The sequence below is a fragment of the Agriterribacter sp. genome, from assembly GCF_035497235.1.
Lineage (GTDB): Bacteria > Bacteroidota > Bacteroidia > Chitinophagales > Chitinophagaceae > Agriterribacter.
The window spans coordinates 1-115,343 of record NZ_DATJEB010000053.1 but is presented as its reverse complement, the minus strand read 5'-3'; the positions used below and the strand labels follow the sequence as shown (position 1 = coordinate 115,343).

The window sequence follows — 115,343 nt, the reverse complement described above, 5'->3', positions numbered from 1 at the left end:
ATGAAACGCGAAAAGGAGCGTTGCCGGTTAAATGCTATTCGCCTTGCTATAAATGAAGCTGTATTCAATCCCTGCTATTTTACTAAATTGTGAAGATAAAAGAATTAGCCGATGTATAAACGTTACTTTGCCGCGGGCTGGTTGCTCTTCCTCTTTCTTTGCGTTGAGCTGCAGGCGCAGCGGGAGCCGGACAAGGTTTTTCAAAAGAACATTAAAACCGTTCAGCTTAACCCCTACGGCGATCAAACCGCTTACCCGGTAATACGGCTGAACAGCAGCGACCTGCTGCAGTTAGATTTTGATGATATGGATGGCGATATCAAAAACTACTATTATAATATTGAGTTACGCAATGCAGACTGGTCGGCAGTGCAGATGGGCTATTTCGATTACGCCAAAGGGTATACGAGCCAGCGCATATCTACCTACCGCCGCTCAGCGCAGGTACTCACCAGGTATACGCATTACCAGTTAACCTTCCCCGGCAGGGATATTATGCCTACCAAGCCGGGAAATTACGTAGTGAAAGTTTTTTTGAACGGCGATACATCGAAACTGGCGTTCACTAAACGGTTCCTGGTTACGGATGCCGGCATTGCCGTGTCGGCCCAGGTTCAGCAGCCTTTTGGCCAGCAGTTTTTCAGAACCCACCAAAAAATACAATTTACAGTAAATGCAGGACGATTAAATGTAAGCTACCCGCAGCAGCAAATAAAAGTGGTGATACTGCAAAACAACCGCTGGGACAACTGTATACAAAATATTAAGCCCAGCATTGTTCGAAACAATATATATGAATACAATACCGAAAAGGATTGTATTATGCCCGCCATGCGGGAATGGAGATGGCTTGACCTTACCAGTTTTCGTTTGCTCAGCGACAGGGTAAGGCGCCAGGAAAATACCAATACCGCTTATGACCTGTATGTGATACCCGATCCTTCGCGCAATACACAACGGTATATTTATTACAAAGACTATAATGGTATATATGCGGCCTTAAACAACGAAAATGTAAATCCCTACTGGAACGCCGATTATGCTACCGTTCATTTTACATACAAGCCACCAGGCAACGGGCCTTATGCAAAAGAGCTGTACCTCATTGGTCAGATAACCAATTACGGAACGGATGACGGTGCTAAAATGCGGTGGAACCAGCAACAAAGCGTATATGAAACTACCCTGCAGTTAAAACAGGGTTATTACGACTACGCTTACGCCCTGGCAGACAGCAAAAGCAATGCACCCAAATTCATTACAGATGAAACGGAAGGCAATATATGGGAAACAGAAAACCAATATACCATATTGGTATATTACCGTGAGTTAGGCGGAAGATATGACCAGTTGATGAATGTAACTGTCGTTAATTCGCTGCTGAACCGGCCGGGGCAGTTTTAAATTTCCGTTCAATCGGGTTCTTTTGTATCTTTGCAAAGGCAAGTCTTATACGACCAGCTCCTGCTGAACTCCCCCAGGACCGGAAGGTAGCAAGGGTAGGCGGTTGAGCGGTGCGATGTAAGTAACTTGCCTTTTTTTATTCTTATATTCGTTCTCTTATTTTTATACAACCATTTAAACGAATCAAAGTAAATATTAAGGTTATGAAATTTTTTATTGATACAGCCAACCTGGCGCAAATTAAAGAGGCCCATGATTTAGGGATATTAGACGGCGTTACCACCAACCCTTCGTTAATGGCCAAAGAAGGCGTTAAAGGCGATGAAGCCATCAGGAATCATTATAAAACCATTTGTGAACTGGTGGATGGAGATGTAAGCGCAGAAGTTTTTTCTACTGATTTTGAAAGTATGGTTGCAGAAGGAAAAGTACTGGCGGCTATTCACCCCAATATTGTGGTAAAAGTGCCTATGATTAAAGATGGTATAAAAGCACTGAAATGGTTTTCGGATAATGGTATTAAAACCAATTGTACATTGATTTTTTCGGCCGGACAAGCGATTTTGGCCGCCAAAGCAGGCGCTAACTATGTTTCTCCTTTTATTGGCAGGATAGACGACAGCGGCTGGGATGGTATGGAGCTGATTGGTCAAATAGCGCAGATATATGCGCTGCAGGGATTTAAGGCGGAGATACTGGCGGCTTCCATCCGCAGTTCACTGCATATTGTAAGGGCCGCCGAACTGGGCGCCAACGTATGCACCTGCCCGTTAGAACCCATCCTAGGTTTATTAAAACATCCTTTAACCGATATTGGATTAGCCAAGTTTTTAGACGATGCTAAGAAAATGCAGCACTGATTGAAGTGAGTAGTAAATGGTGAGCGTGAAAAGTAAAAGATTTTTAGAATCCCGGGTGCATACCGGGATTTTTTTTATAACTGCCCCTGAAAGCCTTTTCCCGTTTTACTACTTAACTGAATAGGCTGTAGTATCCATATTGCCGCGAATGGTTCCCTTTAACCGCTTCCACCAGCTTTCCCTTTCTTTGATAGAAACAAAACCCGGATTAAAGGCTTGCTCATGATGTATTTCGGGATCAATCATTGCAGGCTCAATAGCTTTCATAGTATCTATTACCATTGGAATAAGCGCCATATCCTTATTGACCTTTTTTCGGATATAGCTCCGTAATAGTTTTGTTTGAAAAGCATCGGACGCCAGCGCTACGCGTTTAAAGCCCAACTGTTGTGCTCTTTTAGACCCGTAATAGGCATTTTCAGTACTGTGCTCCGCCTTTGTTTCGGTATAAATATGCGCTCCCGGAATACCAATGGCTTTTGCATACAGTGCCATAATTTCCGCTTCATAATACGCCGTATAAACGGAGGAGCCGGAATAGATGATATTTTTGGCAATCCCTTTATCAAAGAGGTATTTAGACCAATAGACTCGCCCTTTCATGATATGATCCCATTTGCCGTCTTTAAAAGGAATACCCGGAACAATAATAACATCAAACGGTCCACTGTTTTCGGCTTTTTGTAACAATTGCCGGGTAGCTTTAGCCGAAAAAGTACAGGATAGCATGCACAACATAACTACAGCGGGAAGCACATATAAAATAATTTTTCGCATTTAGTTCCACTTTCAACATCCAGGATTGCCAACTGCGGCTATGTTTTTTTCTTTCGCTCACTTCTTACGGGCTGTCAGGGATCAGCAGTCAGCGATCAATCAGCTAAAGTATACTAACGATGAGCTAACGCCTTCTTCCACCTCTTACTTCCTACCTCTCACTCATTCTTCTTTTTACCGCCAAAGAGTTTACGGAAAAATCCTTTTTTTTTCTTATCTGTGGTATCGGACTGCACTTTATCCTTTTTTTTATTGGCGTTCTTTGCCTCTTCCAGTATTTTCTTTTCTTCCTCGTTGAGTTGCGATTCCGTTGTAACTCTTTCCCTGCCATCGCTCACGGGCACATCAATATACTGGTTAGCATCACCCGGCTGATTTTCGCCTTCCAATATGGGCGTGTCAGATGCAGCAGGATCAATCCAGTCATATATCATTTCGCTTTTCAGGCTTTCCGGTTGCACAAATCTTGCGCCGGCTTCTACTCCCAGGGTTTTATCTTTATATACTTCCTGGAAAAAATAAGCCCATATAGGCATGGCCATTTGGGCGCCCTGACCTACATAGTTATTAGAGATGCGCAAAATAGGATCATCTGCGCCTACCCACGCTCCACCGAGCAACTGGGGTGTAAATCCAATAAACCAACCATCCGCATTGCTGTTGGTAGTACCTGTTTTACCGGCTACTTCGCTGGTAATGCCGTAGGTTCCCCTAAGCGAACGTCCTGTACCAAAATCAACCACACCCTGCAGCATTCTTGTCATAATATAAGCATCCGACTCATTGATCACTTCCTTATGCGAGGTAGTGAAAGATTGCAGCACATTGCCATTGCGGTCTTCTATCCTTGAAATATAAATGGGTTTGGTGTTCATTCCCCCGGCAGGAAACATACTATAAGCGCCTACCATTTCAATTAGTGAGATGTCGGCAGAGCCCAGCGCTATAGAAGGATACGGCGGAATTTTGCTGGTAATGCCGCATTGCTGGGCAAAATCAACCGTTCTGTTTACCCCAATTACGTTCATCAAATTTGCCGCGGCAGGGTTGATAGATGCCGCCAGGCAATAATTCAGGGGGCGTGTTCCGCTGTACTTTTTATCACCAATCATTTTGCCGCCCAGGTCAACAGGATCCACCGATACCGGTGTTTCCGGCGTATACCCGTTCATTACCGCCAGTGTATATAAAAACGGTTTAAAGGTAGAGCCTACCTGCCTTTTGGTATTATAATTAACATGATCGAATTTGTAGGTCTTAAAGTCTATACCGCCTACCCACGCTTTTACTTCCCCGGTTAAAGGATCAGTTAGCAGAAAAGAAGCCTGCAGCATTTGCTTATGGTATTTAATAGAATCCAGCGGCGTCATAATCGTATCTGTTTCACGTTTGGCATTCCATGCAAACACTTTCATGGGTACTTTTACATCGAATGATTTCCGGATATCAGCTTCTTTCAGACCAGCATCCGATAAATCGGACCAGCGATCACTGCTCTTTATTGCTCTTTCCAATACGGCTTTTCCGTCTTTCGTTTTCCATACACTTCCGTCCTTTATATTCTTTTGTGCATTAAATACTTTTTGCAGGTTAGGCATGTGGCGCGCTACGGCCATTTCGGCATACAACTGCATGCGCGGATCAATGGTAGTATAAATTTTCAGCCCGTCTTTATAAATATTATACGATTCGCCCGTTTTGGGATTTTTATGGTCCTTACACCATTGGCGGATATCATTGCGCAGCACATCAATGAAATAAGGCGCCAGGTTGGTATTCTGGTTCATCTTTTCATAGTCGAGCTTTATGGGAACCAGTTTTATTTTATTAGCCTCTGCCGCCGGCAAATAATTATTACGTACCAATTGATCTATTACTGTGTTCCTCCTGTCTAACGCCTGTTTGGGATTGGTACGCGGATTATATGTACCCGTAGCTTTAAGCATACCGATCAGCACGGCCGACTCGGCCACATCAAGTCTTGACGCATCCTTTTGAAAAAAAGTACGGGAAGCATTCCGTATGCCATATACGTGATCGCTGTATTCAACGGTATTAAGATATAGCGCAAGGATCTCTTCCTTTGTAAAATTCCGTTCCAGCTTAATGGCCACAATCATCTCCTTCAGTTTTTCTATTACCCGGGCAATGGTATTCCTGCTTCCCTGTCCAAGCATATTCTTTGCCAACTGCTGTGTAATAGTACTCGCTCCGCCTTCACTTCCAAAAAAGAAGACAGCTCTTCCAAGGCTCCTTGCGTCAATGCCGGAATGTTTGTAAAACCTTTCGTCTTCAGTAGCTACCAGGGCATTAATAACATTGGGTGAAATCTCACTGTAAGGCACATTGGTTCTGTCTGTTACATAATACTTGCCCATTAACCTTCCATCTACAGCCAATACCTCCGAAGCGGAAAGAATGGAAGGATTTTCTAACTCCGATAAGGAGGGAAGCTTTCCAAAAATACCCCATGAAATGGCCAGGAGGAATAAAACGGCAAAACCAAGCCCGATAAAAAAAATTCTCCAGAAATATTTTACTGTCTTTGTCATATGCTATTGTTATCATTAATACCGGCTGAAACAGGATATTTCATCAAATTCCATGCTGTAATTAATTTTTTACTGCGCCGGGTAATTAGCTTCAACGAATTGCCGGTACCCTTCCAGGTCCTTATTGTTTTCCAGCACTTTAAGATTGCCTGTTGAAATAACAATAAATGAATACTTACCGGCGGCAAGCCAGGGAATTACCTGGGCGCCGGCAACGCGTTTTGCTTTATTTACATAATCCAACGCGCTAACAGCGTCTGAAAAACCCGACATCAGCATCAGTTTGTTGTCCTCATCTAAAGGCAATATCGTTATTTCTATTTGCTGATCATTAAATGATTCGCGGTTATACCGGTTAAAAGCATTTTTAGCTTCATTGCCAAATACAATATCCACTTTATGGAGTACTACAGCCACATAATGCTCTTCGGCAGGATGATAGCTGAAGCCCGACTGTGGCGCCGGCTTTGGCCTGTTGAATACGGATGAATCTATTGCGGGTTTTATTATTTTTTCTTTTGCAGCGGCTACTTCCTGCGCTTTGGGTTGCCCCGATGCTTTAACCTGCTCCTGCACGCCTGTCCTGGGTTTTTCTTCCATAACTGCAACAGAATCTTCTTTTGCTCTTTCTATATCTAAGTTGGTAAGATACTTTTCTATTTCATCGCGCCGTTTCAACACATCCATAATATGCTCCGCTTTTTTGGAGATAGGTGCTTCGGGATTAATTTGAATAAGATGCTGCAACGCATTGATGGCCGAGTTATCATCCCTTTGTTTGATATAGTATATGGATTCAATATATAACAATTGCTGCGGCCAGTAAATATTTCCATAAATGCTGTCTGCTTTTGCCTTTTGTATAATAGCTTCTTCAAATTTACCTTCCAGGAAAAGATCGTATATTTTTTCATAATTGCGGGTAGCATCGTCCTTTAATTTGGTTTTACGTTCCGCTACCGCTTTAGGGTTATCAATATATTCAATATACGGGCTCTGCGGTGCAACTTTCCCCAGTATTTCTCTATATTGTTTGGCTTTAACCGGCATATTCAGTTTGGTATAACAATAATACAGGTCAAAAACCGCTTCTTCCCGGTAACGCGTATCCGGAAAACGGTTCAATAATGTTTCATAGTTCTTTATCGCTTCGGCATAATCTTCAAACTGATCTTTAAACGCTTTTCCTAATCCAAACAGGGCCGATTGAATGCTGTCGTTTGAAACCTGTGCAGCCTCCGGTGTAAGCGGAAGATTTTTCATAAGTCCATCAAAGCTGATGTCTTCGGGATGATCTGCTGCATTCGCCATTCCATCAGGCGATCTGTCGTTTGCCGGTTCAGGTGTTTTAAACTGTGCCGCAACATCTGCCATACGCCTCCAGTTGTCTACATTTGGCCGCGATCCCCAGTTATTACGGAAGGCCGTAAAGCCCTTCGACTTCAATCCGTTGTTGTTAAAATACCAATCTCCTTTCCCTTCGTTTCCGGAAAAAATATCCGCGCCTGAACTATTGGCAAACGGATTGTTCGTGTTTATGTTAAGCAAATCATTTTCCTTCAGGCCCCGCTCCTTACGCAAACGCCTGGCAGCGGCTTTTACATATTTTTCGCGCTCGTCTTCCGGCATGGCGGCTACCTTTTGCAAACTGTCTTCCAGCCTGATGGTTCGCAATTTGGTAACCACTCCATTCAATGCATCCTTTCGCATGGAAATCATTCCGGCGTCTTTCACTACAGGGCTATTGATGTCTAAGCTATCGTAAGCGCCCGAGGCAGGCTCATATTCTTTTTTTTCAAAAGCCAGGTTACCCAAATATAAAAACGACCGGTTGCGCTGATCCAGGTTTTCTTTATTATACTGAACACTTTTTAAAAGCCAGGTTTTAGCCGCGTCAAAGTTATTACGCTGCATTTCCATTTGCGCCGCCATATAATAAATAATATTGCGATAGTTGTAATACTTATCGCGCCTGGCCATTTTAAGCAGTTGCTTTATATTTTCATCAATGATCTTTTCTTCATTACCTCCCTGCGCCAGCTTTATTTTATTTAGCCTTGCGTATACTTCCATCACCGGGTCAATGGTATGTTTAATACTGCGGTCAAAAAAAATACCGGCTTCCGTTGTTTTTTTACTTAATGCATACAACTGCCCTATGAGGTATTCCCACCTGGCCCGCTCCGCCATATTTTCGGCGTTATCTAACGCGGGTACCAGGTAATGTGCGGCACTGTCCCATACTTTATTTTTATAAAACAGGTAAGCGTGCGCCTCTTCAAGCGCCGGTTTTAACCTGCGGGGAAACAGTTCATCACGTCTCAGGGTTTGTATCATGGCGGATGCCGCATTATAGCTGCTGTCTTCAATATAATTTCTTAATTGCCAAACCAAGGCATCATTACGGCGGGGAGGTTCGGTGAAAATTTTTGACGTTATCCCCGTCTTTTCTTTGGTGGAAACCGAATACACATTTCCTTCATCATTAAGATTGCTGCCTATATATTTTTTAAAACCCAGCTCTTCATCCGTTTTGGGTTGAAAATAATAATTAAGATATTGAAAAGCGATATAGGCGGAATCGAATTGTTTTTTAAAAAAATAGGCCTTGCCCATTAAAAAATACATATCATCAATCCATTCATTTCTCAGGTCGTGAAGCAAAATACCTGCATTACACTTTTGAATTACAGAATCCAGTTCTGTTTTTTGCGCCGCCGTAGCGTCAAGCGTATAATTATAAAAAGGCAGCAATTCGGTGTAATCTTCCTGGAAGCCCTGTTTTGCTCCCGCCACTACCTCAGTTAATTTAACATTGGCATTAAAGAAAAAATTATAATGTGTACTCATGCCCTGCATCAGCCTGCGTGGAATAGTGTATTTAGTAGTAAAGGTTTTATCTGATCCCAGTATACGGTTATCATATTTCTCCGGCTTTTTCACATCAAGCGTAGCATCTTTTTGCGCCATTACAGATGAATAATGGCCACAACAAAATAAAACAGTGAGTATAATCGTTAAAAGGAATTTACTATAAGACATGTAGGCGTAGTTCGTTCGTATAAGTAAACTAAATTTCAGCGAAATTATTTTAATTGTACATTTTTTCAAGCTTTAGTTCTTACAACTAAGCCAAAGTGGTTATTTTTAACACAAATAACTGATAATGGCAAAGATATTTGATGCAGACGGAACCTTGCAGCACCTTCGTAACCGATACCGGCTGGTGGTAATGAATGACGATACCTATGAAGAAGTGGTAACATTCAGGCTATCACGGCTCAGCGTTTACATCACTTTATGTACCATATTCGTAGCGCTGGTGGGTATAACAGTGGCTTTATTAGTATTTACACCATTACGTTATTATGTACCGGGCTATGGAAGTGCATCAGACAGGAGAGAAATGATAACGTTGAAAATGCAGGTTGATTCACTGGAACAACAAATGAACTACCGCGATAAATACATGGAAAATATACAAAATGTGCTGAAAGGAAATACAGCAACAATTATGGATACAACCCAGTTAAATATTCCATCGGAAGAAAAAAGCGAAGATTAATCATTTAAAACCAATAACTATGTTCTCTTCAAAATCCAAATCTGAAATTGAAATACCCGCTTCCTCATCCGGAACAAGCCTTATTGGCACCGGTACAATCATTAAAGGCGATGTGGTAAGCAGCGGAGATATCCGTATAGATGGCACGCTGAAAGGAAACATCTCCGGTTCGGCAAAAGTGCTGATCGGCGCCGAAGGTGTGGTTGAAGGCGACATTGAGGGACAACAGGCCGATATACTTGGAAAGGTTAGCGGCAAAATCATCATCAAAGAATTACTGAACTTAAGAGGCAAAGCGGCTATAAAAGGCAATATCAGCGCCGGCAAACTGCAGGTTGAGCCTACAGTGAGCTTCAACGGACAATGTCGTGTTGGCGAAGGCAGCGTGGCAAATGTAGTAGAAATGCCCGCTGATGAAGAACACGCCATCGCGCAATAATTTCCCTCCTCAACCGAACCTTTTTAATATCCCTGCCCGGCTTACGAAAGCCGTGCAGGGATATTATTGCCTGGCAGTAAGTCCGTACTTATTCAAAATAATTAGCCATCATATAAGTACGAAGTCGAAGGCTGCATACAGCCGGATATAGCCGGGGTGTTGGCACACAGGCAGACTTTGCATTCTTTGCATATTTTTTCTTAGTGCACTTTGCGGTAAAGAATATAACCGCAAAGGAAATACAAAGGTTTTCGCTAAGTCCACCAAGGAATCACAACCCGTTTACAACGCTTTTAATTCCTTTCTGCAAGTAAATCAACCCTGTGATCGCAATCTAATTTCACTTTTTCAAAAATCAATGTAATTAGCCTGCATCTGCTATGCAAAAACATTTTACTTTTAGGCTTTACTATCAACAGTATTTCCGGTAATAGCCAACATGCAAAAACCTGTTAAGCGCAGTACCATATCCGTTATCATTCTAATATGCATAGCATTGGGCATACGTTTATATGCCTCCCGTTCCGGCATTGTTGAATCATCTTATACCTCCGGCATCTATCCTTATATCAGCGCTTTTTTAAGAATAGTTTTCGGACGACTTCCCTTTAGTGCGGGAGACGTTTTGTATAGCTTCCTTTTTTTATTTACACTGTGGAAAACCACGCAATGGGTAAAAAGACGGCGAAAAGAGAAACGATCATGGATTCCTTCAAAAACAAATTTGCTAAAAATATTGCGCTTTTCCTTGCTGCTCTATATTGTTTTTAATTTGATGTGGGGATTAAATTATAACCGCAAAGGCATTCACTATCAAATGAATTTTGAACCTGAGCAATATTCACAAGCGGAATTAGTACACATCAACAATTTACTGCTGGAAAAAGTTAACCAATGCAAAGCGGCTTTAATACAGCAAAATATAGGCTATCCCTCCACAAAAGAATTGTTTGCAAAAACAAACAGCGCATTTACACAGGCAGCAAAAAAATATCCTTTCCTGCAGTATACGCATCCTTCAGTAAAGTCCTCTCTTTTTAATTTCACAGGTAACTATTTCGGGTTTTCGGGTTACTACAATCCTTTTACCGGGGAAGCACAGGTTAATACCGATGTTCCTCCCTTTCTTCAGCCCTATATCAACTGTCATGAAATAGCGCACCAGTTAGGATATGCCAAAGAAAACGAAGCCAGTTTTGCCGGCTATATAGTAGCTACCGCTTCCGGTGATTCCCTTTTTATGTATTCCGCTTATTTTGATCTTTTTTTATATGCCAACCGTAACCTGTACAGCGCCGACTCCGTTGCAGCAAAGGATTTTTTAGCACTATTACATCCGGCCGTTAAAGAAGATATAGCAACGCTGAAGGCCTATTACAAAAAATATGAAAACCCCGCGGAACCGCTCTTCACCTGGGTGTATGGGAAATACCTTGAGGCCAATAACCAGCCCCTGGGTATGACAACCTACAGCGAAGTAGTTGCGGATGTAATTGCTTACTATAAGAAATACGGGGAGATAGGAGGATAGAAAAACTACCTGTATTATTTCATGCTGTTTATCCAATCCATAATCAGCTTCACCCCTTCCTTATGTATAACGGTGCGGGCAAGTTCAGGCATGGCAGTGCCAGCTTCTGTACTGTTCATACGGTAAGCTAATATGGAATGCGCGGCATCGCCCGGAATAATATCGTAATCAAATCCGCCCGCGCCGTTGCCCGCTGAAACCGGGGCCTTCATTATCCCTATATAGTGCTTGTCTGTTTGCTCATATTCTAAAAACAAACCGGTGTTATAAGCATCCCCGCCTTTGGTATGGCAATGGGCACAATTAATATCTAAGTAGGCCCTGGCCCGCTGCTCTATGTTAAACCGCTTAACATCTTTCCAATCGGGCAATTGCTCCACTTTAGCTGAATCGGGCAGCCCGGATAATTTTCCCCGGGCAGCCCATTGCGCCAATTGATTAACCTTTTGTGCCGGCACTGCATAATTCAGGTTCCGGGCTTTGGGACCAATGGGAATGAGCATATTGTTATTAACATGGCATCTTTTGCAATCATTGGTATTAGGCACCTGGTACACTGTAGAAATTTTTTCACCTTCTTCATTCAGCAATGTAACAGGTTGCCGGGAACCGGTTATATGTTTAACCGCATCCGTTTGTTCCGCGTTCCACAAATAGTTCATTACTTTCCATTTACTGTCGGAAGGATCTTTTACCAGTAACCGGGTTTCAATCATTATTTTTTGATGCGCTACATTGGTGTAAGCAAAATTTTTGATAATGATGGTTGAATCAGGAAACTCCAGCGGACCAGCAGCAGTATATGTAATGGAAGCGCCTTCAGGCAAAACAATAAAGCGGTCTTTAACTGCATAGTCGGTAAACAGGGGCGTAGCTAACTGGTATGGTATAACATTTTCCCGGGGATGCAAATCACTCAGCTTGTCCTTAAAAAATCCGTACTCAGATAGTTTTTCCCTAAACCGGAATATTGATTTGGCATTATCCGCCTGCTTGTTTTTAGCGGCATTATTTTTACAACTTTGAATGGCGGCAACAGATAATGCCAAAATCAAAAAAAACAATCCGCCATAAAAATATTTCTTTTGCATAACCATTGTTATTTTGCCTTTTACTTACAGCTATACGGTGCAATTTCCATAGTAGGATGCCAACTGCTTTTACTCATATTCAACATATCTGCGTTTACAAATACATTACTCCCCGTTTGCTGAATACAGATAGAATCCGGGTTAACCGCTGTTCCCTTATTCAGTATATTGGTAGAAACGCCATCATACATAATAAAAGGTATTCGTTTATTTGTACGTTGCGCGCCACCGGCGTTCAGCTTTTGTTCAATAGCTACCAGTAATTTACCAATATGGTGTTCATACGCCGGAGCCGGAAATTCATTCCCCATCTCAAGGGTGTTATTGTAAATTTTTATATGCTGCGGAACAGGGAAATAGTGATCGTTTATTTTTTCCGCCGCTTTATCATCTACCGCAAAACCAGATGCGATGGATATACAGGAAGAATTATTATTAATGATACGATTATCATATAATTCAATATGGGAAGCAGCCAGAATAATTACACCGCTGCCGGGCGAGGCATTACCCACGCCCCATGCGGTGCCAAAGCTTCCGCTCTTTGCGAAGTTCCTGAAATTGTTATCGTGAAAATAATTATTATACGCCTTAATATGCCCGCCCCTTTGTGATAAACCCGGCAAATCAAAAATAAGAAAGCCCGCGGTATTGTTGTAAAACTCGTTATCATACACTAATGCATTGGTCGTATTTTCTATTTCGCAACCTGCTACATTTTTAGCGGCTTTGCAATTCCTAACTATTGCGCTGTCTGTTTGTCCTACATATATCCCGGCATCAGAAGACCCTTCGGCATAACAGTTTTCGATGAGTACATTTTTGCACATCACAGGATAAATGGCATATCCCCCGCTGGATGAGTCGGCTGTTTTCCAGGTGGCATGCAGGTTGCGGACCACCACATCGCGGCTATTATTTATTTTAATAAGATCGCCTTTCGAATCGCGGATGGCCATATCCGCTATGGTAAAACCTTTTACATCTGTTACCCGTATGCCCTCTCCTCCCTGGCTTTGGCCCGAAAAATCCAGGATAGTCTTATCGTGACCTTCCCCTTTTATAAGAATGTGTTTTAACTGTGCTATGCTGAGGTTATCAAAATGATAAAGGCCTTGTTTCAGCAAAACACTGGTACTATCCTCTAAAGCCAGCAACGTTTCAACAATTTTACTTTCATCGCCGGGCTCAAAACTAATTACCGTTTTATAACCATCTTTATCAGCTATTGAAGGCTTGCACGAATAAAACAGGCATACGGCACTCATGGCAACAAAGAAAGCTATCGCATATATACTTCTCATACATCTTTTTTTATAACGTTTTGTATCCTTTTAAAAAATATTATACGCATAGGTTACATAATACACGGCGCCGATAGCAGGATTTGCAATACCGGTTGAATAATATTTGTTGGTAATATTGGTAGCGCCCAACCTTATGCCGGAACGGGCTTTTATTAGTTTATAACTTATTTGAGCGTCAATAACTGCCGAAGAAGGTACCCTGCCTGCGGCTAAGCCACCGGACACTACATAATAATAGCCAGGCTTATACCGGAAAGAAGTGTTAAAAGACCATTGCTGCTTTTTACCGAAGCCGCTATTGCCAAACTCCATGTTAATATGATAATGAGGCGTATTAAAATTATTGACCTGGCTGTTGTTTCTATTTTTCAGGTAATCGGAATAATAGTTAACCTTAGCCAGGAAGTTATGCGTTAAATCAACGCTTACACTGGCGGCATACCCATACGTATTTACTGTTTGCCCGCCGTTGAAAGCAATATTATATTGTACATAGGTACTATGATCTTTGAACGCTTCGGGGTTGTTGCTGCCCGGTGTGTTGGCAACATTGGCATAACCTATAAAGTTTTCCCATGTTGAAAAGTATCCCAATACATCTATCAGCACCCGCTTTGCAATTAATGCGGAGTAGCCCAGCTCAAACGCGTTTACCGACTGCGGTTTAATATCGTTATAAAGGAATTTTTTAAGATCGGAAGGATCATTTGACTGCTGGTATGCCGATACGCTTTCCAAAGTATAAGGCGCATACTGGTTGAAATGATAATGATCGTTCAGGAGAAGAGATGATCCTCCGGAGGAATAACTATTGTAGCCATTAAGCGTATTTTGCAATGCCTGTATATTGGAAGGGAAACTGTACGCATTTTGATAAGAGAAACGAATAAAATTCTCCTTTGCCGCTTCAAACACCATAGATGCCCTTGATGTAACTTTTGGCGATTTGAACAGCGTGTTCTTATCATACCGGAATGAAGTGCTGATGCTGAGCCTGTTGTTGATGAGTTTTTTTGATAACTGGATATAGGCGCTGTATTCATTAACGTTAATCGGCTTATCCTTATCTGGAAAAAGCGTGTTCCTGCTGTTTAAACTGTATAACCTCCAGTTAACGCCCGCTATTACATTAATAAATTTTATGTGGTCTGAGAAATTATACTGCGCTTCCGCATTATATAATTTGCTCCTGTCTAAAAACAAGGTACCTCCATCCGGTATAGGGGTAGAAGCAATAGTGTTTTTTAATTGTTCAAACTGTGGGCTGCCGGGCAGGGGCCTGCCCTGGTCAGCAAAACCTCTTGCTGCAAGGTGCGCATCGGTAAGGCTTGCACCCTGGGCGAGTGCGGTAATCAGGCCCATGGTATATTCGGGATACCAGCCACCTACATTGCCATCGTAACTTGGCTTCCAGCCTTCATTAATATACTGCGCTGTTGGTCCTGCAATAAGTGTGTTACCCGAATTTTCACTCGTAGTATAACCACGCACAAACCACTTGTCACTTTTCAATTCCACCCTGTACTGCCCTACTTTAAAATCCCTGATCTGGTACCTCGTGTCGTTGGTATACACCACATTTCCTGTTCCAAAAGTACCCGAAATAATCGCTTCAATTCCAGGCGTTATCTTATATCTTAATTCGGCATTTGCCTTAAATAGCCTGGCATTATTATCCAAGTAACCATATTCAGGATAACCTGTGCGGGCAACATAGTTTGCACGGGTAAGCAGTGGCTCTATCAGGGGAGCCAATGATTCATCACCCGCCAGGGCGCCTTGTAAAAACGGATTAATATCTGTGGATGTAGCGCCGCCATAATAATTAGGGCTATTGTAATTAGGGTCTGTATATTTCGATCCCGCGCCATTTTTGTTGGTAGTGTCGGTAGCTACCCAGTCTTTAGCGTTCGTGTATTGAAAATTGACTTTAAAGGCCAGCTTTTCATTTATTTTCCTGCCCCAGCGTACCGCCCAGTCGTAATAAGGTGAAGCGCTTACCGGGTCATTGCTATTTTTACTTTTAACATGGTTCACCCCCTGTGTTACCAATATGCTTAGCCCCTGGTATTTAAAAGGGTCTTTGCCGTTCATTACCATTGTACCATTCAATCCTCTTGATCCGTATAATGCGGAAGAAGCGCCGGAAAGCACCTCCACGTTATCTACGTCTAACTGTGTTAAGCTAATGGCGGAGCCTAAGGGAAAATTCAGTCCGGGCGCCTGGTTATCCATTCCATCCACAATTTGAGTAAAATTAGTATTGCCGCTTGTATTAAAACCTCTTGTGGTAATGCTGGTAAAGCCAATACTGGATACCGTTACATCCACGCCTTTTAAACCCTGTATCATATCCATATAATTTAACTGGGGTGCATTGGTAATTTCTTTATGACTGATTTGTTCAATTGTTACCGGGGAACTGAGTTTCCGCTGCATGGTGCGGCTTGCAGATACAACAATCTCTTCGCCAAGTGATGAAGATGGCGCTATATGAACCTCCACCGGCTCCGATGCATTTTGAACTTCCACTTCTTTGGTTCCAAAACCTATGGAAGAAACAACCAGTATAAGCGGGAAACTTTTTTTGGCAGACAGCCGGAACCGCCCCCTGTCATCTGTATAGGTTCCTTCATTTGAGTTTTTTACGGTAACGGACACCGCGGCCACCCCTTCCTTTGTAAGCGCGTTGTATACTACTCCTTTTAGTATGTGCTGCGCACTAACAACGCCTGTTACCAGGGCCTGGAAGATTATAAGAATCAGGATAATTTTTCTCATTCCGGTTGTTTTTGTTTTGATATAAAAATTGTTCGGGGAATTATCTGATAAAAAGTTTAAGCCATTTGAGCTTTCCTTTTAAAGGCGGGTATTTAATATCGGGATCAAACCACACAGGCGTTTTCATTACGGCCTTGGCATGGGTGAACGTAAAGAAAGAATGCCTGCCATGATAGGCGCCTATACCACTGTTACCCACTCCTCCAAACGGGAAGCTGTGGTTAGCAAAATGCCAGGCGGTATTATTAATACACCCTCCGCCAAAAGCAATACTTTCCATCCATGCTTTTTCCTTTTTTTTGCTGGAAGTAAATACATAGCAAGCCAGGGGGTTCTCATTTTTTTTAATGATCTGCAATGCGTCTTCCATCGTTTTAAAAATGCATACCGGCAATATGGGCCCAAAAATTTCTTCTTCCATCACCGGTGAATCCAGTGCCACATTTATAAGAATCGTTGGCGCTATAAACAGCCCGGAAGGGTTGGTTTGCCCACCCATAACCAGTTCCCCGTTATGTAAGTATTTTAATAACCGGTTAAAATGCTTTTCATTAATAATCTTTCCGTAATCGTAATTTTCTCTCGCATCTTCCCCCCAAAAAAGCAGAATGGTAGCCTTTAATGCGGCAATAAATTTTTCGGCTATATCTGCATGAACCAGTAAATAATCCGGCGCTATACAGGTTTGTCCCGCGTTAATAAACTTGCCCAGCGCTATCCGCCTTGCACTACTTACGATATCTGCATCCTTTTCTATTATAGCCGGGCTTTTGCCGCCCAGTTCTAATGTTACCGGCACCAGGTCTTTTGCCGCCAGTTGATAAATCGTTTTCCCTACCGGAATACTCCCGGTATAAAAAACATGATTAAAACGAAACCTGCGCATCATGTCCGGCACAATGGCCGCTCCATCACCCTGCACCACTTTTACATAATGCTCCGGGTAAATGGCATTAATTATTTTTTCTGCAACACCTGCCGTAGCCGGCGCCAGTTCCGATGGTTTTAACACAGCACAATTGCCACCGGCAATGGCCCCAATAAGCGGTATCAATAAAAGTTGCAACGGGTAATTCCATGGCGAAATAATAAGCGTTACCCCCAGCGGGTCATAATATAGTTTGCCGGAAGAAGGAAAATTTACCAGGTTATTCTTTAAACGCCGGGGCCGCATCCAGCGATGCAGGTTCTTTATTGTATAATTAAGCTCCGAGAGAATAAGACCGGTTTCCGTGCTGTATGTTTCTTCCGGACTTTTTTTTAAGTCGGTGTATAATGCCTCAAATATTTCAGGCTCATAGCGCAGGATGGCTTGTTTTAGCAATACCAATTGCCGTTTCCTGAAGTCATAAGGTTTGGTAGCCCCGCTTTCAAAAAAGCGGCGCATAGAAAGCAAATCAGTATCGTTAGTTATTGGGGCAGTCATGCCTGTTTTTTAAGCCCGTTAAATATAAGGGTAATCAGAAATTTCATATCCTGCAGGCTGTGCTGATAGTCTACCTCGTTTTCCATCTTCAAAATAGCCTGCTGTTCCACACTGTGCTTCAGCGCATCACTGATGTTAATGAGTATTGACGCAATTTTTACAGCATCTGCCTGTACAATTTCTCCCTGTGCTATTCCTTTTTTTATCAGGAGAGACAGGAATAGCTTTTCCCGTTTCATAAGCGCCTCATACAGCTCAAAAAAGCGGGGCAATATTTTATTCAGCGTTTCAACCGATACCCGGTTCATATTAAGCACATTCTTGTAATAATTGAACCGCGATTGCATATAATAAGATACCTGCTTATCCACACCTTTTTTTTGCAACGCTTTTTCCTGCAGTGTAAGGATAAAATCCTCCCCCTCTTTTACAGCCGCTTCTATAAAAATGTCTTCCTTGTTTTTATAATAGTAATATAATGAGGCTTTGTTGAGCCCTACGGCGTATGCAATATCATCCAGGGTGGTTTTATCAAGCCCGAACTTTACAAAACACTGCATGGCGCTTTTTCCAATCTTTTGCTTTACCAGTTCTTTTTTTGTCATTGAGGTTATGCATATCAATTCGTTGCTGAAGATAAAAATTAAATTCAATTTTTCAAACACTTTACTAATTTGTTTGAAAATATAAAATACAACAAGCCCTGCTAAGCAGAAGATAAGGGAAGCTTAAAAGTGCGGGCACCGCCTTCAATAATTTATTTACCTGTCAATTTGCAATAACATCTTTATGCTATACCTTTAAGCTATAGCGCATTATCATAACCGGCGCCGGGCCGCTTCCTACCCTGGAATGCTTTTTTACTGACAATTGACAGTTCACTACTCACTAAAAAGATTATCATGAAACCTGTCCGTTATCTTTTCTGCTGGATCTGCCTCCTGGCATCTGCTTATCTTAACGCCCAGCCGGTTCGGGTGGCTGTTGCCGGTATATCTCACGGACACTCCGGCTGGATACTGGGCAGAAAACCGCAAAGCGACATTACGCTGGTGGGCGTATATGAGCCCAGTAAACCATTACTGCAACAATCCGCTAAAGCATTCGGACTGAGCGACAAGTTGCTGTTTAACGACCTGGGCAAAATGCTGGATGCCGTAAAACCGGAAGCGGTAGTTGCTTTCGGCTCTATTTACGATCATCTTTCGGTGGTTCAGGCCTGCGCGCCCAGAGGCATACATGTGATGGTGGAAAAACCACTGGCTGTAAGCGTAGCGCACGCCAGGCAAATGGATTCGCTTGCACGTAAGCATGAAATTCACCTGCTTACCAATTATGAAACCTCCTGGTATCCCGCCACAGCAAAAGCATACCAGTTGGTAAACGACAGCAACTATACAGGCGGCTTAAAAAAAGCGGTATTTCATCACGGTCATGAGGGACCGAAAGAAATTGGGGTAAGCAAAGCTTTTTTCGACTGGCTTACGGATCCTGTACAAAACGGGGGCGGTGCAATTATAGATTTTGGTTGTTATGGCGCCAACCTCATGACATGGCTTATGAAAGGGCAACAACCCTTATCGGTAACCGCAGTTACCCGGCAGTTCAAACCCAACGTGTATCCTAAAGTAGATGATGAAGCCACCATTATTGTAACATACCCCACAGCCCAGGCAATCATCCAGGCTTCATGGAACTGGCCTTTTGGCCGGAAAGACATGGAGTTATATGGCAATACAGGATACGTGATTACAGTGAACAACAGTGATATGCGCATCAAACAAAAAAACGGTAAAGCAGAACAAAACCGTAAATACACCGCAAAAGATATCCCGGTATATGAAAATCCTTTCACTTACCTCGCGGATGTGGTGCGAAAGAAAATTACGGTAGCCGATGATGGGCTTTATGCATTGCCTAATAATATTATTGTAGTGCGCATTTTGGAAGCCGCAAAAACTTCTGCTCAAACTAACAAAACAGTATTTTTTAATCATCAAAAATAAATAAAGGCAAATGAAAAGTAAAAAGAGAACCGAAGGTAAATGGAAAGACTATCCTGACTACGGACAAGCAAAATCAGGAAAAATTGCTTTGCAGGATCATGGCAATAAAGCGTACTATAAGAATATTCAGATACGGGAATTATAATTACGGGCATCTTTTTTACAAATACGATCGGCGCACCCTGCGTCAGACCGTATTTGCATTTATTATAACAGCAGGAATATAGCTATGCGCGCTGCTATTGCCGGTAACTGTAAGCAGTCCTTTCAATCAGCATGTTTTTTAGAAAATCTTCCAACAGCTACAACCAATACAGAAAAGAACAAAAATGCAACCAGCAACATGCCGCAGTTTAAAAACACTTTACCATATCCCAGCACAGACACATTTACAAAAGGATAAGGATAATAGCCCGACACGGCCCCCCTGAGCAAAATGATGACCAGGTAACATAACGGAAATACAAGCCAGCGGAAGATATGCTGCCATCGCAATGTTAATTTGGGTACGTATAAATGCCAGAACAATATACAATAAGCAGGCATAACGCTGTGCAGCAACTCATCAACAATTTTTTGCAAACCCTGCGGATCCCAGAGTGGCCGTAAAATAAGCTGGTATACTATTCCAACTATTGCAATGTATATGGTAACAGCACTTAGCACACCGGGCCGCGAAAAAAAATTACCATTACCGAAGCGTGGTTTTATGGAAAGCGCCGTAAAACAAACAGCAGCTAATATATTACAGAGTATGGTAAAAAAAGTAAAAAAACGCAAAAGGGTTTCAGGAACAGAAGCCAACCTGTTCACCATAATCAGGTATAACTGAAGCATTACCGCTGTCCATGCCATAACGGCGCCAATGGCAGAAATAATTTGTATGCCTGCCGGCTTTGCGTTCATTGTAATTTCTTGTTGTTGAATTAACCCATCGTGCATTGCAAAATCACTCAATAAAAATAAGTATTCCGGCACATAGTTTTCTATTTATTGCATTCCCTTTGGTGCTAACAAAGAAAATACTACATTGTAACCAACATTACCAGGATAAAAAGAATAACTATTTTATTATTATACCATGAATAAAATACTGGCTCTCGCCTGCTTTTGCTTACTCTGCTCAGGCAATCTAATCGCCCAGGATGAACTATGCAAAGGCGCTTATTTTACCGAAGCGGAGGGTAAAGCATTTTTAGCAGAACATCAGCCTGCTTCGTTAAGCGAATGGCAGCAACGTGCGGAAGAAATACGGGCACGCATACGCGAAGGCATGCAATTAAAAACCATGCCCGCTAAACCCGCATCAACGCCTATTATGCACAGCAAAAAAATAATGGATGGCTATACAGTGGAAAACGTAGCCTTTGAAAGTTTGCCCGGCTTTTATGTCACCGGTAACCTTTACCGGCCCCTTAAACCACAAAAATCCTATGCCGGTATTCTTTGTCCCCATGGGCATGGCAGCAACCCCGAGGGCAGGTTTCGCGAACAAACCCAAAAACGCTGCGCTACTTTAGCCCGCATGGGCGCTATTGTATTAGTATGGGACATGATCGGTCAGGGCGATTCAAAGCAGTGTGAGCATAACCTGGCACAAGGTGTAAAACTGCAAACTATCAACAGTTCCAGCGCGTTGGATTTCCTGTTGTCTATTCCGGGCGTTGATCCCAAACGCATTGGCATGACGGGTGAATCGGGTGGTGGCACACAAACCTTTTTACTAACGGCGCTTGATCCGCGCATTAAGGTTTCCGTACCCTGCGTAATGGTATCCGCACATTTCTTTGGGGGCTGTACCTGCGAAAGCGGAATGCCCATTCATAAGAAAGGTAGTTTTCAAACCAACAATGTGGAGATCGCCGCATTGACCGCCCCGCGCCCCATGCTGCTGATATCGGATGGTGATGACTGGACAAAAAATAATCCAATGGTAGAATATCCTTTTATGCAGCAGGTATACCGTTTGTATAGGAAAGAAAAAAATGTAGCGCTGGTTCACCTGGCAGATGAAAAACATGATTATGGTCCTTCCAAGCGAAAAGCCATGTACCCCTTTATGGCCGGGCATCTTGGACTGAACCTTAAAGCCGTTACCAATAGCAGTGGTGATATTGATGAAACGCCCGCTAAAGTTTTAGATCAGAAAGACCTGGAAGTTTTTAACGCGGCTCATCCGCGTCCCGCCAACGCGGTAATGGGTGATGAAGCGGTGATGAAACTATTGGAGCAGTAACCTTAGTTTCAGGAGATTTAGGGTTTAAGATTTATGAACCTCGAATTTATTTCACGCAGAGAGCGTAAAGGAGCAACGACCGCAGAAAATACTTTTTTACTTTCCGCATTTCCCACATTTCCAAATCTCCCCCCTCTCTCCCATTTTCAAATTTTCAAATTACCACACTTTCAAATTTAAAACTTGTTCTTCCACATCATACTCTCTATAGGTTTTTCGGGCTGCCCGCTGTATTTGGCATTTTTTTTCTGGTTATATTTTACTTCAATTTCACCATCCACCGGGAAATAGATCAATTGACCAATAGGCATTCCTTTATAAATACGTACCGGCTGCTTAACAGATATTTCCAGCGTCCAGTTACCGCAAAAACCCACATCACCCTTACCCGCAGTAGCATGTATATCAATACCCAGGCGACCGGTAGAAGATTTGCCCTCCAGGAAAGGTACATGAGCATGGGTTTCGGTATATTCCAGTGTTGCACCGAGATAAAAAATATGCGGATATAAAACGAATCCCTCATCGGGAATTTCAAAATATTCGATCTGGTTATGTTTTTTGGCATCTAATATGTGTTCGCGGTAGGTGGCCAGCCACTTACCGAGGTGTACATCGTAAGAATTGCTGCCCAAACATTCTCTATCGTAAGGCACCAGTTTAATAGTACCCTTTCCTATTTCTTCCAGTATTCTTTTATCAGATAGTATCATTCCCTGATTTATTTGTTTATTTGCTCCGGAATCTCTTTCGCCGGCGAATTTCGGATTTCGTTTTTTGTAATGCCCTTATTTTATCAACATAATATCAACGCGTCAACAAAATTAGGGCTTTGGCATATTGCTGAGCCTGAAGATTTTTTTTTGGCGCAGGTTCCCCTGCAACAGGAGATCAGCCATCCGCATAAACGCCTGCAACATTTAGCCGGCCGCTATCTCCTGCGCTTCCTGTTTCCCGAATTTCCACATGAGCTCATTGAAATAGCCAGTACCAGGAAGCCTTTTTTACCCGATGAAGCCTTTCATTTCTCCATTTCACATTGCGGCAATTATGCGGCCGCTATCGTAAGCCGTTCACATCGGGTGGGTATTGATATTGAAATTCCAACATTCAAGGTTGCCCGTGTGCGCCATAAATTCCTGCATACACAGGAATTAAGCATTATAGAAAATGAAAACAATGCACTCTCCGCAGCGAATCCTGCAACAGAAGCTGTTTTCCTGCGTAAATTAACGTTGCTATGGAGCGCCAAAGAAGCCGTTTTTAAATGGTATGGCAATGGCGAGGTGGATTTCAGCGACCAGATAAGAGTACAACCACCCGAAAGTATGCTTTCTATACCGGGAGAAGGAAATATGAAGGGTATGTTTTTAAAAGAACAACGTTTATCACTGGTACTGCCTTTTGTTAATTTTAAAGAAATTTGCTTAGTTTGGGTAATGACCTTACCGGTTTAATACGTATTAAAATTTTATCTTGCTTTATGCAAGTTTAAACTTATCCTGTATGATGAACATCAAGCGCAGCGCCGTTCTTTGTAAGCAATGGTACATTCCTTTTTTATTGATTTCCGTACTCATCTTTGCCTGCGCCAAAAAAGAAAAAATAACAGGCGTTGATCCTGCTTTCAGCCGGTACATAGACGGTTATACTTCGGGCGTTATTTCAAAAGCGGCAGCAATACGGGTACGCTTAGCCGCAGAAGCGCCTTCAACGCACGCGCTGAATGAAGCGCTTAAAGATCCACTGTTCTCTTTTTCGCCTTCGGTAAAAGGCAAAGCCTATTGGGTTGATGCCAGGACTATAGAATTCAAACCTGATGAATACCTCACTCCCGGCCAGCTATATACCGTAAATTTCAAACTGAGCAAAGCCACTGCTGTTCCGGATGCATTTCAAACTTTTACGTTTAATGTGCAGGCGGTAACGCCGGGCTTCCGGGTAAAAGAAAACGGGCTGAAAACAATGGGCAATTCAAAGGAAATGATGCTGCTGAACGGTGTAATAGAAACCGCCGATATAGAATCATCCGCTATAGTTGAAAAACTACTGACCGCCGGCCACCAGGGTCAGTCGCCAGTTATCAAATGGGAGCATAACCAAAGCACCCGCACCCACTGCTTTACTATAGAAGATATTAAACGCGGGGCCGGTGCATCCCTATTAAAACTACAGTGGGATGGCGCTCCGTTAGGCCTGAAGGAAAAAGGCAGCAAAGAAATAGAAATACCGGCAGTGGGCGATTTTAAAGTGCTGAACATTCGTGCAGTACAGGAAACGGAAAATTTTGTGCTTGTTCAATGCTCCGAAGCTATTGCCACCAGTCAGCAACTCAATGGGCTGATTACCGTAAGCAATAAAACAGACCTCAGCTATAGTATAGATGGCAGCGAGGTAAAGCTATACGTACCTGATCGTTTTGACGGCAACTACACGGTTACGGTAAACGGGGGCATACAAAGTATATGGAACAATAAATTAAATAAAGCATTTACCGCTAACCTGTTTTTTGAAAATCGCCTGCCCTCCGTTACCATCCGGGGCCGCGGCGTTATATTACCCAACTCCGGCAAGCTGGTGCTGCCTTTTGAAACCATTAACCTCAGCGCGGTGGATATCAGCATCATCAAAGTATACGAAAATAATATTCCCCAGTTTTTTCAGTCCAATAGCTATGACGGGGAATACGACCTGCGTCGTGTAGCCACGCCCGTTGTACAGCAAACCCTCCGGTTAGATAACGATAAAACACTTGACCTGCACCGTAAACAGAAATTTTCATTAGATATTGATAAATACCTGAAAGCGGAAACCGGCGCCATATACCACGTCACGATTGGCTTTCGTCCTGAATATTCATTGTATACCTGCCGCACCACCGATAAAAAAAGTGAAGCGGGGGAAGACGAATATGATAACTGGTATAGCAGCGGTGATGACGTTGGATTGGACAACGATGATGGATTCTGGAAAATATACAATGCGTATTACCCTTACGGCTATAACTGGAACCAGCGCGATAATCCCTGCAGCCCTTCTTATTATAATAAAGAAAGATGGGCCAGCCGCAATATCATAGCATCCAATATAGGGCTAACAGCCAAACGGGCCAATGATAACAGCATGCTTGTTGCGGTAACCGATATCCTGTCTGCCAAACCCATGAGCGAAGTGGAGCTGGAACTACTTGATTACCAGCAGCAGGTGCTTTTTACAACCAAAAGCGATAAAAACGGGCTGGCCAATTTTGACCTGAAAAAAAAGCCCTATTTATTAGTTGCCAAAAAGGGGAGCGAAAAAGGGTACCTGAAATTAGATGATGGCAGTTCACTCCCCCTGAGCCGCTTTGATGTATCAGGCGTAGAAGTAAAGAATGGTCTTAAAGGCTTTATTTTTGGAGAACGCGGTGTCTGGCGGCCGGGCGATACCATGTATATTAACTTCATTGTGGAAGATAAAGCCGGAAAATTGCCTAAGGATCACCCGGTAGAATTGAATTTAATTACGCCGCAGGGACAATTATATAAACGTATGGTTGAAACCTCGGGCGAACATGGCTTTTACCTTTTCGCTACTTCCACCGATGCTTCCTCTCCTACGGGCAACTGGCTGGCCAGAATTAAAGTGGGTGGCGCTGTGTTTGAAAAAAGGCTGAAGGTAGAAACGGTAATGCCTAACCGCCTGAAAATTGACCTGGATTTTGGTAGAGATCCCGTATTAGGCAAAGATGGCGTTTCGCACGGTACGCTAAAATCACAGTGGTTGTTTGGCACCCCTGCAAGAAACCTTGCGGCAAAAATTGATGCCTCATTGTATGCCCGGAAAACGGTTTTCAAAAAATATCCCAATTATCATTTTGACGATCCCACAGCCGGATACGCTACCGAAACCAAAACCATATTCGATGGCAGGCTGAATGAAGAAGGCGCGGCAGCGGTGAATACAACATTTGGCGCCATAAAAAACGCGCCGGGCATGCTCAGCGCCAGCCTGCTCGTAAAAGTATTTGAACCCGGCGGGGCTTTCAGTGCAGATAATAGGGTTATTCCCTACAGTCCCTACAAAAGCTATGCAGGAATAAATATGCCTGAAGGACAAAAACCCTGGGGCTTTTTGCTTACTGATAAAACGTATGAACTGCCCGTTGTAAATGTAGACGCCAATGGCAATGCGTTATCCGGCACACAACAGATGGAAGTGGAACTGTACCGCGTAAGCTGGCGCTGGTGGTGGGATAATACGGGCGATGGCTTCAGCAATTTCACTCAGGATACCTACAACAAATTACTGAAGAAAGATACGGTTCGTTTAACCAATGGCGTGGGTAAATGGCATTTTTCTGCGCCCGGCAGCGAATGGGGCCGATACCTTGTTTTAGTAAGAGACGGAAGCAGCGGGCATACTACCGGGCAGGTGGTATACTTCGATGATCCCTGGTGGCAGGCCCGGGGCAATGCCGGGGATCCCTCGGCGGCAGCAATGTTGTCTTTTACTTCCGGCAAGGAAAAATATAATGTGGGTGAAGCTATTACGCTTCAAATACCCGGCAGCAAAGGTGGCAGGGCTTTAATCAGCATTGAATCGGGCAGCCGCGTTATTAAAACAGACTGGATTGAAACGCAGGAAGGTCAAACCGTTTATACCTTTAAGGCAGAAGCGGGTATGGCGCCCAATATATATGCCAACGTAAGCTTATTACAGCCTCATGCACAAACCGTAAACGATTTGCCTGTCCGCATGTATGGCGTTATTCCCATTTTAATTGAAGATAAAAATACCGTGATCAAACCGGTGATCCATATGCCCGATGTAATACGGCCGGAACAACAAACTGCCGTTACCGTTTCCGAAACGTTGGGCAAAGCCATGACTTATTGTGTGGCTATAGTTGATGAAGGATTGCTTGATCTTACCCGCTTCAAAACACCCAACCCGCACGATGCTTTTTATGCGAGAGAAGCGCTGGGCGTAAAAAGCTGGGATATATTTGATCATGTTATTGGCGCCTGGGGTGCAGAACTTGAGCGAATTTTAACCATTGGCGGTGATGAAGAAGCCAGTGGCGGCGCCAAAGAAAAAAAAGTCAACCGCTTTAAACCGGTGGTAAAATATCTCGGGCCTTTTCATCTGAAAAAGGGTCAGAAACAAACACATAACTTTCAACTACCTCCATATATAGGTTCTGTAAGGGCAATGGTGGTTGCAGCGGGAGAAGATGCCTATGGTTTTGCGGAAAAAACCATAGCTGTAAAAAAACCATTGATGCTATTGGGTACTTTGCCAAGGGTATTGGGTCCAACGGAAACCATTCAATTGCCCGTTACGGTTTTTGCTATGGAAAACAACATACGTAATGTTACCGTAACCCTCCAAAGCAATGCTTACATGGAAACGGTGGGCAGCGCTTCCCAACAGGTGTCTTTCACATCGCCCGGTGAAAAGATGGTTTACTTTGACGTAAAGGTGAAAGCAAATACTGGTATTGGTAAAGTAAAACTTACAGCATTGGGTGGCGCTGAAAAAGCGGAGTACGAAGTGGAGCTGGATGTACGCAATCCTAATCCAATAGTAACCCATGTAACGGAAAGGATACTCAACCCTGCCCGGGAGTGGAATGAAACCGTAATACCTGTGGGTATTCCGGCAAATGGGAAAGCAACACTTGAAATTTCAAGCATACCGCCTGTTAATCTCGAAAAAAGATTAGACTATCTTATACAATACCCGCATGGATGCATTGAGCAAATTACTTCTGCAGTATTTCCACAATTAGTGCTTAGCCAGCTAATGGATTTGAGCGACCGCAAAAAAGCGGAAACAGAAAGAAATATACGTGCGGGTATTGAACGCTATAAAAACTTCCAGCTTCCGGATGGCGGATTCAGCTATTGGCCGGGATTAACCGAAAGCGATGAGTGGGGAACCAGCTATGCCGGCCATTTTTTACTGAAAGCCCGGGAGAAAGGATATATTGTGCCAACAGACCTGATACAGCAGTGGCTTAGCTATCAGCGCGGCAAGGCTAACGCGTGGGCGCCATCTGCCACTAACTTTTATGGTGGCGACCTTACCCAATCTTATCGCCTGTATCTTTTAGCTTTAGCCCAATCGCCCGAGTTAGGCGCCATGAACCGGTTAAAGGAATTCAAATACCTTTCACCGGAAGCCAAATGGAGGCTGGCTGCGGCCTATCAACTGACAGGACAGCAAAAAGTAGCATCAGACCTTATTACAGGGTTACCCACTACTTTCGAAGAACGTAAATTGCCGGGCATCAGCTACGGTTCCGGCCTACGCGACCAGGCAATGGTTCTGGAAACACTTACACTAATGAACAAACGAAAAGAAGCCGCTGAAGTGCTGCGATCCGTTTCCGCCCGTTTAGCAACCGAAAACTGGTACAGCACGCAAACCACAGCGTACAGCCTGGTAGCCATTGCCGCATATTGCGGAACAAACGCAAGCGGAGAAAAAATAATTGCCAGTGCCAGTGTAAACGGTAAAAATGTAAACATCAATGCGCAGTCCTATATTACACAAATACCGGTAAGCGTTACGGACGCCAATAAAAAAATAACCGTCACCAATAAAGGAACGAACATTTTATATGCACGGCTGATCACACAGGGACAACCGGTTACCGGGGAAGACATACAGGTGAATAGTAACGCCGATGTATTATCTATGAACGTTAGTTACATGAGCTTAAATGGTAATCCCATAGCTATTGAAAGCATAGCGCAGGGAACAGATTTTGTGGCAAAGGTAACCGTCCGCAATCCGGGCATCCGGGGTAAGTATAACAATATGACGCTTTCACAGATATTCCCGGGTGGATGGGAAATACTGAACACACGGATGTTAGATAATGAAGGCAGCTTTAAATCATCTCCTTTCAGTTACCAGGATATTCGTGATGACAGGGTATACACGCACTTTAATATGAAAGAAGGCGAAACACTTACCTATTATGTAATGCTGAACGCGGCTTATGCGGGAAAATATTTTTTACCCGGTGTGTATTGTGAAGCGATGTACGATAATACCATCAGCGCGGGAGTAAAGGGAAGGTGGGTGGAAGTAAAATAATTTGAAATTTTTGATCTGAAATTCCATACCGTTTAGTTAGAACGGCCGGTACCCAACGTAAGGAGGGTCAGACCACACCTTACTGATTAAGTGAACGATAAATGAAAGCTTATTTTTCTTCCGTATACCGGCGCATTCGCAAACTGAAAAGAAGAACGCAAATATTTTGGGTTGCTCTGATTGCGGGCTTGCTATGGTTTGGGTTTTGTTTGCCCAATCCCTTGTTTCAGTCGCCCACCTCTTATGTTATTGAAGACGCACAGGGCGAATTACTGGGCGCTACCATTGCTGCGGATGGACAATGGCGTTTTCCATATAATGAAAGCGTACCGGAGAAATTTAAACAGTGTATCATTAGTTTTGAAGATAAACGCTTCAGCTATCACCCGGGTATTGATCCTTTAGCCATGCTCCGGGCCTTAAAGCAAAACATACAGTCTTCACAAACAGTAAGCGGTGGCAGCACTATTACCATGCAGGTGATCCGTTTGTCGCGCAATAAAAACAGGAATATTTTTCAGAAGCTGATTGAAACTATATTAGCGGCGAGGCTGGAAATAGCCCGCTCCAAAAAACATATACTGGCTTTGTACGCATCTCATGCGCCTTTTGGCAGTAATGTAGTAGGGCTTGATGCGGCAGCGTGGCGGTATTATGGCAGGGCGCCGGATAAGCTGAGTTGGGGCGAAACGGCAGCGCTGGCGGTATTACCCAATGCTCCGTCACTCGTGCATCCCGGAAAAAACAGGGAATCGTTACTAATAAAACGGAACCGGCTCTTAGATAAACTGCGGGAAGAAAAAAAGATAGACAGCACTACCTGTTTGCTCGCTAAGCTGGAACCCTTACCGGAAGAACCAAAACCGCTGCCTCAACTGGCGCCCCACTTATTGCAGCGGTTTAAACAGGAAGCGGCTCCCGGCGATTATACCCGCGTTCAAACCACTATTAACCGCCACCTGCAAAATACGGTTGCGCAAATTGTTGAGCAGCATCACCGTTTGTTAAAAGGTAATGGCATTAACAACGCCTGTGCATTAGTGTTAGCGGTAGAAACCGGGAAAACCCTGGCATACGTGGGTAATGCTTATCACCCCGAAAACCCGGTACTGCAAAGCAATGTTGACATCATCACTTCGCGCAGAAGCCCGGGGAGCGCCTTGAAACCTATATTGTATGCCGGCATGTTAACAGATGGCTTGTTATTGCCCCATACTTTGGTACCCGACATTCCTACGCAGATTGGCGGTTATACGCCTCAAAATTTCGATCGCGATTATGACGGGGCTGTTCCGGCCTCCCGTGCACTGTCGAGATCATTAAATGTACCCGCTGTACGTATGCTGCGTGATTATAAGTATCCGCGCCTTTATGATTTGCTGAAAAAAACAGGCATCAGTACTCTAAGCCAGCCGGCCGATCACTATGGGTTATCGCTTATCCTGGGCGGTTGTGAAGTAACACCCTGGGATATGGCCGGATTATACGCAGGAATGGCAAGGGCACTTAATCACGCTCCAAAAAATAATGGAAAAGTATTGTCCAAAGATTTTCATGCACCTTATTATCTTGCCGCTGCCAGGCAGCAAGGTAGTTCATCAACTGTTCATGCAACGCAAACTGCAACCCTCAACTTTGTTGACCCCGTTTCCCTATGGTATATGTTCCAGGCAATGGAGGAAGTGATGCGCCCGGGAGAAGAAGGATTGTGGAAGCAATTCAGCTCGGCACAGCGGGTGGCATGGAAAACCGGTACCAGCTTTGGATTCAGGGATGCATGGGCTATTGGCGTAACGCCCCGTTATGTAATTGCCGTATGGGCTGGTAACGGCAGCGGGGAAGGCAGGCCCGGCCTTATTGGTGTGCAGGCTGCCGCGCCAATTATGTTTGATATTGTACGGGCATTGCCGGCATCGCCCTGGTTTGCTGAGCCCACACTTCAATATACTCCTATTGCAGTATGCAGGCAAACAGGTTTCAGGGCCAATACCAATTGCACAGATATTGATACATTAAAAGCTTCACCCAACGCTGTCAACACTCCCCTCTGCCCTTATCATACCATCATTCACTTAGACGCTGAACAACAATACCGGGTAACCGAAAATTGCGCGGCGCCTTCCGCTATGGTGCATAAAAGCTGGCTGGTGCTGCCGCCGGCAATGGAATGGTATTACAAACGTAAACATTTTGATTACCAGCCAATGCCGGCCTATAAGCCGGGCTGTGCCGTTTCGGAAACGCATCAACCTATGGCGCTTATTTACCCTGAACCCGATGCGAAAATTTATGTTCCCCGCGAAATTACCGGGCAAAAGGGAAGAACTGTTTTTACTGCAGCCCATCAAAAACCGGAAGCGAAAGTTTTCTGGCATTTAGATGACGAATATATCGGTACCACCGTTCACACGCATCAAATGGCATTGGATCCGAAGCCGGGAACACATTTTATAACCCTTGTAGATGAAACCGGAGAACGCATTACGCGGCGGTTTATGATTTTAGAAAAGGAGGAATAAACCTTACAGGTCTAAAACAATCCTGAAACCTGCAACCTGCAATCCCCCGTTTCATAATCCCCGAAATTCCCCTATTTTTGCGCAGCTACTTAAACAGTAATAATATATACATCATGTCGGTTTTAGTTAACAAGCAATCTAAAATAATTGTTCAGGGTTTTACCGGAACAGAAGGTACTTTTCATGCTACACAGATGATAGAATACGGGACCCGGGTGGTGGGTGGCGTTACGCCGGGCAAAGGCGGCAAGCAGCACTTAGACCGTCCGGTGTTCAATACCGTTGCGGATGCAGTACAACAAACCGGCGCAGATGTTTCCATTATTTTTGTGCCGCCGGCTTTTGCTTCCGATGCTATTATTGAAGCCGCAGAAGCGGGTATCCAGCTCATTATTTGTATAACCGAAGGCATACCGGTTCAGGATATGATTAAAGCCAAACATTATCTCGCAGGTACGTCTTCAAGGCTTATTGGCCCCAATTGCCCCGGTGTAATTACAGCCGGCGAGTGCAAAGTGGGTATTATGCCGGGCTTTATTTTTAAAAAAGGAAGGATTGGTATTGTTTCCAAGTCGGGAACGCTCACATATGAGGCGGCAGACCAGGTGGCAAAAGCAGGATTGGGCATTTCAACCGCTATTGGAATAGGTGGCGACCCCATTATTGGTACCACTACTAAAGAAGCGGTAGAATTATTCATGAATGATGACGAAACCGATGGCATTGTAATGATAGGTGAAATTGGCGGTGGCATGGAGGCAGAAGCGGCAAGATGGATTAAGGCAAACGGCACTAAACCTGTGGTGGGCTTCATAGCCGGACAAACCGCTCCTCCCGGAAGGCGTATGGGTCATGCAGGTGCCATTGTTGGCGGCGCAGATGATACGGCCGCAGCCAAAATGAAGATTTTGCGTGAATGCGGTATTTCGGTTGCCGATAGCCCGGCAGATATTGGTAAAACAATGGCTGAGATAATAGCGATGAAAGCAGTGAAAAAAACGGCAAAGATATAGGCTACAGTGAAGCCGTTACAAACGGTTAGTCCATATATTTAAGCATTTCCTTTTTATATCCTTTTTTATCAGGCATCTGTAAACTAAGGTAATGCCAGTTATGATTTCCTTCAATTAAAAGCGGCCCCTCATTGGTAACGGCTACATCCCATCCTATAGAACAGTTTTCCGGGATACGCAATGCCGCCTGTGTAACCAACCGAACACATTCACTCCAGAAAGGAATTTCGAATCCTATTAAGTGAACCCCTGTAACCGGATGTGTATATTCATCTGGTTTGGTAATATCCGCATATATTCCCGGGCCTGTAACCCTACCCGATGCTTTATCTACCGGCACAATAACATTACCCGCAGACACATTATCCACCTTTGCATTAATACTGATTCTCAATCTTCCTGCTATAATTATCACTTCCCCTTTATACAGTTGAGTAATAAGACGTACTGTATTAAGCGCCGACGGCGATAAACGCATTAGTGCATCATTCTGCAAAACATAAGCTTCCAGGAGGTTGAAATTATTTCTTTCCATTTTTTCAATTAAACGATCCCGGCTCAGGGAAGCTGTTTCACAAATTTCAACCTCTTTACCAGCCTGTCCGCGTGAATATTTTAAAACAATTTTGCCAGAAGAACAATTCAAAAAAAAATTTGCACGTTCAGCATCCGCTTTAATCATGTCAAGTGTAGCCCATTCCCTGCCCGCAAAATCATCAAATTTTTTTAAAAATGTATTTTATCAGAAAGCACAGTTCTGTATTTTTTTGGATTCATTTTTAACTGGTACTCATACATAGCGCCTGCCCCAATATACTCGTTGCGTCCATCTGCATCAAGATTATAAAGCCTGAAAGAAAAATAGTCCATAAAAGAAATCTTGTATTTTATGGATGAAAACAAAATATCCTTAAGCAAAAAAATGGCAGAAACATTTTTTTCTTTTTTTACATATCGCACCAGTCTTGATATTTCTGCCGGAGACGTATGCAAGAGGTAGTAAGCTATATAGATCAAATGACGAATCAAAGCAAAAATTTAAATTATTTTATAAATATCCCGCTGTATGAAGTCTCCGGACTGCGTACCTGTTATGTTCTCCGGAGACTGTGTTTCCGCAACAACAGTTAATGACTGCCGTTTTTTCCATTGGGCGCCTTCCCTTCCGCTTCCAGCATACGCATCTCTTTTACATCCTGTAAAAATTCGGATGCAAAAATAAAATCATTGAGCTTTTTACTCTTGCTGTATATGATCTGTTTATTATTTCCTTCCCATTCTTTTTCGCCCTGGTGCATATAAATTATACGATCGCCTATTTCCATTACGCTGTTCATGTCGTGCGTATTAATAACCGTGGTCATATTAAACTCCCTGGTCACTTCATAAATCAGTTTATCAATTACCAGCGAAGTTTGGGGGTCAAGCCCTGAATTCGGTTCATCGCAGAAAAGATATTTCGGGTTTAATACGATGGCACGGGCGATACCTACCCGCTTTTTCATGCCGCCGCTTATTTCCGCCGGAAATTTTTTGTTGGCATCCTTCAGGTTAACCCTGTCTAAAACTTCATTTACTTTCTTTAGCTTTTCCGCATAGGTTAGCCGGGTAAACATATCTAAGGGAAACATCACGTTTTGCTCCACGGTTTGGCTGTCAAACAGCGCCGATCCCTGGAACAGCATACCTATTTGCCGGCGCAATTCCTTCCGCTCCTCTTCTTCCATTCCGGTAAAGCTACGTCCGCCGTATAATATTTCGCCACTGTCGGGCTCAAACAAGCCCACCAAACATTTCATTAAAACGGTTTTCCCGCTTCCGCTTGCGCCAATAATAAGATTGGCTTTCCCTGTTTCCATTACTGCGCTCACACTATTAATCACAACCTTATCGCCAAAGCTTTTTTTCAAATTTTTTATCTCAATCATGAGGATATATTGATGTTATAAGAGTAACGCAGCAAGTATATAATCTGCAAACAGTATCATTATACAACTGGCAACTACGGCTGTTGTACTTGCCTTGCCTATTTCAAGCGCGCCACCTCGTACAAAATACCCAAAATAAGCGGGTATGCTTGAAATAATAAAAGCGAATGTATACGCCTTATACAATGCAAAAGTTACATTAAAGGGAAGGAAACCGCTTAATAAGCCTCCGTCAAACTCTTCGGGAGAAAGGATACCCGCCATGGTTCCTGCAAGTCGCCCACCCCATATGCCCAGCACTCCTGCAATGATCACCAGGAGGGGAATCATGATAAAGGAAGCCAGTATTTTGGGCATGATCAGGTAGGCTTTGGTATTGATTCCCATGATCTCCAGGGCATCAATTTGTTCGCTTACCCGCATATTGCCCAGCTCGCTCGCAATTTTACTGCCTACCACTCCCGCCAGTACGATACAGGTAATGGTGGGAGCAAATTCAAGGATCACCGTATCGCGTACGATCTGCGCAATGGTAGATTTCGGAATAAGATTACTAACCAACTGGTAAGCCGTTTGCAGTGTGGACACGGCGCCAATAAACAAAGCCACCACCACCACAATACCTAATGATCCGATACCAATATCCGAACACTGGTGCATCAGTTCTTTCCAGTACATTCTCCAGTTTTCGGGCCTGGTAAACATGCCCTTAATCATCAATATATAACGACCAAAATGGTTAAAAAAATTCATGCGGGGTATTTAATAGTGAAACAAAAATACCTGAAAATGCTTAATCCGCCGGGATGCATTCTGCATTTCGCATTCCGGTAATACCGGATGGCAGATACTTCATCAGCTTTTATACAAATGCGTTACCACAAGCTCCCTTAACTGGATACGAAGCACTTCAGCCATGCTGTGACACTGAAGGAATTTATCATTGCCAAAATACGCCGCCAGCTCCTGCGAAAGTTGCTTTATTTTTTCAGGAGGCGCCAGCTCATCCGTATCAACCGAAGCCTTTAAATCGCCTAAGCGGTGCCGTTGTGATTTTATTCGTTTAAAAAGTTGCGCACGTTCTTCCTGCCGGTACTGCTCTATTACTTCGGCATTCAGGTGCTGTTGCACTAATTGTACAAAAACCCTGTTTTCTTTAAAAAATTGTGGCAAATAAAAGTTTTTTCGTCCTTCATAGGATTGCTGGTCAAAATCAATAGCGCGTATACAAAATTGCACATCATCAAAGTCCTGGGTAATATCAAATACAAAATTATAGCTTCTCATATCGCCTAATAACCTGGCAAAGCAACGTTCGTTAAATTTCACAAACTCCTTGGCAATGCGTATGGGATTAAAATCGGGGCGATGAAGAAACTCATTAATAAACATATCTCCCGGCACGCCGGCAATATGCTCTTCAATTAAAGTATCGTTATCAACTAAGTAATTAATATAATAGGGCGACAGCAGGTGTTCCAGTTCCAACCCTAATATACGGGAAGCATCCGCTTTTTTGATATAGAGATAGCTGTATACATCATTATAGTTATTGACCACTTTTACCCGGAAGGGTTGTGAATTGCCGAACACGCAAAAATCAATTCTTTCTACATGCAAATGATCTTCGGCCTGGTTGGCGCCGGCAGCTTTAATGAAAGAGTATATCCGTATAAGCGACTGATGAATTTCACGGGTAAGCGACTGGTGGTAAAAAACAGTTTCCCACAGGGTATCCTCACCATTTTTATTATAGCATGGCATAGCACCCTGGAAATATCTTAACGAATCGTAAGAAATGGGCAATTGTATTTCCCTGCCGTATCGCTTTAAATATTTTTTAAAAGATTTGCTTACGGCATATACATTCTTTTTACGGGAAATATAGTTATGGTATCCCTCCATCATTCCTTTATCATTTTATGATCTGCCCTGCACTTTCTTTTTGGGTTTCACTACTTCTTTTTTCTTCGTATATGATCCTTCAAAAATACATTTAATACCCCGGTAATTGCCACAGCCCTGCACTTCGCTGAGTGTTACTTTATTGCCTGAAAATGCCAGTTGCAGCACGCACGGGTCACCGGCCTGCCGGTAATGAGCTATATTGGGCCTTACCAGCACCGCTTCGCCTTTCAGCTCTCCGGAGCAATCGTCTTTTCTTTCAAAATGAACAAAGAATAATAGCTTTTTCGCATCTCTCCCATCGCGTACGGAAACAAAATTCTTTTTATTTTGTACATAATCGCCCGACAATTTATGCTTCCGGGCAAAAGTATCTATAGGATTATATACTTCTTTGGGAACAACCGGCTCATTCGATTCTATCTTAATAAGCGTAAATACGCCTGCGCTATTATAAACATAGGCATTCAGCTTATAATACGGCTGCCCGTTGGCGCCTTTATGCGTTTCACTGGTAGTAACCACCCAACGCTTGTCTATACTGCCCGATATTGATTTCCGCCGGTCCGGATTATTACTCACCAAAGGCATCGCGGCCTTAAAATTTTTATCTTCATCAAAACATAAAACATAAGCCATTTGCCTGGCAAGCGTGGCGGCCTTCACCAGCAGGTAAGTTTCTTTGCTCTCCACTTCTATTTTACCTAAAGCATAAAACTTAGGATGCGTATTTTTTCCATAGTCATTACTGTATACCGTGTCGGGTACAAATTGCGACAATATTTTGGTGCTGATCAATAAAGAATCGGGCAGCTTTCTGCTGATCTGGGTGTCGGCTATTACATAAGGCAGGGGAAGTTCCTGGAAGAACCCAATAAAATCGTGGATATCTACCGGAACATCACCGGAAAGGTCTTTCTTTTTGCTTTTACATGCCAGCAAAACAAATACAGCAACACAAATGGTAAGAAACTTTTGCATATGACCGGGTTTCAGCATGTAAAATATGGCTTTTTAAAATTTTCACCATATAAAAGCCGGTTCAGGCAACCGGCAACAGGTATACGAAGCAGGCGTAACACTAAAATCATAAGCTGCGTATGGCCCCTGCCGGATGCAGGGGAAAATAAAATTAATTCAATAATTATATAAAATTAATTTTAGATTAGCCTAAAATTAAACTTAGATATAGTGAATTATTCTGTTAGCGAACAAGTCGTTCAAAATATTTTTGTACATTATGAACCTGAAAAATAATTCAGACGTATCATTAAGCGAGGTACATCAAAGTATAGATACTACCCGGTCGCAGCACAAACCAAAATGGAAACGGGCATTGGCTTTTCTGGGTCCTGCTTACTTAGTAAGTGTTGGGTATATGGACCCGGGTAACTGGGCCACTGACCTGGCCGGGGGCAGCAAGTTTGGTTATACACTGATATGGGTACTCCTGATGAGCAACCTGATGGCCTTGTTGCTGCAGAGCCTTTCTGCAAGGTTAGGCATTGTGCGTGGAAGAGACCTGGCACAGGCTAACAGGGAAAGCTACCCGAAATATATCAACTTCATCCTGTATATACTGGCCGAAATAGCCATTGCCGCCACCGACCTGGCAGAAGTGCTGGGGATGGCAATAGGGCTGCACCTGCTTACCGGCATCCCCCTGCTGTGGGGCGTAAGCATTACCGTATTAGACACTTTTCTGCTATTATTCCTGCAGCGCATGGGCATGCGGGTAATGGAAGCTTTTATTATAGGTTTGGTAGCGGTGATAGGCATATCTTTTTTAATTGAGATACTGCTTGCCCGGCCCGATATGGCAGAAGTAGCCACCGGATTAATACCCAGCTTACCCAGCAATGAAGCATTGTACATTGCTATTGGTATTATTGGCGCCACCGTAATGCCGCACAATTTATACCTGCATTCTTCATTAGTACAAACCCGGAAAATAAAAAGAGACGAAAAAAGCATCCGCTACGCATTAAAGATGAGCGTAGTAGACAGCACCATTGCATTAAACCTCGCCTTTCTTGTAAACGCCGCTATACTGGTACTTGCTGCAGCTACATTTTTCAAAACAGGCCGAACTGAAGTGGCCAGGTTAGAAGAAGCGCACCAGTTGTTATCGCCATTGCTGGGAAGTAATATTGCTTCCTCACTTTTTGCCATCGCGCTAATTGCTGCGGGACAAAGCTCAACCGTTACCGGCACGCTCGCCGGGCAAATTGTTATGGAAGGGTACCTCCGGCTGCGCATTAACCCTTTACTCAGAAGGTTGATTACCCGGCTGATAGCTATTGTGCCTGCATTGATCGTAATTGGTATTTACGGAGATGAGGAGTTAGACGCGCTGCTCATCCTGAGCCAGGTGATCCTGAGTTTACAGTTAGGCTTTGCCGTTATACCGCTCATCCATTTTGTGAGCGACAAAAAAACGATGGGCACATTTGCCATAAAGCCTGTTACCAAATGCTTTGCATGGGCCATCGCCCTCATCTTAGTATACCTTAACATTAGAATGGTAGAAGGTGAGTTTGCCGCTATTTTTGAAAACCCCGGTAATATATTCTGGAAATTTATTATTATCGTTGCGGGTATTTTCTTCTTCGGGCTTTTGCTGTATATTAGCTTCCGGCCTTTGTTTTCCAAAGCCGCTAAACCCGCTTCGCTTACCGTACATCCGGATATGAAAGACAGCTTTGATCTGAACGTACCGAAATTCGGTAAAATAGCCATAGCGCTTGATTTCAGCAAAAACGACGGCAAACTGATATCATACGCTATCGCACAGGGCAATACCCATGCTGCCTACCTGCTTATTCATGTGGTAGAAAGCGTTTCTGCAAGATTACTGGGAAGAGAAAGCAACGACTATGAAACAAAGGAAGACGAGAAAAGACTGCTGGCATATAAGAAAACCCTGAAGGAAAAAGGATATAAAGCGGATATAGCACTGGGGTTTGACAAAAGAGCCGCTGAAATTGTACGCATTACTAAAGAGCAGCAGGCCGATATGCTGGTGATAGGCGCTCACGGCCATAGCGGCTTCCAGGACTTTATACACGGACAAACCATCAACACCGTACGGCATGATTTAAAGATACCGGTGCTGGTGGTGAATGTGTAGAAGAGGTATCAGGGGTCAGGTACCAGGTGAGTAGCTACTAATGATAGACTGGATGCTCCTTCTTTGTACTGTTTGTAGCTGATTTAAGTGCTGATGCCTGATACCTCACTTATCAAACTATTTCGGTAATTTCAATGTATTCATCAGGCTAACCTTTTTGTATGCTGATTAAAACCTTTGGAAGCGCCGTATATGGTGTAGAGGCTCTTACTATTACGGTGGAAGTAAATGTTACCGGCGGAAAGTATTTCTACGTGGTGGGACTGCCCGACAATGCTGTAAAAGAAAGCGAGCAACGCATTGAAAGCACTTTAAAAAATAACGGGTATTATATGCCCCGTATTAAAGTTATTGTAAACCTGGCGCCGGCCGATATTAAGAAAACCGGTACTGCTTTTGACTTACCCATCGCGCTTGCTATACTGGGCGCCAGCGAACAATTACCCCACGCTGACCGGCTTTCCGAATACGTAATTATGGGTGAACTAAGTTTGGATGGAAATATTCAACCTATCAAAGGTGCATTACCCATTGCCATTACAGCAAGGAAAGAACAATTTAAAGGACTGATATTACCCAAACAGAACTGCCGGGAAGCCGGTATGGTCAATAATCTGAACGTATATGGCGTAAGCCACATCAATGAAGTAATTGGTTTTTTTAAAGATGAAACCTCACTTCAGCCTGTGGTAGTGAATACGAAGGAGGAATTTTACCAGTCGCAGTATAGTTTTGAGTTTGATTTTAGTGATGTAAAAGGCCAGGAAAATATTAAACGCGCGCTGGAAATTACTGCTGCGGGCGGACATAACGCGATATTAATAGGCCCGCCCGGCGCCGGAAAAACCATGCTGGCCAAGCGGCTGCCTTCCATATTACCTCCGCTTACCCTTCAGGAAGCCTTAGAAACCACCAAGATCCATAGTGTGGCCGGCAAGCTTCCTGCCAACACTACCCTTATTTCGCGCCGGCCTTTCCGTTCTCCGCACCATACTATCAGCGATGCCGCGTTGGTGGGGGGTGGTGGAATACCCCAGCCCGGCGAAATATCATTGTCGCACAATGGGGTACTATTTTTAGATGAATTGCCCGAATTTAAAAGAACAGTGCTTGAAGTAATGCGGCAGCCAATGGAAGAAAGAAAAGTAACTATTTCAAGGGCGAAAGTGGCGGTAGATTTCCCCGCAAGCTTCATGCTCATTGCTTCTATGAATCCATGTCCGTGTGGCTTTTACAATCATCCCGAAAAGGAATGTTCCTGCCCTTCCGGCGCTGTTCAAAAATACCTGAATAAAATTTCCGGTCCGCTTTTAGACAGGATTGACCTGCATGTAGAAGTTACACCTGTTCCTTTTTCGGCATTAGCCGCACAACAGGGAGGTGAAGATTCCGCCTCTATAAGAGAAAGGGTTATCGGAGCAAGAGAACTGCAGGCTGTGCGGTATGCCGGCCATACGGGCATTTATTGCAATGCGCAAATCAGCAGCAAAATGTTAAAAGAAATATGCGGCATAGACGCGGCAGGACAAACTCTTTTAAAAACCGCGATGGACAAGCTCAACCTTTCGGCAAGAGCTTATGACCGCATACTGAAAGTTTCACGAACCATTGCAGACCTGGCGGGCATCAATAATATCAGAACAGAACATCTGGCGGAAGCCATACAATACCGGAGCCTCGACAGGGAAGGATGGGCAGGATAACTATAAAAAACCATTCAATCTTTGCCTCATATCCAGCAAAAGTTTGCGATACGCGCTTCGCCCGTTCTCCTTCGGCTTTTCAACGGTAGCCCCTGGAATAATAAGTTTATAAATAAAAGAGATGGTTTGCCATGCTGTTATTCTAACGATACGTATATCCATCCAGAAGTTCGCGTTTCTCACGTAAAAAGCATCCCACTGGTACCGTTTAAAAATGCTTTCATAGGTTTTAGCCGGACCGCGAAATCCTTTTACCTGGGCCAGGCCGGTAATGCCTGGCTTTACAATATTGCGAAATTTGTAATTATCAACAACATCCGAAAAATTCGCGCAATCACTATGCATATGCGGACGGGGCCCCACAATGGTCATATTACCGATCAATACATTAAAGAACTGCGGCAATTCATCCAGATTAGAATTACGTAAAAATTTTCCCATCCGGGTAATGCGCGGATCATTTTGAACGGCTTGTTCAGTATCTGCGTCCCTGTTCATTACCATGGTTCTGAACTTATAGCAATTGAACGAGCGGCCAAGAAAGCCCACACGCTTTTGCACGAAAAATATGCTGCCTTTTGAACTTAACTTGATCAGGATGGCAATTAAAGGTAATAGCCAACTCATTAATAACAGGATAACCCCAGCCGACAACACCAAATCAAAAGACCGCTTGGCAATCAGGTATTTCCTCTTTTGCCGGATATAGCTCCGTAGTGATTCCTGGTGTTTTAACTGAATGTTCCGGTCGTAGGATAAAGGTTTAATACTTGATGCAAACATTATGGTCTTCTTTTATAGGTCTTCGTAAAACTTGCCCTAATACCGGGGGCGGTATTTTGGAAATTTGCACAAAGAAACTGGTTTTAAAGTAAAAAAATCAAGCCAAACTTTTTGTTTGGGTCATCTTTCACAAAAAATTTTCATTTAATGTGTTGAATGAACGGCTACAATGTTTTAGCCATCAGGTTTAGTTGACAGGTTGCTTTTGCATAACGTTGCTTTGAGGAAAAAATTTTGATAATAAATGATTTAGAAGAAAAAAAAATATTTTTAAGTGTTTTTACTTACTATAAAATAATAGAAAACAAAATTTATACATAGTGAATGATCACCAAAATCGCTTTTCTAAGTTATGAACAACTCTAAGTATGTTTATCCTCTTTGAATATACGATAGGTTTGTATAAGTATTCGTTGGGTTGTTTTGTATCACATACGTTACATTTTAGAACTCTTTCATATATTTGATTTTTTAAGGAACTATCAATAATAATAATACTTTTAACAATCTGTTTCATGCAACCAGATACTAAACCAACTAACGATCAAAAAGAAAGTGAAATTGACCTGGGTGTTTTCTTAAACCTTGTGGGGAAATTATTTTCCTCGATAGCAACGGCTGTCGGATCGTTCTTTTCTTTTTTATTTCAGCTTATCCTTTCCATTTTTATTTTTATTAAGCGAAAAATTGCATGGTTAGTAGCAGGATTACTGGCAGGTTTAAGCCTGGGCTTATACTTTTATTTTAAAGAAGGCCCGGTGTATTATTCAGATGTGGTAGTAAGATCAGGCCTTGGAAGTTCCAGACCGCTGTATAATACTATAGACTATTTTAATGCATTAATTGGTGATGACAGAATAAAAGAGCTTACTGATGTATTTGACATTACAGAAACAGATAGTAGAAAATTAATCGGGTTTGAAATATCACCTATAGATGATGAGCTTGAAACTGTCAAACTATATAAAGACTTTATATCAGATTATAACCGTAATAACCCGATCAATGACACACAAAGAATAGTTATTAATTATGCTGATTTCAGGAACAACCTTACTGGTGTTAATTATCCGCTACAGCGTATAAGGGTGTATAGCCACAGCCCAGAGATATACCGAAGCATACAGACCGGCTTAGTCAAAAATTTAGAACAAAACAAAGACCTTATAACGTTACAGGACAAATTCAGAAATGTACTAAAAGAAGAAGAAGCCTTGTTAAGCCGCTCTTTAATAGGCTTAGATTCTTTACGCATTGCTTATAATAAAAGTATTGCGCAGGGAAATGCTAAAGGTGAAGGAGGGAATGTAGTAATGGGAAGCAACAATAAAAATTTCAGCAATCCTGAAATAGAACTATACGATAAAGAAATGCAATTGAAAGATGCAATAACCGGTATACGGAATAAGCTTATTGAGCAGCAAAGCACCTTCCGCATCACTTCAGACATTAATAAAAGAGGCGTAAAAGTTTCGGGTTATAACCAGAGGTTTTTCAGGTATGGCTGGGTGGGACTGCTCATTTCATTTTTCCTGGTATTACTCATTGAATGTTACAGGTTCTTGGATAAAATGGATAAAAAGCAAAGCCCGAAATATCCTGAACCCGATAAATAAACAGACAACTTTAAAAAATATTCAGTAATGCTTTATCTGTCATACGGCGAAATGCTGTCAGGGGAAAGATTATTGTTGCAATTACATGGTAGTAATGGCCTTAGCTTGTAACAAATGTTTAAAAGATTATCTCAAATAGCTTTCCTTACCGGTGCCGCGCATGTATTTACCTTAGTTGCACTGAAATTCCTTTCAAAAAACACTTCAGCTGCCACGTTAACTTCAATTGGAGAAATTGATTCCATATTTCAGCTATTAGTAAGCATCCTCGGTTTTGGTTTACAGCTTTCGGCGGTGCGGCATATCGCGATGGAGAAAAACTGGAAGCCATTTTATTACCATACACAAAGAGCAAGGATCACATTAGGACTGCTAATGATGGGGGTTTCCCTGTTTACTCCTATATATCCAGCTTGCTGGCTTTTTATATTCGCTCCTGTCTTTGCATTAAGCGGGGATTATGCTTTATATGGAAGAGGTCAGCCTGTTAAAGGCGCCGTATGGACCTTTTTCAGAACATTCATACCATCCTTATTACTTATTGTATTCGTCTTTATCAATAAAAGATATCTTGCAGCCGCGTATGTAAGCAGCACAGTAGCTGTATTTGGGATCACTGGTTTTGCCATCTCACGCCAGCTCCAATGCAAATACCTGATATCTCCGGTCTTACCCGCTTTAAAATTATATCTTCAGAATATAAGCCTGGGTATTGCCACCGTAGTAATGTATATACTGGGATTGGGGTTGCTGTTCGTTGCGTCTTTTTTTTATAATGAACAGGTGCTGGCGGTGAGTTACCTCGGTTTAAAGTTATACGTTATTTTTAAAGGTATAATGCGGATCATTAATCAATCGTTCGTAAAGGAAATGATACACGATGAAATGACACTCAAAGCAGATGAGCTTTCTATTCTTGTTGGCTCCTCCTTCCTCGGCGCTTCCCTTATTTTCCCGAAAAGCATGATTACTATATTTTTTGGATCACAATACACAACATTTACAGGTTTTATCATCCTAATTGGCATATCTGCATTAGTGATGTGTATTTTTATAAGCTTTCATACCCGTTCGCTTTTTAAGAAGAAAGATAAAATGTACGCAAAGTATGCGGCTGCCGCTGCTATCACATCAATGGTTATTGTTATTGTACTGTCTTTTTTCAGACAAAGTCCCCTCAATATCGGATTGGCCTTATTGACAGGCGAACTGATATTTGCCGCAGGCCTGGTTTATATCAATAAAGACGCGGCAATATTATTGCGGATTAAATTTCTGCTCACATCGCTTTTATGCTTGCTGCTTCCTCTGATCATAAGATATCTTCTGGGTGATACTTTTGCCGGCCTTTACACCGGGATGGGAATGCTGGGAGGATTGTATATTGCCGTCAATTACCGGAAATTATTCAAGACAAATCTCAACTTCAAATAAGTTTGAAATATCCCACTATTATATGGAATAAACTTTTTAGCATAGAGGGTCTGGTTGTCCTTTATTTCTTTTTGCTGCTGTTTTTTGGTAAAGCATTTACCAAATTCCAGATTGCAGGACCACTTTACCTGCACGATCTTTATTTGGGAATGCTCACGCTGGTGGCATTGAATAACAGAAAAAAATTAACCCTGCGTTTTATACCTGTTCTTATCATCATCCTGATTGCATTTATTTACCTTGCATTTAGCCTTGCTTACTACAAACCCAGGGGAGAAATGCTTATCATTACTTTCCGGCAATTCAATCTGATCATATATCTTTTATGCAGCTATCTGCTCTTTAATTTACTGGTAAAAGACAACGATGCTATCCGGAAGATCATTGCGCTCCTTCTGTACCTTTCAGGAGCGTCTGTTATACTTCAGATCGCTTTTATTTTATACGGTTATCTTTTTATAAACAATTTTTCTCTTTTCAGGGAGGGGGAATACAATTATTTTTCCCCGTTGATCATATTTGGTATTATAGCCTATGCTGCAGTATCATTGGCTTATGAAGAAAAAAACCTTACCCGCTTCTTAAAATTCCTGGGCTGCCTGGTTTTATCAACTACCCTCGGACATTCTTCTGCTTTCCTGGCCATTTTTTGCATTGGTTTACTCTATTTTTTTATGCGGATAAAGCCTATACAAAGACTAATAGCCGTTTGCATTATCCTTTCAGCTCTTCTCATTTTATTTCTTTTGCCTCAATTCAGGGATGCCAATGCCGGCTGGAGGTTATTATACTGGGGGCATGTATTAAAAGAGTCCGTTGTAACAAAATATGCGGTGCTGGGCAGTGGTTTTGGACGGCCGTTTATGAGCTATGGCTTCGCAGTATATATCAATGAAACCATTCATTCCGCCATCATGATAGACGAATATTACCCGATGGCACGCTATCTTTCGCCGCCCCACAATTCATGGCTTTCATTTGTTTTTCATATCGGGCTGCTCCCCACTCTTTTATTGATGCTACCATTAAAAAATGTCGGGCTCACCGTTATGCTTTCACCCCTGCCTGCCAACAGGAACAAATTATTTTTGCTACTTGCCTTTGCAGGCTGCTTTGTTTGGGTATCTTTTAATGTAATATTGGAACTTCCCCACTCGGCAGTATACTTTTGGCTAATCTATTTTACAACAGCTTATGCATTTAAATACAGATCACAATGGGAAATATAATTAATTTACCCAAAAATTGGTTTTGCAATTATCATGGTACCCTTACTATACCGTGGAAAAACAAGCTTAATAAAATGAATAGTATTTAAAAGGAAGGCTACTACCTTTTTTTAATCTGGAAAAAATACTATTATTTGCACTATCAAAATTAATTTTTTCCCGCGCGGCAATATTTTGTATTATTAAAAAAGAGAATTTATCCAGTAAGGATTTGAGAGAGTTAAAATTTAAAATAAAAAATATGACGGAAAAAATTTACACGGAAGAAAATGGTGAATATTTAAAAAACAATCCTACTTGGCATGTTGAAGACTCTCCCTGGAAGGCAAAACAAGTTCTTAAGATGCTGAACCGAAATCCTGATATTAACCCTAAATCTATTGTGGAAATAGGCTGCGGCGCCGGTGAAATATTAAACCAGTTATATTTATCAATGCCTGATGATGTAAATTTTACAGGTTATGATATTTCTGTTGATGCGATAAACCTTGCCAAGACAAGAGCAAAAGAAAGATTAACATTTAAACATGAAAATTTCCTGGATACAAATTTAAAGCCTGATTTATTACTGATGATTGATGTTTTTGAGCATGTTGATGATTACCTGGGTTTTTTGAGGTTGTCCAAAAACAAGGCAAAGAATACAATATTTCATATACCACTGGATCTGTCAGTTCTGGGGATATTGAGAAATATACCGATGGTTAATCGAATTTCTGTTGGTCACTTGCATTATTTTATGAAGGGAACAGCGATTGCGACATTGGTTGATGCCGGTTATGAGGTTGTAGATTTCTTTTATACTGCAGGTATGCTGGATTTGCCAAGAAAAACACTAAATGCAAAAATTGCATTTTTACCAAGGAAACTAATGTATAAGGTAAATGAAGATATGGCTGCAAAGCTATTGGGAGGCTTCTCATTATTGGTTCTTGCAAAATAATTGACGTACTTGAGAATTTGACGTTCATCATACTAAAGTTTAGTGATCACATTTTTCTCCAGACTTATGAGGGGACATCAATCTCTTACCAGAGATCAGGGGGAGATAAGCAGTAGTATCTAAAAATATGCCACAGGATAACATATTTTTGCAGGATTGATAAATAAGATGAAAAAAATACTGTTTATAGTTCAACTACCCCCTCCCGTTCACGGCGCTTCGCTTATTAACAGCTATATTGTTAACAACCCACTTTTAAAGGAAAAGTTTTCTGTTAAGGTATTACCCCTGCAATTTGCAAGCGCTATAGCCGATATTGGTAAGTTTTCTTTAAAAAAACTACTGCTAATACCTGGTTTTGCCGTCAACCTGGTTTGGACTCTCTTTATTTTCCGGCCAGCGCTTGTTTATTATAATCTTGCACCAGCGGGTCTCGCGTTTTATAGAGATGCCTTATATGCTCTGATGATAAAAGCCAGCGGCTGCAAACTAGCACTGCATATTCAGGGACAGGGCGTTGAGGAAAACAGCGGCAAACGGAAGTGGAAAAAATGGCTGTACAAACAGGTTTTCAGAAACAGCTTCCCCATTTGTCTTGCGGAACGTTTATATACCGACATTGAATCAGTGCACAGGGGAAAATATTACATATTAAACTGTGCCATCCCCGTACAGGATGATTTACCTCCAAAGCAAATAAACAAATATCCTGTATTTATTTTTTTATCAAATCTATATAAAAGCAAAGGGATATTAACTTTTCTGGATAGCATGAAAATACTGAAGCAGAGGGGAATGCATTTTAAGGCAATGGTGGTAGGAAACACTGGTGATTTCACTATTGATGCCGCAAATGCTTATGTAAATGCAAACAACCTCGCTGATAATATTAAAGTTATCGGCCCGTTATATGGTGAAGAAAAATTTGAAGCACTTTGTGCTGCCGATTATTTTATATTTCCTACGGTTAAAGAAGCTTTCCCGCTCACTATTTTAGAGGCGATGCAATGCGGGCTAGTTACGGTTTCCACTTTCACCGGCGCTATCCCGGACATGATTACCGATGGATTAAACGGGAAACTTTGTAACAGCACCGATCCGCAAGCCTGGGCAACCCTTCTTGAAAACCTGGTTAATGACCCGGAAAGTGCAAAGCAGATGAGGGAAACAGCCCGCAGTGAATTCCATGAAAAGTATACCCTTGAAATTTTTGATAGGAACGTGTTTACTATTATCCAGGATATTTTAAACAAACAATAAAGATGTGTGGCATAGCAGGTTTTATTCATTTCAACGATCCCGTTGGACTGGCTCAAATGGCGAACAAGGTACAGCAGCACCGCGGCCCCGACAGTCAGCACCACTGGCTGCATAATAATGTATGCTTTGCGCATCAAAGATTATCTATCATAGATATTGACAAGAGATCAGATCAGCCTTTTACAAAAGGTAACCTCACCATTATATTTAACGGTGAGATATACAACTATGAGGCGTTAAAAGATCAGATCCGACAACTTGATCCCTCAGTGGAATTTAAAACCACTTCCGATACTGAAGTATTGCTTGAGCTTTACCGCATTAAAAAAGAGAAATGCCTTGATGACCTGAATGGAATGTTTGTTTTTGCCATTTTTGAAACTGATACCAATAAACTTTTCATTGCGCGGGATCATTTTGGAATAAAACCTTTGTTTTACACCCGGATCAAAAATGCTTTCGCCTTTTCTTCCGAACTGAAAACATTACTCAAGATACCTGAAGTAAATAAAACACTTAATAAAAAAGCCCTGGTGGCTGCCGTTAATTACCTGTGGATCCCCGGAGATATTACCTGCTTCGAAAATATACACAAGCTGCCGGCAGCGCATTATATACTCCTGGATGTTACACGCGGATTGCGGGAAATTAACCCCAGAAGATATTGGGAGCTAAAGGAAAGTGCCTTTATTGAAAATGAAGCTGAAGCAATTGCGAAGCTGAAAGCATGCATGGAAGATTCCGTTAAAAGACACATGACCGCTGATGTGCCGGTTAGCGCTTTCCTCAGCGGAGGGCTTGACTCCTCGCTGATATCAGTATTGGCCGAAAAGCATAACAGCCGGCTATCCACCTATACAATTGCTACTTCTGAAAAAGACAAAAGGGCAGAACAGATGCCGGAAGATGAACAGTATGCCAAAAAGCTGGCAACATTGCACCATTTCGATCACAATGAAATCCTGGTAGAAGCAGATATTGTTAACGATCTGAAAGAGATGGTTTACACGCTTGATGAACCTATTGGCGATCCGGCGGCATTGAATACGCATCTTATTTGTACGGCAGCGAGAAAAAAAGGGGTAAAGGTTTTATTGTCGGGGATGGGAGCCGATGAAATTTTCTTTGGTTACCGCAGGCATAAAGCAATACTGCTGGCGGAAAGGTATAAAAAAATACCCGCTGTAATAAGAACCCAGATCACAAGATTGACGGGAGCCTTGCCCGTTAAGCAGGGTAAAAAAGGCATTCGTTTGTTCCGATGGGCCAAGCGTTTTGTTTCTTTTGCAAATTTAAGCACTGAAGAAGCGTATATGAGAAGCTATTCTTATTACAGCGCAACGGAAATACAGCAACTGTTCAGGGAAGATATAACGGCGGAATATGACTGGCTGCGAAACCAGCACAAAAATATTTTTAATAAACTTTTTAAAAATGATCTGGTTAACCAGGTCTGTCATACAGATATTCATATGTTCATGCAGGGCTTAAACCTCAGCTATACCGACAGGGCTTCTATGGCGGCTTCCGTTGAAGTAAGAGTGCCCTTTATTGATAAGGAGGTTATAGAACTGGCGATGCAGATTTCCGGCAGTCTCAAGTATAAACACAAACAAAGCAAGTATATATTAAAAAAAGCAGCAGAAGATTATTTACCCAGAGAAATCATATATCGTCCGAAGGCCTCTTTTGGCGCACCCATCCGCTCCTGGATCAGCGGGGAATTGCGGCCGCTGGTTGATGAACTACTCAGTGAGGACGCTGTAAATCAACGGGGCATTTTTAATTACCACTACATCAGGAAGATCGTTGATAACGACAGAAAAGGAACAGAAGATAATGCATACAGATTATATATGCTTATAACAATGGAATTGTGGTTCAGACAATATATAGATTGAAAAAATGTTAAATACTACGACATGATTTCTGTGAACTATGCCTGGCAACAGATTTTCATCCTTTTTTAAAAGAAGCGATTTTTGAATATTTACATTAAGTCCAATATCTCATTGCATGCTATTGCACTTGTACCCATTTTGATTGCCGGGACAATACTCCTATCTTCCTGCTCCAAGAATGAAAGCACTATTTTTGAGATCAATGCTTCGCCTGATATACCGGATTCCGACCTTTTGTCCAATGCAGATTTTTCCATCTGGGATAGTGCCAATACTTTGCCCCAAAACTGGCAAATGAGACAGATTTATCAGAATACAGATGTATTTACTCATTCAGCCAGCGGATTGAGCATAAAAAGCAATTCACAAGGAGAACATATTTTATTTCAAACGATAAAAGTAAATCCGAATACCTTTTATAAAGTGACCATAGTCATCAAATATGATATCAATAATTATAATGCAGGGGGAGTATATGTATTTGATACAGCCACCCGTATGCTCCTGGGAAAATATGAAAAAGCAAACAGTGAGGGCGAAGCACAATTTGAATTTCTTTTTAACAGCCGGAATGCCCATAGTGTGAGCATAGAAATTGGCTTTCTGGATGGTATGTCGGGTTCTTTTGATTGTGGCCCGGTTCAGATTGTGCAACAAGATTATGAACCGCATATATCTAAAACGGGCTTTTCAGATTACCTGAATCAAAAGATGCTGCTATCTTTTGACGCCGATCAATTCGATAGCAGTATTTCTTTACTGTGCGATTATCTGAACAGTGTTTTGCAGTCTGTAATCAAAAGATATGATTTATTTGCAGGTGAATTACCCGAATTACAAACACTGTTAGTGAACCGTACCGAATATGTTTACCTGCCGTATTATCTAAGCGTACCCGACAGTGCTTCCATTGCCTATTGTCAGCGATCATCGTTAAGCCTGCAGGGGATACTGACCAATGAATTCAATATTCCCACAAGAGCCATACACCTGCAGGATGACACACAAACCGGGTTCCACCAGTTTCTTGAATACTGGAATCCCTTTCACGAAAAGTGGATAGTAATAGATCCTTATTTCTCCTTCAGGTACTGGAACAAAGATGGCACTTTTCTTTCCGGCGAAGAATTGCAAAACGAAACGGCTCCCTGGGATAAGATAATCCCATTCGGACAATATGCGTTTAGCACATCAATAGAAGAGCTACAGGAAATGTGGCATAATAAAGCGTCCTTTGTAATCAAGCCGTCTTACCAATTATCTTACCCCTTTTAGCATTTTCGGCGAAAGGTTTATGTTGTAAGTAAATAGTAACCGATCTAAGGTTATATAAATGCAATATAATACATTTGTTCACCTGCAATATTGCCGATGACGATGTAAAGTATATAATAGCTTCAATGAAACAAGTGATTCAAAATTTTAAAACAGGTGAATTGTATGTAGATGAGGTGCCTGTCCCGGCATTAAGCAGGGGCATGGTTTTAATAGAAAATAAATTTTCATTAATCAGTGCAGGCACGGAAAGGAGTACGGTAAAAGTAGCAAAGGCTAACCTGCTGGGAAAGGCAAGGCAACGTCCCGACCTGGTGGCGCAAGTTATACAAAACGTAAGGAAAGAAGGGCTGAAGGCTACCCTTGAAAAAGTACGTACGAAATTAGATACGCTAAAAGCATTAGGTTATAGTACTGCCGGTAGTGTAAAAGTTTCCATGGACACTAACCATTTCTTTAAGCCCGGTGACCGTGTGGCGTGCGCAGGACAGGATTACGCATCTCATGCCGAAATGATCTGCGTTCCTCAAAACCTGGTAGTTAAAGTTCCTGATACCATTTCCTATGAAGAAGCGAGTTTTACTACGTTAGGAGCAATAGCCATGCAGGGCGTGCGGCAGGCCGATCCCAAACTTGGGGAAACAGTTTGTGTAATTGGGTTAGGCCTTCTTGGACTGATCACCTGCCAGTTACTGAAAGCCAATGGCTGTAAAGTACTTGGCATTGATATTTCTGGGTCGCTTGTTCAGCTTGCCCGCGATCTGGGCGCTGACAATGCCGTTCAGCGTAGCGATGCTAACCTTATGGCTATGGCTAACCAGTTCACCAATGGCCACGGATTTGACAGCGTAATTATCACCGCGGCCACCTCCTCAAACGATCCTATAGAATTATCTGCTGAAATTACACGCAAAAAAGGAAAAGTGATAGCCGTTGGAGCCATTAAACTGGATGTGCCCAGGGATCCTCATTTCTATCGTAAAGAACTGGACTTAAGACTTTCCTGTTCGTATGGACCAGGCCGTTATGATGTGCAATATGAAGAAAAAGGTATTGATTATCCTTACGCCTATGTAAGGTGGACAGAGCAGCGGAATATGGAAGCGTTTCTTCAACTGGTAGCACAGGGCAGTATTAACATTAAACCACTCATCACCCATACATTTGATATAACAGAAGCGGAAGCCGCTTATGATATTGTAACAGGAAAAGTGCAGGAACCACATATTGGTATTCTGCTGCATTATCCCAACAATGACAGCAAGTTCATACACACAAAAATCATTCAACACACTATAACACCGCATCAGCATATTGAGGCGGGCTTTATAGGCGCAGGGAGCTTCGCCCAAAGTTACCTCATCCCAAACGTAAAAAACTTTGGAGGAGGATTAAAAGTAGTAGTAACCTCAAAGGGTATTACAGCACAAAATGTAGCTCAGAAATTTTCCTTTAGCAGTGCATCATCAGACAGTAAGGACATTATTCGCAATAAGGAAATAAATACGGTTTTTATTGCTACACCGCACAATTCGCATGCTCCATATGTAATAGAAGCGCTACAAGCAGGAAAAAATGTTTTTGTTGAAAAGCCGCTTGCAATGAATGATGAGGAACTGGAAGATGTGAAAGCCTGTTACGATCAAGTGGGAGGGATACTGATGGTTGGATTCAACCGTAGGTTTTCGCCGGTAGCAATTGCATTGAAACAAAATTTTAAGGGTATTAATGATCCCCTGGTAATGAATTACAGGGTGAACGCCGGTTTTATTCCTAAGGATCACTGGACCCAGGATGAACAAACCGGCGGGGGAAGGATCATTGGTGAAGTATGCCACTTTATAGATCTGATGCAATACTTTACGGAAGCGCTACCCCAAACGGTATTTGCCCAATGCATCCATTCGGCTAATGAACTTAATAAGAATGACGATAATATTGTTATCAATATCCAGCTTACAGACGGATCGGTGGGGAGTATTGTATACGTGGCTACCGGTGATAAAGCATTACCAAAGGAACGGCTGGAGATTTACGGAGGAGGAAAAATTGGCATCATCAATGATTTCAGGGGCGGTGAATGGTACAGCAATAACAAAATGACTAAATTAAAAATGGAAGGAAAAGGACATAAACAGGAAGTTCATGCATTTCTTAACGCGATAAAGGAAGGACATCCCTCACCTATTTCTTTTGAATCCATATATGCTACCACTAAAGCAACTTTAAAAATTTTAGACAGTTTACACACTGGTTTGCCGCAGCAACTATAAATTTGACTTTTTTTTGTTGACCACCGATAATATATACAGGTATAGCTTACTGGGTGTGGCCTTCCTTCTACCGTCACCCTTTTATGGAGGAGTATTGTTTTTTTTATCTATAGCAGGCGTTTGCTGGATCACACAAAAAAATCACCGGCAGCTGCCGGGCTCTTTATATAAAAACCAGGTATTGCTGCCCGCTTTACTCTATCTATACATAGTTGCGGGATTCTTTTTCTCCGAAAATTTCAGGGTAGCTCTAAGCACATTATCCACCATGCTGCCCTTTATTTTATTCCCTGTTTTTATAGGTACCTCCCCTCTCATCAACAGGAAATTACTCCGGAAGATTAATATCTCTTTCCTCATTTCCATAACGGCAACCTTATTATTTGCCGTGGTGTACAATATTATTAATATAGCGGCAACAGGTATTAGCAGCGTAATGCTGTTTGACGGGTATTATCATAAGCTACACTCATTCGGACTAACCAATATTTACTATAACTGGCATCCCACATATGGTGCAGCTTTTGCCAATCTTGGGATTGCTATATTATTCCATCTTTACTTTACACCCAAAAACAGCCACACGCGTAGTCAGAAAATACTGATGCTGTGTACAGCGTTGTTTTTAAGCACTAGTATTTTTCTACTCGATTCGCTCGTTGGAATTGGTGCCTATTTTATATTATTGCTGTTTCTGTTCATAAAACAGCGAAAACACCGCGGGTACTTTAACACTACCTTCAAAAAAATTTTAGCTTTATCTGTATTACTCATTGGTATTGCCATTTTATACATTAACCCTTTTGAAAATGCTAAAATTGATTCGCTGAAAAATAAACCAATCCTTATTACTGATGTTCAGTCGGAAAGAAATTTATTTACTATCAGGCTGGCAAAATGGAGTGTGTACTACGACATCTTTACATCTGAACCCTTTTTTGGAACGACACTGGGGGATATAGCAGATATAAGAAAAGAAAACTATACCAAAAGAGGATTCGATTACCTCGCACTTCACAATTATAATGCGCACAATCAATATATGGAAATACTTGCGGCACTCGGTGTAGTGGGTTTGTCTGTTTTCCTTATGCTTCTCTTTTCCCCTCTTGGCTGGAGCGGAGTTAATGCTTTATATTTTCCCTTTTTTATCATATGCCTGATTACATTCTGCACAGAATCGGTATTGCACAGGCAGCAGGGCATATTGTTTTTTATGTTTTTCTATTCTCTCTATACGCATTTTAATTTGCGTAAAAACTCTTCTTAATGGCATACCGGATGCGCTCATGGCTATTAAGAAGAAGTGTACGATTTTCCGGATAGTTTATACTTAATAAGCAGTTGTATAAATTTAAAATTGCCAACAAGATATCTTTTAAACATCCTGCGTGGTTCCTGGTAAACCCGAAATAGCCATTCCAATCCCAAACGTTGCATCCACAAAGGTGCTCTCTTAACATAACCTGCCACTACATCGAAGCTCCCGCCTACCCCCATTATAAAATTCACATTTTTAAGTGTATCCCTGTTCTCATATAAAAAAATTTCTTTTATAGGAGATGTGATGGCTACAAACAGCATATGGGCATTGCTGTTATCTATCTGGAGCGCTATCTCTTTTTCATCTTCCTTTTTGAAATATCCGTTCCTGTAACCTGCAATAATTTCAGGAGAATATTGAATGCTATACCTGGAAACCAGTTCCTCCAGTACATTTTGTTTAGCCCCCAGGAAAAATATTTTATACTGATTCTTAAAAGCAAGTTCCACCAGGTTACTCATAAGATCAATACCCGCAACACGTTCTTTTAGAGGAGTACCGAGCAACTTAGAAGCCCATACCACAGCCTGTCCATCGGCATTAATAATATCAGCATTTATAACACTTTCTCTTAACTGCGTATCGGAGTGCATAGAAACAATCTTTCCTGCATTTACTACGGTATGATGAATATGTTCCTTTCGTTCTATTGCAAATTTTATTATATCCAGCGTCTCGCTCATCGTAAGATTATCAATTGGAGTACCCATCAGGTGGATCCTTTCTTTCATAACAGATATTTAGCGCGTAAAATTATTTAAAATCATACAAGAGCACATAAAACAGGTAATAGGGCAATGATACTCGTGCATCAATATGAAATATTCCTTTAACGGTACGTTTTATAATAGCTTAATGCGTAAAACATCCATGCCTGTGCCCATCGCATGTAAGGAATTCTGGAACTGAAGTAGCGTTTTCTCTGATAAAAAAAATAGCCACTTTCATCCTGCATATGTGTAATTGTCCAAAGCAATACTTTTTCTGCAAGTTTACGGTATTGTTCCAGTTGCCCTAATTTGGCAAGGGTAACTATTAATTGAGCAGGGGCATGTATGTCTATGGGATACAAACTGTTATGGTAATATTTAGATATCCCTTCGTTGGTAAAAAAGGTTTCAATGTAATATTTGAGCCCTTTATCAATGTTTAAAGTAAATGAGTCATCCCCTGCATACAATTGATAGGCATGTATGCACTCCAGATTAAAACCTGTATGAAAATTATCTATCCAGGAATGATAAGGCAAAGTACCGTAGCTCCATGCACCGTTTCCCTGCTGGTGATCGCAGCTAAACTGTACCGCCTTTTGTGCCGTTAACTTTAATGTTTCGTCCAGGGTATAATAATACGCCCTGCTTAATAATTTTGCCCCTAACAGGGAGGCATTAAAAACGATTGTGTGGTCAATAGGAGAATAAGAAAATGAAAAATCTCCTTTAGCATCGTATGTTCTGTTGAGGTCCTTCAAAACAAAGTTTGAAGCAGACAATGCGGTATCGCGATATTTCGTTTCACCTGTAATTTCAAAAGCATTGAATAAAGCATCTGCAACAAAAGATGTAGCCACTACAGTTGGAGTATCCGCGGGTTGAAAAAAGGCCCTTGCCTGCCAATCGAAATAGTATCCCCAGCAACTACCTGAATATCCTGTACATTGTAATTCAATAATTTTATTTGCCAGGAAATGAATTTTGTCGCTTAATGCAGTGCTGGCTTCCGTCTTATACAAATTACAATATCCCGTAAGAAAAAGACCAAGGCCCTTGGCGTTATATTCTTTGGCAATGAAAACAAGCGGGCGCAGATTTACCGGATTGCGTTTAAATAGCTGGATCCATGTAAGCCGGAAAAAACGATTATTCCTGATAAGCGGCAGACCCTGGAAAATCTTACTCGTTAATCCATCGTAGGGATCCCATCCTTTATAACCTTCCCTCTCACAATACCCTTTCAGCCGGTTGAAACTATCTTCGAAAATATTATCCATAATTCAAAAATCTTGTGCGGGAAATTGAAGGTATAATGAAAATAAATACAACAAGATAAAAATAGTACACAAAATAATACCCTGTACTGAATTTGGAGTGGGTGTGTAAACGGCAACCAGGTAAATATTCAACGGTATTCTGATACAATACAAAATGAATTACCCATTCATCAATGCGCAAAATCCATCTCATAATTTCCCTTTATCCTTTCTATCGGAGGATTGAAATAGCCGAATTTCAAATCGGGAAACTCTTCATGGATGAGTGACATGAGTTGTTTTACACCTATGCATTCTCCTGTTTCATAAGCGCCAATTTTGCCCATATACCAGTCGGGATCTATATTAAAATTACGCCACTGAATCATGTTCAAACCTGTATCCTTTATCAGTTTCCTCAGTGCTTCATACTCTTCAACGCTGTCGGTCATACCGGGAAATACAAAATAGTTAATGGATGTCCAACCGCCATAACTGCGTACCACTTTCAGGCTCTCTACAATATCTTCAAAAACATAATTGTTAGGCCGGTAATACGGTTCATAAATATGCTTACGGGCCGAATTGGTGCTTACTCTTATACTGTTTAGTCCCGCTTCACATAGCGCTTTTACAGCAGCAGGTTTTGAGCCATTGGTATTAATATTGATGCTTCCGTTGGGCGTATGCCGGCGTATTTCAGCAATAGCTTTGCTTATGGTTTCCCACATCAGCAGAGGTTCTCCTTCACAGCCCTGTCCAAAACTCACCAAAGGAAATGGCGCTGTTTGCAGATGCGGTACGGTAAACTCTACAATTTCTTCCGGTGTAGGTTTAAAAGTGAGCCGGTCCTGCGTAGAAGGTATACTTTCTTCCTGCGGCTGAAAGGATATACAGCCAATACAATTAGCGTTGCATGCCGGTGATGAAGGAACCGGACATTCCCATCTTCCTATAAAATAATTCCTGGCGGCGGGACAATGATAGGTAAGGCAGCAGGTTTCTGCCAGGTGTTTTACCAAACGGTTATGCGGGTAAGCCTGTAATAAATTGCTGACCCCCTGGTGAATAAGCCCATCATCATAACCGCTGCACTCCTGCCTTATATCCTGTTCAATACGTACTGCAGGAACGTAGAACTGATCGTTAAGCCATGCGGCGGCCGTATAACAAAATAAAGGCAGCACCGGCGCATCAGCCTGCGTTTCGTATGCCGCAAGATATAAGCCGGTATGCGCGGGCGGAATAAAAGCGGCTACAGCCCATCCTTTTTCACATAAGCGCATTTCGCCCGACTGCACGTCTATACCAATGCCCCGGCGCCCGGGCAGTTCGTATAATGAACCGCCATCAGGCAAGGCTATCCAGTCTTCTACCGGTACCGCCAATGCGTCCCAGCCGGTTCGGCCAACAGCATACAATGAAGTATCTTCAAAAATAGCTCCATTACCATTGGAATATAAAACATAAGGTGATTGCTGCAAAACTGCCATCTTTTTTACGCCTCTTTTTTTGACTGGTTAAGACTGAAAAGACTATCCACAAATTCGTGTTTATCAAATACCAAAAGATCCTGCATCCTTTCTCCCACACCAATGAATTTTACCGGAATTTGAAAATGATTGGCGATAGATAATACTACACCCCCTTTGGCCGTGCCATCCAATTTAGTAATAGTAAGCGCGGTAACTTCGGTGGCCGCTGTAAAATGCTTTGCCTGCTCCAAAGCATTTTGTCCTGTTGAGCCATCCAGTACCAGCATTACTTCGTGGGGCGCTTCGGGAATTACTTTTTGTATTACCCGCTTTATTTTGCTCAGCTCTTCCATGAGATGCGCCTTATTGTGCAAACGCCCTGCGGTATCAATCAGTATCACATCAACGCCTTTTGCCACACCGCTGATTACGGTATCATAAGCCACGGCCGCAGGATCGCTGCCCATCGCTTTTTTTACAATAGGCACGCCTACCCTGTCGCTCCATATCGTTAACTGGTCAACAGCGGCTGCCCTGAACGTATCAGCGGCGCCCAGCAAAACAGATTTTCCGGCCATTTTAAAATTATGTGCCAGCTTACCAATAGTGGTGGTTTTACCTACACCGTTTACGCCCACCACCAATATCACGTAAGGCTTAGCAGGCAGCCCGGAATTGAATCCATAGGCGTTCTTTTCCGGTACGGCAACCAGTATGGCTTCAATTTCCTGCTGTAAAATGGTATTCAGCTCGGCTGTATTAAGGTATTTATCTTTAGCTACCCGCGCCTCTATGCGTTCAATTATTTTTACCGTGGTATCTAATCCCACATCAGCCGTTATCAATGCTTCTTCCAGTTCATCTAATACTTCTTCGTCTACCGTATTCTTGCCCGCAATAGCTTTTGTTATTTTAGAGAAAAAATTTTCTTTCGTTTTTTGCAGACCTTCATCAAGACTCTCCTTTTCTTTTTTCCCGAATAACTTTCCAAAAAATCCCATATGATTAATTTAGTACCATCAACAATAAAATGCCTGCTACCATTAACGCAGCTAAACTTCCATTTTTACACGTAACGAATAATAATATAATAAAGGTACCACCATTCTTCCTTCCGCTACCTGTTGTACCCTGCACCCTGCAATCCTGTCCCTTCTAATAATATAAATCCAACCGCATCAAAAAATCATCCTGCTGCATAGCTTTACCGTAACTAAACAAGGCGGTTTCATATACAACAAAACCCGCTTTCTGATAAAACTGGATGGCTTTGTTATTATGCTGCCATACCTGGAGCCATATCATATCAAATTTTTCCCGAATTGCTACCTGTTTGCATTTTTCCATTATTTCCTTACCCACTTTAAATCCCTGGTATTCCTTTACAACATATATCCGCTCAATTTCGATGGCGTTTTTATCCGGCAATCCTTTTGCTATCCTGTCGTAACGCATCCTGGTAAAAGCCACCGGCTCATTGCTCATGAATCCAATATAAAAGCAGGCCCTGGGATTATTCAACTCCTCCCCGATCTTTTCAGCAGAAAGTTTCTTTTCTATATACTCCTGTACGGCAGCATTGCTACTTATTTCTGAATAGGTTTCCGTGAAGGTTCTTCTTCCCAATTCTACAATAACAGCACAATCTTCGTTTGTAGCTTTTCGTATATGAATACTATTATCCATTCAATTACTTAAAATAACAAAAGCCATCGCGACAAATATCGTGACAGCTTTATACGCTCTTAAAAATTATTCAATTATTTCTGAGCCAGGAATTCTTTAATTTTATCCTTATGCACGATAGCTTCTTTAAAAGTATACGCGCCGGATTTAGGGCTACGCACCGCACGTACCACTTTAGTCCAGTTCTTTGCGTCGGCCACAGATTTTTGATCTTTTGATTTTATAGCGGTTTTAGCTGCTTTTGCCATGATTCTGTTTTGAACTTTTTAAATTAACCTGCACATGCGTGAAATTGTATAAGTGTCTCACCATGCATAATGTTGATTACTTGATCTCTTTGTGAACGGTAACCTTTTTTAAAATAGGATTTAGCTTTTTCAACTCCAGGCGTTCCGGAGTATTCTTTTTATTCTTAGTGGTAATGTAACGGCTGGTTCCTGCCTGACCACTGTTTTTGTGTTCAGTACACTCCAGAATGACCTGTACCCTGTTACCTTTCTTAGCCATTGCTTATAAATTTTAAATTGTTATCAGATTTTTTCTCCCTGCGCCCTCAGTTCCTTTACTACACTATACAGTCCTTTTTTATTGATGGTTCTCAACCCTTCGGTAGAGGTTTTCAGGATTATCCACCTGTCTTCTTCAGCCAGGAAAAAACGCTTCGTTTGCAGATTAGGTAAAAACCTGCGCTTTGTTTTAATATTGGAATGCGATACGCGATTTCCTGTGATGGGAACTTTACCGGTAACCTGACATACTCTGGCCATAATCCTATTTTTTTTGGGACGGCAAAGTTCCGTAAAATATCATTACTATCAAAAAAGATTTTACTTCTTTCAGCGTTATGCTACCGGAGTAATGCATTATAGCCTGTTTGGCCTGGTAATTGCCTGCCAGAAAGCGCTCTAAACCAGTATCCATGAAGCCATTTTTAATAACAGTAACGCTGGTATTGTATGCAGCAGTTAGTAAGAGCCAGTGTGCCTCCTCTGCAGATATGATACCGGCAGACAGCCTGATCATTTGCGCCCATACCACCTACACCCTTACATTACCCGGCGGGCCGGGCGTTTCCTATACCTGGTCAACCGGGGAAACCACCAACAGCATTAACATCAATCAATCGGGAAAATACTGGGTTAGCCTGGCAAATGCCGTTTGCCCGCCTGTAACAGATACCGTTACCATACTTTTTAACTCCCTGATACAGCAGCCATCTGTTAAAGATACTCTTCTATGCCTTAACCAACCTGCCCCTTCGCTCATTGCATGGGGAGAAAAATTAATGTGGTACAGCTCTCCCACAGCCACTGCCGGCAGCCCGGTAGCGCCTGTTCCTTCTACCGCCGATACGGGAATGGCGTATTATTATGTTTCACAAACCATACTGGGATGCGAAAGCCCCCGTGCCAGGTTAACTGTTGAAGTAATTGAAAAACCGGCTTTTGATCTGGGCGAAAATATTGTGATCCCCTGCGGAATTAAAGGAGTGGTGTTGCAAACCGTGGAACAAAAGTATACCAGCTATACATGGCAAAACGGCAGCACAGCGCCGGAATTTCTGGCCACAGCAGCCGGAAGCTATATATTAAAAGCCCATAATATTTGCGGATCCTTTGCAGATACCGTACAAACCGTGCTTTGTAATACCCGCTGCGTAAATTTTCCTAATGCGTTTACACCCAATAATGACGGATTGAATGATACTTTTAAACCAGGTGCTTTTTGCCCGGTTACTACTTACAGTTTTATGATTTACGACCGTTTTGGCAAAAAAGTATTTGAGTCTAAGCATCCATCCTTAGGATGGGATGGTAAAATAAACGGCAAAAAGGCCGATATGGGTACCTACGTTTACTACTGCATTTACGATGATTTTATGCTGAAACGGGAATTATTGCTGAAAGGAACGGTAACATTGATCAGGTAGTAGTCAATAATTCTGTAAGAAAGACGGATACATTTTTACTAGGCGATTCCCTGTTTATAGGCGTGAGTTATATAGAAGGATCAAAAAAGATACGTTTAAATTATTCTGATAAAAAATTTATATATGACTAAGTAAAAACAGGAACATAGGTTTCACACAGGTTTTAAGCAACACACTACAGGTTTTTCTTTGTGTACTATGTGTTTATGTGGTAATCTTTTCAAAACATAAACCATAACAAACTTATTTTTATTTCCGAACATCCACAGGAAGCAATGCTACAATTTGAAAGTATTCGTGCAATTGCCAGGCTTTTTTCAATCACTTAAACGTTTTCTACCTGCTTAACTTACTTCACTAAGGCTTACATTTGTGCCTTAAACGCACAGGCAGCAATGATTGAAGAAAAAGGGCTCAACTTTATTGAGGATATTATTGAAGAAGACCTGAAAAATGGTAAATACAGGCAAATTATTACCCGCTTTCCACCGGAACCTAATGGCTATCTCCATATCGGGCACGCTTCCAGCATTTGCCTCAACTTTGGATTAACAAAAAAATACGGCGGATATACCAACCTGCGTTTTGACGATACCAACCCCGTTACGGAGGAAACCGAATACGTGGATAGTATAAAAGAAGATGTTAGATGGCTGGGCTTTGAATGGAAAAATGAACTGTATGCTTCCGATTACTTTGATACGCTTTACCAGTTTGCCATTGACCTTATAAAAAAAGGACTGGCTTATGTAGACGACAGCAGCTCCGAAGCCATTGCCGTTTTAAAAGGAACACCTACCGAACCGGGGAAAAACAGCGCCTACCGCGACCGCACTGTTCAGGAAAACCTGGAATTATTTGAGCAGATGAAAAACGGTGAATTTAAAGACGGGAGTAAAACGCTCAGGGCTAAAATTGATATGGCGCATAGCAATATGCTCATGCGCGATCCTGTATTATACCGCATTAAGCATGCTCACCATCACCGCACAGGCGATAAATGGTGCATTTACCCGATGTATGATTTTGCCCACGGGCAAAGCGACAGTATTGAAGAAGTTACCCATTCTGTTTGTACGCTTGAGTTTGTGCCGCACCGGGAACTGTATGACTGGCTGATTGAAAAATTAGAGATCTTTCCTTCCAAACAATATGAATTCGCCCGCCGCAACCTTACCTATACCATTACAAGCAAACGGAAATTGCTGCAACTAGTAAATGAAAACCATGTAACCGGATGGGATGATCCCCGCATGACAACCATTAGCGGTATGCGCCGCAGGGGATTTACTCCTGAAAGCATTCGCGATTTTTGCACCCGGATAGGTGTAGCTAAAAGAGAGAACCTGGTGGATATGAGCCTGCTGGAATATTGCGTAAGAGAACACCTGAATAAGATTGCCATTCGCCGCATGGCAGTGCTGGACCCGGTAAAATTAATAATAACCAATTATCCTGCAGATCAAACGGAAGAAGTATACAGCGAAAACAACCCTGAAGCGGAAAATAACGGGGGAACAAGACCGGTTATATTTTCGGGAGCGCTGTGGATAGAGCGGGAAGACTTTATGGAAATACCGGCAAAAAAATGGTTCAGGCTTGCCCCTGGCGCTATGGTGCGGCTGAAAAGCGCCTACATCATAAAATGCGAAGAATGCGTAAAGGATAGCGCCGGCAATATTACAGCTATACATTGCACCTATATTCCCGAAAGCAAAAGTGGCAACGATGTGTCGGGCATACGTGTTAAAGGAACCATTCATTGGGTAAGCGTGGCACATGCGGCAAAAGCTGAAGTAAGACTGTATGACAGGCTGTTTACCATAGAAAACCCTGCTGTGGAAGATGGTGATTTTACCTCCCATATCAATCCCGCCTCTTTGCAGGTTATAAAAGCGGCATATATTGAAGCTTCCCTGAAAACGGCAGGGAAAGGAGAGAAATTTCAATTTATACGCAAGGGATATTTTACAGCTGATAAAGATTCCACACCCGAACACCTGGTGTTTAACAGAACGGTTACTTTAAAAGATACCTGGGCTAAAGAGAGTAAAAAATAAGCGGTATCATTTTTAAAGATACAGTACGTCTACCAGCTTCAGGTGGCTGCTGAATGTATATATACGCGGCGCGCCAGTTGGAATATTAACATTAGCAATATGCTCCGGGCTTATTTTTTCGAGATACATCATCAACGCCCTTAAACTATTGCCATGCGCCACTACCAGTATATTTTTATCGGCTATTAATAAGGGTTCTATTTCCTGCTGGTAAAAGGGTATAACCCTGGCGGCGGTTTCCTTTAAGCTCTCACCACCCGGCGGTTGTAAATCATAGCTCCTGCGCCATAACTCCACCTGCTTTGCACCATACTTGTCTGCTACTTCGGCTTTATTCAATCCCTGCAGCGTTCCGTAATCCCGTTCATTGAAAGCGCTGTTCTTAATAACGGGCAATTGCATTTGTTCAATTTCACCCAAAATAATGGTAAGCGTTTCTTCAGCTCTTTCCAGCAAAGAGGTAAAAGCATGATCAAAAACGATGTTTTTAAGCTTTTTTCCTGCCACACGCGCTTCTTCCCGTCCCAGCGCCGTAAGCGGCACATCTTTATTACCTGTAAACCTGTTTTCCAGGTTCCATTGCGATTGTCCGTGTCGTACAATTACCAGTAAAGGCATGAGTTAATGAATTGAAATGAAAGAATGCTTTTATTCAGTTTACTAAGGCAGCAGGAGCAGAAAGATACAAAAACTATTAAGAATGAAAGCGATTGGGTGTAAGGTATCAGGTATCAGGTGAGTTACTGACGATAGAATAAATATTCCTTTCTGCTCATGGCTGACAGCCTTCTCTGAATTTCGAAATTCTGGCTTCGGGTTTTATAATTTGTGGTTGCATTTTGCTTCGGATTTAGGATTTCAGGCTTTGAATCTGAAATTTACCTGCCCTGTTTTAGTTAGCCATATCATTATTATATCGTAGAAAAGGCTTAATATTATCTTTGCCTATTCATTTTATTGGCGAAAAATAATTGCAATGCAGGAAGATGTACTTATCCAAATCAGTAATAAAATTAAGGAAACCCGGAAAACACAAAAAAAAACGGTACAGGAACTTGCTACCAAAGCCCAGGTGAGCAAGGGCCTTATATCACAGATAGAAAATAACCGTACGGTGCCTTCATTACCGGTTTTGATGAACATTGTGCTGGCGCTGAATATTGACCTGAAAGATTTTTTTGAAGATATCAGTCACAACAAAGAAGGACAACAAAAAATTATTATCAAAACAGCCGCCAGCTACCAGGCGTTTGAAAAAGAACCGGCCAAAGGTTTTAAGTACAAAAGAATATTAACCCGTAATATGGACGCGGGTCCTGTTGATACCATTTTGCTTGAACTCAAAAAAGGAGCGCGGCGTACCCAAATGATCAAAACCGATGCGTATGAATACAAATACATTATCAAAGGCAGGGTAGAGTACCAGATTGAAGAGGAAAAATATGTGCTGGAAGAAGGAGACTCCCTTTTCTTTGATGGCAGGCTTTCGCATAAGCCCGCCAATATCGGCAATACGGACGCCCTGATGCTGGTTATTTATTTCTTCCTCACCAGCAATAAAGACTAATGCTTGGCATATCCTCCGTCAAACCCGTTTCCCGTAATTTTATAATGCAATAAAACATAATACAGGCAATATTCAATAAAATGTTTAATTTTGCTATATCTTTATTTAGTATTTATAAACATTTTATATGCCTATTTCCACTGCACCTTTTACGGTTAACGGCACTACTTATAGCCCTCCGTTCAAACCCATTGTTGTAATTTGTATTGATGGCTCCGCAGATGAATACCTGGATATTACGGCTGCACATGGCCGGCTGCCCCATCTTCAGCAAATGAGCAAAACGGGTTTTCGCGGAATGGTTCGTGGCGCTCTGCCTTCTTTTACCAATGTAAATAATTCTTCTATCGTAACGGGTGTTTCGCCTGCGGTACACGGTATAAGCGGTAACTTTTTTTATGATGTTGCCAAAGACGAGGAAGTAATGATGAATTCTTCCGAATACCTGCGTGCGGAAACCATTCTTGCAGCAGCCGCTAATGCGGGGCGCAAAGTGGCCGTGGTAACGGCAAAAGAAAAGCTCCGCGATATTCTCTCCTATAAATTAAACGGCATAGCCTTTTCGGCCGAAAAGGCCAACCTGGCAAAAAAAGAAACCCATGGTTTAGACGATGCGGAAAAAATAATAGGTTACCCAACGCCGGCTATTTATAGCGGAGACGCAAGCTTATTTGTATTGCGCGCCGGTGTGGCGCTGATACAAAAGGGTCTGGCAGACTTCCTTTACCTGTCGCTCACCGATTATATGCAGCACACCTACGCCCCCGAAGCCGAAGCCTCGCTGGCATTTTATGAACAGATGGATGCGGAGATAGGCAAACTGCTGGCAACCGGCGCTATTGTTGGCGCAACCGCCGATCATGGCATGAACGCCAAGGTAAAAGCGAACGGACAACCTAATGTATTATTTGTGGAAGATATGCTGGAAGCGGAGTTTGGTGATGGCTTCCGCGTTATTTGCCCTATTACCGACCCCTATGTTAAGCATCATGGCGCCCTGGGATCCTATGTGGTAGTACACATCAATGATAAGGAAAAAACAAGCGTGGTAAAAAACTGGTTATCATTACAGCCAGGCATAACCGAAGTGCACGATAAAACCACTGCTACCCGTTTGCTGGAGCAGCCTGAGGATCGTACGGGAGACCTGGTAGTGCTATCTGCCAGGGATGTGGTACTCGGCCGCCGGCCGCAATACCACGACCTTTCTGCGCTGGACGGAACACTGCGTTCGCACGGAGGAAGATACGAAGAAATGGTTCCCCTGATCATTTCCCACCCCCTGAATGCCGCATACCGCATGAAAGCATGGGGTGACCCCAGGAATTTTAATGTATTTGATTTTACCATCAATGGCACCCGATAATTAACGATTAAACCACATGATATGACAATGACCTGTTATGTTGCAGGAACGCCTGTACAAAGCGATTCTATTCTTGAAGTGAAAAGCCCTTATGATAATCGTGTAGTGGGCACCGTTACATTAGCGAACGCCTCCCATGTGGAGCAGGCAATACAAGCGGGCCTGAAAGGAGGAAAAGCGCTTACGCGGTACGACCGCTTCAGCATACTGGATAAGGCAAGGCAATTGCTGATGGCGCGAAAAGATCAATTTGCCCAAACCATCAGCGCTGAATCGGGACTGGCTATACGCGAAGCGAATTATGAAACCGGCCGGGCGCATGATGTGCTGTTGTTTGCGGCAATGGAAAGTTTAAAGGATGATGGCCAGATATTCTCCTGCGATATTTCCCCGCAGGGAAAGGCAAGAAAAATATTTACCCTGCGCGAGCCCCTGGCGCTGGCAGCCTGTATTACCCCATTTAATCATCCGCTTAACCAGGTGGTGCATAAACTGGCGCCCGCCCTGGCTGTTGGTACGCCGGTAATTTTAAAACCTTCCGAAAAAACACCCCTCACGGCCATACTGCTTACCGAACTACTGTATGAAGCCGGGTTGCCGCATTATATGCTCAGCACCCTGCTCGGACCAACCGGCGAAATAGCCGAACCGCTCGTAAAAGATCCGCGCATTGATATTGTTTCCTTTACCGGAAGCGTGGCCGTGGGTAAGCGCATTGCCGCTTCCGTGGGATACAAAAAAGTAATACTGGAACTGGGTGGAAATGATCCGCTGATCATTATGGAAGACGCAGACATGGATACGGCCGTTCACCTGGCCGCCGAAGGATCATTTCGTAACAGCGGACAGCGCTGCACCGCGGTTAAACGTATACTGATACATGAAAAAATAAAGGACGCGTTCCTTGAAAAATTTCTGCTAAAAGCCAAAACATACCATTGCGGCGATCCTGCCGATCCGGAAACACGGGTTGGAACGGTGATTGACGAACCCGCCGCCATTTACTTAGAAAGTGTGGTGAACAAGGCCGTGGCACAGGGTGCAAAAGTATTGCTTGGCGGAAAACGCAGGGGCGCGCTATTAGAGCCTACTGTTATTGATAATGTGCCGCGCGATGCCCAAATGGTCGTGCATGAATCTTTTGGCCCACTGGCGCCCATCTTAACTTTTAAAGATATAGATGATGCTATCGCACTATCTAATTCTACGGCTTACGGATTGTCGTCCGGCATTGTAACCCATAATATGGATTATGCGCTCCGTTTTATAAAAGAATTAAAAGTAGGCACGGTAAACATTAATGAAGTACCGGGTTACCGTATAGAAAGTTCTCCTTTCGGAGGCATAAAAGATTCGGGACTGGGTATAAAAGAAGGCGTAATTGAAGCCATGAAATGTTTTACGTACGTAAAAACTTTTTCATTACCCTGGTAATTTATATAAGTGAAAGGAATGGCATAGGTAAAGAAGAGGTTGTCTCAAAAGGGCTAGTATAGAAGATATGCCACAAAGACCCTAAGGCACGAAGAAAATAAAACCTGAAGATCAGGACTTTGTGCCTTAGAGTCTTTGTGGTAAAATATTACTTTTTAGACAACCCTTCCTGCTTATAACAAACTACTTTGACCTTACTATTGCGTTGTGGCTGATAATATTATTTACAATACTCACGGTTTCGTTAAGATAAATATCCGACTTCAGATTTTTAAGCCATTGCTGCTGCCGCTCCAGCTTCGATTCATCGTTTGAAAACCTGGTAATATCCGATGGCAGCAATTCTACCGGGTTGGCTTTATCAGTTTTTGTGAGCTTATCAATTCGCTTAACAATATCTCTTATCTGCTTCTGCTCTTCCTGGTATTTTTTAAGGTTAAGCGTGTATACCTTATCGTTCAAGTCAGAAAGCAACTGGGTATTTGCCTTGATTTGTTCAAAAACACTGTCAGTTTTTATCCTTCCTTCTTCTGTTGTTTTAATAGTAGAAATGTCTGCACCATTACTCCAGGGCGTGTATTTTGCCTTTGCTATCTCATCCCATTGCAACGCGTCAGGATTGTCTTTTTCACGATACTGAAGATATTCAAACTGATCGGGCAGCACAATATCCGGGGTTACTCCTTTTAGTTGCGTTGAACCGCCGTTGATCCTGTAAAACTTTTGTAAGGTCAGCTTTACTGTTCCGAGGTTGGCAGATGCGTCATCGTCACTGGAGGCCAAAAGCCCGCCGCGACCGCCATCCAATCCTATATTTCTTTGAACCGTACCCTTGCCATAGGTAGACGTGCTGCCTATAATAACGCCCCGCTTGTAATCCTGTATAGCCGCCGCAAAGATTTCAGAAGCGGAGGCGCTGAATTCATTTACCATAACTGCAAGCGGCCCATCGTATAAAACACCTTTATCTTTATCGCGCAAAACCGATGGAACTCCCTGCCTGTCTTTTACCTGCACAACCGGCCCTTCATCAATAAACAGACCCACCATCTGTATCACATCAAACAAAGACCCACCGCCATTATTGCGCAGATCCATAATAATGCCGTCTATATGCTCCGCTTTCAGCTTTTGAATTTCTTTAGCTACATCTTCGGCAGACTTTGCCCCATTGGGCCGCTCCCAATCCGCATAAAACTCGGGAAGATAGATATACCCTATCTTTCTTGATCCTTCGTTAACAATAGCGCTCCTGGCAAAAGTTTCATCCAGCACAATCTCATCTCTTATCAGCGAAACCACTTTTGTGGTGCCATCTGTTTTTTTTAATGTTAATCTTACTTCCGTGCCCTTCTTTCCGCGTATAATCTTAACCGCGTCTTCCGTATCGTAGCCCGCCATATCCTGCGGTTCTTCATTACCCTGCCCTACTTTAGTAATGATATCGCCAACCTGGATCTGACCCGATTTCCATGCAGGACTTCCTGCCACTAAAGTCATGATTTTGATATTGCCTTCTTCCTGCCGCAGCGAAGCGCCAATACCATAAAACCTTCCGCTCATCTGCTCGTCAAAAGATCTTTTTTCAATGGGAGGAAAGAAAGTGGTATGCGGATCCATGCAGGAGGTAATGGTATTCACAAATTCATTGAACCGGTCTTCTTCGGTAAATTTATTTCTCAGCCTTTCTGCTATACGGTTAGTAGATTGAAGTACTTTTTCCCTCGCTTCCCTCTCCATCTCCGCATTTGTTTTGAACTTGTACTCTTTCTGCCCCTTGTTTTTTTCGTTATTAGCAAGAAGGTCCGCATATCTCACCAGCACCTGGTATTTTAACCGTTTACGCCAAATATCCATGCGTTCTTTTTCAGTAGCGGGAAAATCCATTTTTGACTTGTCGTCAACCAGCGTTTCATCCGCATCGAAATGAAAAGGTTTATCCAGTATTTCCTTGTAGGAAGCCAAATATTCCAGTAATCTTTTGGCATATATATCACTAATGGCCTGGAAAGATTGCAATGGAGAACCGTGAATTTCATCATCAATCTTATCTTCAAACTGCTTCAGTTGCGCTATATCCGACCTTAAAAATATTTGCTTTTCGGGATCAATCGCTTCAAGGTATTTGGAAAACACTTCTTTTGAAAAGGCGTCATCAATTTTTTTAGGGCTGTAATGTCCCTGTTCAAGCATTACACCTACCTGTCTTAAAATTTTTTCATACCTGGTAGCAGGAGGATTACCCAAACCTATGGTTTGAAATGCCACGAAAATACCCGCAACAAAAATAACCAGTACTACTGGCAAAGATTTTTTATTAAACATAAGCTTCAACACTTTTTGCATAATCAAAAATAACGGAAATAAAACATTTATGTTGCCGGTTACACAAATGAATTAGCCAAGGATTTGTAAAATATATATGAAGGGTAAAAAGTTGTTGCCCTGCGATGAAGATATTTTCAAAGACTGGTTGCTGCAATAAAATAAAAGCGGCATATATATGCCGCTTTTATTTGAAATACTATGGGTGGCTAATGGGACTCGAACCCACGACCCTCAGAACCACAATCTGATGCTCTAACCAAGCTGAGCTATAGCCACCGTTTTACCGGCTGCAAAAATAGAAGAAAAATACATGCATGCAAAATTTGAATAGCGTCATTTCTGATTTTAATGTGTTTGGTGAACTCCGGGTCATTGCCTGCATTAAAAAAGGCTCAAAAAAGCCGGGAATGCAACAGGGAAAAATAGCTTTAACGTTCATTAACGTAAATCGCCTGTCAACACCCTCTTATAAGCCTATTTTTGCCGCTGATACCAATGTAATGAAGCTTCGTCATAATAAGTTGAATTTTGAACTTCAAAAACCAGCAGATCATTGATATAATGAAATTTTATTGTATTGAATGAAAACTGCACATTAAAAGCACAATCACAATGAGATTTTTTCTACCTTTTTTATTTTGTACTCTTTCGGTCAGTTTATTTGCCCAGCAACCCCAGCGCAGCGGGAATCGTGGCGCACAGGGAACGGGAATGATGAGTACAGGCAGGTTTTACGGTAAAGTTGTTGATGCAGCTACCAATAAAGGCATTGACGCGGCGTCTGTTCTGCTTATCCAGTCCAGACCAGACTCTTCAGGCAAAAAAAAGGATGTTACTATTGGCGGACAGCTTACCACATCCAAAGGAGAGTTCAGCATGGAGAATCTTCCTGCTATGGGCCAGTTTCGCCTTACAGTAACGGCTATCGGGTATACGCCTGTTGAAAAAACCGTGCAGTTCGATCCACGGAATCCGGATAAAGACCTGGGCAATATAAAATTAGAAGCAGACATACAGCAGCTGGGCGAAGTAACCATAGTGGCTACAAAACCCATGTTCCAGATGGGTGTTGACAGAAAAATCTTCAATGTAGATAAAAACATTACTACTACAGGACAAACCGCCACGGAAATTATGAAGAATGTACCGGGCGTTAACGTTGATATTGACGGCAACGTTACTTTGCGCAATGCGGCGCCTACTATATTTGTTGACGGCCGACCCACTACATTAACATTGGACCAGATTCCTGCAGATGCTATAGAAAGCGTTGAAATCATTACCAATCCTTCCGCTAAATTTGACGCTTCGGGCGGAACCGCCGGCATATTGAATGTGGTGCTTAAAAAGAACCGCAAAGCGGGGTACAACGGAAGCGTAAGGGCTGGTATTGATTCGAGAGGAAAAATAAACCTTGGCGGCGATATTAATGTGAAGCAGGGAAAGTTCAATTTCTTTCTTGGATTAAATTTGAACCAGCGTAAAAGCCTTAGTGAAGGCAATACCTACCGAGAAAATATGTACAGCAACAAATTACAAAATACCATTCTTAACCAATCCAGCAATTCAACCAATACCGGGCATTTCTTATTTGGCAGAATAGGATTCGATTACCTGATGGATAACCGCAATTCATTTACGCTGTCTATGGCCTTACCCAACGGACAGTTTAACAGTAATCAAACCGATAAAATACATGTGGATACCATGTCTTCGCCGGTAAAAACACAGGATGCCATAAGAACAACCATAAATAAACGCAACTTCAAAAACTTTGGGCCGGCACTGGGGTATAAGCATTTGTTTCCAAAACAGGGACGCGAACTTACCGCCGATTTTAATTACAATACCAGTTCCAATTCGGGCAGCGGCAATTATACCACGCAATATTATAACAGCGATGGAAGTATTTTAGGCGATCCTGCCCTGCAGCGGCTCATCTCTTCGGGGAGCAGTACCTACTGGACCATTCAGTCTGACTACACCAGCCCCATTGGAAAAGGAAAGTTTGAAAGTGGTTTACGCGCCGCGGTAAGAGATAATAAAAACATTAATGAAAACGCCGCTTTTAATTACGCCCTCAACCAGTTTATCGTTATTCCTTCCGCAAGCACCAATTATAAATACAACGACCAGGTATATGCGGCTTACTCCACTTATTCTAATAAATTAGGAGAAAAACTTTCGTACCAGTTGGGATTAAGAGCGGAAAGCTCACAATATAAAGGCACTTTAATCAGCACCGGTGAAACCTTTTCCAATAACTACCCAATAGAGTTTTTCCCCAGTGTGTTCATAACGCAAACCTTAAGTCCGGGGCAGGATCTGCAGTTGAATTATTCCCGTCGTATTAACCGGCCTAATTTCTGGCAGCAGATACCTTATTATGACGTATCTGACCTGCTGAATATAAGCGTTGGCAACCCCGGGCTGAAGCCCGAATTCACCAATTCCTTTGAGTTAAACTACAGCAAATCGCTGGGCGGCGGGCACAGCCTGCTCACTTCTGTATATTTCAAACAAACCAACAATCTTATTACCCGCTATCAAAGCAGGCAATACGATGTTCCTTTACCGGATGGCAAATTGGATTCGGCTATGGTTGTTTCCTATATTAATGCCAACTCAAGCCGGTCATACGGCTTAGAACTTACTTCTAAAAACCCGCTTGCCAAATGGGCGGATGTAACCACTAATCTTAATTTTTATAACGCCCGGATTGATAACAGTGGCCTGGACAAGGCTTTAGGGGTAAACGACCGCTGGGCTTTCTTTGGTAAAATGAATTTTAATTTCAAACTCCCGGCCAATTTCACTATACAACTTTCGGGCGATTATCAATCCCGTACGCTGGTACCCCAGGGCGGTGGCGGACGCGGTGGCTTCTTTGGCGGCTCCAACGGCGCTGCACAGGGCTATATTAATCCAAATTACGGAGTAGACATTGCTTTACGCAAAGAATTTATGAAAGATAAAAAAGCGGCCATTACGCTTAGTGCAAATGATATTTTTAAAACCCGGATATATGATTCTCATTCAGAGAACAGTGTATTTATCCAGGATATGTGGAGAAAAAGAGACGGACGTATATTCAGGCTTAACTTCTCTTACCGTTTCGGCAAGTTTGATGTATCGCTTTTCAAACGTAAAAACAACAGAACAGGAAGCGATGGCGGGGATGATATGATGCAGTAGCCATGTATTTATATGAAAAACCGGCATGCAGTAAAGCCATTGCGTTTAAACGCAATGGCTTTACTGATTATTACCATTCCCGTTTGTTTTGCCTTCCAGCATGGGCACAAACGAAAAGAAATCAAATTTTTCTTCCGCCAGCGTCCCATCAGCCCTTTTGGTAAGCCTCAGCATGCGCTGCGAATTGTTTTCATCAACAGGAATAACCATTTGCCCACCGGTTTTTAGCTGCTCCACCAGCTTTGGCGGTATTTGCGGCGCGGCGGCTGTTACAATTACTTTATCAAAAGGCGCATAGGTAGGCAGCCCTTCAAAACCATCGCCATAAAAGAACTTTATACCCGGGTATTTTTTCAGGTACATAAAATGCTTATTACTGTCGAATAGCTTTTTTTGCCGTTCAATAGTATATACCTGCGCACCCAGTTCCGCCAATACAACACTTTGGTAAGCGCTTCCGGTACCAATTTCCAATACTTTATCGAAGGGCTTTATTTCCAGCAACTGGGTTTGGTAGGCTACCGTATAGGGTTGTGAAATGGTTTGCCCTTCACCTATAGGAAAAGCCCTGTCTTCATAAGCAATCTGGTCAAAGGCCAGGTCCATAAAAAAATGCCGGGGAATATTGTTCATGGCGTCCAGCACTTTTTGATCTGAAATGCCTTTTTTTTGCAAAGCAGCCATTAGTTTGCGGCGCAGGCCTTTGTGCCGGTATTCATCTTCATATTTTTTCATGTGCGGCTGCAAGATAAAAAATTGATTGGTTAAAATGGGCGATCTTTACTGTAGCGGCTAAACAATTTCAAATGATTGTTTTTATGTTGAATTGAAAACAAGCGAATATGCGTGTTATTCCTCCTGTTGTTTTTTTTATTTTTTGCATGACCCCTGCTTTTCTTATTGCCCAGCATGTAAAAATGCTGCAGCGTGGAACTGCCACTTCCATAAGAGGACTGAGCGTGGTGAATGATAAAATAATATGGGCAACCGGAACTAATGGAACGGTTGGCCGATCTGCCGATAGTGGTAACACCTGGAAGTGGATGCGGGTGAAGGGATTTGAAAAAACCGACTTTAGAGCTATAGAAGCTTTTGATGCGGCCACCGCTATTATTATGGGTATTGGGGAACCGGCTTATATTTTAAAAACGAATGATGGCGGTAAGAGCTGGAAAGTGGTTTTTGAAGACAGGCGCAAAGGCATGTTCTTAGATGCTATGGCATTCTGGAATGAGCAAAGCGGTATTGTAATTGGCGACCCGCTGGATGAAAAGCTATTTATTGCCAGAACTTTTGACGGGGGCGATACCTGGCAGGGCCTTCCGGGTCAAAATTATCCCGTTGCGCAACAGGGAGAAGCCCTCTTTGCCGCCAGCGGCACCAATATACGGCCGCTCTCCAAACAGGAAGCCTGTTTTGTAACCGGTGGAACTGTATCAAGACTATTCATACGCAATAAAATGATTGCCCTTCCGCTCGTGCAGGGCAAAGCAACAACCGGCGCCAATTCCATAGCTGTATACAATAACAGGAAGCAAAAGCCGGCTAAACATATGGTAGTGGTGGGCGGCGATTTTGAAGCAGACACTGTTGCCGCACAAAATTGCGCTATAAGCCAGGATGGCGGCAATACCTGGAAAGCGCCGGAAATACCGCCACAGGGATACCGTAGCTGCGTTGAATTTATCACTAAAAAAAGGCTGGTTACCTGCGGCACAACCGGTGTGGATATATCTGAAGACGGCGGCATGCGCTGGAAATTAATCAGCAACGAAGGTTTTCATGTATGCCGCAAAGCGAAGAATGGAAAAATGATATTCCTTGCAGGTAAAGATGGAAGGATAGCGAAGTTGGTATGGTGAAAGAATATAAGGTGTCAGTGGTCAGTATCCCGTGATTTAAAGTTTTTCTTCCCTGCCGACTTTCTCTTCCGGGCCAAGTGTATGAGCAGCAACCGGCGGAACCTAACGTTTGAGTTTTTTACGTTTACATTACGCGATCTTTTACTATGCCTGGGTATTGCCACACGCTTCTTTTCCAGCCGGCAAAGATCCCGTTGGAACGAAAAGCATAGGCTTAGCGCTAAAGGCGTACAAGCGAGCCTGCCCGAATGGGACAAACGGGCGTGGCAACAACAGCCCAATAGCAGCACAACAGCTAAGTACAACATACCTGCCTTGCCCTGTTTTCCACAAAAAATCAAAAAATATTACATTTGCAGAATGAAGTTCGTGGAAAAGAAGCCCATCAGGGTTGCCATACTCGACCTGTATGAAGGCGTAGCTAACCAGGGTATGCGATGCATCAGGGAAATATTGAATCAATATGGTGAAGCCAATTTCCTTGATATGCAGTGGGATGAGTTTGATGTTCGCCAGAAATTAGAAGTACCCGGTACCGGCTATGATATTTACATTTCAAGCGGCGGCCCCGGAAGCCCGGTAGAAAGCAAAGGCAGCGACTGGGAGAATATTTATTTTCGCTGGTTAAACCAGGTAGAAGCATGGAACAATAACCCCGGCAATCAGCAAAAAAAATATGTTTTTTTCATTTGTCATTCCTACCAGCTTATATGCCGCCATTACCGGCTTGCTGAAGTAAGCAAACGAAGGTCAACCGCGTTTGGCGTATTCCCAGTTCATTTGCTGAACGAAGGAAAGGAAGAAGCTATATTTGACGGATTGAACGATCCCTTTTTCGCTGTTGACAGCCGCGATTACCAGGTAACCACTCCCCATCATAACCGCCTTGAAAAAATGGGTGCAGCTGTGCTTTGTATAGAAAAAGAAAGACCGCATGTGCCCTTAGAAAGAGCTATTATGGCCATCCGGTTTAATGCGTATATGATCGGCACCCAGTTTCATCCGGAAGCCGATGCCATAGGCATGAGCATGTATCTGCAGCGCGAGGATAAAAAAGACAGCGTAATAGCAGCGCACGGCGAAGCCAAATGGGCATCAATGATTGAACAACTAAACGACCCGGATAAAATACTGTGGACTTATTCGCATGTGCTCCCTAATTTTCTTAACCAGGCTGTAGAGCACCTGCAAACAGCGGAAGTATAATATATAATATTTACCTTCCCTGTAAACTTATCAGCAATGGTACCCCACTTACGAAAAACATTCAATGAAGCGTTTACTGCAAACCGGTATCAAACATTTTTAAAAGACCTGGATAGCCTTCACCCCGGCGCTATTGCGTTCAGAGTGGCCGAAACCCCGGTATTTGCAGACAAAGCCTTTACTCAAAAAATGTTAGACGCGTGTGAAAGCATCATAGATATTATTACGGCTCCCGGATTTAAAAACATAACGGAAAGGGCTATCCCAAAAAATGAATATGTACCGGGCGAAACGCCGCACAGCCACATGATCGCTTTTGATTTTGGCGTTTGCATTAATGAAGACCATGAACTGGAACCTCAGCTTATAGAAATGCAGGGCTTCCCTACCCTGTTTGGCTTCCAGTCCTATTATCCCGAAATAATAAAAAAACATTTTGATATACCCGCAAATTACAGTCATTACCTGAATGGCTACGATCAAACCAGTTATTTAGCTATGCTAAAGAAACTATTGCTGGATAAACATGCCGCGGAAAATGTAGTGCTGCTTGAAATAAAGCCCCATGAGCAAAAAACAAAAATAGATTTTTACTGTACACAGGATTATACCGGCATTCAACCCGTTTGTATAACGGAACTGGTAGCGGAAGGAAAAAATTTGTTCTACCTGAGCAATGGCAAAAAAACAGCTATTAAAAGAATATACAACCGGGTCATTTTCGATGACCTGAAATCGCAGTCCGGACCCAACAGCATAGACATTACAAAGGAATGGAATGTGGAATGGATACCGCACCCCAACTGGTTTTACCGCATCAGCAAATTCACGCTGCCTTTTATTCATCACCCGCATGTACCCAAAACCTATTTTTTAAACGAAGTGAAACAAATACCGCATGATTTGGAAAATTATGTATTAAAGCCATTGTTTTCGTTTGCCGGGCAGGGTGTAATCATAGATATTGAGCCGCCGGATCTTAGTCAAATAAAGTACCCCGAAAATTGGATACTGCAACACAAGGTAAAATACGCAGATATCATTCAAACTCCGGATATACCGGCCAAAGCCGAAATAAGATTAATGTACGTGTGGCCCGATGGCGATGCCCGTCCGCATGCTGCCATTAACCTGGCACGCCTGAGCAAGGGGAAGATGATTGGTGTGCGTTACAACCAGGACAAAACCTGGGTAGGCGGTTCCGTATGCTTTTTTGAAACTTATTAACCTTATTTAACCTTCCAATATAAAGCTCGCAGCATTTAGGTTGTAGCTTTGACTAACAATCTTTTCGTATGAAAAGGCTATCTGCACTCTTCTTTTTATTTACAGGTTATACTATTACGGGTTTTGCACAGCAAAAAACTGTTGAGCGTGCTATTGTAGAATCAAAAACAGCTATCACTTTTCCTCAGAATATAAACAGGAACGCAGATAGCGATGAAGATGGCAACACTGGTTTTGGCGGAGCCGGAGGCATGGAAAGTAAAAACACGGTGTACTTTAAAGGTGATATGATTAAAACCTATAGTGTAAGTGATTTTGGAAATACTACGGTAATCATTGACAAAAAGAATAAGAAAACCACTACGCTCACAGAAGCGATGGGGCGTAAAACAGGTTTTTACAGCACCGAAGAAGATGAAGCGGCTATGCGGCAGCGGATGGATTCGATAAGGCAGGCACGCGGGCAACAGGCAAACAACCCGAATAACAGCAAAGCACCGGAAGCCGAAATCATTAACAGCAATGAAACCAAAAAAATTGCGGGATATACCTGTAAAAAAGCGATCATACAAACAAAAACCAGGCAGGGCGCGATAAATGAAACCATTGTATGGTACACACCCGATTTTAAAATGCCTCCCGGCTATCCTATGGCGGGCAATACCGGCGGTGGCGGTTTTGGCAGGGGAATGCGCGGACAGAGCGGCGGTGGCTTTGGCATTACAGGATTAGATAAGATTGACGGTTTTGTGATGGGTTACGAAGTAAAACGGCCGAATGGCTTTGAAATGCGTATGGAAGTAACCAAAGTAGCACTTGACCCTGCTATAGATGATAAGATTTTTGAAATTCCGAAGGGATTTGATATTAAGCCTTTAAAAGAAATGCGGGGCCAATTTGGACAGGGTGGCAGGGCTACCCGGAATGCAGGGAATAATTAAGTAAGTTAGTTTTGGGGCTATTTATAATCAGTAAGGACCTTCAGCAATGAAGGTCTTTTGCTTTAGGAGTTGTGAAGGTCAGATCAGGTATCAGCTCTCAGGTGGGTATGGCTTAAGGATAGCATGTATCTTCCTCTTGTTGCTCATGGCTGACCGCCTTCTTCGGATTTCGGATTCCCGGCTTCAGGTTTTCCGATTTGTAATTTATTGTTTATGGTTTCTGGTTGCATTTCGTTTCGGATTTCGGATTTGTCATTTGGTTCTTGGTGCTTTCCCGTTATCTTATATCAATTAAATGTAAAATGCGGTTATTTTTAGTGTGCTGTAGCTGTTATTGAGTGGATGACCGTTTCACGTAGATTTACCGGAGTGTGATGAAAATACGTACAGGACTCAATTGTGGTATATATGAAAATAACTGTACCATATACATTTATGCATAAAATTATACGGTATACCGTATGCTAAGGGGAAAGCCTTACCGTTCCTGTATCGTAATTCTCCCCTGCTGTAGAAGAAGAATGACTGATCAATAGTATCAAGCACTATTTTTTAGCAACCTGGAGCGGCGTTTCTTTGTGTAACAAATCCAATGATCCGAATCCAGTATCCTGAATCCAATAATCCAAACAGATCCGATATCCGTGATGAACACTTTACTTTATCCTGTAAAAAACCATGCTTAACCAAAAGCACCCGATCCAACACCCTAACGAAGACCAGCAATGTGTTTTAACCGTCCGTTTAAAGCATTGCAACATCCGGCAACAGAAAATGGTATAGCGATGAATAATCGCTGTTGATTAAACTGACCCCCTCATAACCTTAATCTTTTTTCCATTTTCTGTTGCTTTTATTCTTCCTTTACGTCTCCCGGCATTACACCCCATTCTTTTAATAAAGTATTAAAGCGCAGCTCCGGTAAAGCCGGCCGATCATAATGACCAGCCCTGCTCTTTTGCCGGTAGGCCTCATAAATGGTAACCGCGCAGGCTACTGAAATATTTAAGGACTTTATAATACCCGCCTGCGGAATAATAAAATTGCCATCCGCCAGCGCTCTTATTTCTTCACTTACGCCTGCATGTTCATTACCAAAAACCAATGCAAGAGATTGTGTAAAATCTATATCGTATATTTCCACTGCATCGCTGCTTAAATGTGTAGTTAATATTTTATCATAGCGCTTTCTCAGCTCATCAAAACAGGTTTGCACATCCGTAAACTGGTGTATGCTAAGCCATTTGGCCGCGCTGGATGAACTTTTCGCCCCCCATTTTTTATGCCGGGGTATTTTACTGTTCAGCACATATACGTCCTGTATACCCACCGCATCGCAACTGCGCATTACAGCGGATATATTATGCGGATCAAAAACATTTTCCAGCACAACAGCAAGATTGTTTTGACGTTTATTGAGCACGTGCAGCAGCCGCTGATATCTTTCTGGCGTCATATTTGTAAATTTAGAACAGCCTGAAATATAAATAGTTATTTTCGGGCTTTAACTTATTTAAAAAGACAGGAGACAGGTTATGTTAAAAAAAATCGCAAAAATAACAGGTATTATCCTGATAGTTCTGATTGCTGTTGCTTTTATCCTTCCGTTTGCATTCAAAGGCAAAATCATGCAGATAGCCAAAACAGAGATCAATAAAAATGTGAACGCGAATGTTGACTTTAAAGATATTGACATTTCCCTGTTCCGGCATTTCCCCCGCCTCGCTGTTGGCCTGGAAGCGCTTCAGGTAACAGGTACAGGTGATTTTTTGGAGGATACCCTGATCGCCGCCAAACAAATTGATGTGGCGCTGAACCTGATGAGCCTTTTTGGTGGCGACCAAATGAAGATATATTCCATTACCATTGATAAGCCCCGTATACATGCCATCGTTAATAAAGACGGCAAAGCTAACTGGAACATTACCGTACCCGATACTGCCGCTGCGGCATCACCGGAAGCAGAAAGCAGTTTCAATATTCAGCTAAAAAAATACGCCATTAAGGATGGTTATATTAGCTATATTGATATTCCGGGCGATATGAGCAGTGAAATATTTCACCTTGATCATTCCGGCAGCGGCGATTTTACCGCTGATCTTTTTACATTAAAAACAACTACATCGGCCGAATCGGTTTCTTTTACCTACACCAAAATCCCTTATTTAATTAACACTAAGACCACATTAGATGCCGATATACAGGTAGATAACAGGAACGATACATACACATTCAAAACAGATGATATTGCGTTAAACGATCTGAAGCTTTCGGCTGAAGGTTATTTCCAGTTTGTAAACGATACCACGTATGGAATGGACATCCAATTCAACGCCCCTTCCACTGAGTTCAAAACCCTGTTGTCATTAGTGCCTGCTATTTATAAAAATGATTTTGAAAAAATTAAAACCAGTGGTAAAGCTATATTTAATGGTTTTGTAAAAGGCAAATACAACGCGGTAAAAATGCCGGCTTACCATATTAACCTGAATATTGAGGATGGGTTTTTCCAGTATCCCGATTTGCCCCAACCCGTAAAGAATATTGCGATAGCCTTAAAGGTAGATAATCCTGATGGCGTTACCGATAATACCGTGGTAGATCTCTCTAAAGGACATATAGAATTTGGCAATGATCCTTTTGACTTTAAGCTGCTATTAAAAAAACCGGTTACCGATCAGTATATAGATGCGTGGATAAAAGGTAAATTAAACCTGGCGCAGGTTACCCAGTTTGTAAAGCTAAGTGGTGATACCAAGCTATCGGGGCTTTTAGACGCAGACGCCACGGCTAAGGGAAATGTGGCGGTAATTACCCAACAAAAGCCCGGACCTTTCAGTGCCAACGGATTTATTACTGTTACTAATCTCAATTATTCCTCCGGCGATTTTCCGCAGCCTGTTCGTAACAGTAATATCCAGGTAAAATTCGACAACCCGGATGGCGTGGCAGATCATACGGTTATTCATGTACCTGCCGCGCATATAGAAATAGGAAACGATCCCATTGATTTTAATGTGCTGATCAAAAACCCTGCTACCGCGCTGTATTTCGATGGTAATGCAAAGGGTAAATTCAACCTGGCCAATGCGGCACAGTTCACCAGCTTTGAACCGGGTACAACATTATCAGGACTGCTTTCCGCCAATATCGCTTTCAAGGGCAATAAAACGGATATTGATAAAGAGGCGTATGACAGGATCAATCTTTCGGGTACGCTGAACGTTGCAGATATGCAATATGCCAGTAAAGATTACCCCACGGGTATCAATATCAGTAGTGCCGCTTTAACCTTCAACCCCAAAAATATTACGCTCAACAGTCTGAAGGCAGAGTACCTTAAGGCGCATATTACTGCCAGCGGCGCTATTGATAACGCTATAGGATACGCGCTGAAAGATGAGCCTGTTGCAGGCGCTTTACAGGTGCATGCCGATAAGCTAAACCTGAACGGCTTTATGGGCACGGAAACGGCTGCTGCAACAACCGGCAGCGCTGCCGGAGCCGGCGCCACATCATCTGAACCGTTTGCCGTTCCCGGAAATGTTGCCTTTACTTTGCAGGCCGCTATAGATGAGCTCATATACGATAAAACCAGTTACTATAACCTGAAAGGTACCGTAGCCATTAAAGATGAAACCGTATCGCTAAAAAACCTGGAGATGAACGCTTTGGACGGGAAAATCGGTTTGAATGGCTCATACTCTACTAAAACCGATAAAAAGCACCCGGCAATTTCCTTAGCCTATGATGTGAAGGAACTGAGCGTAGAAAAGACATTCTACGCCTTCAATACCGTTCAGCAGTTAATGCCCATAGGAAAATTCATTTCAGGAGTCATTAGCTCACAGTTAACATTGAATGGTAAATTGGGGAGCGATATGAGCCCTGTAGTAAGCACACTAACAGGCAAGGGTAACCTGTTGCTGTTAGAGGGCGTGTTAAAGAAATTCGCTCCTTTGGAAAAAGTAGCCCAAACATTGAATGTTACCGAATTGAACGGACTAACGCTGAAAGACATTAAAACCCATTTTGAGTTTGCCAACGGCAAAGTGCTGGTGCAGCCCTTTCATGTAAAGGTAAAAGATATTGATATGGAAATAGGCGGCATGCACGGGTTAGATCAATCCATCAACTATGCCATTGGCATGAAGCTGCCGCGCAGCCTGATAGGCACGCAGGGCAATGCCCTGATCAATAACCTGGCGCAGCAGGCAGGCAGTAAAGGTATTCCGGTTAAGCTCAGCGATTACATTAACCTGAACATTAAAATGGGCGGCACCATCAGCAATCCGCAAATTAAAACTGATCTTAAAGAAGCGGCCGGCGATGCCGTTGCCGATATGAAGCAGCAGGCAGCAGATTTTGCGCAGCAGAAAATAGACAGCGCGAAAAAAACCCTACAGGATTCGGCCAAAGCCATAAAAAATGAAGTGATCAAAGACCTGAAGGAAGAAGTTACCAAACAATTACTGGGCGGTAAAAAAGATAGTGCCGACTCCGGGAAGCCATTAGAGAATACCAAAAAGAACGCTGAACAGGCGGTAAAAAATACGCTGAAAGACCTGCTTAAAAAGAAACCCGTGAAAGATACTACTAAGAAAGAATAATGAATTTGCCCGTACAATAATTTCACAATATTTTTGCTGCACCGGAAAATCATTCGGGATGTAGCGCAGCCCGGTAGCGTGCGTCGTTCGGGACGACGAGGCCGCAGGTTCGAATCCTGTCATCCCGACTTATAACTTCCGCAAATCCGTTACTATGTTGGGTTTGCGGTTTTTTTATTTCGTTTATGTAGCAGATTATGTAGCAAATCCAATAGCTCTAAGCGTAGGACAAGCTTAAGATAACTGGTTACGAAGTTGCCCGGCTGCCAACACAGGTCGGGATTTTCCTACGGGAGCTGCAGGGAGTCGAACCCTGGTCCATTGTGTTCGGTTCATTGGTTCGAATCCGCTCGGGACCTCCGCCGGTTATATTCTTGTTCCGAGCAATTATATGAGCATGGGAATACTGTTAAACTTGCTCAAGTTAATGATAATGGACCCACGGAACGGGCTTTGAAATAGGAGTGAAAACGGGGCGCCGTATGCGTTTCAGAGTGCAAAGGTACGGCAACCAACGGAAAGATAAAAAATTAGGATTCGCCACAACATCTATAGCTTTGTTATTTAAAACATACTTATTATGCAACCTAAAGACGCCTTAAATCAAATTCTTTCTTCACGCGGTCAAATCTTGGACATCGGTTTTCCTGACACTCAAGAAAAAGTTTGCCAGATAAAACTCATCTTAAACAATATGCGAGGATTAGTAACCTCAAGCACTCTTAAGAATAATGAAAGAGATACTGATCATAGGGTTTTATTGAATCTAATACTTCAACATCATTTTCTCGACTGTCATTTTAAGATTATACATGCCGACAGCAGGGATACTTACTGGAAAGCTTTTACGGCTGGGTTAGAGGAAGATATAAACGGCTTTAGACGGGTTTTATCCTTAAACTGCGGTTCAATATCTTCCTGAACGCCGCTAATGGTACCGTGTTTATAAAGGCATTGTAATTGTAAAAATAAGACACTAAATTAGTATCGGTGTTTTTCAAGTTAGCTTATTTGCCCGGAGTAGCCACTTCGGGCTTTTTTGTTATATTGGGCTACCTAAACCCCCACAGTATGAGAAAAATCGCATTGATTGCACCTCTTATCGTGACAATTATTTGTTCATGCAGCACCACCCGGTATTACTCTTATGATATTAGATTAGAGAAGCCTACACCCTCAACCAGGCTGTTTTACGAAAACGATACTATGTCCTTATCATTTCAGTTCAAACCCCGGTACATCGAATTTGAGACATATAATAAACTCGAAGATGGTATCCGGATCAATTGGGATGAACTTAGTATTTCAGTCAATGGTGAAGCTAAAAGGATCGTACATTATGAAACCGGAGAAAACAAGGTAACAGAAACACAGCCACCTACAACCATACCCCCCAAATCAAAACTTGTGGATGGACTTATACCGACTGAAAATATAAAGTATATTATCTCTTCCGGCAAAAGAATACTTCTGCCTATTTACACATACCCCATTTCAGACAACGGAGGCAAAAAGACAAAGAAGAAGATATTGAGTATGAAGGGGCAAAAGACGGTGTTTTATTTCCCTTATTACTTAAGAGGGGTATATCATTCTAAAACATTTGAATTTTTGATTGCAGATGTGGTGCAGAGAAAGAAAAAATAAAGCACAGAAGGGGTTCGATATGGTGTCGGGGTATTTATCAAAGCTGCGGTAAGAAACGGAATCAGGGAAGCCAGGAAGGACGCAGGAGCGCCGGTAATTACAAAGAGTAGTATTCCGGATGTGAAGCCTAATGATAAGCAATTAGAATTGCAAGAGCGATACAATAGAGGTGAGATAACATTTGATGCATACCGGGCAGGATGGGATAAACAATCGGATTACGGACGCAATAATCTTTAATTATAAAAAGCCAAGTATGAGAAAGATAATAGTAATAATAATGCTACTTCCGGTGCTGGTGATGGGGCAGAAAATACCTTTTAACCAAGAGGCGAAAGATATAATATATGATTCTGTTTATGAAGTGAACGGCACAAAAGATGAATTGTATACCAAAGCAAAAGTTTGGATTGCGGATATTTTTAGATCAAGCATCCGGGTTATTGATGCAGACGATAAAGAAAGCGGGCTTATTGTTTGCAAGGGGAATATAAAGTATACTGTAGTAAAGGACGGAATAAAAGGAAGGGGCAAAAGGAGAAGTATAGAAAAGTTTAAAGTTGATGGGAGCGCTGATTTTAATTTAAAAATATTTTTGAAAGATAATAAGTGCAGAATTGTTGTTGATGGGATTCAGATCCCCATGCTGGAAGAGGCGACCGCTGCCGGATTGGGCGACCTGAAAGCGGAATGGGCTATGTTAAATAGTATTACAGCTATCCAAAAGGATGATACTATAGAAGAGCGGGTACGGTTCAACAACTATCAAAACAGGGATATTGCGGTTAATAATAGGATTGGGGACATGATGCACTCTTTAGAGACGGCGCTTAATAAGAAGGGGGATTTTGATTTTTAAATAAATAATTCTTGGTAGTTGGATTATTCCCCACACTTCAACATTGACGGGCGAATCATCGTTAAGGTGTGCGCATTTTTAAATATACTATTTTCTTGCTTTCTTCACAACCTTGTTAGCTCTTATTTCATAGCCGTTTGCCATCAGCAGTTCCACAATTGCGCCGGACTTTAGTTCACCCCTGCGGAACCGGTTTAGGTAAATTCTGTACTTGCTGCCAAAAGAATCCTTTTTCTTGGCAATCTCCTTGAATTCTTCCGATTCTGTAAAATCAATAAAGGCTTCTTCTAATGTCATAAACCAAAGATAAAAATAAATGTAACAATTTGTTTCATTATTTAATAATCTTTATTACCTTAGTGTAACAATTTGTATCACTTATCAAACAAACAATCATGATCACCTCCAATCTTCAGCAGAAAATGCGTTATGTGGAACTCATTTACGCGTTGAATAGTCCTGTTGACAAAAGCTACAAACCCTGGACAGGGGGGCAAGACCGCCCGGCTTTCGTTAAGGTAGCTAAGTACAAGCCCACGCCTAAGAGTAAAAAGCGGTCCCTGAAGTAACTCCCTTTAGTTAAGCCAAAAGGTTAACATTAATTAACAGCCAATCTTCCACGCGCGGAGAACTTGCTGTTATTACCAAAACGTTCGCCACGATGGCGAACCCCTCCCAATCCACGCCCGTTTATGATCAAACCCGTATTACTTCACTATTTAATTTATCAACATGAAAAGTACAGAACAAATTAAAAAAGAACACGAACTAAGTTTATCAGCGGTAAAAATCATTAAAAACACATTTGGGAATCCATTGGAGTTTGTCCGGTTTATCCTGAACGCGCAATTTGCTTTAGAATTATTCGACGACAAATTTAGAACTGACGACAAACACGATTTGAAACTCAGAAGAAAAAGCGGTTATTTTTTTTTAAAAATCATGCTGGATGCTACAGATAATTGGGATAATGAGTACAGCTTTGCCACAACGCTTAATCTTATTGGAATTGATTATTCGGATGAAGAATTTTACAACCTCATACAGCGGGCCTATGCGGCAGAAATATTTTTGATGGTTGATTCGGGTATACCTGATGACATAGATGAAGAGATGCATAATCGTTATTGGGCTATGTCGAGGGTTACGATGCTGTTAGGGAATGATGGGGTTGAAAATGAGAAGCTAAACCAATCAATAAGGCAATACGATAATAAAAGCATTAATGTGCCTGCCGCGTAAGGGTAACTTGTTTATGAAGTTATTTTAAAACATTATAATCAACAACAATGGAAAATGAAAAAATTACCTGTCTGGAAAAAGAGCTTGCCGAATTTTTTATTGAAACATTTAGCACCCCCACCGTTGCGCTTAGTTTTTTTATGGATACATACCATAATATATGTTATTACCATACGGATGCCGGGTTGGCGAAAGATGTAGCATTCGCTTTTGATGTGATATCAAAGGAAATGGTCTTTAAAACCCTTGCCGGCAAATCAGCAAAACAGTTGGTAGGTATGCTGCAAAAAGGAGCCGAAACCGTTTTTGAGTATTTGAATCCTGACATTCTTAATAAAGCGGCAAAATATTCTCTGGATGCAGCTACAGCATGCATAATTGAATTTAACTATGATACTGATGTTGCGGCAGGGATGATCAGAAAAACAAACTTTCTATTTAGGGCAGCCCAATTATCTGCGCTGTATAATGTATACTATGAATTAGAAAACGAGAACCTTAAAGCCATTAGCAATGAAAACAATTGAAATAAGCGTTACCTCCAATGTTCTCCCATTATTGGATATGCATAAGGAAGATGTTTTTAGCATCTTGGACGAGGCATTTACAGACATCTTAGGCATAAAAGACCGAGAAGGCGAGAATCAAGACCTTTACTGTATCATACGTGGAGTTAAGGATATTGTTTCCGAATTACAACGAAATCGCGAATGAATTGCAGGGGGGTACACATTTTATTTAAGCCTGGGAGTAATTCCGGGCTTTTTTATGTCGGAAATGTCGGATTTCTAACACAAACCCCCAGCCAGGAATAGCCGGGGGTTGTTTTAAATCTGAAACATATGGAATTGAAGGAAGTTCTTATTTAGCCGAATGACCGCGATTGTGAGCGCCTTTGACGTTCGAGGTATAATATAAGATCGGGACCAGCACCCTGCAGCCTGGCAACCATTGGCCCGCTATCACCACGCCCACCAATCATGTTATCTAATCTGTCGAGCGGAATAACTGCTTCTCTGGATGAAAGCCGAGCAGGGAATGTATCATTTTCAAAACCCGCCGGAACTATACCGCCGGTTGCCATATTGGTTACTTTGCTGCCAGTTAGCAAACTTTGAAATAAGCTGCCGAATGAGCCAATAGCACCGCCTTTATTGCCAAATGCTTTTAATATAACCGCCAATACAGCCGCTTTAATAGCTGCTGCAATTAGATCAACAACTAATTGTTGTGCTGCCTGCCCAACTTGTTTCATTGACAACTTGCCGTCTGTTGCGATCGTACGAAAGAGGTTGGCAAACGTGTCTGAAAGCGGCCCGCCAACAAACCGTCCAATATCGCCAAGCTGTTTTTCGAATGCCTTTAATTGTTCATCTGATTGTTTAATGGATGTCCTCATATCCTCGGTAAAAAATTTATCAAAATTGCCACCTATGGGGTCAATCGTAAGTGGTACCTCAATTTTTAAATCATCATTCTTTTCAAAGTATGTTTTGAAATTCTTAAAGGCATCGTACATCTCTTTAACTGATTCGCTAAAGATTTGTTTGCCACCGAATGAAACTGGAATTTCGATTTCAGGCCCGATTAGTTTAAATTTTGATTCTTTTTTTATCTTTTCCTTCGCTTCGGTTAGCCCCTTAAAGTTTAGTGTTGTTAATGTTATTTCCTGTATGCTATTTTTTAAGGCATTAAATTGCTCTTCAAGTGGAGATATTTCTTTTCTCTGTTTGGATAGCGCTACACTTATATCTGTGATTGCCCTTGACTGATCATTAAGAAAGAATGTTCGCGCACCTGCTTTTGAATCGGCTTCTATTTGCGCTTTATTTGTAGCCTCTATTTGCCGTCTTAAATCAATTTGTTTCTTCTCATTGTCGCTGATTGCTTTGTTCTGCTTGTATAGTTCAGCGCCAACCTTTCCTATTTCACTTTCCAGATTTTTTAAAATAGCATTAGCTACAATAGCTTTAGTATAGTCATTCTGTAGTTGCGTTAATTTTGCAAGGCTGGTTTCTTCAAGTTTCAAATCACCGAAATAGCTTTTATTTATTCTCTTCAGTTCTTCAAGCGCCCGAACCTGCGTTGCGCGTGCTGCGTTCTGATCTCTTATAACGCGAACCAATGCACCTACCCTGGCTATCTCACCCTGTGCAGAACCTTCCGCAGCCAGCCCAATATCACCAATAGGTTTAATTAATTCTTTTATAGTGTCGGATAAAGATTTGGCTTCCGCTTTTGTCTTACCAAACCCGCGCGTCCATGCACTCATGCCCATTTGGGCAAATAGCAGACCGGATGAAAGTAAAGACAGAGCGACACCTAATCCACCCGCTCCGGTCAATGAACCAAGCAGCGCCTTTATAGCGCCGCCCGTTGATCCTGTTTGCGCTTTTAATCGCCCAAAGGATTCTATTAGCGGGTTTAGGTTATTCTGTATGGCAATGAAACCAAAAGGGGCGTCTTGTGCTATCCTTCCAAGATCAGTTAAGGCTAATGTAGCCCCGTTAGCGGATGATGGTATATTCTTTAGGCTACTGGTCGCACTTGTTATTTTCTGCCCGAAATCATCAAAACCAACTTTACCAGCAGCCTTAATGGCCTGCATTGTTCTTGCCGTTTCTTCCAGCCTCTTATTTAGTGAAAGAAGCTGCTTGCCGTCCGTGGTTCCTTCAATCTCTTTACTTAATGATCGAAAGTCAGATTTTAAATCTGAAAGGGATTTTGTTACATCCCGAAGATCAGCGCCAACCCGTATTTTAAGACCTTCATCCATATGAATATTTATTTTATCAATTACTGATACTTGCAAGAAGCGATAAGTATGATTAGAATGGATTGGGAGAAATGAAGTGAGATAGTGTATATGATATCAATAGATTTTACAAAGTTAGTTCAATAAACTAATTTTTTCTACAAATCTTTGAGCGGCTCACAGCCCTCTGCAGGGACCATAACAATGTGCGTTCCCTTTAGGGTTTGCGCCTCAAACTGAATGCGGCTCAACACTTCTCCTGTTTTGTTATTGGTGTAATTGTCGCCTTCGTTAGTCCAGATTGTGAAGCTATCCCCGGCAATATCTGCGATAGTTATTTTGCCGGACTTCAGATCATTGAGAAGCTTTATCTTCCCGCATCTTGTTTTCGGAATTGTTGCGTTGTTCATAATCTTTTTTTAGTTGTTCAAATTGCTCTCGATATTCATCGGGTATAGTAATGCGTTTGCTATCTTCCTTTACTAAGATGTCATCCAGTAGCCTTAATTCAGATACAGTAAGCTTATCAAAGTCAACGGTTGCAAACCATATTTCATCCGGCGTGTATGCGCCTGATTTCACTTTGCGGATAAACTCTACTTTTTCACTCCTGCTTTTTAGGGTTTCTGGCATTGTAGTTTAGTTTAAACTGTTCGAAAGCTGATTTGTGTTCCTCGGTAATACTATCAATGGTGAAGGATTGTTTTCCTGTATTTTTAAGCACAGACAGTATCCAGTTCAATTCGTCCGTGGTACATTTATCCAATTTCAGGGAAGCAAAAAACAATTCGTTTTCTGTTATCCCATCCTCCTTAACTTTTCGTATCCATGATAATTTTTCTGCGCGTGTTTTCATTGTTTCCTATTTAAAATGCCATCAATAATTTTATCCAGGTCTTCATCGCTTAATTTTTCGTAGTCGAGTTCAATGCTTTGTTTATCCCGCCAGATTTCTTTTTGCCTGTTTTTTAACCAGAATATTTGCGCCGTAGTGTCCGGAGGGTAGAATTCAGTATATGGTACTACAAGCGGCTTGCCATTTGCATTAAAGATCTTAACCGCTTTACGGGTAAATCCCACTGCCTTTTTGAAAAGACTTGCCGCCACTTTGGTATCAGCTAATAGCTTCCCCCTTTTTAGGGACTCCGAAAACTCCGGGTATTCTTGTTTCCACAGATTTAGTGTTGATTCAGCTACCTCAAAAAAATTAGCAATCTGTTTATCCGTAGCGCCCAACATTGCAAGTCGTTCCACCTGCTCATTAAATTTTATATCATACTTGGTAGGTCGTGCCATTATCTTCATTTATATAGTTCATTAATTGGAAATGCTTCCGCTTCAATTGTTTTACCCTTATCATCTTGCAGGAAGCGAATAAACAGCCCTTCCGCGGCATTTCTTAGGTAACTATAGGTAAATGGTTTACCCGTCTGCTGCCCCTTTGTAAAGGCTTTAATTAAGCTCTCTTTGCTTGATATACCCAGCGCGTTAAACTTCGTGACAGACGGAAGCCATGCGCTGCCCTTGACTATTTTTACTGTAAGAGTCAAGTAAGCTTTTCCCTCCACCCGCCGTACAGATTCCCCGGCTACATTAAACAGCCCGTTCAATCCCGAACGGGTGTAAGTGAAGCCGGTAGTTATCATTGCTGCTATAAACTCTCCATTGGTCAATTCCTGCCCTGTAGCGTCTTTATACAGGCATTTCAGGGAATAGCTGTTCCAATCCGGGTTAATGGCTTCTGTCCTGGTTAAATTGCCTTCAATCCACCTTCCCACGTCTGTTATCTTCGTTGAGTGTGATAAAGGGTAATCATGGTTTGTTCTCTGTGAGGCGTGCAGGAAACCCGCATTAAAAAGGTCGTTCGGAAATTGTACTTTGTTTATATGTTTCTGTTTTAAAATTTAAATAATACCATTTTATAAAGTCCTGCATATTTGTGGCGATGACATAAAGCCCGCCGGATGCTTCTATTTTCTTTTGATAACTGCTTTGCGCTGTGCTCTGCCGGTCCCTACCTATTTTAACTTCAATCTTTACGGACCGTCCGGCTATTGTAGCGCTTATATCTGCCGTTCCTGCTGTTCCGGTTCCCTTCGCCCATTCCATACTACCAATTTGCTTTTTGCGCCCTAATACATCTGTAACCGTATGCCTGCGGTCAATCATTCTGCCGGTATTGCTTATCCGCTCTGCTTGCCATCCGGAGAATGTGAGAAAGTCAATAATACATCTGGTTAACCCGTTTGCCGTTTTATCGTTGTACGGTTTCAGTTTCATTGACCTGCCACCACTTGCAGCAAAGAATGCCGGCGCTGTGCGTTCCAGGTGGCTGTACTTTAATTCTTTCATTTGTTTCTGCCAGTTCATGCGAATTCTTTATTTACATAATCCCATATTACCGGGTATCCTGCATCTGTTACCGCAATTCCGGTTTCATCCGTTTTTATAAGTAGGTCTGCCAAATCATAATCATTTGCCCTTTCTGATTCCGGTAAATTATTTTCCAAAACCCTGGAAACTGAAATATTGCATTTAATGCGTTGCATGATTGTTTCTGCCCTGTCCTTCCATTCCTGGTAACAGGTGCGCTCTGTGCGTTTATTGTAGTATCCGAAATCAGGAAATAGTATCACATTCCTATTTTCCAGTACTTTAAAAACACTGTACTCCCTCCATTTACAATCCGATGCGCCGCCGGTGGCCAGCCAGTTGTATTGCGGGAAAAAGACGCTGGCTATTATTGCTGTTTTCTCCGATTCAGTAATTGCAATTGTTTTATTTGGGAATTCAGCGATAATATGCTCTCCGAAAAAGCATAAATGATGATTAAACGGCCTTAATGCGTTGTGCGCCCATACGGGGTTCACTTCTTTATTTCTTTTCCCGTTTTCGTGGTAAACCATGATCTTACCAGTTCTGGCCATGCCTTTAGCATCAATCCGCCAAAATATATTCCCTTTACCCTGGTCTGCTTTGGCTCTACCTACAAAATATTTAAGTAGCAACTTATTTCCGACCTCTGCACCAAATAGGCGGATAACATATTGGGCAAAATTGCTTTGTTCGTGCCCGTTCATGCTTTTCTGTACCAGGTCAAGCGAAATGTAATCAATTGGCTTTGGTGGCTCTGCTGCGATTTCCTTTTTCTCAACGGGAGTACTTTCTATTCCATTATCCTTGAAGTATTGCGCCGGGGTGTGATGGTACCCGCAATTGTTCTCCCGATCACACCGCCCAACCTCATCAGATAATATTGCCCCCGTTTCATTATCCATGTACGGGACATATGTTTTTTGACCACAGTGCGGACACTTTAATTTTCGGCTCGATTTATCAAGTGAAAAGCGATATGTTTTTTCTGTTACCATTTTTCTTTTTTTAGGTGCAATTTTTAATTTTCAGTACTTGTGCATTTGGTGTAGTGCAGGTGCAACCCTATATATAGGTTGCACTGCACCAATAGTACAGGTGCATTTTGCACCGATTTGCACCAAATTGCACTACTCATATTCAACATGGTTTAATCTTAAATTTCCGTCTTGCGCCGTTACAATAAATTTCCACCCCTTCATATTGGCTATCATCTCTTTTGCGGTCCGCTCTTTACGGTTGGTGTGCTTCATGATCACATGTACCGCTTCTGTATAGCTCATTGATTTTTGCCCCTGGAAAACCTCTTTGGCTGTGCTTTTATGTTTGGCTACCACCGCTACAGCTTTTTCTGAATCCCTATCCGGTGCATCAATTTGTACATGATGATGTTTTTCTTTATTATAGGTAAAATGTATTGGCTGTACATCGCCATTGCCGGCCTTTCTGAAGGCTTTAGGTATGAGAGTTGAAATATCGCTCCCCTTGTCTTTTTCTATTGTTATTAAGCCATAGCACTTCCTTTGTAATTGGCTCCCGAAATGCCCCCGTTCTTTATCGCTATTGGGGTTTAAATGGACTATAATTATAACAGGACAATTGTATTTAATTGACAGATGGGTAAAATATTCAAGAATCTCATTTGCTTGCTCCTCATCGTTTACGCTTGATATGTAGTCCGCTCCGCCATCAATGGTTATTAAATGGATCCCACCAAACTCTTTAGCACACAACATGCAAATGTTATCGGTAAACGTTCGGTAATCCTTCATAGATAGTTGCCGGGTATTGTAGGATAGTAAATTTTTCGGGGTCGCTTCCAGCCCTACCCTGCGAAGTATTGAATTTAAATTATCTTGCTGGTCTGCCTCGCTCTGCTCAGTATCAAGGTCAATAATTGCTTTTCCGTTTGCAGGCTCGCTGGTAATTGTAGGGAATCCGTCTGCCGTTCCTGTTTCAGATATCGCAGATGCAATAATTACTCCCTTTATTGCGGTTTTCCCGGCTTTCATTTGGGCTGAAATACCGGTTATATTTCCCGGTGCCGCAATAGCTGCCCCATCTATTTTAATTGTTGGTTCCGGATGTGGGATAGCCTTTTCTTTAGTTACCCGAAGGTGCTCGAAATCAGCTAAAGTAATTGCCGGGTTTATAGAAGTTTCATCCCGATTTATCTCATCAACTATTTGTTGTATTGATAAAGAATTTTTGCCACCGGGTATAGAAGTTTCAGAAGTATTTTTTGTAACTTTGGGGCATTGTTGTTCTATCTTATCAACCCCATTAACTTGGTTGTTCATTTTAATGGGGTTTTTGTTTTTCTAATGCCTTTAGTACCGCCTGCCAATTATATCGAATAGTAGTACCAATGTGTATTACTGGTATTACCTTTCGTTTAGAATATCGAATGGCCGTAGGTAGCGAAATACCTAATCTGGAGCAAAGTGTTTCCCTGTCAATGATCTCTGTAGCTACATCAACCGATACTGGTTGCTTCATTGCCTCTAACGCGCTTTCCAGAGCCTCCAGCTTTGCTATTATTATATCAAAGGGATTTTCCATGAGGCATTGATTTAGGGTGACTAATCGCCTCTAAAACGGCTTGTCTGGAAAATAAAACTCTTCTTCCCGTTTGTAGATACGGGATTCTGCCAGAGTTCTTGAAACGTTGAGCTGAAGATGCCGAACATTTCAGGAAATGCGATAAACCAGTAATCCCGTATATGTAAGGATCATCTTGGCTTTCGTTTTGAACTAAATTGCTTTTTTCAGGATTTATTGCCTCCTGTACAGCAGTTTTGAAAATCTTTTCTAAATCGCTTAGAGATTGTTTTGAGATTACAATTTCCTTTTCCATTATTAAATGGATTGTTGCGTTGGGATACGCAAGTTAATTTCTGATAGTAGCGATATGTATGTGATAGATAGTTGTCTCTTTCGAGAACTGTGCCTGGAGTTCTATTTGCCAGTACTACGGATTGAACGTAAGAGCGTGATGAATGATGAAGCAAGAACTAATAATCATTCCCTAAATGATCATGGAGCAAAAATAATGCATTTACATTCATTAAAACCAATACATGCCAAATATTTTTGCAATGAATTATTTTATACCGCCTTCAAATTCGTTTCCTTCACCTCTCCCCAAGCTTTAGCCATTACCAACTTCTTGCGATCATTGGTAACATCTACATAACGTTTGAATGCCTTATAGGTAGTATGTCCTGTAAGCGCCATTACTTCTTGTGGTGCAATTCCTTTTTCCAGGGAAAGTGTCGTGAAGGTTTTTCTTCCAACATGTATAGACAGCAATTGCCATTTTTCGTAAGTTATCGATTTCTTTCTTACTCCATATTCTCTCACTTTTTCAATGGGAGTATTGATTTCAGCCTTTTTTCCAAGTTCTTTCAGAAACTGATTGGTTTTTTGCCCACTTATTACTGGCAGAGGTTTATGAAGCCCTTTGTATTTAGCCAGAATGGCAAATGAAAACGGATTCAACGGAATTTCCAATCTTTGACCTGTTTTGGATGCTGTCATCTTTATAGTATTGTGCCTGATATGCTCTCTTTTAAGCTGCTGAAGATCGCTATATCTTAACCCGGTTGCACAAGCGAAGCAAAAAACATCACGCACCCGGTCAAGCCGCTTATTTTCGGATAGATCGATGTTATAGAGTTTTAAAAACTCATCATTAGTCAGTGTTACTACTTCAAAATTTGAATCTTTTCTTGCTACTTTAAAGTCCTGATATGTAGCATTTACATCGATCTTATACTGGGTTCGGGCATATTTTAATAACGTTTTTAGAGTGCTGATTTGCTTTGCTATGGTAATATTATTCATGCCTTTTACATTTCTTTTCTTACCACTTACCAAAGTAATAACTTTTGGTTCTGATAAGTACCCAACAAACCCCCTAAGGAATGGGATATCAAGTTTTTCAAATGTTGCTCTTTTACCACAGGTCTTTTCATAGGCGGTAATATGGGTAGCTAATCCATTATATACCTGCAAGGTTCTGACCTTGTGCGATCCTGTACTATCTTTTACAAATTGCTTTATAAAGTCGGCGATATAATCACCGGTTCTTTCTTTCTTAGTCGTGCTTTTCATTTCCCTTAATGCTTCGGTAATATTCTCGGCTGAATATGGCACATTGTCCAGCTCAAACCTCTGCTGTATTTTTTTTACATCTTCCCTAAGAACTGCAATCCTATTATTAATATCCCGTGCTTCGGTAGCAGTAAGTAATAGTTCATCCTCAAATTTAAAATTGGGCTCCAGCTTTTTAGCCATTTGCTTTGTCAGGCAAACTGCAGACTGCTCTTTAGGATTCCAATTAACGGAATACATTTTCGTTTCTGGAATTGCGTAATATTTTCTTACACCGCTGATTTGATATATCAAGTGAAGCGGTGCGGTCCCGTCCTGGTTTTTTCTGTCCGTCCGAAGCCAAAAGCGTAGAGTTTTTTTATTCTTTGCCATACTATTGAGTTGCTACATAAAGGTATTGTGTAGCAATTTATGTAGCAAATTTTGAGTACTCTATTTTTATTAGTTTTTACACAGGGATATAAACATGCAGTATTATAGCGTATTCCACGCCTCCATTAATATCAGGGTAAATCATTAAATAACAAAGGTGTTAGGGCTGTCATCCCGACTTATAACTTCCGCAAATCCTTTGCTATATCGGGTTTGCGGATTTTTGTTTGCAACAGGTAGAAAAAATGGTAAAAAAAATTTCACCAGAACATATCGGTTAAAATCAAAATTGATTATTTGAGATCAGCCATTTTACTTTCCGGTCGATGAGACACCAACCGGTAGGGCTAAGAGGTCGTTTCATTGAGTTGAAACAGCCTTGCTTCCCTATGACAATTAAAAAAGGGCACCGTGAAGATGCCACACAGCAGGCAGACTGCTTGGAATAACTTTCGCTATTTCGCCAACTGAAACTTCCGGCACTTGCTTAAGAAGCATAAGCATGTTTAAAAAAATACGCTAAATTTAGCGAAACCCTTCGCAAATGAAAGTTTCACTCGTGGCTACGCTATTAGCTGCTGCCTTATTTTCTTTTTTTATAAACTTTGCGCTCTCACAGGACGGCACAACCAAATTGTACACTCCAGCAGCAAACATTAATTTAGATAATATGTTGCAGCCTCGGATGAAAAAAGACTGGAATAATCCAGGGGCCTATGAGGTTGTAGCTTATTTATCTCGGTCAACTGTTTTTAAAAACGACACAACAACTCTTTCTGCTTACGTAACTGGATACGGCTTAATCGGTAATTGCAAAATATTCTTAATACCATCGAACCCAATTTTTAGTGAGGAGTCTCTGATGCATACTGGGTTAAACCCTGTTGACACTGTTGGCGACTTTATTTCATTAGAATACGGGAGACACGCATTTAATCTACCTAAGGATAACACTGTGATTTCTACTTTCGGGGGTCCTAAGTCTCATCATTGGGATTATGCTTCTATTTTTGTTGATTATGACATGTCGGATTCATCAAGTTTTGCCTTACTATCGGAAAAAACAAGTGTGAGGCCACCTTTTAAATTCGATTTAAAAACTAAAGGAGACATTGAACCAGGCGATTATACTATTAATCTTTACATGACATACTTTAACGGGGCGGAATGGAAAATATCAAAGATTGCATTACCTCTCCATGTAAATAACTACTTTGAAGAATGGCCCTGGATTGCTTATATTTTATCCGCTATTGGAATAGGCGTTGCTTTTACCGCATTTATATACCAAATAAAATCATATTACAGAGACGGCAAAAGAAAAAATAAAACCCCGAAGCAAAAAGAAATTGATAATCCTCAGATAACAAAACCTGATCACCTTCCTAAAAAGAGTAAGCAAACACCTGAACAAAAAGAAAAAGCTAAAAACCAACGCCGTGAATATGTAAGTAAGTGGGTATGGAAGATTAAAAACATCTTCCTGTCTGAGCGCACAGTAAAAAGCCCACTGTAGAAACAGAGGGCCAATGCTTTAATTTGAAACAGCCTTTTTTACTTTATTTATACAGATCCAGCATATTTTTCAAACTTTCCAGTGTATCCGCTTCCGCTGGCTTTTTATCTTTCCGCCAGTTCAGGATACGCGGAAACCGTACAGCTATTCCCGATTTATGCCGGGCGGATTTATTAATAGCTTTGAAACCAATTTCAAAAACCAGTTCAGGCTTAACCGTATACGTACCGGCCCGAACTTTTCAACTGTATGTTGTTTAATGAACCTATCTACTTCTGTAATTTCCCTATCAGTGAATCCTGAATACGCTTTGGCAAACGGAATTAACGTATTGTCTGCATCCCATACAGCAAAAGTATAATCCGTATACAGCTCTGTTCGGCGTCCATGTCCTTATTGCGCGCAGATCAATACCGCATCATGCTTAGAGGATTTACTTTCCATCCCGTCAGCATTTGCCACAGGTCTCCTCCCCTATCTCCACTCATCAAAAACAAACACTTCATACCAGTTCTCCCCCACATCATCTATATACAACCTTTTATCCCTTGCCTTGTCTGCATGCTTTTGAGTGATGACTTTTTTTCTAACACTACCCTTCTTTGATTTAAGATACCGGTATACCTGTTCCGTATAGTTCAGCGTTTCGGCACTGCCCTCATGTAACAGAATAACATCCGGATAATCAGGAATAATCCAGTCAATATATGTTTTATCTGCTTCGCTGAATATTCGCTCAGCAGCAGGAGGTTGCTTATCTGCCAGTGGTAAAACTTGTCGCGTAATGTTGTTCTGTAATTTTTCAGGATTGCCGGTACCCTGATGCATGGAATTGTCAATAGCAATACTTTCCATCACCGCCGTATCTGCCTGCAAAGGAGAGACAGCATTTTTTTCTTTCGCAGGCGGCACACAACCCGGCGCGGTAATACCTGCCGCCATAATACAGCCTGTAATATATAACAGGATAATGTTCTTTTTTATAGTCATATCTGCTTGTAGCTATCAGCCGTTTCCAGGGCAAAGGATCATTTGCCGCATGTTGCTGTGCGAAGATAAACGCTACCATCCATTCAACACCTGCGTTATGAAAAGGAAACCCGGCGCTTATAATAACATTTGCTTAACTGAAGGAAGATAATGCCTGCCGATACTAATTTCAACATCATTGTGCAGGGCTATAAATGTTCCGGAAAAACCCCGGTATAGTTCCCTGATGTGCGTTGTGTTAACGATATAAGAGCGGTGTATGCGCAAAAACATGGCAGGATTGATTTTTTTTTCAATAAAACTTATCCCATACGAACTCAGGTACACTTCGTTATGAATGGTATATATGCGGGTATAATCTTTGGCGGCTTTAAAATGTGTGATATCTGATACCATGATGCTTTTTAAACGCCTGCCGTTTTCCACCAGTATCTTCCCGGGATAAGCAGCAGCGGCTTTCTCTTTTTTCACATACCATCTTGCATATTTATCAAGTGCAGCAGCTATATCCTGATTACGGCAGGGTTTCAGCAAATAGTCCACCGTATTATAATCAAAGGCGCGCAATACCTGTTCAGGCAATGCGGCAGTAAACACCACACAACATGTACGTCCTGTATTTTCCAGCACATCAAAACCCGTCATATCTTCAAGCTCCGTTTCCATGAACAGCAGGTCCGGACGGAGCAGCTTAATATGCCGTATAGCCTGCCCCCCATTATTACATTCGCCTATAATGATACAGGAAGCCGTTTTTTTTACGCACCCGCGTATAAGCCCGCGCATCGTTTCATCGCCACCTACAATAAGGATAGTTGTTCTGTCCATTGCACATTTGTTAAACAGCGTCAAATGTAAACGGATTGCCCGGCACAGCGCCTGACATATGTCAGCATTTTACGGGAACAAGGGTTTTCTGCATTGCTGTTTTACGGATGCGGCTCAGGCTGTCCTGGTGAATGGCTAAAAAGGAAGCGATGTATTTTAAAGGGATTTTCTGAATCAGTTCCGGCTGTTCCTTCACCAGTTTGCAGTACCGTTCTTCGGCAGTAAGACAAATGCTGTCTACCTGCATTTCCTGCAGCCAGGTAAGCAGCCTGTCCATAGTAGCCATTTCCATTTCGCGGCACTTAGGTACCTGTTGCCTTATACTGTCTACATCCTCCTTATCCCATTGCAGTACTTCCACATCCGTGAGTGTTTCCAGCGCGCAGGATGAGGGTTTTCCGTTGCCGAGATATAAAGAAGTAGATATAAAATCGTTGGTAGACACAATGCCCAGCGTATAATCTTCGCCGTTATGTATTTTAAATAAGCGCACAATCCCGCTGTTTAAAAAATACAGGTGCCGCACCGGCACGCCCTGCTCCATTAGCAGGGTATGCCGGGGGAAACACCTCCACCCTGTATGCAGGCGAATAACCTGGCGATCTGATTCGCTGAGATAAATACCTTTTAGCCGCAGGTAATGGCAGGCTTTTTCAAACATAGCAATACATTTGATACGTTTAACAGAAAAGTAAAATAAACAACCCTGTTCACATACAACCGTTCGCTTTACAAAAATGCATGATAAGCCGGTAAATGTTCCTACCGCTTATCCAAAAAAAACTTCGCATAGGAGAATATAGTTTTCTTGGACTGAAATAGGCTATCTGTTAACTTGCAGCGGTAACAGGCAGTTTATGCTTCAAAAATTATTAATACGGAATTACGCAATTATTGAATCGGTTGATATTGAGTTTTCCGGCAAGCTCAATATCATTACCGGCGAAACCGGTGCCGGCAAAAGCATTTTGGCAGGCGCCCTGGGACTGATACTGGGCGAAAGAGCCGACAGTTCCGTATTGTTTAATGCTGCACAAAAATGTATTGTTGAAGGAAGCTTTTCCACCCAGGGGCGAAACGACATTCAGAAAATTGTGCGGGAAAGCGACCTGGATGCAGCAGAAGAAGAAATTGTAATAAGAAGGGAAGTTGCTTCAACCGGTAAATCAAGAGCTTTTATTAACGATACGCCCGTAACGCTTGCCCAGCTTAAACAATTTACATCGCTGTTAGTAGACCTGCATCAGCAGTTTGATACGCTGGAACTGGGAGACAGCGATTTTCAGCGGGAGGTAATAGACGCGCTGGCGGGCCATCAGTCCGTTTTGAAGCAGTACCAGGAAGCCTATACCGTATACAGCGCCACTCAAAAAGCGCTTGCCGCTGCCAAAGAACAGCAGGCGGCTGCCAATAAAGAGCTCGATTACCATACATTTTTATACGAGGAACTGGAAGAAGCGCAATGGAAAGCAAACGAACTGGAAGCGTTAGACGCCGAACTGAAAATATTAGGCAATGCTGAAAATATAAAATCTGCGCTTGGTAAAATTAATTACGCGCTTAATGAAGGAGAACAGCCGCTTGTTCAGCAGTTAAAAGGCCTAAGCAATCAACTGCATACGCTCCACAATTTTCATACCGCTATTCCTGCGCTGGTGCAAAGGCTCCAATCGGCACAAATAGAATTACGCGATATAGCCGGCGACATAGAAAATTTAAACAATGAAATCCGGTTCGATGAAGAAAGAATACAGGTGGTAAGCGACAGGCTTTCGCTGGGATATAAATTACTGAAGAAGCACGGGGTACAAACCACCGGCGAATTATTAGATATACAAAACAGCCTGCAGCAGCAATTAGATAAAATAGTAAATCTTGATGCGGCAATCGCTCATTTAGAAAAAGAAGCGGCAATACAATTAACGCAGGCACGGCAACTGGCACAAACCTTAACGGCTAACCGCCAGAAACAGGTAAATCCTTTTGAGCAAAAAACCGGCAAATTACTTACCCAGGTGGGCATGCCCAATGCCCGGATAAAAATAGCCATTAACCCGGCGGCGTTGAACATTACAGGTGGCGATGCCATTGAATTTTTATTTGACGCCAATAAAAGTAACCGGTTTGAACCTTTAAAAAAAGTAGCCAGTGGCGGTGAGCTAAGCCGCTTAATGCTCTGCATTAAATCACTGGTAGCCGCATCCGTTCAGTTACCCACCCTCATTTTTGATGAAATAGATACGGGCATCAGCGGTGAAGCCGCCCGGCAGGTGGGTATTATTATGAAAGATCTCGGTCAATCGCACCAGGTAATTGCCATTACGCACCAGCCGCAGATAGCCGCCAAAGCAAACGCCCATTTTTTTGTATACAAAAAAGAAAAAGACGAAAAGATAAATACACACATAAAACTTTTATCTGCAGAAGAAAGAGTAGATACCATTGCACAAATGCTGAGCGGCAAAAAACCTACGGCTTCGGCACTTGAAAATGCAAGGGAGATGATGGACTTGTAAATGTGGAAAATGTGCTAATTTGAAAATTTGAAAATGAGTGTATCCTTAAGATCAGCTACGAAACGACAAATGCTGATGTGGATGGCGAGTAAACTAACTATTTAAAAACGAAGAAAAGTATAAGACGGTTGTTTTGATTGGATATATTCTATGGTTGATGTGGAAGAATGAAATGATTGATATTATTCCACAGCGCTGTCCCTCTACCCTGTGGGGAGAGGGAAAGCGGGTGAGGTTTTGCTTCTTGCTTTTGAATCCCTATTTTTACGCTCAATTTTAAATATCATAATATGGCTTATAACCTTTTACAGGGAAAGAAGGGAATTATTTTTGGCGCGCTGGATGAGAAATCCATTGCGTGGAGAACAGCGTTAAAATGTCATGAAGAAGGCGCCCAGTTAGTGCTAACCAATGCTCCTGTTGCTTTACGAATGGGTGAAATCAGCAAACTGTCTGAGGCAATAAGCGCTCCGGTTATAGGCGCCGATGTAACCAATATGGATGACCTGAAGAAATTGTTTGAAGAATCTACTGCTCACTTCGGCGGTAAAGTTGATTTTATATTACATTCTATAGGAATGAGCCTTAATGTAAGAAAAGGCAAATCTTACACTGAACTGGATTATGGGTTCAATCAAAAAACATTGGATATTTCTGCCATGTCGCTGCACCGGGTACTGCGTACGGCATGGGATATGGACGCCCTGAATGAATGGGGCAGCGTGGTAGCGCTTACCTATATAGCGGCGCAAAGAGTATTCCCGCATTACAGCGAAATGGCCGATGCCAAAGCATTATTAGAAAGTGTTGCCCGCAGCTTCGGTTATCATTATGCCATTAAGAAAAAAGTGAGGATCAATACCGTTTCACAATCTCCCACCCGTACTACTGCAGGCAGCGGTGTTAAAGGTTTTGACGGGTTTATAAATTATGCTGAAAAAATGAGTCCCCTGGGAAATGCTTCCGGCGATGATTGCGCTAACTATTGCGTGTCCTTATTCAGCGATCTCACCCGCATGGTAACGATGCAGAATCTTTTCCATGACGGCGGTTTTTCCCTTATGGGCGTTACACAGGAAGTACTTAACGCAATAGAAGCATAAACAACAGGAGCTACTGGTAACTGATCCATAATAACTGCCCGAATAATATCATTTCCAGTATGCGCTGAAACAATCCCCGCAGCTTAAACGCCGGCAAGGAAGTTAAGATCACACAAACGACCAGGAATCCTGTGATCCATTGTGGCTGAATGAAGTTTGGCGTAAGTAAGAGATGCGGGCATTTATTCAAAAAATAAATGCCGCCGGCGTATTCAATAAAACCACCCATATTATGAACCGTTTGTTTACTGCTCCCAATTAACGGCGAACCCGGATCGCAGGGAAAGAAAGCAGAGACCAGGTATCCTGTTCCAAGGCAAACTGCAAGCCCTTTTATATCTGCATTGCCGCTATGTAACAATCCAAATAAAATCAGCAACAGCCCGGCAGGGAAAAACAAGCCCAGGTTGACAGCTCTTTTATTAACTGCATTATCTGCTCCCAGTTCACTGATGGTATGTTTGAGATGACTGTAGTGCGGCCTTTGGGAAGCAAAATAAATAATGCCCGCAATAAGGAAAGCAGTTGTAGTATACAGCAAAAGGATAATCACTAAAAAGATTAAAAAATTTCAGAACACGTGGCGGTATTTGTATACTATTCCCGGCTCAATATTCCGCATAAATCATTCATCCAAAAAATCGCCAATATCGCGGCGTTCTTTCTTTGTGGGTCTTCCTACTTTGCTCAGTCGTTTACCCGTGTGAAAGCTCGATGCCTGGTATTGCAATCTTTCTATTTCCTCCGCGGGCGTAATATCTATATAATATTTAACCGCTTCACTGTATTGTACCCGGTTGTGCAGCAACCCGCTTACTTTAATACGCCAGCGTTTGGCTTCGGTTTTGATCTCGTACTCGTCATCTATATGCACATTACGCGATGCCTTAATGCTGTCTCCATGATATTTTACCTTTCCTTTATCACAGGCTTCTGAAGCCATGCTTCTTGTTTTAAAAATACGGATAGCCCAGAGATACTTGTCTATCCGCAGTTTTTCTTTAGCGTCATTCATAACAATATACATTAAACAATTTCACTATCGCAATTTAGGATGGTTTGATAACAGCATGCATTAGCTTTCACCATTTATCAAATCTTTATTCATCGTAACGGTTTCTCTCATAAATTTACTACTAAATTATTTTTGATTATGCAATATGGCGCTTACCTCAAAAGAAGCATTATCATTATTTATTTTATTTGTACTGCTTCCGCCGGACTAACCCAGTTTAAAGCCGGAAAGGTAAACTGGACTGCGGACGGAACAGGGTTGTATGAAATACAGGATAATATGCTCCTTCGCGTTAATCCGTTATCCACGCAACAGGTTACGGTGCTGGCTACTGCCGCGCAGCTTACGCCCCGTGGAAAGGATAAACCGCTAACCATATCGGATTTTGAAATCAGCCCCGATGAAAATACACTACTTATTTTTACCAATACGGCAAAAGTATGGCGCTATAATACAAAAGGCGATTACTGGGTACTGAACAAGGGTACAGAAGAATTAAAGCAAATTGGAAAAGATAAGCCCGGTCAGTCTTTAATGTACGCAAAGCTCTCACCCGATGGCAGCAAGGTAGCTTACGTAAGTGAACAGAATATTTATGTGGAAAACATCGCTTCCGGCAAAACCACCGCGTTAACTACGGATGGTTCGCGCCAGTTGATTAATGGCACATTTGACTGGGTATATGAAGAAGAATTTGGGTGCAGGGATGGCTTCAGATGGAGCAGCGACAGTAAAAACATTGCCTACTGGCAGGTTGACGCTCGCGGTACCCGCGATTATTTAATGCTCAATACAACCGATTCCATCTATTCATTTGTTGTTCCTGTTGAATACCCAAAAGTAGGCGAGTCTCCTTCATCGGTGCGCATAGGCGTAGTAAGCGCGGCAGGCGGCAATACCAGGTGGATGAATATTCCCGGCGATGCGAAGCAGCATTACCTGCCCCGCATGGAATGGACTGCCAATAATCAATCGCTCATTGTACAGCAATTGAACCGGAAACAAAATGAAAGTAAATTATATGTATGTGATATATCAGATGCGGCGGCAAAAAATATATATACTGAAACAGATAAAGCATGGATTGATATAAAATCGCGCTGGAATGATGATGACCCGCGTGGCTGGGAATGGATAAACAATGGCGCGGCTTTTTTATGGGTGAGTGAAAAAGATGGCTGGCGGCATATTTACCATGTGAGCAGCAACGGTAAAAAAGAAATATTGCTCACCAAAGGTAATTACGATATAGAAACCATCAGCGCTATTGATGAAAAGAATAATTACGTATACTTTATTGCCTCCCCCGAAAGCGCTATTCAGCGTTACCTGTACCGCACTGCATTAGACGGCAAAGGTAAACCGGAGCTGGTATCGCCGGGCAGTTTGAAGGGAACACACAGTTATGAGATTTCTCCGGGCGCCCGGTTAGCGCTGCATATTTTTACTAACCGCAATACACCTTCCGTAAGCGAGTGGATCAAACTGCCGGAACATACGCCTTTGCAGAATGACCAAAGCATGGCAAACCGCATTAAAACAGTAGAAAGAAAAAATTTAGAATTTTTTACCATTACAACAGAAGATAATGTAACAATGGACGGATGGATAACAACACCCGAAAATTTTGACTCTTCAAAAAAGTATCCTGTAGTGCTGTATGTTTATGGAGAACCTGCGAACACTACAGTTGAAGATAAATTTTCAACCGGTGGCAACCGTTTATTTAACGGCGATATGGCAAAAAGCGGCTACTTCTATGTATCCTTCAATAACCGCGGCACGCCAACATTAAAAGGATCGGCCTGGCGTAAATCTATTTACCGCGATATTGGCGGCATTAATATCCGCGACCAGGCAATGGCCATGAAAAAACTGTTGCAGCAACGCCCCTATCTGGATACGGCACGCGTGGCAAGCTGGGGATGGAGTGGCGGCGGTTCTTCTACTTTAAATTTACTGTTTCAATATCCCGGTATTTTTAAAACGGGCATTGCTGTTGCCGCGGTAGCCAACCAGCTTACCTACGACAATATTTACCAGGAACGGTATATGGGCCCGCCGCAGGAAACCAGGGCAGATTATATCAAAGGATCACCTGTTACCTATGCCAAAAATCTTCGTGGCAACTTATTATATATACATGGTACGGGAGATGATAATGTACATTACCAGAATGCGGAGATGTTGCTAAACGAACTAATTAAATACAATAAGCAATTTCAGTTTATGTCGTATCCGAACAGAACACACGGCATTAGCGAAGGAGAAGGCACTACCCAGCATTTACGAACCTTATGCACTGATTATTTATTGAAGTATTGCCCGCCGGGGGGAAGATAGGATTTCTGATTTAAGATTTCTAATATCGCATCCTAAGCGTATGTAAAAACAATGCTATTTTCTTCCGGATCACTCCGGCAGGCTGCCGGTGATTGTTTACCAGAACAGAAAAGATCAATAGCTTTCCCTTTTCTGTATACAAATAACCGCTAAGGCTTACTACGCCCGACATGGAGCCCGTTTTAGCGTATATAAAGCCGCTATCGCTCTGATAGTAATTGCGCAGCGTGCCTGCTCCCCCCGTTGGAAAAATTTGCTGCAGCCTTTCCATGCCAAACTCATTTTTCATTTTATGAAGTATCCACACAAAATCCTGCGGTGTAAACAGGTTATACCGGCTCAGCCCGCTGCCATCGGCCCACCGGGGCTTTTGTGGAAACGCTGCCAGCTCATTACCCAGCAGGTATTGTATCATCCGTCCGTCATCCATTACACCCAGCTTTTCATTGGCGGCCATTAACAGCACCTGCTCCGCGAAACAATTATCGCTCCGGTACATCATGATCTTAAAAAGCGAGTCGGATGGCTGAGAATGAATAATGCCCTCCGGCGGAACTACGGTGGTGGTTGAATTAACGGTTTTGCCTAAGGTATCTTTCAGCAATTCCAGCGCCGATTGTAATCCGTTCGTAATGAATGGCACACTGCGTTCCGCATTGATTTCCCTACCCTGGGTGATGAAAAATTTATTTTCGGTTAACGCGCGCTGTACAGAAAATATTTCTGATGCGGTATCGCCGCTAAAATTCACTTTCCAGTTAATATCGGGTTCCGAATAAATAAAAGCTTCTTCCCTGGCCATTGCAGCAATGCTGCCCGAATCACGCACCTGTATCCACCGGATCACATTTCCGTATATGGGAAAAGCGTTGCGCTCCGCCATATACGCATCGTTATAATCATCCCACATCCAGCCTTCTCCCCATGCTTCCGGTTTCCAGTTGTTTGTGGTAATGGCTATAGGTTTGGATTGCCTTTTTAAAAAATCAAATACCGGTTGGCTACTAAAATCAGGATGCAAAAAAGCAGGATCTCCTGAAGGTATAATAAACAGGGTATCAGCCATTTCTTTGTATCGCAATCCTGCCAAACTATCCCGCAGGTATTTCATACCTGCATATAAAGAGATGATTTTGGTATTACTTGCCGGTACAAAATATTTATCGGACTGGTAATTATAAATGAATTGGTTCTTCCCCGCATCAAAAACGGCAATGCCTGTGTGCGCATCTGCCAGTACAGTATCATTAAATAAAGTATTATTGGTGAGCTTTTGAATTTTATAGGAAACAGAGCAGGATGCAAGAAAAATTATTCCAAAAAATAAAATGACTATTCTAAAGAATGTAAACATATACATTGGGTGAGTGGTGAATAGTCAGTGGTCAATAGTGAGTGGCAAACCTGTTAGGACTGCTTAGCCTGGGACCAGGGCTGCAGTCCTGACAGGTTGCCCATTTACACATTTCCACACTTTCAAATTTTAAAATTCTCCGGTTAACTCCTTTCCTGCGCTCTCAGCCAGCGTTCGGGTATTTCATTGCTGCTGGCCTGAATATAATCCTGGTACGAACAGGCGATATATGAGTTATCCGGCAATTGCATCCACCAGCGTCCTGTTTTTTTACTTTGCAAAAACACGGTGTCTATTTCAGCGAATGCCGTATTGAATTCAAAGAAATTATCTCTCTCCGCCAGCAGCGCTTCATGCTTGCCCTGCCATTTTCCATCTACAAAATACCACAGCATTTGCGCTATTTGTTTCGCGGTTAATTGCTGGATATCATTTTCTACAGTATATCCATAAATACCTATGGAATTCAGATTGGGACTCATTCCTGCAAAACGGGTGAGCATGCAGGCCTGCTCGCCATCCAGCCCGTTGGGCGAAAGATAATTGGAAGGCGCCGCGGCATGCTGCAGCGCGGCAATATCAAAGCTCAGCATATTCGTATTGCGCAGTACAGGCTCCATTTCCTCCATATGTTCCTTTACAATACCCAGCCGGTAACAATCAAAACGGAGCTTATCCATAGTTTCCAGCATATGCGGATTTACAAAATAGCTCTGAAACGCAATATGATTATAATGCCTGATGAAATTGGGTTCGCCGGTTAATATTTCCATTAAGAAATTCCTGCTGCGCAAAGGATTATCCATATTCAAATCAATCAAACCGTCTATTACAGCGGCTTCAATAATATGGTTCAATACCTTATACGCATCGTATTGCGCCAGGGTGAGATCGTGGCTTCCCCCCAGGATAACTACGGTTTTTCCAATATGCAGCAACTCGCTTACCACGGTTCTTAACGCCGCGTAGGTATCGGTTATGCCCGCGCCCGATTTAATATTTCCCACATCCGCGATCCGGATATCCTTATGCCAGTAATACAAAGCATAAAACTGGCTGCGAATAACGTCAGGACCGGCAGAATAATTATCTGAGCCTTCCCCCCTTTGTTCGCCGCAGCCTACCAATACCACATCAGCTATATCAAGGTCGGGCAACTCTTCTTCATACAATGCAATGTGATTACCGATCTGTCCTTCTAAGTAGCCCTCATCGTGCGATAAATGATACCGGTTAACCGGATTTAAAAAATCAGTGATGTTTAGCACGTCACCCATAACAATGATTTTTACAAACCTACTGGTTCTGCAGCAAAAATCAGAGCAGAAAATTCTAACATGATGTGAAAAACCGGGTAAGTGGCTGGTAAAAACACTTAGCCGGAAGATAAAAAAGCATTATTTTTTAGCTGCTGCCATCATTTTCCCGCGGCACGCAACGCTTCTAATATGCGCATGCCGGCGTCTTTATTTAACTCAGGGAAATCAGTAACACGCTTATTTTCAAACACATTTTTGCTCCATTGCAGCACATTGAGCATATGAGGGTAAGCCGCTATTTGCTGGTCAATCCATTCAACGGCCTTTATTGTACTCTCTTTTTTTTCAATCGCCCATGCCGATACCAGCGCATTGGAAGGAATAAAATTGCTCACCGTATTATCTATACGCGGGGTAAACTGTAAAATATGATCCAGCAAAGCTTCTCCGCCGGCTTTCTTTAACTGCCTGCTGCACAGGTATTCCATCCAGTCTTCCAGTCGGCTGTCTATTTCATCATCGTAAGGTTTTCCTACACCCAGGTTCGGAGGCCATAACCGCGACTGGTTAATAAATGTTAATGCTTTTTTGTAATTATTTTTTTGCATTTCCTGCAGCGCCAGCATCAGTTTCGCTTCGCGGTACAATGCCTTTCCTTCCGTAGCTCCCTCAAAGGGTATAATATTGAGCTTAGCCAGCACCGCACCGGCATTGCTGTATTTTTTATTCAGCATCAGTGTTTTGGCATACAGCATACCCATAATGTATTGTTCCGGATGCGCCTTATAGAAAGGCGCTGTTACCGCTAATGCCCGTGCAGGCTGCCCGTGTTCGATATAATATTCAGCAAGCAGTTTATGATACCGCCATTGTGCTTTATCAAGCAATAAGGCTCTCTGAAGATCATTAAGGCACTGTGCCGTATCGCTGTCCTTAAAAATGGCAGAACGCGTTGCATAAAACGGGGCGTAAGAGGGCGCGCTGCCGCAGGACAGCAACAATTGTTTACATTCCGCTTCCCGGTTGCGGTCTTTATATATCAATGCCAGTTGGTATTTCAGCAGCCAGTCGCTTTGCCGTTTCAGCAAATGCTCCAGCACCATTGCTGTTTCCGAACGAAAGAGAAAAACCAGATCTGGATTAATAGCGCTGCAATCCGCCTTTTTGTTTTGCAGAAATGCCTTCCAGAAAGCGGCTTCCGCGCTTGCGGGGCTTAAGGAAAACACTTCCATGGCTTTATCATTATAACCGGCATTATAATACCAGATAGCCAGCTCGGCAAAGGTTTCAGCAGGCAGTTCATTTCTTACCAGGGAAGTAAATGCCTTTTTAGTTTCTTCTGTTTGCTGCCAGAGGAATTTTTCAAAACGGGCGAAATGATTCAGCGGATCGAACGATAAAATGGTTTGCAATACAACCCCAGCTTTTGCTGCTTCATTGCGGTTGCGTAACGCGGCAGCCTGCAGCATCAGGGCATCTATATTGTACCGGTTAAAATCAACTGCTTTCGCGGCATACGCGATTGCCTGGTCAAAATTGCTTTCTTTGCTATACAGCCTGCTAAGCCCGGTATAAGCAGCACTGCGGTATTCAGGCGTAAGCGAAGCAATGCTGAACCCATCCTTTGCATCGGCTATATTATCCAACTGTGCATTAATGATACCATAATAGTAATTAGCATCGCCTGCATGGGTATCAATGCTTAGCGCCCGGGTGGCTATTTTTAGGGCTTCCGTGTATTGCATATTGCGGTACAGGAGTGCAGCCATTTTTACCAGTGCGGGAAGATAATTGCTGTCTTTACCTAAAGCCTCCGTAAGTTTTTCTTCCGCCGCTCCATACATTTTCTGATCCATGAGTTCCCTGCCCTGTATATACAAACCATAGGCCGTATTCCAGTTGAAATTTACCGGGGTTTCCGCCGGCCGGCTGAGTGTTTCAAATTCGGGGTCACTATGGTATACCAGCTTATTACCACCCAGCGCAGCGGTAATGTTATTTACGTTTATGCTTACCCGTAAGGAGTCTGCAAAAACCTGTAATGGCGCCAGGTTCAGCACCTTGCTGTATATTGTTTTCTCCCCGGCTTTTACCACCAATGTATCACCAACAAACTGGGCTGCGGAAAAGTATATCTTCAATATATCCCCTTCATACTTTATATTGAGAGCGCCGTACGCATTGGCCTTACCAATGCCCTGCGTTTGTGATACGGGATACCAGTATTCTTTCCAGGTATCCGTTGCATAAGGGGCAAAGCCAATATGCTTAAACGGAGTGAAACTGCTTTTAGGTGCATTTTGATTAAAGAGTCTTCCCGATTGAATTTCTACATACTGCCCGTTGGTATCAGTGAGTAATTTTTCCCATATCATACCCTGCTGCGATAAACCCCATATCCATATCTTTCTGCCGGCTTTATCATCGTATGTGCCATAACGCACCATGCCGGTATTATCATCGTGCCAGTAGGCGCCAAAGAAATCGGCAGGTTTACCAAAAACATGATAAGATTTATATCCGCCGAAATTATTCTCTTCGTAAAAGTTGATCTTTTTACCATTGGTTTCATTTACCGGCCAATTTGCATGCTCACCATTATGGCCGATATACTTTGTACCCGGGAAAATAAATTCTAAGTTGCCTTTTGCTTTAATGCCCAGGTTCATCCAGTGGTAATAGGGTTGTTCAACCGGAGTGGAATTATACCAGAAAGACTGCGTGGTGAAATACGCTTTGTCTTTAGGAAGATTGATCTCTATCCGCCAGTCGCTTCTTGTTAATAAATCCAAAACGCCAATAATGCAGCTTACGCTTCCATCATCATTTGTACGCGTTATATAATCAACAGGCGTGGCATTGGAAGGCGTATGGCCAATGATGCCATAATTGGGTTCCAGTCCGCCGCTCGTCCATGGCCCCCGCATGGCAATATCACGAAATTTTACAGTATGATTATAATAGATAAATGATTTCCCGGATTTTTTTTCGATTGCCGCCCATATCTTTCCGCCAATTTCAGGCGTGATGAGTAGTTTAATATAATCGTTCTCGAGTTCAACGATCTTCCATTGTTTTTGCTCAGATTTATCGGTAAATCCATCGTAACGAAAATACGGGTACACGGGTGAAAGCAGCGGCATGGGATTCGGATCTGAAAATCCATAGGTAGGAAATGACTGCATATATTCCTTTACCGTAGCCGGTTGCTGTGCCACCCCCGTTATTATGGTGAAGCAAAAAAATAACAAAGTCATAAAAGGCTTTCTCATGGAACAATCATTTAAAGCGGCTTAAATACTAAAATTAGGAAAAACGATTTCAATTACCGCACAGCAATCGTTTGTGTGATTTAAAGCTTCCCGACTTATACATATGTTGCACTGACGGTTTTATAATAAAGCTGCTACACACCATTATAAAATCGTTGTAATAAAAAGTTTTTGGATATTTACACAGACGGCCAGACCTGCCCAATAATCAGCGCTATGCATACCCGTCAAAACATACGATTCAAAAAGCATGCATATGACTACACAACTCCGCATTTTTATACTTTTATTCTCCCTGCCGGTACTTTTATGCACTGCCATTTTCGTTCCTGCCCAAAATAGTCCGTTGGTCAGGATAACGCCAAAAGCATTATCCGCTAACATGATCAATAATCCCGCATTTGCGGAAAATGCAAAAGGCGAAAACTTCTGCTGGCATGCCCGGGTGGGAATGGATCAATATGTAGAAAACTTTGAACTCACCGGAGATACAGCATGGCTGGATGCAGGAATAGCATACTACGACTTTCTGATTAGCAGGATGGACACCGATCCGGACGGATACAGCGGATGGATTGGCCCGTATGCTTATGACGAAAGATACTGGCAGGACGCACTTGTAGGCGATGCCATTCTGATGACAGGAATACTTGATTTCTGCGTTCTGATTTTGGAAAATGACTCCCTGAAAAAATATACGGCAGCAAGGCAAGCGCCTATGTTGAAATAGCTAAAAGAGATTTTGCAGAGAAGTGGGACAAAAGAGGAACATGGTATGAAGATGGTTCATATGGCGCTTATACCGGCTTCAGTAAGTTTTTAAAACCTGGTAATTTAAAAGAATGGGTATACGATTCCGCCGCTAACCGGGCTGGAGTCAGCCATCCATTTAATAAACAATTGGATGCAGGCCAGGTTTATCTGCGGCTTTACCGCATAACAGACAGTTCGGTTTACAGAAACAGGGCAGAAAGAATTTTCTTGACATTAAAAAGTCATTTCCAATATTTTGACGACCACTATTGCTGGAACTATTTTGACCCGCTTACCCCCGGCGATATTGATGCAGAAAAGAAAGATACACGCCATGGCGTTTGGGTTCATCCCTGGCGTTCGGGTTACCAGGCCGGCGATGTAGAAAAAATTACCGAAGCTTATCATTATGGAATAGTCTTTAATGAAGAAGACATACAAAGAATCATCAATACCAACCTGAATGTGATGTGGAATAAGGATAAGGAAAATCCAAAATTCATTAATTCAAACGGACTGGGTGCAGATAATGATACAACGGGCATTGCAGCATTCAAGCGGGCTTACGGGCATTCAACAGCTTCAAAGAATGCCGGTGAACTATGGACAGGTTTGTTCGATTTTGACCAAACCATACGCGACCTGTATGAACTGCGGTTCAGGGAAGGCAACCGCCCGGTTGAGCGTTTACGTTATGAAAACACCGTGCTTAAAAATCCACCCGGCTTTAAAAGGAAATACACTAAAGGAAAGGTTACAATATTCGCAGCACGCCTTCGATCCCTGCTGTGCCCAGCTGAATCCAGCGCAGCTCGTCGGCGCGCGCGAGCATCGCGTCAGTGCACCAGCCTACGATCGCGTCGGCGCCGACGGC

Annotated in this window: 99 protein-coding genes, 2 tRNA genes and 1 other RNA gene (1 of these 102 running past the window's edge); 49 read left to right on the top strand and 53 right to left on the bottom strand. The window is 42.3% G+C overall.

The annotated features are described in order from the left end of the window. Positions 1-68, bottom strand: the start of a protein-coding gene (locus VL121_RS19520; protein WP_325408290.1) for an ABC transporter permease. It extends 1,168 nt beyond the left edge of the window; the window shows 68 of its 1,236 coding nt (coding positions 1-68); the start codon lies at positions 66-68; the stop codon falls past the left edge of the window. A gap of 43 nt (positions 69-111) precedes the next feature. Between VL121_RS19520 and VL121_RS19515 the strand changes: the two genes are divergently transcribed. The 3 genes from VL121_RS19515 to fsa all read left to right on the top strand — a co-directional run bounded on the left by VL121_RS19515 (position 112) and on the right by fsa (position 2,264). Continuing rightward, entirely contained in the window at positions 112-1,404 is a 1,293-nt protein-coding gene (locus VL121_RS19515; protein WP_325408289.1) for a type IX secretion system plug protein, read from the top strand. Between the two features lie 36 nt (positions 1,405-1,440). Continuing rightward, positions 1,441-1,539: signal recognition particle sRNA small type (ffs, locus tag VL121_RS19510), an RNA gene on the top strand. Positions 1,540-1,607: 68 nt separating this feature from the next. Beyond that, positions 1,608-2,264 (top strand): fructose-6-phosphate aldolase, encoded by a 657-nt coding sequence (gene fsa / locus VL121_RS19505; RefSeq protein ID WP_325408288.1) that lies wholly within the window; start codon positions 1,608-1,610, stop codon positions 2,262-2,264. 108 nt (positions 2,265-2,372) lie between these two features. On the opposite strand, the gene VL121_RS19500 is transcribed toward fsa, so the two are convergent. From VL121_RS19500 to porW, 3 genes are all read right to left on the bottom strand, one after another. Beyond that, on the bottom strand, positions 2,373-3,041 hold the full coding sequence (locus VL121_RS19500) for a YdcF family protein (RefSeq protein WP_325408287.1): 669 nt from the start codon (positions 3,039-3,041) through the stop codon (positions 2,373-2,375). Between the two features lie 158 nt (positions 3,042-3,199). Further along, complete coding sequence (locus VL121_RS19495; RefSeq protein WP_325408286.1) at positions 3,200-5,593, bottom strand: penicillin-binding protein 1A; 2,394 nt, start codon at positions 5,591-5,593, stop codon at positions 3,200-3,202. A gap of 69 nt (positions 5,594-5,662) precedes the next feature. Then, positions 5,663-8,563: a type IX secretion system periplasmic lipoprotein PorW/SprE gene (gene porW / locus VL121_RS19490; RefSeq protein ID WP_325408285.1), complete on the bottom strand. Its 2,901-nt coding sequence runs from the start codon at positions 8,561-8,563 to the stop codon at positions 5,663-5,665. 196 nt (positions 8,564-8,759) lie between these two features. Here porW and VL121_RS19485 point away from each other — a divergent pair, with 196 nt between their 5' ends. From VL121_RS19485 to VL121_RS19475, 3 genes are all read left to right on the top strand, one after another. After that, the gene (locus tag VL121_RS19485) at positions 8,760-9,158 is read left to right on the top strand and encodes a hypothetical protein (RefSeq protein ID WP_325408284.1); all 399 of its coding nucleotides are present in this window, start codon (positions 8,760-8,762) and stop codon (positions 9,156-9,158) included. Positions 9,159-9,177: 19 nt separating this feature from the next. Continuing rightward, positions 9,178-9,597 (top strand): bactofilin family protein, encoded by a 420-nt coding sequence (locus VL121_RS19480; RefSeq protein WP_325408283.1) that lies wholly within the window; start codon positions 9,178-9,180, stop codon positions 9,595-9,597. 439 nt (positions 9,598-10,036) lie between these two features. Next, positions 10,037-11,128 carry a DUF3810 domain-containing protein gene (locus tag VL121_RS19475; protein WP_325408282.1) on the top strand — a complete coding sequence of 364 codons (1,092 nt, stop codon included), beginning with the start codon at positions 10,037-10,039 and terminating at the stop codon, positions 11,126-11,128. A gap of 14 nt (positions 11,129-11,142) precedes the next feature. Here VL121_RS19475 and VL121_RS19470 read toward each other — a convergent pair whose 3' ends face one another. From VL121_RS19470 to VL121_RS19450, 5 genes are read right to left on the bottom strand one after another with little or no spacing between them, the layout of a single operon-like run. Beyond that, complete coding sequence (locus tag VL121_RS19470; RefSeq protein ID WP_325408281.1) at positions 11,143-12,219, bottom strand: SO2930 family diheme c-type cytochrome; 1,077 nt, start codon at positions 12,217-12,219, stop codon at positions 11,143-11,145. A gap of 20 nt (positions 12,220-12,239) precedes the next feature. Continuing rightward, positions 12,240-13,523 (bottom strand): parallel beta-helix domain-containing protein, encoded by a 1,284-nt coding sequence (locus VL121_RS19465; RefSeq protein ID WP_325408280.1) that lies wholly within the window; start codon positions 13,521-13,523, stop codon positions 12,240-12,242. Between the two features lie 30 nt (positions 13,524-13,553). Next, positions 13,554-16,307 carry a TonB-dependent receptor gene (locus VL121_RS19460; RefSeq protein ID WP_325408279.1) on the bottom strand — a complete coding sequence of 918 codons (2,754 nt, stop codon included), beginning with the start codon at positions 16,305-16,307 and terminating at the stop codon, positions 13,554-13,556. A 40-nt stretch (positions 16,308-16,347) separates the two neighbouring features. Next, complete coding sequence (locus tag VL121_RS19455) at positions 16,348-17,733, bottom strand: aldehyde dehydrogenase (protein ID WP_325408278.1); 1,386 nt, start codon at positions 17,731-17,733, stop codon at positions 16,348-16,350. Beyond that, a complete protein-coding gene (locus VL121_RS19450; RefSeq protein ID WP_325408277.1) occupies positions 17,730-18,338 on the bottom strand; it encodes a TetR/AcrR family transcriptional regulator in 609 nt (202 codons plus the stop codon). Before VL121_RS19450 ends, VL121_RS19455 begins: the two co-directional genes overlap by 4 nt. 297 nt (positions 18,339-18,635) lie before the next feature. Between VL121_RS19450 and VL121_RS19445 the strand changes: the two genes are divergently transcribed. Both VL121_RS19445 and VL121_RS19440 read left to right on the top strand, forming a co-directional pair. Then, positions 18,636-19,739: a Gfo/Idh/MocA family protein gene (locus VL121_RS19445; RefSeq protein ID WP_325408276.1), complete on the top strand. Its 1,104-nt coding sequence runs from the start codon at positions 18,636-18,638 to the stop codon at positions 19,737-19,739. Between the two features lie 10 nt (positions 19,740-19,749). Then, positions 19,750-19,884 carry a 3-keto-alpha-glucoside-1,2-lyase-like domain-containing protein gene (locus VL121_RS19440; protein WP_325408275.1) on the top strand — a complete coding sequence of 45 codons (135 nt, stop codon included), beginning with the start codon at positions 19,750-19,752 and terminating at the stop codon, positions 19,882-19,884. Positions 19,885-20,006: 122 nt separating this feature from the next. On the opposite strand, the gene VL121_RS19435 is transcribed toward VL121_RS19440, so the two are convergent. Continuing rightward, positions 20,007-20,645: a Pr6Pr family membrane protein gene (locus VL121_RS19435; protein ID WP_325408274.1), complete on the bottom strand. Its 639-nt coding sequence runs from the start codon at positions 20,643-20,645 to the stop codon at positions 20,007-20,009. Between the two features lie 175 nt (positions 20,646-20,820). On the opposite strand from VL121_RS19435, the gene VL121_RS19430 reads away from it, so the two are divergent. Further along, complete coding sequence (locus tag VL121_RS19430) at positions 20,821-21,975, top strand: alpha/beta hydrolase family protein (RefSeq protein ID WP_325408273.1); 1,155 nt, start codon at positions 20,821-20,823, stop codon at positions 21,973-21,975. 176 nt (positions 21,976-22,151) lie between these two features. On the opposite strand, the gene dcd is transcribed toward VL121_RS19430, so the two are convergent. Next, the gene (gene dcd, locus VL121_RS19425; RefSeq protein WP_325408272.1) at positions 22,152-22,688 is read right to left on the bottom strand and encodes a dCTP deaminase; all 537 of its coding nucleotides are present in this window, start codon (positions 22,686-22,688) and stop codon (positions 22,152-22,154) included. A 69-nt stretch (positions 22,689-22,757) separates the two neighbouring features. Here dcd and VL121_RS19420 point away from each other — a divergent pair, with 69 nt between their 5' ends. From VL121_RS19420 to sucD, 4 genes are all read left to right on the top strand, one after another. Then, a complete protein-coding gene (locus VL121_RS19420) occupies positions 22,758-23,432 on the top strand; it encodes a 4'-phosphopantetheinyl transferase family protein (protein ID WP_325408271.1) in 675 nt (224 codons plus the stop codon). Positions 23,433-23,481: 49 nt separating this feature from the next. After that, positions 23,482-29,064, top strand: coding sequence for an alpha-2-macroglobulin family protein (locus tag VL121_RS19415; RefSeq protein ID WP_325408270.1), 5,583 nt, complete (start codon positions 23,482-23,484; stop codon positions 29,062-29,064). A gap of 101 nt (positions 29,065-29,165) precedes the next feature. Further along, positions 29,166-31,583, top strand: coding sequence for a penicillin-binding protein 1C (gene pbpC, locus VL121_RS19410; RefSeq protein ID WP_325408269.1), 2,418 nt, complete (start codon positions 29,166-29,168; stop codon positions 31,581-31,583). A 113-nt stretch (positions 31,584-31,696) separates the two neighbouring features. After that, on the top strand, positions 31,697-32,596 hold the full coding sequence (gene sucD, locus VL121_RS19405; RefSeq protein WP_325408268.1) for a succinate--CoA ligase subunit alpha: 900 nt from the start codon (positions 31,697-31,699) through the stop codon (positions 32,594-32,596). A 25-nt stretch (positions 32,597-32,621) separates the two neighbouring features. Here sucD and VL121_RS19400 read toward each other — a convergent pair whose 3' ends face one another. From VL121_RS19400 to VL121_RS19375, 6 genes are all read right to left on the bottom strand, one after another. Beyond that, on the bottom strand, positions 32,622-33,278 hold the full coding sequence (locus tag VL121_RS19400) for a sugar-transfer associated ATP-grasp domain-containing protein (RefSeq protein ID WP_325408267.1): 657 nt from the start codon (positions 33,276-33,278) through the stop codon (positions 32,622-32,624). A gap of 44 nt (positions 33,279-33,322) precedes the next feature. Further along, on the bottom strand, positions 33,323-33,625 hold the full coding sequence (locus VL121_RS19395) for a hypothetical protein (protein WP_325408266.1): 303 nt from the start codon (positions 33,623-33,625) through the stop codon (positions 33,323-33,325). A 98-nt stretch (positions 33,626-33,723) separates the two neighbouring features. Beyond that, positions 33,724-34,524, bottom strand: a complete 801-nt coding sequence (locus tag VL121_RS19390) for an ABC transporter ATP-binding protein (RefSeq protein ID WP_325408265.1) — start codon at positions 34,522-34,524, stop codon at positions 33,724-33,726. Between the two features lie 15 nt (positions 34,525-34,539). Then, complete coding sequence (locus tag VL121_RS19385; protein ID WP_325408264.1) at positions 34,540-35,277, bottom strand: MlaE family ABC transporter permease; 738 nt, start codon at positions 35,275-35,277, stop codon at positions 34,540-34,542. A 102-nt stretch (positions 35,278-35,379) separates the two neighbouring features. Beyond that, on the bottom strand, positions 35,380-36,432 hold the full coding sequence (locus VL121_RS19380; protein WP_325408263.1) for a hypothetical protein: 1,053 nt from the start codon (positions 36,430-36,432) through the stop codon (positions 35,380-35,382). 12 nt (positions 36,433-36,444) lie between these two features. Next, entirely contained in the window at positions 36,445-37,410 is a 966-nt protein-coding gene (locus VL121_RS19375) for a hypothetical protein (RefSeq protein WP_325408262.1), read from the bottom strand. A 259-nt stretch (positions 37,411-37,669) separates the two neighbouring features. On the opposite strand from VL121_RS19375, the gene VL121_RS19370 reads away from it, so the two are divergent. Then, the gene (locus tag VL121_RS19370; RefSeq protein WP_325408261.1) at positions 37,670-39,559 is read left to right on the top strand and encodes an Nramp family divalent metal transporter; all 1,890 of its coding nucleotides are present in this window, start codon (positions 37,670-37,672) and stop codon (positions 39,557-39,559) included. A 161-nt stretch (positions 39,560-39,720) separates the two neighbouring features. Further along, positions 39,721-41,262: a YifB family Mg chelatase-like AAA ATPase gene (locus VL121_RS19365; protein ID WP_325408260.1), complete on the top strand. Its 1,542-nt coding sequence runs from the start codon at positions 39,721-39,723 to the stop codon at positions 41,260-41,262. Here the strand turns inward: VL121_RS19365 and VL121_RS19360 are convergent, their stop codons facing one another. Next, complete coding sequence (locus VL121_RS19360; protein WP_325408259.1) at positions 41,263-42,045, bottom strand: sugar transferase; 783 nt, start codon at positions 42,043-42,045, stop codon at positions 41,263-41,265. A 515-nt stretch (positions 42,046-42,560) separates the two neighbouring features. Here VL121_RS19360 and VL121_RS19355 point away from each other — a divergent pair. The 9 genes from VL121_RS19355 to VL121_RS19315 all read left to right on the top strand — a co-directional run bounded on the left by VL121_RS19355 (position 42,561) and on the right by VL121_RS19315 (position 55,246). Further along, positions 42,561-43,661 carry a hypothetical protein gene (locus VL121_RS19355; RefSeq protein ID WP_325408258.1) on the top strand — a complete coding sequence of 367 codons (1,101 nt, stop codon included), beginning with the start codon at positions 42,561-42,563 and terminating at the stop codon, positions 43,659-43,661. 114 nt (positions 43,662-43,775) lie between these two features. Continuing rightward, on the top strand, positions 43,776-45,095 hold the full coding sequence (locus VL121_RS19350) for a hypothetical protein (protein WP_325408257.1): 1,320 nt from the start codon (positions 43,776-43,778) through the stop codon (positions 45,093-45,095). Positions 45,096-45,097: 2 nt separating this feature from the next. Then, on the top strand, positions 45,098-46,324 hold the full coding sequence (locus VL121_RS19345) for a hypothetical protein (RefSeq protein ID WP_325408256.1): 1,227 nt from the start codon (positions 45,098-45,100) through the stop codon (positions 46,322-46,324). 241 nt (positions 46,325-46,565) lie between these two features. Beyond that, positions 46,566-47,267: a class I SAM-dependent methyltransferase gene (locus tag VL121_RS19340; protein ID WP_325408255.1), complete on the top strand. Its 702-nt coding sequence runs from the start codon at positions 46,566-46,568 to the stop codon at positions 47,265-47,267. A gap of 168 nt (positions 47,268-47,435) precedes the next feature. Continuing rightward, positions 47,436-48,527, top strand: coding sequence for a glycosyltransferase family 4 protein (locus tag VL121_RS19335; protein WP_325408254.1), 1,092 nt, complete (start codon positions 47,436-47,438; stop codon positions 48,525-48,527). 2 nt (positions 48,528-48,529) lie between these two features. Further along, on the top strand, positions 48,530-50,428 hold the full coding sequence (gene asnB / locus VL121_RS19330; protein WP_325408253.1) for an asparagine synthase (glutamine-hydrolyzing): 1,899 nt from the start codon (positions 48,530-48,532) through the stop codon (positions 50,426-50,428). 81 nt (positions 50,429-50,509) lie between these two features. Then, a complete protein-coding gene (locus tag VL121_RS19325) occupies positions 50,510-51,703 on the top strand; it encodes a hypothetical protein (RefSeq protein WP_325408252.1) in 1,194 nt (397 codons plus the stop codon). A gap of 125 nt (positions 51,704-51,828) precedes the next feature. Beyond that, a complete protein-coding gene (locus VL121_RS19320; protein ID WP_325408251.1) occupies positions 51,829-53,976 on the top strand; it encodes a bi-domain-containing oxidoreductase in 2,148 nt (715 codons plus the stop codon). Between the two features lie 13 nt (positions 53,977-53,989). Further along, a complete protein-coding gene (locus tag VL121_RS19315) occupies positions 53,990-55,246 on the top strand; it encodes an O-antigen ligase family protein (protein WP_325408250.1) in 1,257 nt (418 codons plus the stop codon). A gap of 26 nt (positions 55,247-55,272) precedes the next feature. Here the strand turns inward: VL121_RS19315 and VL121_RS19310 are convergent, their stop codons facing one another. The 9 genes from VL121_RS19310 to VL121_RS19270 form a co-directional block, all read right to left on the bottom strand. Then, positions 55,273-56,031: a WecB/TagA/CpsF family glycosyltransferase gene (locus VL121_RS19310; protein WP_325408249.1), complete on the bottom strand. Its 759-nt coding sequence runs from the start codon at positions 56,029-56,031 to the stop codon at positions 55,273-55,275. Positions 56,032-56,129: 98 nt separating this feature from the next. Further along, positions 56,130-57,290, bottom strand: a complete 1,161-nt coding sequence (locus VL121_RS19305) for a prenyltransferase/squalene oxidase repeat-containing protein (protein WP_325408248.1) — start codon at positions 57,288-57,290, stop codon at positions 56,130-56,132. Positions 57,291-57,460: 170 nt separating this feature from the next. Continuing rightward, positions 57,461-58,762: a radical SAM family protein gene (locus tag VL121_RS19300; protein ID WP_325408247.1), complete on the bottom strand. Its 1,302-nt coding sequence runs from the start codon at positions 58,760-58,762 to the stop codon at positions 57,461-57,463. 5 nt (positions 58,763-58,767) lie between these two features. Continuing rightward, entirely contained in the window at positions 58,768-59,745 is a 978-nt protein-coding gene (gene ftsY, locus VL121_RS19295; RefSeq protein ID WP_325408246.1) for a signal recognition particle-docking protein FtsY, read from the bottom strand. A gap of 154 nt (positions 59,746-59,899) precedes the next feature. Then, positions 59,900-60,430 (bottom strand): GNAT family N-acetyltransferase, encoded by a 531-nt coding sequence (locus tag VL121_RS19290; RefSeq protein ID WP_325408245.1) that lies wholly within the window; start codon positions 60,428-60,430, stop codon positions 59,900-59,902. A gap of 74 nt (positions 60,431-60,504) precedes the next feature. Continuing rightward, entirely contained in the window at positions 60,505-60,678 is a 174-nt protein-coding gene (locus VL121_RS19285; protein ID WP_324553841.1) for a DUF4295 family protein, read from the bottom strand. A 76-nt stretch (positions 60,679-60,754) separates the two neighbouring features. Further along, complete coding sequence (gene rpmG, locus VL121_RS19280) at positions 60,755-60,937, bottom strand: 50S ribosomal protein L33 (RefSeq protein WP_152267330.1); 183 nt, start codon at positions 60,935-60,937, stop codon at positions 60,755-60,757. A gap of 23 nt (positions 60,938-60,960) precedes the next feature. Beyond that, entirely contained in the window at positions 60,961-61,197 is a 237-nt protein-coding gene (gene rpmB, locus VL121_RS19275; protein WP_325408244.1) for a 50S ribosomal protein L28, read from the bottom strand. Positions 61,198-61,201: 4 nt separating this feature from the next. After that, positions 61,202-61,351, bottom strand: a complete 150-nt coding sequence (locus VL121_RS19270) for a hypothetical protein (protein WP_325408243.1) — start codon at positions 61,349-61,351, stop codon at positions 61,202-61,204. On the opposite strand from VL121_RS19270, the gene VL121_RS19265 reads away from it, so the two are divergent. Together VL121_RS19265 and VL121_RS19260 are read left to right on the top strand one after the other, a co-directional pair. Further along, the gene (locus tag VL121_RS19265; protein WP_325408242.1) at positions 61,350-62,360 is read left to right on the top strand and encodes a T9SS type B sorting domain-containing protein; all 1,011 of its coding nucleotides are present in this window, start codon (positions 61,350-61,352) and stop codon (positions 62,358-62,360) included. The genes VL121_RS19270 and VL121_RS19265 overlap by 2 nt on opposite strands. Before the next feature lie 395 nt (positions 62,361-62,755). Further along, entirely contained in the window at positions 62,756-64,420 is a 1,665-nt protein-coding gene (locus VL121_RS19260) for a glutamine--tRNA ligase/YqeY domain fusion protein (RefSeq protein ID WP_325408241.1), read from the top strand. 12 nt (positions 64,421-64,432) lie between these two features. Here the strand turns inward: VL121_RS19260 and VL121_RS19255 are convergent, their stop codons facing one another. Then, a complete protein-coding gene (locus VL121_RS19255; RefSeq protein WP_325408240.1) occupies positions 64,433-65,038 on the bottom strand; it encodes a 2,3-bisphosphoglycerate-dependent phosphoglycerate mutase in 606 nt (201 codons plus the stop codon). Positions 65,039-65,396: 358 nt separating this feature from the next. Between VL121_RS19255 and VL121_RS19250 the strand changes: the two genes are divergently transcribed. The 3 genes from VL121_RS19250 to phnY all read left to right on the top strand — a co-directional run bounded on the left by VL121_RS19250 (position 65,397) and on the right by phnY (position 68,787). Further along, a complete protein-coding gene (locus VL121_RS19250) occupies positions 65,397-65,987 on the top strand; it encodes a helix-turn-helix domain-containing protein (RefSeq protein WP_325408239.1) in 591 nt (196 codons plus the stop codon). 127 nt (positions 65,988-66,114) lie between these two features. Beyond that, positions 66,115-67,353: a phosphonoacetate hydrolase gene (gene phnA, locus VL121_RS19245; RefSeq protein ID WP_325408238.1), complete on the top strand. Its 1,239-nt coding sequence runs from the start codon at positions 66,115-66,117 to the stop codon at positions 67,351-67,353. Between the two features lie 21 nt (positions 67,354-67,374). Continuing rightward, positions 67,375-68,787, top strand: coding sequence for a phosphonoacetaldehyde dehydrogenase (gene phnY / locus VL121_RS19240; RefSeq protein WP_325408237.1), 1,413 nt, complete (start codon positions 67,375-67,377; stop codon positions 68,785-68,787). A 183-nt stretch (positions 68,788-68,970) separates the two neighbouring features. Here phnY and VL121_RS19235 read toward each other — a convergent pair whose 3' ends face one another. Together VL121_RS19235 and VL121_RS19230 are read right to left on the bottom strand one after the other, a co-directional pair. Continuing rightward, entirely contained in the window at positions 68,971-71,112 is a 2,142-nt protein-coding gene (locus VL121_RS19235; RefSeq protein WP_325408236.1) for a carboxy terminal-processing peptidase, read from the bottom strand. Positions 71,113-71,316: 204 nt separating this feature from the next. Beyond that, a tRNA-His gene (locus VL121_RS19230) sits at positions 71,317-71,391 on the bottom strand. Positions 71,392-71,429: 38 nt separating this feature from the next. On the opposite strand from VL121_RS19230, the gene VL121_RS19225 reads away from it, so the two are divergent. Then, positions 71,430-71,672 carry a hypothetical protein gene (locus tag VL121_RS19225; protein WP_325408235.1) on the top strand — a complete coding sequence of 81 codons (243 nt, stop codon included), beginning with the start codon at positions 71,430-71,432 and terminating at the stop codon, positions 71,670-71,672. A gap of 55 nt (positions 71,673-71,727) precedes the next feature. Further along, on the top strand, positions 71,728-74,310 hold the full coding sequence (locus VL121_RS19220; RefSeq protein WP_325408234.1) for a TonB-dependent receptor: 2,583 nt from the start codon (positions 71,728-71,730) through the stop codon (positions 74,308-74,310). 60 nt (positions 74,311-74,370) lie between these two features. On the opposite strand, the gene VL121_RS19215 is transcribed toward VL121_RS19220, so the two are convergent. Next, positions 74,371-75,045, bottom strand: a complete 675-nt coding sequence (locus VL121_RS19215; protein ID WP_325408233.1) for a protein-L-isoaspartate(D-aspartate) O-methyltransferase — start codon at positions 75,043-75,045, stop codon at positions 74,371-74,373. A 107-nt stretch (positions 75,046-75,152) separates the two neighbouring features. Here VL121_RS19215 and VL121_RS19210 point away from each other — a divergent pair, with 107 nt between their 5' ends. The 4 genes from VL121_RS19210 to VL121_RS19195 all read left to right on the top strand — a co-directional run bounded on the left by VL121_RS19210 (position 75,153) and on the right by VL121_RS19195 (position 79,546). Then, the gene (locus tag VL121_RS19210; RefSeq protein ID WP_325408232.1) at positions 75,153-76,172 is read left to right on the top strand and encodes a YCF48-related protein; all 1,020 of its coding nucleotides are present in this window, start codon (positions 75,153-75,155) and stop codon (positions 76,170-76,172) included. A gap of 81 nt (positions 76,173-76,253) precedes the next feature. Then, positions 76,254-77,378 (top strand): type 1 glutamine amidotransferase, encoded by a 1,125-nt coding sequence (locus VL121_RS19205; protein ID WP_325408231.1) that lies wholly within the window; start codon positions 76,254-76,256, stop codon positions 77,376-77,378. 36 nt (positions 77,379-77,414) lie between these two features. After that, positions 77,415-78,605, top strand: a complete 1,191-nt coding sequence (locus tag VL121_RS19200) for a hypothetical protein (RefSeq protein WP_325408230.1) — start codon at positions 77,415-77,417, stop codon at positions 78,603-78,605. A 68-nt stretch (positions 78,606-78,673) separates the two neighbouring features. Beyond that, positions 78,674-79,546: a hypothetical protein gene (locus VL121_RS19195; RefSeq protein WP_325408229.1), complete on the top strand. Its 873-nt coding sequence runs from the start codon at positions 78,674-78,676 to the stop codon at positions 79,544-79,546. Between the two features lie 853 nt (positions 79,547-80,399). Here VL121_RS19195 and VL121_RS19190 read toward each other — a convergent pair. After that, positions 80,400-81,002, bottom strand: coding sequence for an RNA methyltransferase (locus VL121_RS19190; protein WP_325408228.1), 603 nt, complete (start codon positions 81,000-81,002; stop codon positions 80,400-80,402). Positions 81,003-81,081: 79 nt separating this feature from the next. Here VL121_RS19190 and VL121_RS19185 point away from each other — a divergent pair, with 79 nt between their 5' ends. The 5 genes from VL121_RS19185 (at position 81,082) to VL121_RS19165 (ending at position 86,662) form a co-directional block, all read left to right on the top strand. Further along, positions 81,082-84,156 (top strand): AsmA-like C-terminal region-containing protein, encoded by a 3,075-nt coding sequence (locus VL121_RS19185; protein ID WP_325408227.1) that lies wholly within the window; start codon positions 81,082-81,084, stop codon positions 84,154-84,156. 54 nt (positions 84,157-84,210) lie between these two features. Then, positions 84,211-84,284 (top strand) — tRNA-Pro (locus VL121_RS19180). Positions 84,285-84,736: 452 nt separating this feature from the next. Beyond that, entirely contained in the window at positions 84,737-85,078 is a 342-nt protein-coding gene (locus VL121_RS19175; RefSeq protein ID WP_325408226.1) for a hypothetical protein, read from the top strand. A gap of 149 nt (positions 85,079-85,227) precedes the next feature. Further along, positions 85,228-85,803 (top strand): hypothetical protein, encoded by a 576-nt coding sequence (locus tag VL121_RS19170; RefSeq protein WP_325408225.1) that lies wholly within the window; start codon positions 85,228-85,230, stop codon positions 85,801-85,803. Positions 85,804-86,059: 256 nt separating this feature from the next. Then, positions 86,060-86,662: a DUF4468 domain-containing protein gene (locus VL121_RS19165; protein WP_325408224.1), complete on the top strand. Its 603-nt coding sequence runs from the start codon at positions 86,060-86,062 to the stop codon at positions 86,660-86,662. Between the two features lie 87 nt (positions 86,663-86,749). Here the strand turns inward: VL121_RS19165 and VL121_RS19160 are convergent, their stop codons facing one another. Then, positions 86,750-86,959, bottom strand: coding sequence for a hypothetical protein (locus VL121_RS19160; RefSeq protein WP_325408223.1), 210 nt, complete (start codon positions 86,957-86,959; stop codon positions 86,750-86,752). A 98-nt stretch (positions 86,960-87,057) separates the two neighbouring features. On the opposite strand from VL121_RS19160, the gene VL121_RS19155 reads away from it, so the two are divergent. The 3 genes from VL121_RS19155 (at position 87,058) to VL121_RS19145 (ending at position 88,431) form a co-directional block, all read left to right on the top strand. Then, positions 87,058-87,231 (top strand): hypothetical protein, encoded by a 174-nt coding sequence (locus tag VL121_RS19155; protein ID WP_325408222.1) that lies wholly within the window; start codon positions 87,058-87,060, stop codon positions 87,229-87,231. Positions 87,232-87,394: 163 nt separating this feature from the next. Next, on the top strand, positions 87,395-87,904 hold the full coding sequence (locus VL121_RS19150; protein ID WP_325408221.1) for a hypothetical protein: 510 nt from the start codon (positions 87,395-87,397) through the stop codon (positions 87,902-87,904). A 47-nt stretch (positions 87,905-87,951) separates the two neighbouring features. Beyond that, the gene (locus tag VL121_RS19145) at positions 87,952-88,431 is read left to right on the top strand and encodes a hypothetical protein (RefSeq protein ID WP_325408220.1); all 480 of its coding nucleotides are present in this window, start codon (positions 87,952-87,954) and stop codon (positions 88,429-88,431) included. A 338-nt stretch (positions 88,432-88,769) separates the two neighbouring features. Here VL121_RS19145 and VL121_RS19140 read toward each other — a convergent pair whose 3' ends face one another. From VL121_RS19140 to VL121_RS19090, 11 genes are all read right to left on the bottom strand, one after another. Then, the gene (locus VL121_RS19140) at positions 88,770-90,680 is read right to left on the bottom strand and encodes a hypothetical protein (RefSeq protein WP_325408219.1); all 1,911 of its coding nucleotides are present in this window, start codon (positions 90,678-90,680) and stop codon (positions 88,770-88,772) included. 333 nt (positions 90,681-91,013) lie between these two features. Beyond that, a complete protein-coding gene (locus VL121_RS19135) occupies positions 91,014-91,292 on the bottom strand; it encodes a hypothetical protein (protein ID WP_325408218.1) in 279 nt (92 codons plus the stop codon). Next, entirely contained in the window at positions 91,264-91,515 is a 252-nt protein-coding gene (locus VL121_RS19130) for a hypothetical protein (protein WP_325408217.1), read from the bottom strand. The genes VL121_RS19135 and VL121_RS19130 overlap by 29 nt, the downstream gene beginning before the upstream one ends. Beyond that, positions 91,512-91,955: a hypothetical protein gene (locus tag VL121_RS19125; protein ID WP_325408216.1), complete on the bottom strand. Its 444-nt coding sequence runs from the start codon at positions 91,953-91,955 to the stop codon at positions 91,512-91,514. Before VL121_RS19125 ends, VL121_RS19130 begins: the two co-directional genes overlap by 4 nt. A 5-nt stretch (positions 91,956-91,960) precedes the next feature. Next, positions 91,961-92,437 carry a hypothetical protein gene (locus VL121_RS19120; RefSeq protein ID WP_325408215.1) on the bottom strand — a complete coding sequence of 159 codons (477 nt, stop codon included), beginning with the start codon at positions 92,435-92,437 and terminating at the stop codon, positions 91,961-91,963. A 73-nt stretch (positions 92,438-92,510) separates the two neighbouring features. Next, on the bottom strand, positions 92,511-93,029 hold the full coding sequence (locus tag VL121_RS19115) for a hypothetical protein (RefSeq protein ID WP_325408214.1): 519 nt from the start codon (positions 93,027-93,029) through the stop codon (positions 92,511-92,513). Then, positions 93,026-94,030, bottom strand: coding sequence for a DUF6371 domain-containing protein (locus VL121_RS19110; RefSeq protein ID WP_325408213.1), 1,005 nt, complete (start codon positions 94,028-94,030; stop codon positions 93,026-93,028). Before VL121_RS19110 ends, VL121_RS19115 begins: the two co-directional genes overlap by 4 nt. Positions 94,031-94,162: 132 nt before the next feature. Further along, entirely contained in the window at positions 94,163-95,332 is a 1,170-nt protein-coding gene (locus tag VL121_RS19105) for a hypothetical protein (protein WP_325408212.1), read from the bottom strand. A 1-nt stretch (position 95,333) separates the two neighbouring features. Further along, a complete protein-coding gene (locus VL121_RS19100; RefSeq protein ID WP_325408211.1) occupies positions 95,334-95,594 on the bottom strand; it encodes a hypothetical protein in 261 nt (86 codons plus the stop codon). Beyond that, positions 95,578-95,889 carry a DUF3853 family protein gene (locus VL121_RS19095; RefSeq protein ID WP_325408210.1) on the bottom strand — a complete coding sequence of 104 codons (312 nt, stop codon included), beginning with the start codon at positions 95,887-95,889 and terminating at the stop codon, positions 95,578-95,580. The genes VL121_RS19100 and VL121_RS19095 overlap by 17 nt, the downstream gene beginning before the upstream one ends. A gap of 251 nt (positions 95,890-96,140) precedes the next feature. Next, positions 96,141-97,520, bottom strand: coding sequence for a site-specific integrase (locus VL121_RS19090; protein ID WP_325408209.1), 1,380 nt, complete (start codon positions 97,518-97,520; stop codon positions 96,141-96,143). A 544-nt stretch (positions 97,521-98,064) separates the two neighbouring features. Between VL121_RS19090 and VL121_RS19085 the strand changes: the two genes are divergently transcribed. After that, a complete protein-coding gene (locus VL121_RS19085; protein WP_325408208.1) occupies positions 98,065-99,036 on the top strand; it encodes a hypothetical protein in 972 nt (323 codons plus the stop codon). Between the two features lie 43 nt (positions 99,037-99,079). Here the strand turns inward: VL121_RS19085 and VL121_RS19080 are convergent, their stop codons facing one another. The 4 genes from VL121_RS19080 to VL121_RS19065 all read right to left on the bottom strand — a co-directional run bounded on the left by VL121_RS19080 (position 99,080) and on the right by VL121_RS19065 (position 101,515). Then, entirely contained in the window at positions 99,080-99,214 is a 135-nt protein-coding gene (locus tag VL121_RS19080) for a hypothetical protein (protein ID WP_325408349.1), read from the bottom strand. 296 nt (positions 99,215-99,510) lie between these two features. Next, positions 99,511-100,026, bottom strand: a complete 516-nt coding sequence (locus VL121_RS19075; RefSeq protein ID WP_325408207.1) for a hypothetical protein — start codon at positions 100,024-100,026, stop codon at positions 99,511-99,513. Positions 100,027-100,143: 117 nt separating this feature from the next. After that, positions 100,144-100,854 carry a LytR/AlgR family response regulator transcription factor gene (locus VL121_RS19070; RefSeq protein WP_325408206.1) on the bottom strand — a complete coding sequence of 237 codons (711 nt, stop codon included), beginning with the start codon at positions 100,852-100,854 and terminating at the stop codon, positions 100,144-100,146. A gap of 61 nt (positions 100,855-100,915) precedes the next feature. Further along, a complete protein-coding gene (locus VL121_RS19065) occupies positions 100,916-101,515 on the bottom strand; it encodes a Crp/Fnr family transcriptional regulator (protein WP_325408205.1) in 600 nt (199 codons plus the stop codon). Between the two features lie 196 nt (positions 101,516-101,711). On the opposite strand from VL121_RS19065, the gene recN reads away from it, so the two are divergent. Both recN and VL121_RS19055 read left to right on the top strand, forming a co-directional pair. Next, positions 101,712-103,370: a DNA repair protein RecN gene (gene recN, locus VL121_RS19060; protein ID WP_325408204.1), complete on the top strand. Its 1,659-nt coding sequence runs from the start codon at positions 101,712-101,714 to the stop codon at positions 103,368-103,370. A 290-nt stretch (positions 103,371-103,660) separates the two neighbouring features. Next, positions 103,661-104,473, top strand: coding sequence for an enoyl-ACP reductase FabI (locus VL121_RS19055; protein WP_325408203.1), 813 nt, complete (start codon positions 103,661-103,663; stop codon positions 104,471-104,473). 10 nt (positions 104,474-104,483) lie between these two features. Here VL121_RS19055 and VL121_RS19050 read toward each other — a convergent pair whose 3' ends face one another. Together VL121_RS19050 and VL121_RS19045 are read right to left on the bottom strand one after the other, a co-directional pair. Next, positions 104,484-105,026, bottom strand: a complete 543-nt coding sequence (locus VL121_RS19050) for a DUF998 domain-containing protein (RefSeq protein WP_325408202.1) — start codon at positions 105,024-105,026, stop codon at positions 104,484-104,486. Positions 105,027-105,098: 72 nt separating this feature from the next. Continuing rightward, positions 105,099-105,488: an RNA-binding S4 domain-containing protein gene (locus tag VL121_RS19045; protein WP_325408201.1), complete on the bottom strand. Its 390-nt coding sequence runs from the start codon at positions 105,486-105,488 to the stop codon at positions 105,099-105,101. Positions 105,489-105,626: 138 nt separating this feature from the next. Here VL121_RS19045 and VL121_RS19040 point away from each other — a divergent pair, with 138 nt between their 5' ends. Further along, on the top strand, positions 105,627-107,831 hold the full coding sequence (locus VL121_RS19040) for a S9 family peptidase (RefSeq protein WP_325408200.1): 2,205 nt from the start codon (positions 105,627-105,629) through the stop codon (positions 107,829-107,831). 19 nt (positions 107,832-107,850) lie between these two features. On the opposite strand, the gene VL121_RS19035 is transcribed toward VL121_RS19040, so the two are convergent. The 3 genes from VL121_RS19035 to VL121_RS19025 form a co-directional block, all read right to left on the bottom strand. Beyond that, positions 107,851-109,185: a D-alanyl-D-alanine carboxypeptidase/D-alanyl-D-alanine-endopeptidase gene (locus VL121_RS19035; RefSeq protein ID WP_325408199.1), complete on the bottom strand. Its 1,335-nt coding sequence runs from the start codon at positions 109,183-109,185 to the stop codon at positions 107,851-107,853. Between the two features lie 143 nt (positions 109,186-109,328). Continuing rightward, on the bottom strand, positions 109,329-110,462 hold the full coding sequence (locus VL121_RS19030) for a formimidoylglutamase (protein WP_325408198.1): 1,134 nt from the start codon (positions 110,460-110,462) through the stop codon (positions 109,329-109,331). 140 nt (positions 110,463-110,602) lie between these two features. Continuing rightward, a complete protein-coding gene (locus tag VL121_RS19025) occupies positions 110,603-113,716 on the bottom strand; it encodes a DUF5107 domain-containing protein (RefSeq protein WP_325408197.1) in 3,114 nt (1,037 codons plus the stop codon). A gap of 256 nt (positions 113,717-113,972) precedes the next feature. Here VL121_RS19025 and VL121_RS19020 point away from each other — a divergent pair, with 256 nt between their 5' ends. Continuing rightward, a complete protein-coding gene (locus tag VL121_RS19020; protein ID WP_325408196.1) occupies positions 113,973-114,446 on the top strand; it encodes a hypothetical protein in 474 nt (157 codons plus the stop codon). Between the two features lie 251 nt (positions 114,447-114,697). Then, positions 114,698-115,343: hypothetical protein (locus VL121_RS19015; RefSeq protein WP_325408195.1), on the top strand; the 646-nt coding region annotated here is incomplete at its 3' end.

Coding starts and splice junctions, on each gene's coding strand:
- VL121_RS19515 (WP_325408289.1), top strand. CDS start 112: ATGTATAAACGTTACTTTGCCGCGGGCTGGTTGCTCTTCCTCTTTCTT.
- fsa (WP_325408288.1), top strand. CDS start 1,608: ATGAAATTTTTTATTGATACAGCCAACCTGGCGCAAATTAAAGAGGCC.
- VL121_RS19500 (WP_325408287.1), bottom strand. CDS start 3,041: ATGCGAAAAATTATTTTATATGTGCTTCCCGCTGTAGTTATGTTGTGC.
- VL121_RS19495 (WP_325408286.1), bottom strand. CDS start 5,593: ATGACAAAGACAGTAAAATATTTCTGGAGAATTTTTTTTATCGGGCTT.
- porW (WP_325408285.1), bottom strand. CDS start 8,563: ATGGCGCAAAAAGATGCTACGCTTGATGTGAAAAAGCCGGAGAAATAT.
- VL121_RS19485 (WP_325408284.1), top strand. CDS start 8,760: ATGGCAAAGATATTTGATGCAGACGGAACCTTGCAGCACCTTCGTAAC.
- VL121_RS19480 (WP_325408283.1), top strand. CDS start 9,178: ATGTTCTCTTCAAAATCCAAATCTGAAATTGAAATACCCGCTTCCTCA.
- VL121_RS19475 (WP_325408282.1), top strand. CDS start 10,037: ATGCAAAAACCTGTTAAGCGCAGTACCATATCCGTTATCATTCTAATA.
- VL121_RS19470 (WP_325408281.1), bottom strand. CDS start 12,219: ATGCAAAAGAAATATTTTTATGGCGGATTGTTTTTTTTGATTTTGGCA.
- VL121_RS19465 (WP_325408280.1), bottom strand. CDS start 13,523: ATGAGAAGTATATATGCGATAGCTTTCTTTGTTGCCATGAGTGCCGTA.
- VL121_RS19460 (WP_325408279.1), bottom strand. CDS start 16,307: ATGAGAAAAATTATCCTGATTCTTATAATCTTCCAGGCCCTGGTAACA.
- VL121_RS19455 (WP_325408278.1), bottom strand. CDS start 17,733: ATGACTGCCCCAATAACTAACGATACTGATTTGCTTTCTATGCGCCGC.
- VL121_RS19450 (WP_325408277.1), bottom strand. CDS start 18,338: ATGACAAAAAAAGAACTGGTAAAGCAAAAGATTGGAAAAAGCGCCATG.
- VL121_RS19445 (WP_325408276.1), top strand. CDS start 18,636: ATGAAACCTGTCCGTTATCTTTTCTGCTGGATCTGCCTCCTGGCATCT.
- VL121_RS19440 (WP_325408275.1), top strand. CDS start 19,750: ATGAAAAGTAAAAAGAGAACCGAAGGTAAATGGAAAGACTATCCTGAC.
- VL121_RS19435 (WP_325408274.1), bottom strand. CDS start 20,645: ATGAACGCAAAGCCGGCAGGCATACAAATTATTTCTGCCATTGGCGCC.
- VL121_RS19430 (WP_325408273.1), top strand. CDS start 20,821: ATGAATAAAATACTGGCTCTCGCCTGCTTTTGCTTACTCTGCTCAGGC.
- dcd (WP_325408272.1), bottom strand. CDS start 22,688: ATGATACTATCTGATAAAAGAATACTGGAAGAAATAGGAAAGGGTACT.
- VL121_RS19420 (WP_325408271.1), top strand. CDS start 22,758: ATGCCCTTATTTTATCAACATAATATCAACGCGTCAACAAAATTAGGG.
- VL121_RS19415 (WP_325408270.1), top strand. CDS start 23,482: ATGATGAACATCAAGCGCAGCGCCGTTCTTTGTAAGCAATGGTACATT.
- pbpC (WP_325408269.1), top strand. CDS start 29,166: ATGAAAGCTTATTTTTCTTCCGTATACCGGCGCATTCGCAAACTGAAA.
- sucD (WP_325408268.1), top strand. CDS start 31,697: ATGTCGGTTTTAGTTAACAAGCAATCTAAAATAATTGTTCAGGGTTTT.
- VL121_RS19400 (WP_325408267.1), bottom strand. CDS start 33,278: ATGATTAAAGCGGATGCTGAACGTGCAAATTTTTTTTTGAATTGTTCT.
- VL121_RS19390 (WP_325408265.1), bottom strand. CDS start 34,524: ATGATTGAGATAAAAAATTTGAAAAAAAGCTTTGGCGATAAGGTTGTG.
- VL121_RS19385 (WP_325408264.1), bottom strand. CDS start 35,277: ATGAATTTTTTTAACCATTTTGGTCGTTATATATTGATGATTAAGGGC.
- VL121_RS19380 (WP_325408263.1), bottom strand. CDS start 36,432: ATGATGGAGGGATACCATAACTATATTTCCCGTAAAAAGAATGTATAT.
- VL121_RS19375 (WP_325408262.1), bottom strand. CDS start 37,410: ATGCAAAAGTTTCTTACCATTTGTGTTGCTGTATTTGTTTTGCTGGCA.
- VL121_RS19370 (WP_325408261.1), top strand. CDS start 37,670: ATGAACCTGAAAAATAATTCAGACGTATCATTAAGCGAGGTACATCAA.
- VL121_RS19365 (WP_325408260.1), top strand. CDS start 39,721: ATGCTGATTAAAACCTTTGGAAGCGCCGTATATGGTGTAGAGGCTCTT.
- VL121_RS19360 (WP_325408259.1), bottom strand. CDS start 42,045: ATGTTTGCATCAAGTATTAAACCTTTATCCTACGACCGGAACATTCAG.
- VL121_RS19355 (WP_325408258.1), top strand. CDS start 42,561: ATGCAACCAGATACTAAACCAACTAACGATCAAAAAGAAAGTGAAATT.
- VL121_RS19350 (WP_325408257.1), top strand. CDS start 43,776: ATGTTTAAAAGATTATCTCAAATAGCTTTCCTTACCGGTGCCGCGCAT.
- VL121_RS19340 (WP_325408255.1), top strand. CDS start 46,566: ATGACGGAAAAAATTTACACGGAAGAAAATGGTGAATATTTAAAAAAC.
- VL121_RS19335 (WP_325408254.1), top strand. CDS start 47,436: ATGAAAAAAATACTGTTTATAGTTCAACTACCCCCTCCCGTTCACGGC.
- asnB (WP_325408253.1), top strand. CDS start 48,530: ATGTGTGGCATAGCAGGTTTTATTCATTTCAACGATCCCGTTGGACTG.
- VL121_RS19320 (WP_325408251.1), top strand. CDS start 51,829: ATGAAACAAGTGATTCAAAATTTTAAAACAGGTGAATTGTATGTAGAT.
- VL121_RS19310 (WP_325408249.1), bottom strand. CDS start 56,031: ATGAAAGAAAGGATCCACCTGATGGGTACTCCAATTGATAATCTTACG.
- VL121_RS19305 (WP_325408248.1), bottom strand. CDS start 57,290: ATGGATAATATTTTCGAAGATAGTTTCAACCGGCTGAAAGGGTATTGT.
- VL121_RS19300 (WP_325408247.1), bottom strand. CDS start 58,762: ATGGCAGTTTTGCAGCAATCACCTTATGTTTTATATTCCAATGGTAAT.
- ftsY (WP_325408246.1), bottom strand. CDS start 59,745: ATGGGATTTTTTGGAAAGTTATTCGGGAAAAAAGAAAAGGAGAGTCTT.
- VL121_RS19290 (WP_325408245.1), bottom strand. CDS start 60,430: ATGGATAATAGTATTCATATACGAAAAGCTACAAACGAAGATTGTGCT.
- VL121_RS19285 (WP_324553841.1), bottom strand. CDS start 60,678: ATGGCAAAAGCAGCTAAAACCGCTATAAAATCAAAAGATCAAAAATCT.
- rpmG (WP_152267330.1), bottom strand. CDS start 60,937: ATGGCTAAGAAAGGTAACAGGGTACAGGTCATTCTGGAGTGTACTGAA.
- rpmB (WP_325408244.1), bottom strand. CDS start 61,197: ATGGCCAGAGTATGTCAGGTTACCGGTAAAGTTCCCATCACAGGAAAT.
- VL121_RS19265 (WP_325408242.1), top strand. CDS start 61,350: ATGAAGCCATTTTTAATAACAGTAACGCTGGTATTGTATGCAGCAGTT.
- VL121_RS19270 (WP_325408243.1), bottom strand. CDS start 61,351: ATGGATACTGGTTTAGAGCGCTTTCTGGCAGGCAATTACCAGGCCAAA.
- VL121_RS19260 (WP_325408241.1), top strand. CDS start 62,756: ATGATTGAAGAAAAAGGGCTCAACTTTATTGAGGATATTATTGAAGAA.
- VL121_RS19255 (WP_325408240.1), bottom strand. CDS start 65,038: ATGCCTTTACTGGTAATTGTACGACACGGACAATCGCAATGGAACCTG.
- VL121_RS19250 (WP_325408239.1), top strand. CDS start 65,397: ATGCAGGAAGATGTACTTATCCAAATCAGTAATAAAATTAAGGAAACC.
- phnA (WP_325408238.1), top strand. CDS start 66,115: ATGCCTATTTCCACTGCACCTTTTACGGTTAACGGCACTACTTATAGC.
- phnY (WP_325408237.1), top strand. CDS start 67,375: ATGACAATGACCTGTTATGTTGCAGGAACGCCTGTACAAAGCGATTCT.
- VL121_RS19235 (WP_325408236.1), bottom strand. CDS start 71,112: ATGTTTAATAAAAAATCTTTGCCAGTAGTACTGGTTATTTTTGTTGCG.
- VL121_RS19225 (WP_325408235.1), top strand. CDS start 71,430: ATGCAAAATTTGAATAGCGTCATTTCTGATTTTAATGTGTTTGGTGAA.
- VL121_RS19220 (WP_325408234.1), top strand. CDS start 71,728: ATGAGATTTTTTCTACCTTTTTTATTTTGTACTCTTTCGGTCAGTTTA.
- VL121_RS19215 (WP_325408233.1), bottom strand. CDS start 75,045: ATGAAAAAATATGAAGATGAATACCGGCACAAAGGCCTGCGCCGCAAA.
- VL121_RS19210 (WP_325408232.1), top strand. CDS start 75,153: ATGCGTGTTATTCCTCCTGTTGTTTTTTTTATTTTTTGCATGACCCCT.
- VL121_RS19205 (WP_325408231.1), top strand. CDS start 76,254: ATGAGCAGCAACCGGCGGAACCTAACGTTTGAGTTTTTTACGTTTACA.
- VL121_RS19200 (WP_325408230.1), top strand. CDS start 77,415: ATGGTACCCCACTTACGAAAAACATTCAATGAAGCGTTTACTGCAAAC.
- VL121_RS19195 (WP_325408229.1), top strand. CDS start 78,674: ATGAAAAGGCTATCTGCACTCTTCTTTTTATTTACAGGTTATACTATT.
- VL121_RS19190 (WP_325408228.1), bottom strand. CDS start 81,002: ATGACGCCAGAAAGATATCAGCGGCTGCTGCACGTGCTCAATAAACGT.
- VL121_RS19185 (WP_325408227.1), top strand. CDS start 81,082: ATGTTAAAAAAAATCGCAAAAATAACAGGTATTATCCTGATAGTTCTG.
- VL121_RS19175 (WP_325408226.1), top strand. CDS start 84,737: ATGCAACCTAAAGACGCCTTAAATCAAATTCTTTCTTCACGCGGTCAA.
- VL121_RS19170 (WP_325408225.1), top strand. CDS start 85,228: ATGAGAAAAATCGCATTGATTGCACCTCTTATCGTGACAATTATTTGT.
- VL121_RS19165 (WP_325408224.1), top strand. CDS start 86,060: ATGAGAAAGATAATAGTAATAATAATGCTACTTCCGGTGCTGGTGATG.
- VL121_RS19160 (WP_325408223.1), bottom strand. CDS start 86,959: ATGACATTAGAAGAAGCCTTTATTGATTTTACAGAATCGGAAGAATTC.
- VL121_RS19155 (WP_325408222.1), top strand. CDS start 87,058: ATGATCACCTCCAATCTTCAGCAGAAAATGCGTTATGTGGAACTCATT.
- VL121_RS19150 (WP_325408221.1), top strand. CDS start 87,395: ATGAAAAGTACAGAACAAATTAAAAAAGAACACGAACTAAGTTTATCA.
- VL121_RS19145 (WP_325408220.1), top strand. CDS start 87,952: ATGGAAAATGAAAAAATTACCTGTCTGGAAAAAGAGCTTGCCGAATTT.
- VL121_RS19140 (WP_325408219.1), bottom strand. CDS start 90,680: ATGGATGAAGGTCTTAAAATACGGGTTGGCGCTGATCTTCGGGATGTA.
- VL121_RS19135 (WP_325408218.1), bottom strand. CDS start 91,292: ATGCCAGAAACCCTAAAAAGCAGGAGTGAAAAAGTAGAGTTTATCCGC.
- VL121_RS19130 (WP_325408217.1), bottom strand. CDS start 91,515: ATGAAAACACGCGCAGAAAAATTATCATGGATACGAAAAGTTAAGGAG.
- VL121_RS19125 (WP_325408216.1), bottom strand. CDS start 91,955: ATGGCACGACCTACCAAGTATGATATAAAATTTAATGAGCAGGTGGAA.
- VL121_RS19115 (WP_325408214.1), bottom strand. CDS start 93,029: ATGAACTGGCAGAAACAAATGAAAGAATTAAAGTACAGCCACCTGGAA.
- VL121_RS19110 (WP_325408213.1), bottom strand. CDS start 94,030: ATGGTAACAGAAAAAACATATCGCTTTTCACTTGATAAATCGAGCCGA.
- VL121_RS19105 (WP_325408212.1), bottom strand. CDS start 95,332: ATGAACAACCAAGTTAATGGGGTTGATAAGATAGAACAACAATGCCCC.
- VL121_RS19100 (WP_325408211.1), bottom strand. CDS start 95,594: ATGGAAAATCCCTTTGATATAATAATAGCAAAGCTGGAGGCTCTGGAA.
- VL121_RS19095 (WP_325408210.1), bottom strand. CDS start 95,889: ATGGAAAAGGAAATTGTAATCTCAAAACAATCTCTAAGCGATTTAGAA.
- VL121_RS19090 (WP_325408209.1), bottom strand. CDS start 97,520: ATGGCAAAGAATAAAAAAACTCTACGCTTTTGGCTTCGGACGGACAGA.
- VL121_RS19085 (WP_325408208.1), top strand. CDS start 98,065: ATGAAAGTTTCACTCGTGGCTACGCTATTAGCTGCTGCCTTATTTTCT.
- VL121_RS19075 (WP_325408207.1), bottom strand. CDS start 100,026: ATGACTATAAAAAAGAACATTATCCTGTTATATATTACAGGCTGTATT.
- VL121_RS19070 (WP_325408206.1), bottom strand. CDS start 100,854: ATGGACAGAACAACTATCCTTATTGTAGGTGGCGATGAAACGATGCGC.
- VL121_RS19065 (WP_325408205.1), bottom strand. CDS start 101,515: ATGTTTGAAAAAGCCTGCCATTACCTGCGGCTAAAAGGTATTTATCTC.
- recN (WP_325408204.1), top strand. CDS start 101,712: ATGCTTCAAAAATTATTAATACGGAATTACGCAATTATTGAATCGGTT.
- VL121_RS19055 (WP_325408203.1), top strand. CDS start 103,661: ATGGCTTATAACCTTTTACAGGGAAAGAAGGGAATTATTTTTGGCGCG.
- VL121_RS19045 (WP_325408201.1), bottom strand. CDS start 105,488: ATGAATGACGCTAAAGAAAAACTGCGGATAGACAAGTATCTCTGGGCT.
- VL121_RS19040 (WP_325408200.1), top strand. CDS start 105,627: ATGCAATATGGCGCTTACCTCAAAAGAAGCATTATCATTATTTATTTT.
- VL121_RS19035 (WP_325408199.1), bottom strand. CDS start 109,185: ATGTTTACATTCTTTAGAATAGTCATTTTATTTTTTGGAATAATTTTT.
- VL121_RS19030 (WP_325408198.1), bottom strand. CDS start 110,462: ATGGGTGACGTGCTAAACATCACTGATTTTTTAAATCCGGTTAACCGG.
- VL121_RS19025 (WP_325408197.1), bottom strand. CDS start 113,716: ATGAGAAAGCCTTTTATGACTTTGTTATTTTTTTGCTTCACCATAATA.
- VL121_RS19020 (WP_325408196.1), top strand. CDS start 113,973: ATGACTACACAACTCCGCATTTTTATACTTTTATTCTCCCTGCCGGTA.